The organism is Nocardioides sp. BE266 (assembly GCF_031457855.1).
Taxonomy (GTDB): domain Bacteria; phylum Actinomycetota; class Actinomycetes; order Propionibacteriales; family Nocardioidaceae; genus Nocardioides.
Genome location: NZ_JAURTI010000003.1, coordinates 281,010 through 393,549, shown reverse-complemented (window position 1 = coordinate 393,549; position 112,540 = coordinate 281,010). Strand labels below are relative to the sequence as shown.

At 71.6% G+C, this 112,540-nt stretch carries 114 protein-coding genes, 3 tRNA genes and 1 pseudogene (2 of these 118 only partly in view); 64 read left to right on the top strand and 54 right to left on the bottom strand.

Annotated elements, in window-relative coordinates:
- Nucleotides 1-703, top strand: the 3' portion of a protein-coding gene (locus tag J2X46_RS10520; RefSeq protein ID WP_310249903.1) for a prolyl oligopeptidase family serine peptidase. The gene continues 410 nt to the left of window position 1, outside the view; 703 of the gene's 1,113 nt are visible here — the last part of the coding sequence; its start codon lies beyond the left edge, outside the window; it ends in the stop codon at nucleotides 701-703.
- Nucleotides 704-729: 26 nt separating this feature from the next.
- Here the strand turns inward: J2X46_RS10520 and J2X46_RS10515 are convergent, their stop codons facing one another.
- On the bottom strand, nucleotides 730-1,704 hold the full coding sequence (locus J2X46_RS10515) for a homocysteine S-methyltransferase family protein (protein ID WP_310249901.1): 975 nt from the start codon (nucleotides 1,702-1,704) through the stop codon (nucleotides 730-732).
- A 72-nt stretch (nucleotides 1,705-1,776) separates the two neighbouring features.
- On the opposite strand from J2X46_RS10515, the gene J2X46_RS10510 reads away from it, so the two are divergent.
- Entirely contained in the window at nucleotides 1,777-2,370 is a 594-nt protein-coding gene (locus J2X46_RS10510; protein WP_310249898.1) for a TetR/AcrR family transcriptional regulator, read from the top strand.
- Here the strand turns inward: J2X46_RS10510 and J2X46_RS10505 are convergent.
- Complete coding sequence (locus J2X46_RS10505; protein ID WP_310249895.1) at nucleotides 2,367-2,954, bottom strand: DinB family protein; 588 nt, start codon at nucleotides 2,952-2,954, stop codon at nucleotides 2,367-2,369. The genes J2X46_RS10510 and J2X46_RS10505 overlap by 4 nt on opposite strands.
- 37 nt (nucleotides 2,955-2,991) lie before the next feature.
- Here J2X46_RS10505 and J2X46_RS10500 point away from each other — a divergent pair, with 37 nt between their 5' ends.
- On the top strand, nucleotides 2,992-3,441 hold the full coding sequence (locus J2X46_RS10500) for an MOSC domain-containing protein (RefSeq protein WP_310249892.1): 450 nt from the start codon (nucleotides 2,992-2,994) through the stop codon (nucleotides 3,439-3,441).
- Nucleotides 3,442-3,499: 58 nt separating this feature from the next.
- Entirely contained in the window at nucleotides 3,500-4,402 is a 903-nt protein-coding gene (locus J2X46_RS10495) for a helix-turn-helix domain-containing protein (RefSeq protein WP_310249888.1), read from the top strand.
- A 3-nt stretch (nucleotides 4,403-4,405) separates the two neighbouring features.
- Here the strand turns inward: J2X46_RS10495 and J2X46_RS10490 are convergent, their stop codons facing one another.
- From J2X46_RS10490 to J2X46_RS10415, 16 genes are all read right to left on the bottom strand, one after another.
- The gene (locus J2X46_RS10490) at nucleotides 4,406-4,768 is read right to left on the bottom strand and encodes a bleomycin resistance protein (protein WP_310249885.1); all 363 of its coding nucleotides are present in this window, start codon (nucleotides 4,766-4,768) and stop codon (nucleotides 4,406-4,408) included.
- Nucleotides 4,765-5,529, bottom strand: coding sequence for a glycoside hydrolase family 16 protein (locus tag J2X46_RS10485; RefSeq protein ID WP_310249883.1), 765 nt, complete (start codon nucleotides 5,527-5,529; stop codon nucleotides 4,765-4,767). Before J2X46_RS10485 ends, J2X46_RS10490 begins: the two co-directional genes overlap by 4 nt.
- 11 nt (nucleotides 5,530-5,540) lie before the next feature.
- On the bottom strand, nucleotides 5,541-7,781 hold the full coding sequence (gene katG, locus J2X46_RS10480) for a catalase/peroxidase HPI (RefSeq protein ID WP_397213825.1): 2,241 nt from the start codon (nucleotides 7,779-7,781) through the stop codon (nucleotides 5,541-5,543).
- Nucleotides 7,782-7,792: 11 nt separating this feature from the next.
- Complete coding sequence (locus J2X46_RS10475; protein ID WP_310249880.1) at nucleotides 7,793-8,248, bottom strand: Fur family transcriptional regulator; 456 nt, start codon at nucleotides 8,246-8,248, stop codon at nucleotides 7,793-7,795.
- 151 nt (nucleotides 8,249-8,399) lie between these two features.
- Nucleotides 8,400-8,945, bottom strand: a complete 546-nt coding sequence (locus J2X46_RS10470; RefSeq protein WP_310249879.1) for a GNAT family protein — start codon at nucleotides 8,943-8,945, stop codon at nucleotides 8,400-8,402.
- 107 nt (nucleotides 8,946-9,052) lie between these two features.
- Complete coding sequence (locus J2X46_RS10465; RefSeq protein ID WP_310249876.1) at nucleotides 9,053-9,991, bottom strand: SDR family NAD(P)-dependent oxidoreductase; 939 nt, start codon at nucleotides 9,989-9,991, stop codon at nucleotides 9,053-9,055.
- A gap of 58 nt (nucleotides 9,992-10,049) precedes the next feature.
- Nucleotides 10,050-10,919 (bottom strand): aldo/keto reductase, encoded by an 870-nt coding sequence (locus tag J2X46_RS10460; protein ID WP_310249873.1) that lies wholly within the window; start codon nucleotides 10,917-10,919, stop codon nucleotides 10,050-10,052.
- A 186-nt stretch (nucleotides 10,920-11,105) separates the two neighbouring features.
- Nucleotides 11,106-11,741 (bottom strand): response regulator transcription factor, encoded by a 636-nt coding sequence (locus tag J2X46_RS10455; protein WP_310249871.1) that lies wholly within the window; start codon nucleotides 11,739-11,741, stop codon nucleotides 11,106-11,108.
- Nucleotides 11,738-13,021: a histidine kinase gene (locus J2X46_RS10450; protein WP_310249869.1), complete on the bottom strand. Its 1,284-nt coding sequence runs from the start codon at nucleotides 13,019-13,021 to the stop codon at nucleotides 11,738-11,740. Before J2X46_RS10450 ends, J2X46_RS10455 begins: the two co-directional genes overlap by 4 nt.
- A 28-nt stretch (nucleotides 13,022-13,049) precedes the next feature.
- Entirely contained in the window at nucleotides 13,050-13,463 is a 414-nt protein-coding gene (locus J2X46_RS10445) for a hypothetical protein (protein ID WP_310249868.1), read from the bottom strand.
- Between the two features lie 65 nt (nucleotides 13,464-13,528).
- Nucleotides 13,529-14,104 carry a TMEM165/GDT1 family protein gene (locus J2X46_RS10440; protein WP_310249867.1) on the bottom strand — a complete coding sequence of 192 codons (576 nt, stop codon included), beginning with the start codon at nucleotides 14,102-14,104 and terminating at the stop codon, nucleotides 13,529-13,531.
- Between the two features lie 231 nt (nucleotides 14,105-14,335).
- A complete protein-coding gene (locus J2X46_RS10435) occupies nucleotides 14,336-15,790 on the bottom strand; it encodes an LLM class flavin-dependent oxidoreductase (RefSeq protein ID WP_310249863.1) in 1,455 nt (484 codons plus the stop codon).
- A gap of 17 nt (nucleotides 15,791-15,807) precedes the next feature.
- Nucleotides 15,808-16,254, bottom strand: a complete 447-nt coding sequence (locus tag J2X46_RS10430; protein ID WP_310249861.1) for a BLUF domain-containing protein — start codon at nucleotides 16,252-16,254, stop codon at nucleotides 15,808-15,810.
- Between the two features lie 53 nt (nucleotides 16,255-16,307).
- Nucleotides 16,308-18,443 (bottom strand): xanthine dehydrogenase family protein molybdopterin-binding subunit, encoded by a 2,136-nt coding sequence (locus J2X46_RS10425; protein WP_310249859.1) that lies wholly within the window; start codon nucleotides 18,441-18,443, stop codon nucleotides 16,308-16,310.
- Entirely contained in the window at nucleotides 18,440-19,426 is a 987-nt protein-coding gene (locus J2X46_RS10420; RefSeq protein ID WP_310249857.1) for a xanthine dehydrogenase family protein subunit M, read from the bottom strand. Before J2X46_RS10420 ends, J2X46_RS10425 begins: the two co-directional genes overlap by 4 nt.
- Entirely contained in the window at nucleotides 19,423-19,959 is a 537-nt protein-coding gene (locus J2X46_RS10415; RefSeq protein WP_310249855.1) for a 2Fe-2S iron-sulfur cluster-binding protein, read from the bottom strand. The genes J2X46_RS10420 and J2X46_RS10415 overlap by 4 nt, the downstream gene beginning before the upstream one ends.
- Nucleotides 19,960-20,105: 146 nt before the next feature.
- Here J2X46_RS10415 and J2X46_RS10410 point away from each other — a divergent pair, with 146 nt between their 5' ends.
- Nucleotides 20,106-20,489 carry an MmcQ/YjbR family DNA-binding protein gene (locus J2X46_RS10410; protein WP_310249854.1) on the top strand — a complete coding sequence of 128 codons (384 nt, stop codon included), beginning with the start codon at nucleotides 20,106-20,108 and terminating at the stop codon, nucleotides 20,487-20,489.
- Here J2X46_RS10410 and J2X46_RS10405 read toward each other — a convergent pair.
- On the bottom strand, nucleotides 20,474-21,088 hold the full coding sequence (locus J2X46_RS10405; RefSeq protein WP_310249852.1) for a dihydrofolate reductase family protein: 615 nt from the start codon (nucleotides 21,086-21,088) through the stop codon (nucleotides 20,474-20,476). The two genes, J2X46_RS10410 and J2X46_RS10405, sit on opposite strands and share 16 nt — an antisense overlap.
- A 134-nt stretch (nucleotides 21,089-21,222) precedes the next feature.
- Between J2X46_RS10405 and J2X46_RS10400 the strand changes: the two genes are divergently transcribed.
- Both J2X46_RS10400 and J2X46_RS10395 read left to right on the top strand, forming a co-directional pair.
- Entirely contained in the window at nucleotides 21,223-22,050 is an 828-nt protein-coding gene (locus J2X46_RS10400) for a hypothetical protein (protein ID WP_310249850.1), read from the top strand.
- On the top strand, nucleotides 22,047-22,946 hold the full coding sequence (locus J2X46_RS10395) for a HemK family protein methyltransferase (RefSeq protein WP_310249848.1): 900 nt from the start codon (nucleotides 22,047-22,049) through the stop codon (nucleotides 22,944-22,946). Before J2X46_RS10400 ends, J2X46_RS10395 begins: the two co-directional genes overlap by 4 nt.
- A 6-nt stretch (nucleotides 22,947-22,952) precedes the next feature.
- Here J2X46_RS10395 and J2X46_RS10390 read toward each other — a convergent pair whose 3' ends face one another.
- Both J2X46_RS10390 and J2X46_RS10385 read right to left on the bottom strand, forming a co-directional pair.
- Nucleotides 22,953-25,412 carry a 5'-nucleotidase C-terminal domain-containing protein gene (locus J2X46_RS10390; protein ID WP_310249846.1) on the bottom strand — a complete coding sequence of 820 codons (2,460 nt, stop codon included), beginning with the start codon at nucleotides 25,410-25,412 and terminating at the stop codon, nucleotides 22,953-22,955.
- Nucleotides 25,413-25,551: 139 nt separating this feature from the next.
- The gene (locus tag J2X46_RS10385; RefSeq protein ID WP_310249844.1) at nucleotides 25,552-26,802 is read right to left on the bottom strand and encodes an MFS transporter; all 1,251 of its coding nucleotides are present in this window, start codon (nucleotides 26,800-26,802) and stop codon (nucleotides 25,552-25,554) included.
- 71 nt (nucleotides 26,803-26,873) lie between these two features.
- Between J2X46_RS10385 and J2X46_RS10380 the strand changes: the two genes are divergently transcribed.
- The 7 genes from J2X46_RS10380 (at nucleotide 26,874) to J2X46_RS10350 (ending at nucleotide 33,746) form a co-directional block, all read left to right on the top strand.
- On the top strand, nucleotides 26,874-27,752 hold the full coding sequence (locus J2X46_RS10380; protein WP_310249842.1) for a LysR family transcriptional regulator: 879 nt from the start codon (nucleotides 26,874-26,876) through the stop codon (nucleotides 27,750-27,752).
- Nucleotides 27,753-28,011: 259 nt separating this feature from the next.
- Nucleotides 28,012-29,277, top strand: a complete 1,266-nt coding sequence (locus J2X46_RS10375; RefSeq protein ID WP_310249840.1) for a hypothetical protein — start codon at nucleotides 28,012-28,014, stop codon at nucleotides 29,275-29,277.
- Nucleotides 29,278-29,331: 54 nt separating this feature from the next.
- The gene (locus tag J2X46_RS10370; protein ID WP_310249838.1) at nucleotides 29,332-30,276 is read left to right on the top strand and encodes a peptidylprolyl isomerase; all 945 of its coding nucleotides are present in this window, start codon (nucleotides 29,332-29,334) and stop codon (nucleotides 30,274-30,276) included.
- 49 nt (nucleotides 30,277-30,325) lie between these two features.
- Nucleotides 30,326-30,706, top strand: coding sequence for a metalloregulator ArsR/SmtB family transcription factor (locus J2X46_RS10365; protein WP_310249836.1), 381 nt, complete (start codon nucleotides 30,326-30,328; stop codon nucleotides 30,704-30,706).
- Complete coding sequence (locus tag J2X46_RS10360; protein ID WP_310249833.1) at nucleotides 30,706-31,644, top strand: cation diffusion facilitator family transporter; 939 nt, start codon at nucleotides 30,706-30,708, stop codon at nucleotides 31,642-31,644. The genes J2X46_RS10365 and J2X46_RS10360 overlap by 1 nt, the downstream gene beginning before the upstream one ends.
- 159 nt (nucleotides 31,645-31,803) lie before the next feature.
- Entirely contained in the window at nucleotides 31,804-32,829 is a 1,026-nt protein-coding gene (locus J2X46_RS10355; protein ID WP_310249831.1) for a hypothetical protein, read from the top strand.
- A gap of 53 nt (nucleotides 32,830-32,882) precedes the next feature.
- Complete coding sequence (locus tag J2X46_RS10350; RefSeq protein ID WP_310250715.1) at nucleotides 32,883-33,746, top strand: HDOD domain-containing protein; 864 nt, start codon at nucleotides 32,883-32,885, stop codon at nucleotides 33,744-33,746.
- Between the two features lie 40 nt (nucleotides 33,747-33,786).
- Here J2X46_RS10350 and dnaB read toward each other — a convergent pair whose 3' ends face one another.
- Nucleotides 33,787-35,184, bottom strand: a complete 1,398-nt coding sequence (gene dnaB / locus J2X46_RS10345; RefSeq protein WP_374454899.1) for a replicative DNA helicase — start codon at nucleotides 35,182-35,184, stop codon at nucleotides 33,787-33,789.
- A 566-nt stretch (nucleotides 35,185-35,750) separates the two neighbouring features.
- Here dnaB and J2X46_RS10340 point away from each other — a divergent pair.
- Nucleotides 35,751-37,076, top strand: coding sequence for an MATE family efflux transporter (locus J2X46_RS10340; protein ID WP_310249827.1), 1,326 nt, complete (start codon nucleotides 35,751-35,753; stop codon nucleotides 37,074-37,076).
- A gap of 46 nt (nucleotides 37,077-37,122) precedes the next feature.
- Nucleotides 37,123-38,268: a hypothetical protein gene (locus tag J2X46_RS10335; RefSeq protein ID WP_310249825.1), complete on the top strand. Its 1,146-nt coding sequence runs from the start codon at nucleotides 37,123-37,125 to the stop codon at nucleotides 38,266-38,268.
- A gap of 64 nt (nucleotides 38,269-38,332) precedes the next feature.
- On the opposite strand, the gene rplI is transcribed toward J2X46_RS10335, so the two are convergent.
- The 5 genes from rplI to J2X46_RS10310 all read right to left on the bottom strand — a co-directional run bounded on the left by rplI (nucleotide 38,333) and on the right by J2X46_RS10310 (nucleotide 40,901).
- Nucleotides 38,333-38,779, bottom strand: coding sequence for a 50S ribosomal protein L9 (rplI, locus tag J2X46_RS10330; protein ID WP_310249823.1), 447 nt, complete (start codon nucleotides 38,777-38,779; stop codon nucleotides 38,333-38,335).
- Between the two features lie 14 nt (nucleotides 38,780-38,793).
- A complete protein-coding gene (gene rpsR, locus J2X46_RS10325; protein ID WP_056603689.1) occupies nucleotides 38,794-39,030 on the bottom strand; it encodes a 30S ribosomal protein S18 in 237 nt (78 codons plus the stop codon).
- Nucleotides 39,031-39,161: 131 nt separating this feature from the next.
- Entirely contained in the window at nucleotides 39,162-39,755 is a 594-nt protein-coding gene (locus J2X46_RS10320) for a single-stranded DNA-binding protein (RefSeq protein WP_310249816.1), read from the bottom strand.
- A 113-nt stretch (nucleotides 39,756-39,868) separates the two neighbouring features.
- Nucleotides 39,869-40,159 carry a 30S ribosomal protein S6 gene (gene rpsF, locus J2X46_RS10315; protein WP_310249814.1) on the bottom strand — a complete coding sequence of 97 codons (291 nt, stop codon included), beginning with the start codon at nucleotides 40,157-40,159 and terminating at the stop codon, nucleotides 39,869-39,871.
- A gap of 181 nt (nucleotides 40,160-40,340) precedes the next feature.
- On the bottom strand, nucleotides 40,341-40,901 hold the full coding sequence (locus J2X46_RS10310) for a hypothetical protein (RefSeq protein WP_310249813.1): 561 nt from the start codon (nucleotides 40,899-40,901) through the stop codon (nucleotides 40,341-40,343).
- Between the two features lie 165 nt (nucleotides 40,902-41,066).
- Between J2X46_RS10310 and J2X46_RS10305 the strand changes: the two genes are divergently transcribed.
- The 4 genes from J2X46_RS10305 (at nucleotide 41,067) to J2X46_RS10290 (ending at nucleotide 45,147) form a co-directional block, all read left to right on the top strand.
- Nucleotides 41,067-41,990 (top strand): serine/threonine-protein kinase, encoded by a 924-nt coding sequence (locus tag J2X46_RS10305; RefSeq protein WP_310249811.1) that lies wholly within the window; start codon nucleotides 41,067-41,069, stop codon nucleotides 41,988-41,990.
- The gene (locus J2X46_RS10300; protein ID WP_310249809.1) at nucleotides 41,987-42,781 is read left to right on the top strand and encodes a deoxyribonuclease IV; all 795 of its coding nucleotides are present in this window, start codon (nucleotides 41,987-41,989) and stop codon (nucleotides 42,779-42,781) included. The genes J2X46_RS10305 and J2X46_RS10300 overlap by 4 nt, the downstream gene beginning before the upstream one ends.
- Nucleotides 42,782-42,923: 142 nt before the next feature.
- Nucleotides 42,924-44,060: a peptidoglycan bridge formation glycyltransferase FemA/FemB family protein gene (locus J2X46_RS10295; protein WP_310249808.1), complete on the top strand. Its 1,137-nt coding sequence runs from the start codon at nucleotides 42,924-42,926 to the stop codon at nucleotides 44,058-44,060.
- Nucleotides 44,061-44,067: 7 nt separating this feature from the next.
- Nucleotides 44,068-45,147, top strand: coding sequence for an alanine racemase (locus J2X46_RS10290; protein WP_310249806.1), 1,080 nt, complete (start codon nucleotides 44,068-44,070; stop codon nucleotides 45,145-45,147).
- Here the strand turns inward: J2X46_RS10290 and J2X46_RS10285 are convergent.
- A complete protein-coding gene (locus J2X46_RS10285) occupies nucleotides 45,058-46,311 on the bottom strand; it encodes a hypothetical protein (protein WP_310249804.1) in 1,254 nt (417 codons plus the stop codon). The genes J2X46_RS10290 and J2X46_RS10285 overlap by 90 nt on opposite strands.
- An 8-nt stretch (nucleotides 46,312-46,319) precedes the next feature.
- Entirely contained in the window at nucleotides 46,320-48,602 is a 2,283-nt protein-coding gene (locus J2X46_RS10280; protein WP_310249802.1) for a transglycosylase domain-containing protein, read from the bottom strand.
- A gap of 72 nt (nucleotides 48,603-48,674) precedes the next feature.
- Between J2X46_RS10280 and J2X46_RS10275 the strand changes: the two genes are divergently transcribed.
- The 3 genes from J2X46_RS10275 to J2X46_RS10265 all read left to right on the top strand — a co-directional run bounded on the left by J2X46_RS10275 (nucleotide 48,675) and on the right by J2X46_RS10265 (nucleotide 51,180).
- Nucleotides 48,675-49,262, top strand: a complete 588-nt coding sequence (locus tag J2X46_RS10275) for a PadR family transcriptional regulator (RefSeq protein WP_310249800.1) — start codon at nucleotides 48,675-48,677, stop codon at nucleotides 49,260-49,262.
- Between the two features lie 56 nt (nucleotides 49,263-49,318).
- Nucleotides 49,319-50,401 (top strand): inositol-3-phosphate synthase, encoded by a 1,083-nt coding sequence (locus J2X46_RS10270; RefSeq protein ID WP_310249799.1) that lies wholly within the window; start codon nucleotides 49,319-49,321, stop codon nucleotides 50,399-50,401.
- A 101-nt stretch (nucleotides 50,402-50,502) separates the two neighbouring features.
- Entirely contained in the window at nucleotides 50,503-51,180 is a 678-nt protein-coding gene (locus J2X46_RS10265) for an NAD(P)-binding domain-containing protein (protein WP_310249797.1), read from the top strand.
- Here J2X46_RS10265 and J2X46_RS10260 read toward each other — a convergent pair.
- Together J2X46_RS10260 and J2X46_RS10255 are read right to left on the bottom strand one after the other, a co-directional pair.
- A complete protein-coding gene (locus tag J2X46_RS10260; RefSeq protein ID WP_310249796.1) occupies nucleotides 51,164-51,904 on the bottom strand; it encodes a sterol desaturase family protein in 741 nt (246 codons plus the stop codon). The two genes, J2X46_RS10265 and J2X46_RS10260, sit on opposite strands and share 17 nt — an antisense overlap.
- Complete coding sequence (locus tag J2X46_RS10255; RefSeq protein WP_310249794.1) at nucleotides 51,901-52,632, bottom strand: GntR family transcriptional regulator; 732 nt, start codon at nucleotides 52,630-52,632, stop codon at nucleotides 51,901-51,903. The genes J2X46_RS10260 and J2X46_RS10255 overlap by 4 nt, the downstream gene beginning before the upstream one ends.
- Before the next feature lie 205 nt (nucleotides 52,633-52,837).
- Here J2X46_RS10255 and J2X46_RS10250 point away from each other — a divergent pair, with 205 nt between their 5' ends.
- Complete coding sequence (locus J2X46_RS10250) at nucleotides 52,838-54,529, top strand: hypothetical protein (RefSeq protein ID WP_310249792.1); 1,692 nt, start codon at nucleotides 52,838-52,840, stop codon at nucleotides 54,527-54,529.
- The gene (locus J2X46_RS10245; RefSeq protein ID WP_310249790.1) at nucleotides 54,526-55,605 is read left to right on the top strand and encodes a hypothetical protein; all 1,080 of its coding nucleotides are present in this window, start codon (nucleotides 54,526-54,528) and stop codon (nucleotides 55,603-55,605) included. Before J2X46_RS10250 ends, J2X46_RS10245 begins: the two co-directional genes overlap by 4 nt.
- 6 nt (nucleotides 55,606-55,611) lie before the next feature.
- Here J2X46_RS10245 and J2X46_RS10240 read toward each other — a convergent pair whose 3' ends face one another.
- Nucleotides 55,612-57,030, bottom strand: coding sequence for a CCA tRNA nucleotidyltransferase (locus tag J2X46_RS10240; RefSeq protein WP_397214099.1), 1,419 nt, complete (start codon nucleotides 57,028-57,030; stop codon nucleotides 55,612-55,614).
- Between the two features lie 83 nt (nucleotides 57,031-57,113).
- Between J2X46_RS10240 and J2X46_RS10235 the strand changes: the two genes are divergently transcribed.
- The 6 genes from J2X46_RS10235 (at nucleotide 57,114) to trxB (ending at nucleotide 65,483) form a co-directional block, all read left to right on the top strand.
- Nucleotides 57,114-59,354 carry a DUF6049 family protein gene (locus J2X46_RS10235; protein ID WP_310249787.1) on the top strand — a complete coding sequence of 747 codons (2,241 nt, stop codon included), beginning with the start codon at nucleotides 57,114-57,116 and terminating at the stop codon, nucleotides 59,352-59,354.
- 9 nt (nucleotides 59,355-59,363) lie between these two features.
- Complete coding sequence (gene murJ / locus J2X46_RS10230; protein WP_310249784.1) at nucleotides 59,364-60,992, top strand: murein biosynthesis integral membrane protein MurJ; 1,629 nt, start codon at nucleotides 59,364-59,366, stop codon at nucleotides 60,990-60,992.
- Between the two features lie 49 nt (nucleotides 60,993-61,041).
- Nucleotides 61,042-62,964, top strand: coding sequence for a protein kinase family protein (locus J2X46_RS10225; RefSeq protein ID WP_310249783.1), 1,923 nt, complete (start codon nucleotides 61,042-61,044; stop codon nucleotides 62,962-62,964).
- Nucleotides 62,961-63,629, top strand: a complete 669-nt coding sequence (gene sigM / locus J2X46_RS10220; RefSeq protein WP_310249781.1) for an RNA polymerase sigma factor SigM — start codon at nucleotides 62,961-62,963, stop codon at nucleotides 63,627-63,629. Before J2X46_RS10225 ends, sigM begins: the two co-directional genes overlap by 4 nt.
- Before the next feature lie 41 nt (nucleotides 63,630-63,670).
- Nucleotides 63,671-64,378: a hypothetical protein gene (locus tag J2X46_RS10215; RefSeq protein WP_310249779.1), complete on the top strand. Its 708-nt coding sequence runs from the start codon at nucleotides 63,671-63,673 to the stop codon at nucleotides 64,376-64,378.
- A gap of 91 nt (nucleotides 64,379-64,469) precedes the next feature.
- Nucleotides 64,470-65,483 carry a thioredoxin-disulfide reductase gene (trxB, locus tag J2X46_RS10210; protein ID WP_310249778.1) on the top strand — a complete coding sequence of 338 codons (1,014 nt, stop codon included), beginning with the start codon at nucleotides 64,470-64,472 and terminating at the stop codon, nucleotides 65,481-65,483.
- Here the strand turns inward: trxB and J2X46_RS10205 are convergent.
- Both J2X46_RS10205 and J2X46_RS10200 read right to left on the bottom strand, forming a co-directional pair.
- Nucleotides 65,452-66,063 carry a hypothetical protein gene (locus tag J2X46_RS10205; protein ID WP_310249776.1) on the bottom strand — a complete coding sequence of 204 codons (612 nt, stop codon included), beginning with the start codon at nucleotides 66,061-66,063 and terminating at the stop codon, nucleotides 65,452-65,454. The genes trxB and J2X46_RS10205 overlap by 32 nt on opposite strands.
- Nucleotides 66,060-66,506: a MarR family transcriptional regulator gene (locus J2X46_RS10200; RefSeq protein ID WP_310249774.1), complete on the bottom strand. Its 447-nt coding sequence runs from the start codon at nucleotides 66,504-66,506 to the stop codon at nucleotides 66,060-66,062. The genes J2X46_RS10205 and J2X46_RS10200 overlap by 4 nt, the downstream gene beginning before the upstream one ends.
- 199 nt (nucleotides 66,507-66,705) lie before the next feature.
- Here J2X46_RS10200 and trxA point away from each other — a divergent pair, with 199 nt between their 5' ends.
- Nucleotides 66,706-67,029 carry a thioredoxin gene (gene trxA, locus J2X46_RS10195; RefSeq protein WP_310249772.1) on the top strand — a complete coding sequence of 108 codons (324 nt, stop codon included), beginning with the start codon at nucleotides 66,706-66,708 and terminating at the stop codon, nucleotides 67,027-67,029.
- A 1-nt stretch (nucleotide 67,030) separates the two neighbouring features.
- Here trxA and J2X46_RS10190 read toward each other — a convergent pair whose 3' ends face one another.
- Complete coding sequence (locus J2X46_RS10190; protein ID WP_310249770.1) at nucleotides 67,031-67,675, bottom strand: GNAT family N-acetyltransferase; 645 nt, start codon at nucleotides 67,673-67,675, stop codon at nucleotides 67,031-67,033.
- Between the two features lie 43 nt (nucleotides 67,676-67,718).
- Between J2X46_RS10190 and J2X46_RS10185 the strand changes: the two genes are divergently transcribed.
- Together J2X46_RS10185 and J2X46_RS10180 are read left to right on the top strand one after the other, a co-directional pair.
- Nucleotides 67,719-68,933: a pyridoxal phosphate-dependent aminotransferase gene (locus J2X46_RS10185; protein ID WP_310249768.1), complete on the top strand. Its 1,215-nt coding sequence runs from the start codon at nucleotides 67,719-67,721 to the stop codon at nucleotides 68,931-68,933.
- An 81-nt stretch (nucleotides 68,934-69,014) separates the two neighbouring features.
- Nucleotides 69,015-69,794 carry a lysophospholipid acyltransferase family protein gene (locus J2X46_RS10180; RefSeq protein WP_310249766.1) on the top strand — a complete coding sequence of 260 codons (780 nt, stop codon included), beginning with the start codon at nucleotides 69,015-69,017 and terminating at the stop codon, nucleotides 69,792-69,794.
- A 141-nt stretch (nucleotides 69,795-69,935) separates the two neighbouring features.
- On the opposite strand, the gene J2X46_RS10175 is transcribed toward J2X46_RS10180, so the two are convergent.
- The 8 genes from J2X46_RS10175 to rpmH form a co-directional block, all read right to left on the bottom strand.
- Entirely contained in the window at nucleotides 69,936-70,934 is a 999-nt protein-coding gene (locus J2X46_RS10175; protein ID WP_310249765.1) for a ParB/RepB/Spo0J family partition protein, read from the bottom strand.
- A complete protein-coding gene (locus J2X46_RS10170; RefSeq protein ID WP_310249763.1) occupies nucleotides 70,931-71,869 on the bottom strand; it encodes a ParA family protein in 939 nt (312 codons plus the stop codon). The genes J2X46_RS10175 and J2X46_RS10170 overlap by 4 nt, the downstream gene beginning before the upstream one ends.
- Before the next feature lie 213 nt (nucleotides 71,870-72,082).
- A complete protein-coding gene (gene rsmG / locus J2X46_RS10165; protein WP_310249761.1) occupies nucleotides 72,083-72,820 on the bottom strand; it encodes a 16S rRNA (guanine(527)-N(7))-methyltransferase RsmG in 738 nt (245 codons plus the stop codon).
- Complete coding sequence (locus J2X46_RS10160; protein ID WP_397214096.1) at nucleotides 72,817-73,392, bottom strand: protein jag; 576 nt, start codon at nucleotides 73,390-73,392, stop codon at nucleotides 72,817-72,819. The genes rsmG and J2X46_RS10160 overlap by 4 nt, the downstream gene beginning before the upstream one ends.
- A 62-nt stretch (nucleotides 73,393-73,454) precedes the next feature.
- Nucleotides 73,455-74,417 (bottom strand): membrane protein insertase YidC, encoded by a 963-nt coding sequence (yidC, locus tag J2X46_RS10155; protein WP_310249757.1) that lies wholly within the window; start codon nucleotides 74,415-74,417, stop codon nucleotides 73,455-73,457.
- Nucleotides 74,418-74,672, bottom strand: coding sequence for a membrane protein insertion efficiency factor YidD (yidD, locus tag J2X46_RS10150; RefSeq protein ID WP_310249755.1), 255 nt, complete (start codon nucleotides 74,670-74,672; stop codon nucleotides 74,418-74,420). It abuts the gene before it with no gap.
- Nucleotides 74,669-75,022: a ribonuclease P protein component gene (gene rnpA / locus J2X46_RS10145; protein ID WP_310249754.1), complete on the bottom strand. Its 354-nt coding sequence runs from the start codon at nucleotides 75,020-75,022 to the stop codon at nucleotides 74,669-74,671. Before rnpA ends, yidD begins: the two co-directional genes overlap by 4 nt.
- A 25-nt stretch (nucleotides 75,023-75,047) precedes the next feature.
- Complete coding sequence (gene rpmH, locus J2X46_RS10140; protein ID WP_011758123.1) at nucleotides 75,048-75,185, bottom strand: 50S ribosomal protein L34; 138 nt, start codon at nucleotides 75,183-75,185, stop codon at nucleotides 75,048-75,050.
- Between the two features lie 505 nt (nucleotides 75,186-75,690).
- Here rpmH and dnaA point away from each other — a divergent pair.
- The 19 genes from dnaA (at nucleotide 75,691) to J2X46_RS10045 (ending at nucleotide 93,679) form a co-directional block, all read left to right on the top strand.
- On the top strand, nucleotides 75,691-77,124 hold the full coding sequence (gene dnaA / locus J2X46_RS10135; protein WP_397213769.1) for a chromosomal replication initiator protein DnaA: 1,434 nt from the start codon (nucleotides 75,691-75,693) through the stop codon (nucleotides 77,122-77,124).
- A 407-nt stretch (nucleotides 77,125-77,531) separates the two neighbouring features.
- Entirely contained in the window at nucleotides 77,532-78,668 is a 1,137-nt protein-coding gene (gene dnaN / locus J2X46_RS10130) for a DNA polymerase III subunit beta (protein ID WP_310249747.1), read from the top strand.
- Nucleotides 78,669-78,727: 59 nt separating this feature from the next.
- Nucleotides 78,728-79,684 (top strand): phosphogluconate dehydrogenase (NAD(+)-dependent, decarboxylating), encoded by a 957-nt coding sequence (gene gnd / locus J2X46_RS10125; protein ID WP_310249746.1) that lies wholly within the window; start codon nucleotides 78,728-78,730, stop codon nucleotides 79,682-79,684.
- Nucleotides 79,685-79,692: 8 nt separating this feature from the next.
- The gene (recF, locus tag J2X46_RS10120; protein ID WP_310249744.1) at nucleotides 79,693-80,829 is read left to right on the top strand and encodes a DNA replication/repair protein RecF; all 1,137 of its coding nucleotides are present in this window, start codon (nucleotides 79,693-79,695) and stop codon (nucleotides 80,827-80,829) included.
- Nucleotides 80,819-81,364: a DciA family protein gene (locus J2X46_RS10115; protein WP_310249743.1), complete on the top strand. Its 546-nt coding sequence runs from the start codon at nucleotides 80,819-80,821 to the stop codon at nucleotides 81,362-81,364. Before recF ends, J2X46_RS10115 begins: the two co-directional genes overlap by 11 nt.
- A 379-nt stretch (nucleotides 81,365-81,743) precedes the next feature.
- Nucleotides 81,744-83,852 (top strand): DNA topoisomerase (ATP-hydrolyzing) subunit B, encoded by a 2,109-nt coding sequence (gyrB, locus tag J2X46_RS10110; protein WP_310250710.1) that lies wholly within the window; start codon nucleotides 81,744-81,746, stop codon nucleotides 83,850-83,852.
- A gap of 61 nt (nucleotides 83,853-83,913) precedes the next feature.
- Nucleotides 83,914-86,625: a DNA gyrase subunit A gene (gene gyrA, locus J2X46_RS10105; RefSeq protein WP_310249741.1), complete on the top strand. Its 2,712-nt coding sequence runs from the start codon at nucleotides 83,914-83,916 to the stop codon at nucleotides 86,623-86,625.
- 3 nt (nucleotides 86,626-86,628) lie between these two features.
- Nucleotides 86,629-87,189, top strand: coding sequence for a DUF3566 domain-containing protein (locus J2X46_RS10100; RefSeq protein WP_310249739.1), 561 nt, complete (start codon nucleotides 86,629-86,631; stop codon nucleotides 87,187-87,189).
- 83 nt (nucleotides 87,190-87,272) lie between these two features.
- Nucleotides 87,273-87,346, top strand: a tRNA-Ile gene (locus J2X46_RS10095).
- A 41-nt stretch (nucleotides 87,347-87,387) separates the two neighbouring features.
- Nucleotides 87,388-87,513, top strand: a complete 126-nt coding sequence (locus tag J2X46_RS10090) for a DLW-39 family protein (RefSeq protein ID WP_310249737.1) — start codon at nucleotides 87,388-87,390, stop codon at nucleotides 87,511-87,513.
- Between the two features lie 52 nt (nucleotides 87,514-87,565).
- Nucleotides 87,566-87,638 (top strand) — tRNA-Ala (locus J2X46_RS10085).
- A 4-nt stretch (nucleotides 87,639-87,642) separates the two neighbouring features.
- A complete protein-coding gene (locus tag J2X46_RS10080; protein WP_310249735.1) occupies nucleotides 87,643-88,182 on the top strand; it encodes a hypothetical protein in 540 nt (179 codons plus the stop codon).
- A gap of 61 nt (nucleotides 88,183-88,243) precedes the next feature.
- Nucleotides 88,244-88,915: a leucine efflux protein LeuE gene (gene leuE, locus J2X46_RS10075; protein WP_310249733.1), complete on the top strand. Its 672-nt coding sequence runs from the start codon at nucleotides 88,244-88,246 to the stop codon at nucleotides 88,913-88,915.
- A gap of 121 nt (nucleotides 88,916-89,036) precedes the next feature.
- Nucleotides 89,037-89,369, top strand: coding sequence for a YciI family protein (locus J2X46_RS10070; protein WP_310249731.1), 333 nt, complete (start codon nucleotides 89,037-89,039; stop codon nucleotides 89,367-89,369).
- A gap of 54 nt (nucleotides 89,370-89,423) precedes the next feature.
- Nucleotides 89,424-90,659 (top strand): RNA polymerase sigma factor, encoded by a 1,236-nt coding sequence (locus J2X46_RS10065; protein ID WP_310249730.1) that lies wholly within the window; start codon nucleotides 89,424-89,426, stop codon nucleotides 90,657-90,659.
- 38 nt (nucleotides 90,660-90,697) lie between these two features.
- Complete coding sequence (locus tag J2X46_RS10060) at nucleotides 90,698-91,444, top strand: SURF1 family protein (protein ID WP_310249728.1); 747 nt, start codon at nucleotides 90,698-90,700, stop codon at nucleotides 91,442-91,444.
- Nucleotides 91,445-91,469: 25 nt separating this feature from the next.
- The gene (locus J2X46_RS10055) at nucleotides 91,470-91,802 is read left to right on the top strand and encodes a DUF3817 domain-containing protein (protein WP_310249726.1); all 333 of its coding nucleotides are present in this window, start codon (nucleotides 91,470-91,472) and stop codon (nucleotides 91,800-91,802) included.
- A 9-nt stretch (nucleotides 91,803-91,811) separates the two neighbouring features.
- Entirely contained in the window at nucleotides 91,812-92,642 is an 831-nt protein-coding gene (locus J2X46_RS10050) for a patatin-like phospholipase family protein (RefSeq protein WP_310249723.1), read from the top strand.
- Nucleotides 92,643-92,644: 2 nt separating this feature from the next.
- The gene (locus tag J2X46_RS10045) at nucleotides 92,645-93,679 is read left to right on the top strand and encodes a lysophospholipid acyltransferase family protein (RefSeq protein ID WP_310249721.1); all 1,035 of its coding nucleotides are present in this window, start codon (nucleotides 92,645-92,647) and stop codon (nucleotides 93,677-93,679) included.
- A 46-nt stretch (nucleotides 93,680-93,725) separates the two neighbouring features.
- Here J2X46_RS10045 and J2X46_RS10040 read toward each other — a convergent pair whose 3' ends face one another.
- Nucleotides 93,726-94,502 (bottom strand): hypothetical protein, encoded by a 777-nt coding sequence (locus J2X46_RS10040; RefSeq protein ID WP_310249719.1) that lies wholly within the window; start codon nucleotides 94,500-94,502, stop codon nucleotides 93,726-93,728.
- Between the two features lie 155 nt (nucleotides 94,503-94,657).
- On the opposite strand from J2X46_RS10040, the gene J2X46_RS10035 reads away from it, so the two are divergent.
- Entirely contained in the window at nucleotides 94,658-95,170 is a 513-nt protein-coding gene (locus J2X46_RS10035) for a peptidylprolyl isomerase (protein ID WP_310249718.1), read from the top strand.
- Between the two features lie 32 nt (nucleotides 95,171-95,202).
- The gene (locus tag J2X46_RS10030; protein WP_310249717.1) at nucleotides 95,203-96,150 is read left to right on the top strand and encodes a rhomboid family intramembrane serine protease; all 948 of its coding nucleotides are present in this window, start codon (nucleotides 95,203-95,205) and stop codon (nucleotides 96,148-96,150) included.
- Between the two features lie 377 nt (nucleotides 96,151-96,527).
- On the opposite strand, the gene J2X46_RS10025 is transcribed toward J2X46_RS10030, so the two are convergent.
- Nucleotides 96,528-96,980: a cell division protein CrgA gene (locus J2X46_RS10025; protein WP_310249715.1), complete on the bottom strand. Its 453-nt coding sequence runs from the start codon at nucleotides 96,978-96,980 to the stop codon at nucleotides 96,528-96,530.
- Nucleotides 96,981-97,071: 91 nt separating this feature from the next.
- On the opposite strand from J2X46_RS10025, the gene J2X46_RS10020 reads away from it, so the two are divergent.
- A complete protein-coding gene (locus J2X46_RS10020) occupies nucleotides 97,072-97,824 on the top strand; it encodes a DUF881 domain-containing protein (protein WP_310249714.1) in 753 nt (250 codons plus the stop codon).
- 7 nt (nucleotides 97,825-97,831) lie between these two features.
- Here the strand turns inward: J2X46_RS10020 and pknB are convergent, their stop codons facing one another.
- Genes pknB through J2X46_RS09985 form a run of 7 tightly spaced genes read right to left on the bottom strand, consistent with a single transcriptional unit; the run spans nucleotide 97,832 to nucleotide 106,392 of the window.
- A complete protein-coding gene (gene pknB / locus J2X46_RS10015) occupies nucleotides 97,832-99,604 on the bottom strand; it encodes a Stk1 family PASTA domain-containing Ser/Thr kinase (RefSeq protein WP_310249712.1) in 1,773 nt (590 codons plus the stop codon).
- Nucleotides 99,601-101,079, bottom strand: coding sequence for a protein kinase domain-containing protein (locus J2X46_RS10010; RefSeq protein WP_310249711.1), 1,479 nt, complete (start codon nucleotides 101,077-101,079; stop codon nucleotides 99,601-99,603). The genes pknB and J2X46_RS10010 overlap by 4 nt, the downstream gene beginning before the upstream one ends.
- The gene (locus J2X46_RS10005; protein WP_310249709.1) at nucleotides 101,076-102,536 is read right to left on the bottom strand and encodes a penicillin-binding protein 2; all 1,461 of its coding nucleotides are present in this window, start codon (nucleotides 102,534-102,536) and stop codon (nucleotides 101,076-101,078) included. The genes J2X46_RS10010 and J2X46_RS10005 overlap by 4 nt, the downstream gene beginning before the upstream one ends.
- Complete coding sequence (locus J2X46_RS10000; RefSeq protein WP_310249708.1) at nucleotides 102,533-103,939, bottom strand: FtsW/RodA/SpoVE family cell cycle protein; 1,407 nt, start codon at nucleotides 103,937-103,939, stop codon at nucleotides 102,533-102,535. The genes J2X46_RS10005 and J2X46_RS10000 overlap by 4 nt, the downstream gene beginning before the upstream one ends.
- Before the next feature lie 14 nt (nucleotides 103,940-103,953).
- On the bottom strand, nucleotides 103,954-105,213 hold the full coding sequence (locus J2X46_RS09995) for a protein phosphatase 2C domain-containing protein (protein ID WP_310249707.1): 1,260 nt from the start codon (nucleotides 105,211-105,213) through the stop codon (nucleotides 103,954-103,956).
- Entirely contained in the window at nucleotides 105,210-105,683 is a 474-nt protein-coding gene (locus tag J2X46_RS09990; protein WP_310249706.1) for an FHA domain-containing protein, read from the bottom strand. The genes J2X46_RS09995 and J2X46_RS09990 overlap by 4 nt, the downstream gene beginning before the upstream one ends.
- A complete protein-coding gene (locus tag J2X46_RS09985) occupies nucleotides 105,676-106,392 on the bottom strand; it encodes a DUF3662 and FHA domain-containing protein (RefSeq protein WP_310249705.1) in 717 nt (238 codons plus the stop codon). Before J2X46_RS09985 ends, J2X46_RS09990 begins: the two co-directional genes overlap by 8 nt.
- 187 nt (nucleotides 106,393-106,579) lie before the next feature.
- Here J2X46_RS09985 and J2X46_RS09980 point away from each other — a divergent pair.
- A tRNA-Leu gene (locus tag J2X46_RS09980) sits at nucleotides 106,580-106,665 on the top strand.
- A 58-nt stretch (nucleotides 106,666-106,723) separates the two neighbouring features.
- Nucleotides 106,724-107,020 (top strand): hypothetical protein, encoded by a 297-nt coding sequence (locus J2X46_RS09975; RefSeq protein WP_310249704.1) that lies wholly within the window; start codon nucleotides 106,724-106,726, stop codon nucleotides 107,018-107,020.
- Here J2X46_RS09975 and J2X46_RS09970 read toward each other — a convergent pair.
- Nucleotides 107,017-107,379: a YciI family protein gene (locus J2X46_RS09970; protein WP_310249702.1), complete on the bottom strand. Its 363-nt coding sequence runs from the start codon at nucleotides 107,377-107,379 to the stop codon at nucleotides 107,017-107,019. The genes J2X46_RS09975 and J2X46_RS09970 overlap by 4 nt on opposite strands.
- A gap of 34 nt (nucleotides 107,380-107,413) precedes the next feature.
- A pseudogene (locus J2X46_RS09965) lies at nucleotides 107,414-108,991 on the bottom strand (MFS transporter).
- Between the two features lie 189 nt (nucleotides 108,992-109,180).
- On the opposite strand from J2X46_RS09965, the gene J2X46_RS09960 reads away from it, so the two are divergent.
- The 6 genes in view from J2X46_RS09960 to J2X46_RS09935 are tightly spaced (at most 58 nt apart) and all read left to right on the top strand, a layout consistent with a single transcriptional unit that may run on beyond the window.
- Nucleotides 109,181-109,873: a hypothetical protein gene (locus J2X46_RS09960; protein ID WP_310249700.1), complete on the top strand. Its 693-nt coding sequence runs from the start codon at nucleotides 109,181-109,183 to the stop codon at nucleotides 109,871-109,873.
- A 23-nt stretch (nucleotides 109,874-109,896) separates the two neighbouring features.
- Nucleotides 109,897-110,736: a hypothetical protein gene (locus tag J2X46_RS09955; RefSeq protein WP_310249699.1), complete on the top strand. Its 840-nt coding sequence runs from the start codon at nucleotides 109,897-109,899 to the stop codon at nucleotides 110,734-110,736.
- Complete coding sequence (locus J2X46_RS09950) at nucleotides 110,733-111,332, top strand: RNA polymerase sigma factor (protein WP_310249698.1); 600 nt, start codon at nucleotides 110,733-110,735, stop codon at nucleotides 111,330-111,332. The genes J2X46_RS09955 and J2X46_RS09950 overlap by 4 nt, the downstream gene beginning before the upstream one ends.
- A 58-nt stretch (nucleotides 111,333-111,390) precedes the next feature.
- On the top strand, nucleotides 111,391-112,026 hold the full coding sequence (locus J2X46_RS09945) for a nitroreductase family protein (protein WP_310249697.1): 636 nt from the start codon (nucleotides 111,391-111,393) through the stop codon (nucleotides 112,024-112,026).
- A complete protein-coding gene (locus J2X46_RS09940; protein WP_310249696.1) occupies nucleotides 112,023-112,499 on the top strand; it encodes a glutathione peroxidase in 477 nt (158 codons plus the stop codon). The genes J2X46_RS09945 and J2X46_RS09940 overlap by 4 nt, the downstream gene beginning before the upstream one ends.
- On the top strand, nucleotides 112,499-112,540 hold the beginning of the coding sequence (locus tag J2X46_RS09935) for a hypothetical protein (RefSeq protein ID WP_310249695.1). Its footprint extends 969 nt past the window's final position; 42 of the gene's 1,011 nt are visible here — the first part of the coding sequence; it begins with the start codon at nucleotides 112,499-112,501; its stop codon lies beyond the right edge, outside the window. The genes J2X46_RS09940 and J2X46_RS09935 overlap by 1 nt, the downstream gene beginning before the upstream one ends.

The following is a 112,540-nucleotide window of genomic DNA, read 5'->3' as shown; positions in this document are numbered from 1 at the left end:
GCCGGCGGTGGTGCTCGCGCACGGCTACATCGATCCGGCCTACTACGTGCGCGGGCAGGGCATGACCCGCGAGCGCGGCTTCCTCGCCGAGCGCGGCTACGTCGCCCTGCACGTCGACTACCGCAACCACGCCGAGTCGACCGACGACCCACGCGTCGAGACCGCCGTACGCCTCGGCTACAGCGCTGACGTGATCGCCGCCGTCCATGCGCTGACGGGGTCGCGCGACGTGCGCGTCGACCCGGACCGGATCGCCCTCTTCGGCCGGTCGATGGGCAGCGGCGTCGTCCTCAAGGCACTCGAGGCCGAGCCGGGGCTGGTGGCGGCCGGTGTCGCGTGGGCGTCGGTCTCGAGCCTGGAGGGGCAGAACTTCGACCACTTCCAGCGCCCCGACGCACCCGTCGCCCAGCTGCGTGCGGGCTTCCGCGGACGGCACGGGCTGCCCGACGACGACCCGGAGTTCTGGCGAGGCGTGTCGTCCCGCCCGGCCTTCGACGAGATCACCGAGCCGGTGCTGCTGGCCCACGGCCGCTTCGACGACACCTGCCCGCCGAGGTGGGCCCGCGCGACCCAACGCGCGCTGACCGACGCGGGCGTCGACTCCACCCTCGAGTGGTACGACGACACCCACGCGTTCGGCCCCGCCTTCATCGCCGCGATGGACCGCACCGTGCGCTTCCTCGACGCCCGCATGCCCGCCTGACGGACGCGAAGTGCCCGGTCACCCGGTCAGGCGGTGACGGGAGATCCGTCCGCCCACATCGCCGCGACGTGGCGCACGTCGGTGCCGCAGCAGCCGCCGACGATCCGGGCCGCCGGCAGCCGGGCGAGGAGACCCCGCGTCGTCGCGGTCAGGTCGGCGAGGTCGCCCTCGTCGAGCTCCTCGGCCTCGTCGAGCTCGGCGTGGCTGAGGCGGGAGGAGTTCACCCGCAGGCCGGCGATGCGCGCGGCCCAGGGCGCCGCCTCGTCGACGCCGGGCGCGACGTGGTCGGGGTGCGCGCAGTTGACGAGCAGGTGGGCGGCGCCGGAGCCGGTGGCCGCGTCGAGAGTGGTGATCGCCTCGCCGAGCGGGGTGCCGTCGGGCAGCCGGCCGTCGGTCTCGACCGTGAACGCGATGCCGACCGGCAGGCCGACGTCGCCGGCAGCGCGCACGATGCCGATCGCCTCGGCGACCGTCGTCAGGGTGTACGCCGTCGTGAGGTCGGCGCCCGCCTCGGCGAAGGCGGCGACCTGGGCGCGGTGGTAGTCGGCGGCCTGGTCGGCCTCCATCTCACCGGCGACGTAGCCGTCGCCACGCGGTCCGATCGAGCCCACCACCTGCACGGCGGCCACCCGCTCCCGCACCTCCTCGGCGAGCTCGCGCAGGCCCTCGACCGCGCGCACGTTGACGCGACGCAGGGCCTCGGCGTCGTACCCGAGACGGGCACCCCAGTCGGGGTTGGCCCGCCAGGTCGCGGTCTCGAGGAGCAGGCCCGCGCCCGCGCCGGCCGCCACGTCGACGAACCCCCGGTAGTAGGAGTCGAGCTCGCGCCGGCCCCGCTCGTCCTCCACGAGCGGGAAGGCGGCGAAGTCGGGCAGGTCGATGCCGCGGTGGAAGATCAGGTCGGTCTCCAGGCCGGCGTCGGTCACCCACCCCGCCGCCACCTCGGGCAGCCGCCACTGCGTCGTCGACTCGATCGGTTCTGCCTGCGGACCTGCGCTCATCGGACCCTCCCCGGACGTATCAGACTGATTGGTCTGTTTTAGCAGACCATCCAGTCTGGTACAAGTGGTGTCATGCCCCGCGACGGAACTGCCACCCGGATCCGGCTCCTCGACGCCGCCGAGCGCCTGGTCACCGACAACGGCTTCGCCGCGACCTCGGTCGACCAGGTGATCGCCGAGGCGGGGTCGTCGAAGGGCGCGTTCTTCCACCACTTCTCCTCCAAGACCGACCTCGGCGAGCAGCTCGTCGAGCGCTACGCCGCGCACGACGTGCAGACGTTGTACGACGGCCTCGCCGCGGTCGCCCACCTCGAGGACCCGAAGGTCCGGCTGGTCGAGTTCGTCCGCCACTTCGAGGGCCGCGGCGACGAGATCATGTCGGCGCAGTCCAACTGCCTCTACGTCTCGGTGCTCACCGAGCGGCAGCTCGCCGGCCCCGACGCGACTGGCGCGATCCTGGGCGCGGTGGTCACGTGGCGCGACGAGATCGTCACCCTCCTGCGCGACGCGCTGGGCGACACCGACCACGACCTCGACGCGCTGGCCGACCACGTGTTCGTCACCTTCGAGGGCGCCTTCATCCTGTGCCGGACGACCGGCGACCCCGACCACATGCGCCGCCAGCTCGCCGCGCTGCGGGTGCTGGTCGAGGCGCTGGTGCACTAGCCGGGGAACTGCTCCGCGACGTTCCGCAGCCGCTCGACGTACGCCGGCCAGTCCACGCCGTCGGGCAGGTTGGACACGCCGACCCGCAGACCGGCGGCGCCGTCGACCTCCTCGCGGAGGATGTCGGCGTGGCCGGCATGGCGGGCGATGTCGACGATGACGTGCGTGATGACCTGGTGCAGCGTGACGTCGCCGTCGGACCACCACGGCACCCGGCCGACGGCGTCGAGAGGCAGCTCGGCGATGGTCGCGTCGCCGAAGGCGATCACCTTCCGGTAGAACGCGACGACCTCGGCCGCCGAGATCTCGGCCGGCACCCACCAGTCGGCCTGCGGATCCGCGGCGTAGTCGGCGTCGTCGACCACGAGCGGGTGGTCGGGCTCGGGCCACGCGCGGTCGAAGGTCGGGCCGAAGTAGCCGATCTCCACGTTGGCCACGTGGCGCACGATGCCGAGCAGGTTGGTGCCGGTGGGCGTGCGTGGCAGCCGGAGGTCGCGCTCGCTGACGCCGTCGAGCTTCCACAGCAGCGCCTCGCGGACGTTGTCGAGGTAGTGCTTCAGGTCGGCCTTGGGCTCGGAGATCATGACGCGATCATGCCCGGCCGCGGCGTACGGTCGCACCGTGGATTCCCCGGACCTTCCTCGCGTCCACACCATCCACGTCGCGCCCGGTCGACGGCTGCCGACGAAGTCGGTGGTTTCCGTCGAGGCCGAGGCGGGCGCCGGCCTGGTCGGCGACCGCTACCACGGCAGCAAGCACCGGCACGTCACCGTGCAGGCGCTCGACGACCTCATGGCAGCGGCCGAGGCGCTCGGCCGGCCCGTCGACCCCGGCCTCACCCGACGCAACATCACCCTGACCGAGGGGCCGGTCCCGACCCGACCCGGCGAGCGCCTGACGATCGGCGACGTCGAGCTCGAGGTCGTCCGCATTGCCGCCCCCTGCCGCCTGCTCGACGACGACCTCGGCCCCGGCGCGATGCAGGCGCTGAAGTCCCCTCGCGGCGGCGCCGTCTTCCGGCTGCTCAGCTCGGGGACGATCACCGTCGGCGACGAGGCCGTCGCCGGCTGAGCCCGATCGTGGAGGGAACGGTCAAGCCGGATCCGCTCCGGTGCGTCACGCTGGGGGCATGACGCGCGATCCCTTGCGCGAGCTCCTCGACGCGGTGCTCGCCGACGACGACGGTGCGGCGGTCGGCGTCGAGGAGATGGCGGCCCGCGCGTTCACCTCGCCGACCCACTTCGCCCGCGTCGTACGACGTCGTACGGGCGAGCCACCCGCGACCCTGCGCCGGCGGGTGCTGCTCGAGCGCGCGGCGTGGCTGCTCCGTCAGGGACGGTCGGTCACGGACGTCGCGTGGGACAGCGGCTTCGACTCGCTCGAGGGCTTCTCGCGCTCCTTCTCCCGCAGCTTCGGCATCGCGCCCAGCCGCGCGGGCGAGCTCGCTGCGCACCGCCTGCCCGCCCCGAGCGGGATCCACTTCCACGCCCCGGCCGCCCTCTGGGTCGACGCCGAACCCACGGAGGCATCGATGGACCTGACCGCCGTGCTCGTCGAGCACGACCTCGCCGACACCACCGCCCTGCTCGACCTCGCCGCCGAGGCACCGGACGCGTCGCTGCGCACCGCGGCCGTCTCCGGACTGACGCCCGCCGCGTTCGACGATGCCGACCTGTCCCCCGCGGTCCTGCTGCGGACGCAGGTGCACACCAAGGAGGTCTGGCTCGCCGCCATCGACGGCACCGACTTCCCCGACCTGGGCACGGCCGAGGTCGCCGCGCTGCGACAGCGGCACGACGAGGTGGCACCGCGCTGGCGGTCCTTCGTCGCCGACACCGCACAGCGCGGCGGCTGGGGCGACACGGTGGTCGACGCGCTGTGCGAGCCGCCGCAGTCGTTCACCCTCGGCGGCATCGTCGCGCACGTGCTCACCCATGCCGCGCACCGCCGGGCCCTGGTCCGGCACTCGCTCGACCCGCGGCTCGAGCAGGGCAACGGCGACCCGATCACCTGGCTGGAGACGCGTCCCTGACGGTCAGGGGTTCTGCACGAGCCGCAGCAGGTTGCCGTCGCCGTCGATGAGCGCGCCGATCCGCATCCCCGAGTCCTCGACCCGCGGCGGGTGCAGGCGCGGCCAGCCGAGGTGGGTCACCGGCAGGCCGGCCGCGACGCAGGCGGCGTACAGCTCGTCGACGTCGTCGACCCGCAGGCAGCAGCTCGCTGCGGTCGAGGCGGGGTCCATCCCCGGGTCGGGGAAGAACTCGAGCTTGAGGGTCCCGCGCTCGAGGATCAGCCAGCCCGGGTCGTGGTAGGTCGCCGCGAAGCCGAGGTCGGCGTAGAAGCCGACCGTCGCGTCGAGGTCGCGGGACGGGAGGTTGGGGGTCGCGTGGTCGGTCATGACACCCCGTCCGATGTGTGCTCGATGGAGTCGACCTCGAAGGTCGGCGCGTGGTCGCCCAGCGTGCCGTCGTCGCGGTCGGGGAAGTCGAAGACGCCGACGAAGAGCTGGAGCGGGTACGTCGGCCACTGGTCGGAGGTGCGCAGCACCTCACCGTCGACCGTCCAGGTGCACCCGTCCGGGCCCATCGTGATGGCGTAGTCGTGCCACTCGCCGAGGTCGAGCTCGAGCGGTGTCACGGAGAAGTCCTCGCGCAGCGCCGGGTCACGGAACTCGTGCACGCCCGCGCCGACGCCGGCCGTGGCGTCGGTGACCGTGTCGCCGAAGACCTCGAAGACGCACACCTCGCCGCAGCGGTCGGGCTCGTCCTCGAAGCCGGTCAGCCAGACCGAGACCATCGACCGGCGCGAGAGGTCGGCCCGGGCCCGGACGGACAGACGGCCACCGGTGAGCAGCCACCCCCGGAAGGGGTCCTGCTCCTCGGTGACCGTCAGGCCGTCGGCGAAGGGTTGCTGCCCGACCGTCGACCCCAGCGGGCCGGCGTACAGCCCCGACGCGATGGTCGAGGTCCGCAGGGCGGGCGTGTGCCGGTCGGGGCACCAGAGGCCCTGCTCGGTCGGGATGCCCAGGCGGAGCACCGAGCCCGTGACGTCGTAGGACGCCCGGGTGCCCTCGCGGCTCGACCAGTGGGGCAGGTACCACGGCACCCACGTGTCGGCCGCGAGGGCAGAGCCCTCGAAGTGCTCCGTCCGCGCATCCACGCGGTCCAGCGTCAGACGTCGAACCGGTCGTTGTCCATGACCTTGGCCCACGCAGCGACGAAGTCGTGCACGAACTTCTCCTGCGAGCCGTCCTGGGCGTAGACCTCCGCGACCGCGCGCAGCTCGGAGTTCGACGCGAAGACCAGGTCGGCGCGCGTGCCCGTCCAGGCGCCGCTCTCGTAGCGGTCGTTGGAGCCCGCCGGGCTCCAGACCGTGCCGAGGTCGAGCAGGTTGACGAAGAAGTCGTTCGTCAGCTCGCCCGGGCGCTCGGTGAGCACGCCGTCGGTGGAGGCCGCCGTGTTGGCACCCAGCACCCGGAGGCCGCCGACGAGGACGGTCAGCTCGGGTGCGCTCAGGCCGAGCAGGTTGGCCTTGTCGACGAGGAGGTACTCCGCGGGCAGCTTGGCGTCGGACCGCAGGTAGTTGCGGAAGCCGTCGGCCTTCGGCTCGAGCCACGCGAACGACTCGACGTCGGTCTGCTCCTGGGTGGCGTCGCCGCGACCCGGGGTGAACGGCACCTCGACGGTGACGCCGGCTGCGGCCGCCGCCTGCTCGACACCGACGTTGCCCGCGAGGACCACGGTGTCGGCGAACGTGATGTCGTTGCCGGCCGCGATGCCCTCGAGCACCGTGATGACGCCGGCGAGCTGCTGCGGGTCGTTGGCCTCCCAGCTGCGCTGCGGCTCCAGGCGGATGCGGCCACCGTTGGCGCCACCGCGCTTGTCGCTGCTGCGGTACGACGATGCTGCCGCCCACGCGGTCGAGACCAGCTGGCTGACCGTGAGGCCGGCGTCGGCGATCTGCTGCTTGACCGCGGCGACCGTCTCGGCCGAGGCGGTGTGGGCGGGAGCCGGGATCGGGTCCTGCCAGAGCAGCTCCTCCGAGGGGACCTCGGGGCCGACGTAGCGGCTGACCGGGCCCATGTCGCGGTGGGTCAGCTTGAACCATGCGCGGGCGAAGGCGTCGGCGAACTCGTCGGGGTTCTCCAGGAAGCGGCGCGAGATCTGCTCGTAGGCCGGGTCCATGCGCAGGGACAGGTCGGTCGTGAGCATCGTCGGCCTGCGCTTCGCGCCGCCCTCGTCGGGCGCCGGGATGATCGCGTCGGAGTCCTTGGCGACCCACTGGCTGGCGCCGGCGGGGCTCGTCTCGAGCTCCCACTCGTGGCCGAAGAGGATCTCGAAGAAGCGGTTGCTCCACTGGGTGGGCTTGTCGGTCCAGGTGACCTCGAGGCCCGACGTGATGGCGTCCTTGCCGACACCGGAGCCGTACTTCGACAGCCACCCCAGGCCACCGGTCTCGATCGGCGCGGCCTCGGGCTCGGGGCCGACGTTGGCCTCGGGGTCGGCGGCACCGTGGGTCTTGCCGAAGGTGTGGCCACCGGCGATCAGCGCGACGGTCTCCTCGTCGTTCATCGCCATCCGGCTGAACGTGTCGCGGATGTCGTGCGCGGCGAGGATCGGGTCGGGGTTGCCCTCCGGGCCCTCGGGGTTGACGTAGATGAGGCCCATCTGGACTGCGGCGAGCGGGTTCTCCAGCTCGCGGTCACCGTGGTAGCGCTGCTCGCCGCCGCGGTCACCGCCGAGCCACTCGGTCTCCGGGCCCCAGTAGACGTCGTCGTCCGGCTCCCAGGCGTCGATGCGACCGCCGGCGAAGCCGAAGGTCTTGAAGCCCATCGATTCGAGCGCGACGTTGCCGGTGAGGATCATCAGGTCGGCCCACGAGAGGGCGTTGCCGTACTTCTTCTTGACCGGCCACAGCAGACGGCGGGCCTTGTCGAGGTTGCCGTTGTCGGGCCAGGAGTTGAGCGGGGCGAAGCGCTGCTGGCCGGTGCCACCCCCGCCGCGGCCGTCCTGGACGCGGTAGGTGCCGGCGCTGTGCCACGCCATGCGGATCATCAGCGGGCCGTAGTGGCCGAAGTCGGCGGGCCACCAGTCCTGGCTGTCGGTGAGGATCGCGGCGATGTCGGCCTTGACCGCGGGGAGGTCGAGCGCGCCGAACGCGGCGGCGTAGTCGAAGTCGGCGCCGAGCGGGTTCAGGACCGGCTGGTTCTTGGCGAGGATCTTGAGGTTGAGCCGCTCGGGCCACCAGGCGCTGTTCGCGTCGCCCTGGGTCGGGTGGGCGCCACCGTCGTGCAGCACGGGGCACTTGCCCGCGGGGGCGTCCTCGTTCATCTCCCCGACCTCGGCGTTGGCCTGGTTGCTGTCGGAGGTGTCGGTCGCGCGCTCGGACTCGTTGGGCAGGTCGTCGGACATGGGGTTCCCTTTCAGTTGCTGCTGTCGGTGGACGTCGTGGGACGGGAGGCGCAGGAGGGGCACAGGCCCCAGTAGGTGACCTCGGCCTCGTCGATGACGAAGCCGCCGGCGTCGGACGCGGTGAGGCACGGCGTGTGCCCGACAGCGCAGTCCACGTCGGCGACCGCTCCGCAGGAGCGGCACACGACGTGGTGGTGGTTGTCGCCGACGCGCAGCTCGTAGCGCGCCACGGAGCCCGCCGGCTGGATGCGCCGAACGAGGCCGGAGTCGGTGAGCGCGCCGAGGACGTCGTAGACCGCCTGGTGGGAGACGGTCGGCTCCTCGGCCCGGACGGCGGCGAGGACGCTGCCGGTGTCGGCGTGCGGATGACGTCGTACGGCACGGAGCACCGCGAGCCGCGGCCGGGTGACCCGCAGGTCTGCGCCCCGGAGCAGGTGCTCGAACGTGGCCTCGTCGATGTCGTCCATCGCCAGCCACCCTGCCCCCTTTTCTTGAACGAGTCAAGTTTTCTGGGTGACGTCTTCCGGGGTAGTCCAGTGACGAATGGTCGTCCAGCAGCCTGCACGACAGCCAGAACTCACTGGACTACCCCGGGGGGGACAGCCAGAACTCACTGGACTACGCCGGAAGGCCCTGCCACTCGCGGGAGAGGAGGGACCAGACCTCGAGGTCCTGGCGCACGTCGCGCACCGGGAAGGCCTCGCGGAGCGTGCCCTCGTGGGTGAAGCCGAGGCGCTGCGCCATCCGTCGGCTCGCCTCGTTGCCCGGGGCGCACTTCCACTCGACGCGGTGCACGCCGCGCTCGGTGAAGGCCCAGTCGAGCATGGCCGCGACGGCTCGCGTCACGATGCCGCGACCCCGCGCCGGGGCGGCGAGGAGTACGCCGACCTCGGCCGTCGCGGACCGGGCGTTGAAGGACGGGAACAAGGTGGCGCCGACCAGCTCGTCGCCGACCCAGATGCCGAAGATCCGGCGGCCGGTCTCGCCGCGGGACTTCGCGAAGCCGTCGAGGAAGCCGCGCGCGGCCTCGACCTGCTCGAAGCCCTCCCACGGCAGCCACTCGTAGAAGTCCGCTCCGTGGGCACGCATCAGCGCGGCGAGCTGGTCCGCGTGCCACGGCTCGAGGTCGGACAGGCGGGCGTCGTCGATCTGGAGGCTCAGCACCCGCGCCACCCTATGCGGGGCCCCTGAACCGGATGTCTGAGGACGTCATGGTCGTCCAGAGGGCCGGATCACGACCGTGGTGTCCTCAGATATCGGGAGTGGCGGGCTCAGGTGAGGTCGGCCGCCGCCCGCAGCCAGGCCCAGGCCCGGTCGCGGGTGGCCGCATCGGGGCGGGTCTTCGGGAGCAGGCTGGTGGGGCGCTCGACGCGGTCGTGCCAGAAGCGACCGGTCGGCGGGGCCGGCTCGACGGCCGCGAGCCAGACGCTGGTGTCGGCGCCCTGGGCATCGTCGCGCAGGACCGGGCGGGTGAGCTTGCGGAAGGTCGGCAGCGACTCCTGCACGCCGGGGGTGTCGGCCCAGCCGGGGTGCATCGTCGCGACGGTGATGTCGTCGGCGGCCCACCGCTCGGCGAGCAGGGGCGCCATCTCGACCTGCCAGCGCTTGGAGCGGGCATAGGACGTCGTGGGCGAGTAGTCGCCCTTCTCGTAGCCCGGGTCGTCGGCGCGCAGCGGCTGGCCGTACATCCCGCCGCTGCTCACCAGCACCACGCGCCCACCCGACAGCACGCCGCGCAGCGCCTCGGTCATCACGACCGGACCGAGCAGGTGGACGGCCATGCTGAGCTCGTGCCCCTGGGGCGACTCGGTGCGGGTGGGTGGCATGACGCCGGCGTTGTGGACGACGGCGTGCAGCTCCCCGACCTCGGCTGCGAACGCCTCCGCGAGACGTCGTACGTCGTCGAGGTCGGCCACGTCGCAGCGCCACAGCCGCAGCTCCGCACCGGGCTGCGACGCCCGGATCCGGTCGGCCACCCCGGCGCCCTTGGCCTCGTCGCGCACGAGCATGTGCACGACCGCGCCGAGGGCGGCAAGGCCCTCGACCGTGGCGGTGCCGAGCCCCGAGCTGGCGCCGGTGACCAGCACGTGCCGGCCGCGCAGCGCGTCGGCCGGCGGGTCAGCCGGCCAGCCCGGCAGCGCGCGCCGGACGGCCAGGCCGATCGTGGTGTAGCCGAGGACCAGCGAACGGTCCATCACGGTGTCGACCACGCGGGCCGGGAGGGGACGGGCTTTCGAGGCTCGCTGCGCTCGCACCTCAACCACCGACCTAGCTCGCGTCGAGCGCGGCGAGCTCGTCGGCGCCCAGCTCGATCTCCGCCGCGGCGGCGGAGTCGGTGATCGACGACGGCCTCTTGGCACCGGGGATCGGGATCACGACCGGCGACTGGGCGAGCTCCCACGCCAGCGCCACCTGCTGGGCACTCACGCCGCGGTCTGCGGCGATCTTCGCGAACGCGGGGTGCTTGTCAGCGAGCTCCTTGGCGTTGGACAGCCCTCCCAGCGGGCTCCACGGCAGAAAGGCCAGGCCGAGCTCCTCGCACACGTCGATCTCGGGGCGCGAGCTGCGGAAGGCCGGGGAGAACTGGTTCTGCACGCTGACCAGCCGGTCACCGAGGACGGCGTACGCGGCCCGGATCTGCTCGGGGTCAGCGTTGGAGAGGCCGACGTGGGCGACCTTGCCGCTGTCGGCGATCTCCTTCACCGTGCCGATGACCTCGTCGTAGGGGACCTTCGGGTCGGGGCGGTGGTGCTGCCACAGCGCGAGCTGCTCGACGCCGAGGCGCTGGAGGCTGTCGTCGACCGCCTGGCGCAGGTGGTCGGCCGAGCTGTCGGTCGCCCAGCCGCCGCCGTCCGTGCGGACGTGACCGCCCTTGGTGGCGAGGAAGACGCGGTCGCGGACGCCGAGCTCGTCGAGGATCGAGGCGATCAGCCGCTCGTTCTCGCCCTGGGCGCCGGCGCCCAACTCGTCACCGGGCCCGTAGGCGTCGGCGGTGTCGAAGAGGGTGACGCCCGCGTCGAGCGCCGCCCTGACGGTGTCGACGAGCTGCTGCCGCGGCTGCGTGCCGGACTGGTCGAAGGTCATCAGGCCGAGGCCGACCGCGCCGACCAGCTGGGTTCCGAGAGTGCGTGTCTGCATGCCCTCGACACTAGACAGGCCGACGAAGTCGGACACGTGCGGCGGTTGTGGCCCCGGCATCAACGCTCACCCCACACGTGTGGCGGTTGTCGCCCTCGATTCGGCCTTCCAGGGGCGACATGTCGGACACGTGTGGCGGTTGTGGCCCCCGGCATCGACGTCCGGCGAGCGTACCGGGACCCCGGTCTACGAGGGGTCCACCAACCCGTGACGTTGCGCCCAGAGGGCGGCCTGCGTGCGGTCGGCGACGCCGATGCGCTGGTAGGCAGAGGTGAGGTGGGCCTTGACGGTGCGCTCGGTGACGCCGAGCCGCTGGGCGATCTGCTTGTTGAGCAGGCCCTCCACGACCAGCCGCAGCACCTCGGTCTCGCGCGGCGACAGCTCGCCCACGGACTCGGCACCGTCGGGAGCCCGCGCCGCGAGCAGGTGCCGCGCGGCCCGCGGGTCGATCGGCGACTCACCGCGCGCGACCGCGCGGATCCCGTCGAGCAGCACCTCGGGCTCGGCGTCCTTGAGGAGGTAGCCGACCGCTCCGGCGTCGATGGCCGCGTGGATGCGGGCCTGGTCGGAGAACGACGTCAGCACCAGGACCTCGGCGCCCAGCGACTCGGTGACGATCGTGCGGGTGGCCTCGACGCCGTCGACGTCGGGCATCTGGAGGTCCATCAGCGCCACGTCGGGACGGTGTCGGCGTACCTGCTCGACGGCCTCGCGCCCGTTGGCCGCCACCCCGACGACCTCGAGGTCGTCGGTGCCCTCGATCAGCCCGGTCAGCCCGCTGCGCACCACGGCGTGGTCGTCGGCCACCACCACCCGGATCATCCGACCGGCACCTCCATCCGCAACGTGGTCCCCTCACCGGGAGCGGACTCGACCTCCAGTGCCCCGCCCGACTCGCGGACCAGTCCCTCGAGGGTGCGCAGCCCGAAGTGGTCCTCGGGAGGTACGACGGCGGTGTCGAAGCCTCGCCCGTCGTCGACGATCTCCAGCACCAGCAGGGCGTCCTCGCGGTGCACGGTCAGCGAGACCCGCGTCGCGGAGGCGTGGCGCGCCACGTTGCGCACGCCCTCCTGGGCGACCCGCCAGACCAGGGCGACCGCACCGTCGCCGGCCGTCTCCCCACCGCTGACGTCGACATCGACGACCACCCCGGCCGCGCTCAGCGGCGCCACGACGTCGTGCAGCGCGGCGGCGAGACCGCCGGTGTGCAGGTCGGGCGGGTAGATCTCGACGAGCAGCGAGCGCAGCGACCGCATGCTCGTGCGCAGCGACCGGCCGACCCCGTCGAGCTCGTCGCGGACACCTGCGTCCACCGCGGGGCGCGCAGCCACCGTCGAGAGGGCGTACGACGACCCGGCCAGGTCCTGCACCACCCCGTCGTGCAGGTCGCGGGCGATGCGCAGCCGCTCGGCGTCGGACGAGCGGACGGCCGCCTGCAGCAGGCCCTCCCGCTCACGCGCGGCGCGCGCGAGGCGCCGGGTGAGCAGCAGGACGAGCGGCGTCGTCAGCAGCATCAGCCCGATCAGCGAGCCCAGCGAGATCGGCAGGAAGCGGTCGAGCACCTCCTCGCGCTGCTGCTGGATCTGGTCGCTGGCGAAGTAGGCCTCGAAGAGCAGCGGCTCGCCCTCCGGCGAGGTGATCCGGGTGTAGACCTCGAGCAGGTCGCCGCCGAGCTCGCGCTCGAAGCGGTTCTCCGGCTTGGACAGGTCGGAGATCTCGGCGTCGGTGCCGCCGCTCCGGAGGGCGTCGAGCTCCTCCTCGTCGAGCGGGTAGACCGCACCGATCAGCTCGGTCTGGTCGCTGTAGAGCACGGTGCCGTCGGCGGCCCAGATCTTGATCCGACGCACGTCGCCGACCAGCAGCCGGTCGAGGACGTGCCAGTCCATCCGGTCGATGGCCGACGCCTTGCCGTCGATGAGTCCGCGCGGCACGGCGGGCTGCGCCACCGAGCGGCCGAGCACCTTGGTGAGCTCGCGGGCGTCGTGGATCGCCTCCTCGTCGGCGGCGTCGCGGCTCAGCGCGCTCGTCGCGAGCACCACGATCACGAGCGCGACGAATCCCGCGGCCAGGAACTGCACCACGGGATTCGTCAGCCAGCGCACGAGACCTCCTCCGAGGCCAGTAGTCGGGTCAGAAGTTGACCACACCCACGCACGTCTGACCGGCGTACGTCGCACGGAAGACGACGCGGTCGGTGCCGGCGAGGTTCACGATCTTGCGCTCGACCTCGAACGAGCCGCTGCGGGCGGTGGTCGTCGAGGTGCCACGCGCGCTGACGGAGCCGTTGTGGCGCAGCGTCCAGCCCCAGGCCTGGCCGGCCCGGTTGCTGTCGACCTCGCCCTCGACCTCGAGGCGGCCGTCGTCGGTCTTGACCTTGAGCTTCCAGCGGGCGCCGGACGAGCACGAGCCCGTGTTGATGACGCGGTCGTCGTCGCCGCCGGACGCGTGGGCGGGGGTGGCCGCGACGACGAGGGGCGCGAGGCCCAGGACGGAGGTGGCCGCGACGGCGGCGACGACTCGGGTGAGCGGGTGGGATGTCTTCATGGCGCAAGCCTCACCCGGGACCGAGCGGCCCCGCGACCTGTCCGATGGTGCTAGTACCCGCCGGCTCAGGCGGTCAGGCCCTGCACGACCAGCAGCACGCCGAAGAGCACGAACGCCGCGGTCGCGCCGTACCTGATCGCCTTCTCGGGCAGCCGGCGTCCGAGCAGCGCGCCGACGACGATGGCGAGCGCGTCGGCGGCGACCATGCCGACCGTGGAGCCGATCCAGGTGCCGAACCAGCCCTTGTGCGTGGCGAGGGTGATCGTGGCGAGCATCGTCTTGTCGCCGAGCTCGGCGAGGAAGAACGCGACGCTGACCGCGAAGATCGCGGCGCCCTGGCTGGTGCGGGCCTTGTCGGCCTCCTCCTCGGTGAGCTCGTCACCGCGCAGCGTCCACGCCGCGAAGCCGAGGAAGGCGATGCCGGCGACGACGTTGATCGCGGCCTGGTAGTCGCCGAAGGCCGAGCCGATCGCGGCGCCGATGGCGACCGACGCCAGGTGCACGATCGCGGTGGCGGCGGTGATGCCGATGAGCACGTCGCGCGCGCGGTAGCGGGCGGCGAAGGTCATCGCCATCAATTGGGACTTGTCGCCGAGCTCGGCGACGAAGATGACAGCGGTGCTGATGAGCAGCGCTTCCATGGGAGTGTTCCTCTCCGGCCCGGCCGGAGGTGACCCCGGGAGCCGGGACGCGCCTTCGACCAGGCACGTCCTTCAACAGGGGTCGTGTTGCTGGTCGAAAGTCTCGTCCGCCACCCGAAGGCGGCCCGGTGCACCGGACCGCGAGGGGTCAGTGTGTCGATGCACCTGTTGGGGACTACTCCCTTTCATCGCCCATTCTACGGGGGCTCACGGCCCGTCGACGATTCGGCGTCAGGCGGTGAGACCGGCCAGGTCCAGGACGTCCTCGGGGCGGTCGAGGTCGGGCGTCGCGAGGAAGACGGTGCGCACGCCCAGCCCCGCGAGGCGGGCCCAGCGGTCCCGGTGGCCGGCGACGGTCGCGGCGTGCGTGCGGGCGGCGTACGACGCTGCGGGGGTGCGGCCGCGGTGCCGCTCGACCCGCGCCCACACGTCGTCGCGGTCGCGGCCGACTACGGGCAGGTCGAGGACGGTCACCTCGACCTCGTCGCGGTCGCGGCCGACGTCGTCGCAGTGGGCGTGGAGCACCCCGACCAGGCGCCGCAGCTCGTCCTCGTCGGTGGTGCGGAGGTTGCAAGCGTCGCCGTGCTGCGCGGCGATCCGGAGCGTACGACGCTCGCCGGAGCCGCCGACGACGACCGGGATCCGGCCCGCCGGGCGGGGATAGCTGGTGGTCTCCGGCAGCACGACCCCGTGGGCGTCGTACGCCTTGGTGCCGGCCGCCCAGAGCGCCTTCATCGTCACGATCGCGTGCTCGAGGTGGTCGAGCCGGTCGCGCGCCGCGGGGAAGGGGATGCCGTAGGCGGCGTGCTCGCGCTCCCACCAGCCCGCGCCGATGCCGACGAAGGCCCGGCCGCCCGTGAGCGCCGACAGGGTGGCGGCGGCCTTCGCGGTCACGCCGGCGGGACGGAAGGTGACCGGCGTGCAGAGGGTCCCGAGCTCGAGGTCGGTGCCGAGCGCGGCGACCGCGCCGAGCGTCACCCATGGCTCGGGGATCGGCTCCCACGCGCGCCCGACCTGCGGCACCTGGATGAGGTGGTCCATCAGGGCGAGGCCCGCGAAGCCTGCCTCGTCGGCCGCCCGCGCGATGCCGGTCAGCCACGCCAGCGGGTCCTCGCCCCACGGGAAGCGCGAGACCTGGAGGACGGTGCGCAGGCCGAGGCTGGAGATGCGGTCGGGCGCCGGCTCGGTCGGGTGGTCCGTCGTCGGCTCGACGACCCCGCCCTCGGCGGCGACCGGTTCGACCAGGTCCCAGCCCTCGGCCTCGAGCAGAGGACGTACGTCGCGCACCGACCGCAGCTGACGGGCCAGGACCGGCGCCGGCACCGGGCGGTCGCGGGCCGCGTTGCGGCGGCGGCACTCCGCGTCGGGGGTGTCGAGCAGGACCACCACGGCCGGGAGCCCGGCGGCACGCGCAGCTGCGAGCCAGGCCTGGCGCTTCGCGGCATCCAGGCCGAGCGTGTCGACGACGGTCGTCAGCCCGCGCTTGAGCCGCGCCGCGACGACGGTCTCGAGCACCCCGAAGGCGTCGGCCGAGGCGTCGAGGTCGTGCGGCCCGCTGCCCACTACGCCGCGCAGCGCGTCGGAGGAGACCACCTCCTGGTCGCGGAAGTGCGCGGCAGCCCAGGTGGACTTGCCCGAGCCCGAGGCGCCGACGAGCACCACGAGTGCCGGGTCGGGGAGCCGCATCGCCCCAGTCTGGCCCATCAGACAGCGGTCGCGCGGAACCTCTCGAGCAGCTCGAAGGCCGACTCCGGGTGGGTGTCGAGGTCGCGGCCGACGGAGTGCCGGACGAAGTCGGTGTAGCCGACGGTGTCGGCGATCTCGCGCGACGTCAGGTGGCGGAAGCCCATCGACCAGCCGGCGAAGGCGCGGTCCTCGCGCGGGCGCCGCTCGAGCAGGCGCACCTCGGTGTGGCGGGGGTCGTCGGCGATGGTCCAGAAGAGCTCGTCGACCGCCTCGGGCGCGCCCTCGAGCGTCTGGATGACGTTGCCGCCGCTGTAGAGCAGCAGCCCGGAGACGCCGAGGCGGTGGTTCTTCGGGCGGATCTGCTCGACCAGGTCGACGAGCTGGTCGATGGTGAAGAGCTCGCGCGCCGAGCTGACGTAGGTCAACGTCAGCACGGACGAGGCGGGCGCGGTCTGGATGGTCATCGTCCTCGGACACTAGGTCACGGAGACGTGCGCTGCCTCACCCGTAGGTCTGCTCACCCCCACGCCGTCAGCAGCCTGTCTGGAGTGAACGGCAGGTCCCGGAGTCGTACGCCGGTCGCATTGAAGATCGCGTTGCCGATCGCCGCCGGCGCGCCGACGATGCCCAGCTCGCCGATGCCCTTGGCGCCGGTGCGGCCGAACCACGGGTCGTGCTCCTCCACGGTGATCGCCTCGAGGCCGACCACGTCGGCGTGCGCCGCGACGTGGTAGCCGGCGAGGTCGCCGTTGACGACGTGGCCGAAGCGCTCGTCGAGGTAGCCCTCCTCGTGCAGCGCCGCCGAAAGGCCCATCGTCATGCCGCCGATCAGCTGGCTGCGCGCGGTGCGCGGGTTGATGATCCGCCCCGCCGCGAAGACGCCGAGCATCCGGTCGACCCGCACCTCGCCGGTCACGGTGCTGACGCGCACCTGCGCGAAGTGGGCGCCGAAGGAGTGCCGCGAGTAGCCGCGCGCGCCGCGCGGGAGCCGCCCGGCGGCGGTCTCGAAGGCGCCCTCCTTCGGGGAGTCGCCGTGCTTGCGCCGGAACTTCGTGGCAGCCGCGATCACGGCGTCGCCCCAGTCGTAGGTGCCGACCGAGCCGCCAGCCATGATCGCCCACGGCAGCCCGGTGCGGCCGATCTCGGCGTCGACCCGGTCGACCGGCACGCCGAGGGTGTCGGCCGCGATCTGCGGGAGGATCGTCCACGCGCCGGTGCCGATGTCGCTGGCCTGGAGCTCGACCGACCACCGCCCCTCGGTGAAGCGGATGCCCGCCCGGTTGGGCACGAAGTGCTGGTTGGGGTACGTCGCACTCGCGACGCCGATGCCGACCTGCCACTCGCCGTCGCGCTGCTCGCCCGGCGGCGTCCGGTCGGCCCACCCGAAGCGCGCGGCGCCCTCCCGCAGACAGGCGAGCAGGTTGCGGGTGCTGAACGGCTTGCCGGTCTCGGGGTCCCACTCCGGCTCGTTGCGGACGCGCAGCTCGACCGGGTCGATGCCGGTCGCCACGGCCAGCTCGTCGAGCGCGGTCTCCAGCGCGAACATCCCGGTGAACTCGCCCGGGGCGCGCATGAACATCCCGGGCGCCGCGTCCTGGCTGACCGCGTGGTGGATCGTGCGCAGGTGCGGGACGTCGTACATCATCCGGGTGGCGCTGACGGTCTGCTCCACGAACACCTTGGTCCGCGCGGTCGGCGCCCAGCTCTGGTGGTCGAGCGCGATCAACCGGCCCTCGGCGTCGGCGGAGAGCCGGATCCGCTGCGCGCTCGGCGGGCGGTGGCCGGTGCTGCGGAACATCTGCTGGCGGGTCATCGCGTACTTCACCGCGCGCCCGGGCAGCAGCTTCGCGGCCATCGCGACGAGCACGAGGTGGGGCTGCGGCCAGCCCTTGGTGCCGAACGAGCCGCCGACGTAGGGCGAGATCACCTCGAGCTGACCGGGCAGCAGGCCGAGCACCGGTCCGAGCAGCGTGCCGAGCAGGCCGGGCCCTTGGTTGGCATCGAAGAGCGTGAGCCGGGTGGCGCGCGGGTTGAGCGCGGACACGTCGTGCCAGATCGCGGTGACCGCGTGCGGCTCGATCGGGGAGTGGAACTCCATCGGGGTCGTGTAGTCGGCCTCGACGCGGATCCCCTCGTCGAGCCCGGTGTCGACGTCGCCGCGCTCGTAGGACCCGTGCTTGAACGCGTTGACCCGGCGCGGCTCGAACGACCCCGGGTGCTCGATCCCGAAGCCCAGCTCGGCCGGCTCCTCGTCGTACTCGATGCGGACGAGACCGGCCGCCTCGCGGGCGACCTGCGGGGAGTCGGCGACGACGGCGCCGATGAACTCCCCGTGGTGGTGCACGTCGGGCGACTGCAGGATGGTGAGCGCTCCGTCGGTCTTCACCCGGATGCGCGGCGCGTTGGCGTGGGTGAGCACGAGGCGCACGCCGGGCAGCGCCGTGGCCGCGGAGTCGTCGATGGCCGTGATGCGACCGCGCGTGATCGTCGAGACGAGCGGGAAGAGGTACGTCGGCTCCTCGACCGGTTGCTCGTAGGCGTAGGGCGCCGTGCCGGTGACCTTGAGCGGGGCGTCGACCCGCATCCGGTCGCTGCCGATCGCAGGCTTCTCGGCAGCCTCGGTGGTGGCCTCGGGCTCGAGCGTGGTGGTCATGCCGCACCTCCCTCGGCCAGCCCGGACAGCACGTCGACGACGGTGTTGCGGACCAGTGGCACCTTGAACGCGTTGTGCGATCCGGGTCGCGCGGCCTCGAGCTCGGTCTCGATCGCGGTGCGGAACTCCGCCTCCGTGGCGGGCCTCCCGCGCAGCGCCTCCTCGGCGACCAGGGCGCGGTGCGGCTTGTGCGACACCCCGCCGAGCGCGAGGCGGACGTCCTGCACGACGCCGTCGGCGACGTCGAGCGCGGCGGCGACGGACACGAGCGCGAAGGCGTACGACGCCCGCTCGCGGACCTTGCGGTAGCGCGAGCGGACCGCCATGGCGAGCGGCGGCAGCTCCACCGCGAGCACCAGCTCGCCCGGCTCGAGCGTGGTGTCGAGGTCAGGCCGGTCGCCGGGGAGGCGGTGGAAGTCACCGAAGGGAATGCGTCGCTCGCCGGCCGGCCCGGTCACGACCACCTCGGCATCGAGGGCGGCCAGCGGCACGCAGAGGTCGGACGGGTGGACCGCGACGCAGTCGTCGGAGGTGCCGATGAGCGCGTTGTAGCGGCCGAAGCCCTCGGCGGCCGAGCAGCCGGTGCCGGGCTCGCGCTTGTTGCAGGGCGTGGTGAGGTCCTGGAAGTAGACGCACCGGGTGCGCTGGAGGAGGTTGCCGCCGGTGGTGGCCATGTTGCGCAGCTGGCCGGACGCGCCGGCGACCAGCGCCTGGGTGACGAAGGGGTAGCGGGTGCGGACCAGCGGGTGCGCGGCGAGGTCGCTGTTGCGCACGCCCGAGCCGATCACCAGGCCGCCGTCTGCACGCTCGGTCACCTCGGCCAGCGGGAGGCGGGTGATGTCGACGAGCCGGTCGGCCTCGCGGACGCCGAGCCGGAGGTGGTCGACGAGGTTGGTGCCGCCGGCGAGGAAGACCGCGCCGTCACCGGCGAGGGTCACTGCCTCCTCGACGGTCGTGGCCCGCTCGTAGGCGAAGGGCTTCATGCCGCTCCCCCTTCGGTCGCCCGCGCCACGTCCTGGATGGCGGCGACGATGTTGACGTAGGCGCCGCACCGGCAGAGGTTGCCGCTCATCCGCTCGCGCACCTCGGCGTCGGTGAGGTCGACGTCGGTGTCACGGACGTCGGGACTGACGTGGCTCGGCATCCCGGCCCGCGCCTCCTCGAGCATCGCGACCGCGGAGCAGACCTGGCCGGGCGTGCAGTAGCCGCACTGCAGGGCGTCGCGCTCGGCGAAGGCCTGCTGCATCGGGCCCAGCCGGTCGGCGGTGCCGAGTCCGGCGGCCGTCGTCACCACCGCGCCGTCGTACGACGCTGCGAGCGCGAGGCACGACACGATCCGCCTGCCGTCGGCGATCACCGTGCAGGCGCCGCACTGGCCGTGGTCGCAGCCCTTCTTGACCGACGTCACGCCGAGCTCGTCGCGCAGGGCGTCGAGCACGGTGACCCGTGGGTCCAGGTCGAGCTGTCGCTCGGTGCCGTCGACGGTGAGCCGGACGCCCACCTCGTGTCCTGTCATCGGCCGTTCCTCTCCGCGGATCCGTCGGTGGGACCACGGTAGAGGGCACGCTCGCGCTAATCAACTGTCTGGTTAGTTAGTTTCTCGCCCTCGCCAAAGCAAAGGGATCGGCGGATACTCGTGCACACGGGCGGAGGGAGATGGAGATGGCGGTCGTCGACGACGTCCTGCCTCTCGGAGAGGCACTGGACAGGTCCTACGTGGTGACCGTGCGGGGCCGGATGAAGTTCCGGGTCGGCTCGATCGTCTACGTCGCGTTCTCGCACGACGAGACCGTGATGGGCTTCGCCTTCCCGAATGAGGAGCGCCAGGCCCTCGTCGACAGCGACCCGCGGTTCCAGCTGCCCGGTGAGTCGGACATGCGGTTCAACTGGGTGCACGCCACGCTCGCCGAGCTCGACCCGGTCGAGGCGCGCGAGCTGGTCGTGGAGGCGTGGCGGATGGTCGTGCCGCAGAAGGTGTCGCTGTCCTACGACCTCGCCCACCCGGACGGTCCCGGGCCGCGGACCAGCCCTCAGCGCACGTCGTAGGTCAGATGGGTGGCGGTCGAGGTCGACACGACCTCGGCCTGCGTGAACCCGACCGGGACGCCCGCGACGAAGAGCGGCGTGCCACCGCCGAGCACGACCGGGGCGAGGTGGAGGCGGAGCACGTCCACCAGGCCGGCCTCGAGGGCGGTCCCGATCAACCTCCCGCCGCCCATCAGCACCACGTCGACGTACGCGTCGCGGCGGCGGGACTCGCGCTCGGCGAGCTCGCGTGCCGTCGCCACGGCGTCGCCGATGCCCGAGGTCACGAAGGTCCAGTCGAGGTCCGTGAGCCGGACGGCCTCCGGCGCGCTGCTCGTGACCACGACGAACGGCGGCCTGCCCACCTCGCCCGCGCCGTAGCCGACCTCGTCGTTCCACCCGCCCGGCCCGTCGACGATGTCGAAGAGCGTCCGGCCGAGGACGACCGCACCAGAGCGCCGGGTCGATTCCCGGACGATCCGCTGGTCGTCCGGGTCGTCGGAGAAGGCCCACGTGTGCAGCGCCTCGCCGCCGTCGCCGAGCCCGTTGTCCGGTCCTGCGTCCGGTCCGGTCACGTAGCCGTCGAGGGAGACGGAGATGTCGGCGACGACGTCGGTCATGTCCCGATCCTCCCTCCAGCTCGCGCGTCGGATCGGGCGCGCGGGCGCCCATCCCCAGAATGCGGCAGTTCCTCGCGCCCGGGCGCCGTCGGCGCGCCCCGCTCCTACCGTGGCGGGGTGAAGGGGGCAGGGGGATGAGGTCCGCCGTGGTCAGGCGCGTGCTGCTCGGCGCCGTCGTCGTGGCGGCCGTCGGCGCGGTCGTGCTCGTGCGCTTCTGGGGGCCGCGCGAGCCGGAGTCCTCGCCGGACAACGCCGCGGAGTCGGTCAGCCCGACCGAGCTCACCGCTGCCGCCGGAGAGCGCGTCTTCATCGGGCACATGTCCGTCGGCTGGAACCTGCTGGACGGCCTCCAGAGCCTGTACGACGAGGAGGGCGTGCCTGCGCCCGAGATCGTCCAGGTCGCGGTGAGCGACCCGCCCCCGCAGCTGCCCGACGGGCAGGGCGCGATCGTGCACGCGGAGATCGGCGTCAACGGCGACCCGCTCGGCAAGATCGCGAACTTCGACGCCACCATGCGCGACGGCATGGCCGACACCGTGGACGTGGCGATGGTGAAGCTCTGCTTCACCGACATCACGGCGAAGACCGACGTCGACGCGGTGTTCGCGGCCTACAGCGAGACGATGGACGCCCTCGAGCGCGACTTCCCCGACGTGCGGTTCCTCCACACCACGGTGCCGCTGACCGCGGCGCCGTCGGGCATCAAGCAGCACCTCAAGGTCGTCGTCCGCGGTGACGACAACGCGGCCCGTGAGCGCTACAACGCGCTGGTCCGCCAGGCCTACGGCGACGACGACCTCTTCGACATCGCGGCCGCCGAGGGCACCGCTGCCGACGGGGTCCGCACCGCCTCCCTCGCCACCGGCTGGGCCGACGGCGACCGGGAGCACCTCAACCAGGCCGGGTCCGCGATGCTCGCGGCCCGCTTCCTCGACGTCCTCACGCAGACGGAGTCCGGATGAACACCATCGAGCTGACCGAGCCGGCCCTCTTCCGGCACCACCTCGCCCGCCTCGAGGCCGAGGTGTCGATCCTTCCCGACCATCCCGAGGAGACGCCGGACTCGACGCTGCGCGCGCTCTGGGCGATGGCGGCCGGAACGCCGCTGTCGGTCGTCGCGGCCGCCGACCGGGAGCCCGAACCCCTCACGCCGGAGGGCGAGCGGCTCCTCGCCGCGCTGGTCGAGCGGCGGGTCACCGGGTCACCGCTCGCGCACCTCACCGGGCGGCAGAGCTTCATGGGCGTCGAGCTGCTGGCCGGCCCCGAGGCGCTGGTGCCACGGATCGAGACCGAGATCCTCGGCCGCACCGCGCTCGACCTCGTGCACGCCACCGACGCCTCGCTCGTCATCGACCTCTGCACCGGCGCCGGCAACCTCGCCGCCGGAGTCGCCGTGGCCGAGCCGCAGCTCACCATCCACGCGGCCGACCTGTCGGTGGCTGCGGTCGGGCTGGCCCGCGCCAACATGCTCTTCATCGACGCCGCCGACCGGGTGACGCTCTACGACGGCGACCTCTTCGACGCCCTCCCGGAGGAGCTGCACGGCCAGGCCGACGTCGTCATCTGCAACCCGCCCTACATCTCCTCGGCCAAGGTCGGCGAGATGGCGCCCGAGATCTCGGAGCACGAGCCCCGGCTGGCCTTCGACGGCGGCAGCCTCGGGCTCTCGATCGTCGGCCGGCTGGTCCAGGAGGCCCCGACCTGGCTGCGGCCCGGCGGTCGCCTCTGCTTCGAGATCGGCCTGGGCCAGGGCCCCTACTGGCACAAGCGCGTGCTCCGCTTCCCCGGCTGGGCCGAGGTCGGGTCGGTCGAGGACGACGAGGGCAACGTGCGGGTGATCACCGCCGTCCGGGAGTGACGGCCGTCAGGCCGCCACCGCCCGGATCTTCACGGTCTTCGCCGCACCGAGCGTCGACGCATCCCCGGCGTAGGAGACCTTCACCTTCGCCTTGCCCGGCTTCGCGAACACGGGCAGCTTGACGGTGACCTTGCCGCCGCGCAGCGTGCCGGTGAGCACCTTGCCGCCGACAGCGACCTTGACCTTGCCGGTCGGGGTGGCACCAGTCGACGTCAGCGTGACGACCAGCCGCGCACGGGTGCGCTTCGCCTCGACCGTGCCCGGCTTGACCTTCACCACCAGGGTCGGCTTCGCCTTCGTGGCCGGGGCCGGAGGGGGCGTCGGGGTGGGCGCGGGAGTCGGGGTGGGCGTCGGGGTCGGCGTCGGGGTGGGCGTCGGCGCGGGTGCCGCGGTCACCACGATCGGCAGCCGGACGGTCGTGCCCGTCGTCGCGCCGGTGATCGTCACCGTCTGCGCGCCCGCGGCCAGGTCGGCCGGCAGGGTGGCGCGGACGGCGACCTTGCCCCGGTCGTCGTACGCCGTTGCGTTGGCGGTGCCGTCCACGGCGAAGCTGCCGATCGAGCGGCCGGCGACGGACACCTGGACCGAGCTGTCGACCGGGTCGCCCGCGGCCGAGAACGACCAGGAGGAGAGGTCGACGGCGAACGTCGTGCCGGCGACGTACGACGCCGGCGCACCACCGGGGAACACGACGGCGACGGACCGCTGGGTCGGCTCGGGTGCGAGCGGACCGCCGGTCGACGCGTCGGAGAGGTAGCCCGCAAGGGCGGAGACCGAGGTCGCGCCGGGGTCGCGCTGGCCGATGCCGTTCGCGATCTCGTGGAAGTTGTCGCCGCCGGCGGCGAGGGCCTGGCTGACCGTCACGGAGTACGTGCCGCTCGGCGCGAGGGCGGCGCCGTTGAGCCAGATGCCGGTGATCCGTTCACCCTCGGCCCGCGTCGGGTCCTCGGTCCACGTGAAACCGGAGGAGGCGCCGAGGCGCAGGAACGAGCCGGCCGGGACCTGGTCGGCGGCGGTGCGCTGCCACTGCTGCTCGAGCACGGTCTTGAGCTGGGCGCCGGTGAGGCGCAGGTTGACCAGCGGCTCGGAGGCCACCGCCGCGGCGGCCTCGTCGTAGGTCGTCGTACCTGCGGCGAGGTCGGTGCCGAGGGAGGTCGGGCTGACGAGCGCGATCTTGGCGTTGCCGCCGGAGGGCCCGCGGGTCGCCCAGCGCTGCGCCTCGGCGACGAGGTTGCCGAGGGTCGACTCGGCGCCCGGGTCGGCGGTGGTGCCGTCGGCCTTCACGGCCTTGCCGACCGGGCCGGCGAGCTGGGCGAGGTCGACGCCCGGCTGGAGCTGGATGTCGCGGAAGCTGACCTCGTCGCTGCCGGCGCGGTTCTCCAGGCCGATGTAGCCGTTCATCGACGCGACGCGGTCGAGGCTGTTCACGGTGGTGCCGTTGAGCAGCACGCGGATGCGGCGCGGCGTGACCTGGATCGTGAACCTGTTCCACTGGCCGACCCCCTGGACTCCCGCCGCGGTCAACGCTGCGGCGTCGGCGGCCTGGGTGATGCTGCCGTCCGCGGTCCGGATCGTCGCGGTGTCCGTGGGGCCGATGCGCACCTGGTAGCCGCTGCTCGGCGCGGCGCCGTTGCCGGACGACGCGACGTAGACGCTCGAGGCGGCCGCGTCGTCGCCCCGCTTCCAGTCGACGCCGAGGGTGTAGGGGCCGTCGTGCTGGGCGGTCGTCCAGGTGGTGCCCTGGCCGCGGAAGCCCCGGATCGAGCAGTCGGTCTGGCGGCCGAAACCGCCCGCGCCCGCCTTGCGCCACTGGTCGAAGGTGTCGAAGGTGCCGTCGAACAGGCGTACGGCGTCCGCTGCGGCAGGGGTCGGCGCGCAGGTGTCGGGCGCGAGGCCGCCGACCTGGATGGCGTCGAAGTTGAGGCGGCAGATCTCCTGGGCACGGTCGCACTGCACCGCGAGCGTGTTGGCGCCTGCCGTCAGGGTGACGTCGGCCCGGGCCCACGCCCAGCTCTCCCAGCTGCCGGTGAGCGGGTAGCTGACGATCTGGCGCGACGTGCCGTTCGTGACCAGGCCCATGGCGCGGGTGAAGTTCTCCTCCGGCGTCAACGGACCTGCGGCGTACCGGATCCACACCGGGTAGGTGCCGGCCGCCGGCGCGGTGAAGGCGACCTCGGACTGCATGCCGGTCTCACGGAAGGTGTAGGACCCGGTGCCGGAGAAGTTGCCGTGGTCGCCGGAGTTCTGCGCCGGTCCGCCCGTGATCGTGCCCTGCTCGATCTCGCGCCAGGCGATGACCTCGTCACCGACCGCCGCCCGGACGGCGTCCGGCCCGGCCGCGGGTGCCGCGACGGCCGGCGCGCCGCCGAGCGCGGAGAGCGACACGGCGAGAGCCGTGGCGCCCAGGAGGAGTCCGCGGACGCGCGCACGCCCCGGGTTGGTGGAGGCGGAGACGGGCACGGGCACGACGGGCTCCTCGCTGGGCGACGCTGTGACGCACGCCACAGCCAAGGCCCGACGGTAGCCCTCGTGGTTCACACTGTCGAATTTGGTTCCACATTTCGGAATGTCGACCGTGGACACGGCCTCGATTCACGTACGTGACTTACGTCTGCAGGGCAGGCGTTCGGCGCAGGACGACGACCATGCCCGCGGCCGTGAGGAGGAGCGCCGTGGCCAGCGCGACCACGCCGCCCCACCCGGCGTGCGACCAGGCGGTGCTGCCGAGGTTGCCGAAGACCGACGAGCCGACGTAGTAGGCGAACAGGTAGAACGCCGCGGCCTGGCTCGTGCTCACGCCGGCGAGGTGGGCGCGCGCGGTGACCCAGCCGCTGGCCAGGCCGTGCACGCAGAAGAAGCCGGCGGTCAGCACGGCCATGCCCAGCACGATCACGGGCAGCGCATGGCTCGTGGTCAGCCACACCCCGCCCAGCGCGAGAGCGCACCCCGCCGGGATCGTCGCCCGTCGGCCGATCCGGTCCGCGATCCGCCCCGACGCCGCCGAGCTCACCGACCCGAGGGCGTAGACCAGGAAGACGAGGCTGATCGTGCCGACCGAGAGGTCGTACGGCGCCGAGCTGAGGCGGAAGCCGAGCGCGTTGAACACCGCGACCAGCGAGCCGACGGCGCAGGCCCCGAGCAGGTAGAGGGCGAGCAGCGCGCGGTCACCCAGCGCGCCGCGGGCCATCGCGAGCACGGCCGCGGGGTGTGCGGGTCGGGGGACGAAGTGGCGCGAGGCGGGGAGCATCCGGGCGACGACCGCGGCTGCGACGAAGGCGAAGACCGCCGCCGCAGCCAGTCCCCACCGCCATCCCGCGACGTCGGCGATGGGTGCGGTCACGAGCCGGCTGGCCATGCCGCCGAGGGCGGTGCCGCCGATGTAGAGCCCGAAGGCGCGACCGTGCGCGGCCGGGTGCACCTCCTCGCGCAGGTACGCCGTCGCCACCGCGGGCAGGCCCGCGACGGTCACGCCCTGCAGCATCCGCAGCCCGACGAGCACGTCCCAGCTCGGCGCGAGGGCACACCCGAGGGCGACCGCTGCGGACGACCACAACGACAGGTGGATCAGCCGCGTGCGACCGACGACCTCGGAGACCGGGCCGGCGACCAGCAGCGTGACGGCGAGGGCCGCCGTGGTCAGCGACAGCGCGAGGGTGCTGTGGCTCGGCGAGACGTGGAAGACGTGGACGAGGTCCGGCAGCAGCGCCTGGACGTCGTACAACAGCACGAAGGTGGCCATGCCGGCGGCGAACATCGCCGCCATCACCCGGCGGTAGCCCGCCGTCCCCGGGACGTACGTCGACTCCGCCCGGGCGGTCGTCACGTGCGTCGATCGGTGCGGGGCTGAGGTGCTCACCCGTCCGATGGTCCGCCGCTAGACGGCATACGTCCAATGTGTCGAACGGTCCCGATCCATACGTTCTACGTATGCTGGTGCTCGTGCTGATCCGCGACCTCGAGTGGCTGCTCGCACTGGCCGAGCACGGCCACGTCACCGACGCGGCCTCGGCGCTCGGCACCAGCCAGCCGACGCTGTCGCGGGCGCTGGCCAGGATCGAGGACGAGCTCGGCGTCCGGGTCTTCGAGCGGGTGCCCACCGGCATCGTGCTGACCGCCGACGGCGAGCTGGTGCTGGAGTCCGCGCAGGAGCTGGTCGCCGGGCACGACCGGCTGCGCGCCGCGCTGGCCAACCGGCTCGACCCCGACACCGGCGTCGTACGGCTCGCGTTCCTCGACTCGATGGCGACCACCCTGCTGCCGCGCCTGCTCCGCGGCTTCCACGAGCACGCGCCGGGAATCAAGGTGGTCCTCAGCCAGGAGCCGGCCCACGACATCCGGCGCGACCTCGACCGAGGTGCGGCCGAGCTCGGCCTGACGATGGCCGGTCCCGCCGAGGGGTACGCGCGGCTGCCCGTGCAGGAGGAGCGGCTGGTCGTCGTCGTGCCGGCCACCCACCGACTCGCGCGGCGCAAGCGCCTCGGCCTGGCCGAGCTGGCCGACGAGGAGATGGTCATGGTGCCGTCGGGCTTCGGCCACCGCGCCCTCGTCGACGAGCTGTTCGCCGACGCCGGGGTCACGCCGCAGGTGTCCTTCGAGAGCGCCGACCTCGCCACCATCGAGGGCCTGGTCGCCGCCGGCCTCGGCGTCGGCATCGTCCCGGAGGTCTTCGCCGGGGTGTCCGGCACCGTCGGGATCACGCTCACGACGCCCGGCGCGCGCCGCACCATCTCCCTCATCTGGCGTACGGACCGTCCGCTGGCCCCTCCGGCCCAGCGATTCCTGGACTTCGTGCGCAGCTGGGCCTGAGCCCCCAGTCACCCGTGGGCACATTGTGGGTAACTCGCTGACGGATCGCGGCCGACAGGTTCAACCGCGGCGAAACCGCCGGTACGGTCGCAAGACCCCGCCGTGAGGTGGATCGTGCCAATTGGCCGATGACGCGGACCACACCCCCACTCTCCGCGCCACCACCGCGACGACGGTGAGGCCTGTCCCGGCGCGCGCCCGCGTGGCGCCCGTCGGGTACTGGCGCACGCCCCCACACCCCACCGCAAGGAGCTCCCCCATGTCACCACTCAGGCGCTTCGGCCCTGCCGGCCTCGCGATCGGCATCACCGCCAGCCTCGTCGCCGCCGTCGGGTACGCCGCCGGTCCCGGGGCGGCGCCCGCCGCCGTCGCGGACTGCCCGGAGCCCACGGGGCGCGTCTCCGTGTCCGAGCTGTACGCCTACGACCGCTGCCGCTTCGATCGGATCGAGGCGCTCCTGGCCGCGAACGGCACGCCCGGCGGCACGCCGACTCCCACCCCCACGGAGACCCCGACCTCCACCGAGACGCCGACGCCCACCGAGACCCCGACCCCCACCGAGACGCCGACGCCCACCGAGACCCCGACCCCCACGGAAACGCCGACGCCCACCGAGACCCCCACCCCGACCGAGACCCCCACCCCCACTGAGACACCGACCCCCACGCCGACGCCCACGCCGACGCCGACCCCGACGCCGACGCCCACCCCGACCCCCAACCCCACGGGCTTCCCGGACTCGTCCAACACCGGCGTACCCGCCGGGGTCACCCTCGAGCCGTACACCGGGCCGTGCATCTTCCGTCAGTCCGACGGCTCGTCCGTGGTCATCGACGGCAAGGACGTCCGCGCGAAGTGCAGCGAGCTCGTCGCCTACCACCCGTTCTCGTTCACGATCCGCAACAGCCGGGTCCCCCGCGTCGAGGTGACCGACGCCGGCCAGAGCCTCGACATCCGCGACAGCGAGGTGTTCGCCGGTGCGTGGTCGGACGGCGCGCTCTGGGGCTCCAACATCACCGCCACCCGCGTCGACGTGACCGGTGGCCAGCACTCGGTGCACTGCGAGGACAACTGCACCATCGTCGACTCGTGGCTCCACGCCCAGTACAACCCCGACGGCGGCAGCTTCCACACGAACGCCTTCCTCACCAACGGCGGCCAGGGGATCGTGCTGCGGCACAACACGCTCTACTGCGACTCGGTCCTCAACCGCAACGACGGCGGGTGCACGGCCGATGTCTCCCTCTTCGGCGACTTCGGCCCCGTGCGTGACGTCCTCGTCGAGGACAACCTGCTGAAGGCGAACGCCTCGTCGATCTCCTACTGCGCCTACGGCGGCTACTCCCCGAGCAAGCCCTACCCGGTCGCGACGCAGATCCGCTTCATCGACAACGTCTTCGAGCGCGGTTCCAACCGCCGGTGCGGCGTCTACGGACCGGCGACGGGCTTCCAGGCCTCGGCCGCCGGCAACGAGTGGCGCGGCAACGTGTGGGACTCGGGGGAGCCGGTGGTCGCCGGCGGCTGACCACGAGCCGATCGCAACAGCACCCCGCGCAGGGGCGCCCGTACGCTCGCACCCGTGAGCAGCAACAAGCAGCGCAAGGCCCGCCAGAAGGCCGAGCGCGAGCAGTGGGAGCGTGAGCAGCAGCGGCTGGCCGCGGCGCGCCGTCGTCGTACGACACTCGTCGGCGTCGGCGCGGCTGTGGCCGTCGCGCTGGTCGTTGGTGGCGTGGTCGCCCTCGCCGGACGTGACGACCCCGGCGACACCGGGGAGCCGCAGGCCGAGGACACGGAGCTGATCGACGCGGAGGCGTCCGGCGAGGCACAGGCCTCCGCCGCCAACGAGTCGCGCGCCGCAGGAGAGGTGGTGGCCGAGGACTACACCGTCGAGCCGGGCACCCCCGTGGACAGCGGCGAGAAGCCTGCGCGCGACGACCGGCCCGTCGCTTGTGGCGCCGACGCGCCCGCCAACGCGCGGGCGAGCCGACCGCGCTTCCCGGGAGGTCCGGCGCAGGTGCTCGAGGACGGCGTGGACTACGTCGCCCGGATCCAGACGTCGTGCGGGCCGATCGTCATCGACCTGCTCGAGGACGACGCCCCGGTGGCGGTGAACTCCTTCGTCTTCCTCGCCGAGCAGGGCTTCTACGACGGCCTCGAGGTCTACCGCGACTACGGCGCGATCTCCGCCGTCCAGGCCGGCAGCGGCACCGACGCCGTCGGGTGGGACGTCGGCTACACGCTCCCCGACGAGCTCGACCTCGCCCAGCGCGAGGGCTACCCGATCGGGACCGTCACCACGGCCGGGCTCGGGCAACCCTGGACCGCCGGCAGCGAGTTCTGGATCGCCTACGGCAAGGAGTTCGACGCCGGCTTCGCCACCGACCCGGTGCACACCACCTTCGGCCGGGTGCTGAAGGGGATGGCCGTGGTCGACCGGATGACGGCCATGGAGCGCCTCGGTATGGGCGGCGAGGCCTTCGCGCAGCGGCTGTTCATGGAGACGGTCACCATCGAGGAACGCTGAGTGTCCGCATAGTTGCTTATCTGCGCGATCGTGCAGATATGCTGCGAGCATGAGCGAGCGTGACCGGCGCACCGAGCTGCCGACCGACGACCAGGTGGACCTCGCCGTCGAGGCCTTCCGGATGCTCGCCGACCGGCGGCGCATCAAGATCCTCTGGGCGCTGCTGCACGGCGAGTCCTCGGTCAACGAGCTCGCCGAGCGCGTGGGCGCGAGCTCGTCGGTGGTGAGCCAGCACCTGGCCAAGCTCCGGCTGGCGGGGCTGGTGCAGGTGCGCCGGGAGGGGACGTACGCCTACTACACCGCGGCCGACGAGCACGTGCACCGCCTGCTCGACGAGGCGCTGTTCCACGCCGACCACGCCAACCACCCCGACCAGGTCGCGGTGGTCCACCGACTCCACACCGACGAGGCGCACGGGCGGGACGCCTGATGGGCAGCGGACACTCCCACGGAGGAGGGCACGGAGGAGGGCACGGCGGCGGGCACGGTGCGCACGCCGGTGCGCGGCACCGCTGGCGGCTGGGCGTGGCCTTCGGCCTGGTCGGCGCGTTCTTCGCCGTCGAGCTCGTCGTCGGCCTGCTCTCCGGCTCGCTCGCGCTGATCTCCGACGCCGGCCACATGGCCGCCGACGTGGTGGCCCTCGGCGCAGCGCTGGCCGCGACCAAGATCGCCGCCCGTCCCGACCGGACCGGGCGCCGGAGCTACGGGTCCTACCGCGCCGAGATCTTCGCCTCCGGGCTGACCGTCCTCATCATGCTCGGCGTATCGGCGTACGTCGTCGTCGAGGCGCTCGGCCGGATGGGCGAGGACGTCGACGTGGCGGCCGGCCCGGTGCTCGCGGTCGGCGCCATCGGCCTGGTGATCAACCTCGTCTCGATCGTGCTGCTGCGCGGCGGCTCCGAGGAGTCGCTCAACGTCAAGGGCGCCTACTACGAGGTCGTCGCCGACGCCGCCGGCAGCGTCGGCGTGATCCTCGCCGGCGTGCTCGTGGCGACCACCGGGCAAGGCTGGTGGGACACCGTCGTCGCCCTGGCCATCGGGGTCTTCGTCGCCGTCCGGGCCGTCGTGCTCGGCCGCGAGGTGCTCGCCGTGCTCGGCCAGCACGTGCCCGAGGGGATGGAGCTCGAGGAGGTCGTCCGCGACCTCGAGGCGGTCACGGGCGTCGCCGATGTCCACGACCTCCACGTCTGGACCCTCACGTCCGGGATGTACGTCGCCACCGCACACCTCGTCGTCGAGGACTCGACCTCCGGCCAGCAGGTGCTCGACGACGCGCGCGCGGTGATGCGCGCGAAGCACCACATCGAGCACGCGACCCTCCAGGTCGAGTCCCGCGCCAGCCAGGACTGCCACGCCGCGACCTGGTGATGGCTGATTGGACGCGCGGTCTGGAGCACTTTGACTTGCGAGGTGCCCGGGAGCACGCTCGTCGGAGCGGTCAAGTCGGCGACCTCACGAGGACGGCGATAGCCACGCGGCGCATGGTCGGCGACCCGACTCCTCAGCCTCGAGCATCGGAGAAGGATCATGACGCGTTGGCGCACCACCCTGGTCACACTGGCCCTCGCAGTCGCCTGTGCACTGCCGATCACCGGCGCGCAGGCCCGGCCGCAGGCGCCCCCCGGTCCTGACGTCACGGTCCTCAGCTCGAAGGCGCTCGGCGGGCTCGGGTCGGGCAGCACCATCGGCCCTGACGGCGCCCTCTACGTCACCCACAGCCTCGGCGGGAAGCTGCTGCGCATCGACCCCGACACCGGTGCGGCCACAGTGGTCGGGCGAGGCCTTCCGACGCAGATCCCGGGGTTCGGGGTCGGCGGACCGATGGACGTCTCGTTCATCGGCGACGTGGCCTACGTGCTGGTCAGCGTCGCGGGTGCCGACGCAGGCGGGCCCGACGACCTGATGGGCATCTACCGGCTCCGGAAGAACGGCGCCTTCTCGGTGTTCGCCGACCTGGGCACGTGGTCGCGCAACCACCCGCCCTCCGACCCCGACTGGTTCGTCGGGCAGGGCGTCCAGTACTCCATGGACGTGTGGCGCGGCGGGTTCCTCGTCACCGATGCGCACCTCGGTCGGGTGATCCGGGTCAACCGGAACGGCCGGATCAGCGAGCTGGTCGGCTTCGGCAGCACCGACGCCGTACCCCTGGGCCTGGAGGTGGTGGGCGACCGGATCTTCCTGACCCTGGCGGGTCCGATCCCGCACCTGCCGATCACCGCCAAGATCCGTGAGGTGCGCCCCGACGGCACCTCGAAGGTCGTCGCGCGGTGGGGGGCGGGCTACCGCGGCAACCGCGGGCTCATCCTCGACGCGGAGCAGGACGGCGGACCGATGTACGGACTCCTGCAGGGCTACTGGAACCTCGAGCCGACCCCGGCCAACGAGGGCTTCCCGGCCAAGCACCGCACGGGCGAGATCGTCGTCGTACGCGCCGACGGAACCTTCCGGACCGTCGTGCGCAAGCTCGACCAGCCCACGTCGATGGAGCTCGTCGGCGACGTCGCCTACGTCGTCACCTACACCGGCACGATCCTGCGGATCGAAGGATTCTGAACCGTTTCCCTCAGGTCGCATCCCGGCGTGCCGATCAGGTCTTCGTGACCGCCATGCCGCTCGTCGACCATGCGGATCTGCTGGCAGCAGCCGAGTCCGTCGAACCCCTTCCCCACACCGTCGCCCGACTGGCAACCCTGGTCGCCGACCCGGACTCCGACATCCGCGAGATCACCGAGACCGTGTCCCTCGACGTCTCGCTCACTGCTGACCTGCTGCGCCGGGCCAACTCGGCCGCCCTCGGGCACCGGTCCACGATCACGTCCGTGCGCGACGCCGTGGTGCGCCTCGGCCCCAGCACGCTGCTGTCGCTGACCCTGGCCTCGCGCATCGGCGGCAGGATGCTGCAGGCGCTGCCGGCGTACGGTCTCCGGCCCGGCGCGCTCTGGGAGCGCGCGGTGGCTGCGTCGATCGCAGCCGAGGTGATCCGCTCCCGCGCCCGTGTCCAGGTCCCGGCCGAGGTGAGCACCGCCGCGCTGCTGCACGACTTCGGCAAGGTCGTGCTGGCCCAGCACTTCGGCAAGCAGATCCTGGACTCGCTGGCCCTGGCCGCGGAGACCGACGGCACCGACGTGACCGAGACCGAGCGGGTGGTCTTCGGCGTCACCCACGCGGACATCGGCGGCACGGTCGCCGAGGCGTGGGGTCTCCCGTTGACCATCGTCGACGGCATCCGCGACCACCACGAGGTGCACGAGGACCTGTCCGCCGTCAGCGCGGCCGTGGGGCTGGCGTGCGCGATGTCGTACGAGATCACGGCCCCCGAGGACGACCCGGAGGAGCCGGAGAGCCACGCGACGCGACGCAAGGTCGCGCCCCTGCTCCGGATCCTGCGGCTCGACCCCGACGAGTACCACCGCATCGTGGCGACCTCGCGCGAGCGGTACGACGAGCTGGCCGAGCGCTACGCCGGCTGAGGAGCCGGCATCCTCCGCCCGGGCGGAGTAGGTCGACTGCCTAGCCCTGGGCCATGTCGACGAAGCGGGAGTAGTGGCCCTGGAAGGCGACGGTGAGGTCGCGGGTGGGGCCGTTGCGGTGCTTGGCCACGATCAGGTCGGCCTCGCCGGGGCGGGTCGACTCCTTCTCGTAGACGTCGTCGCGGTGGAGCAGGATCACCATGTCGGCGTCCTGCTCGAGGGAGCCGGACTCACGCAGGTCGCTCATCATCGGGCGCTTGTCGCCGCGCTGCTCGGGACCACGGTTGAGCTGGGAGAGCGCGATGATCGGGCACTCGAGCTCCTTGGCGAGGAGCTTGATGTTGCGGGAGAACTCCGAGACCTCGAGCTGGCGGGACTCGACCTTCTTGCCCGAGCTCATCAGCTGCATGTAGTCGATGACGATGAGCTTGAGGTCGTGGCGCTGCTTGAGGCGTCGCGCCTTGGCCCGGATCTCCATCATCGTCATGTTGGGGCTGTCGTCGATGAACATCGGCGCACCCGAGACCTGGCCCATCTTGCGGGCCAGCTTCTCCCAGTCGTCGTCGCGCATCGTGCCGTTGCGGATGTGGTTGAGCGGCACCTTCGCCTCGGCCGAGAGCAGGCGCATCATGATCTCGGAGCGCGTCATCTCGAGGCTGAAGAAGACGCTGGTCAGGTTGTTGTGGATCGAGGCCGCACGACAGAAGTCGAGCGCCAGCGTCGACTTACCCATCGCGGGTCGGGCCGCGACGATGATCATCTGGCCGGAGTGGAGACCGTTGGTCAGGTCGTCGAGGTCGGCGAACCCCGTGGGCACGCCGTAGAGGCCGGCCTCGCGGTTGCCGATCGCCTCGATCTCGTCGAGGACGCCGCTCATGATGTCGCTCAGCGGCGCGTAGTCGACGCTCGCACGACGGTCGGTGACCTTGTAGACCTCGGCCTGGGCGTTGTCGACGACGTCGTCGATGTCGCCCTCACCGGCGTAGCCGAGGGACGCGATGCGGGTGCCGGCCTCGACCAGGCGGCGCAGGATCGCCTTGTCGCGCACGATCTCGGCGTAGTAGCCGGCGTTGGCCGCGATCGGCACGTTGGCCGACAGGGTGTGGAGGTAGGGAGCCCCACCGATGCGCTGGAGCTCGCCGCGCTTCTGCAGCTCGGCCGCCACCGTGATCGGGTCGGCCGGCTCGCCGCGACCGTAGAGGTCGATGATCGCGTCGTGGATGACCTCGTGGGCCGGGCGGTAGTAGTCGACGCCCTTGATCACGTCGACGACGTCGGCGATCGCGTCCTTGGAGAGCAGCATCGAGCCGAGCACGCTCTGCTCGGCGGCGTTGTCCTGCGGAGGGGTGCGGTCACCCGCCGAGCGCGGCGACTCGCCGGGCTCGTAGGCCGCGGGACCGTCGCCCCAGGCCTCGTCGGTGTCCCCCTCGAAGGCGATGCTCACCGAAGCTCCTCTCCACTGGTCACGTCCCGTGACCACTGCCCGCTCACCACTGTCCACGACGCTAGGGCCGACCACTGACATCCGGCCGACATCCGCCGCGCTGCGGCACGTCGACCCGTCGTCGCTGCGTCCTGCTGCTGACGTCCGCGCGAGACCGTACGTGCTCGGAAGGGTCCGTGGGAAGCCGACGAGGGCAAGTTATCCACAGGCTCTGTGGAGAAGGTGGGTACGCGCGTGGACGACACGCGACGGGCGGTGCACACACCGTGGACGTGGCTGTGGAGATCGACGTACCTCATCGGGGATAAGGCCCTCTGACCTGCGCAAACACGATCCACACACTGTGGATGGAAATTCCCACGGCCCTCGGGTCGTTCACCTGTCCGACATCTGGATGATGCCTGTTGCTTTGTCGACAACGGCACGAGATGACCGCCACGCCGCCATCATCCACACGGCTCTACACAGGTAGTCCCATCGGACTATGTACACCCGGGGTAACCGTCAGTATGTGGAACGCGAATCCACGCTCGCGACACCGACTCCCTAGGGTCTGACCCGTGAACGCCACCGACCGGGAGATCCTGCGCCTGGCCGTGCCGGCCTTCCTCGCCCTGGTCGCCGAGCCGCTCTTCCTGCTCTCCGACGCCGCCATCGTCGGCCACCTGGGCACCCCCGAGCTCGCGGGTCTCGGCGTCGCCGCCGTGATCCTCCAGACGGTCGTCGGGCTGTGCGTCTTCCTCGCGTACGGCACCACCGCGAGCGTCGCGCGACACCTCGGTGCCGGCGACCTGCGCGCCGCGCTGGCCCAGGGCGTCGACGGGGTCTGGCTCGCCATCATCATCGGCGCGCTCGCCACCGTCCTCGGCATCGTCCTCACGCCCACCCTCGTCGGCGCCTTCGGGACCGGCGCGGAGGTCGCCGACCACGCCGAGACCTACCTCGCGATCGCCTTCCTCGGCACCACGCCGCTGCTCGTCATGCTCGCCGCGACCGGGGTGCTGCGCGGCCTGCAGGACACCCGTACGCCGCTCCACGTCGCGGTCGTCGGCAACGGCCTCAACATCGTCCTCAACGTGGTCCTCGTCTACGGCCTCGACCTCGGCATCGCCGGCTCCGCGATCGGCTCGGTCCTCGCCCAGGTGCTGTCCGCGGCCTGGCTCGTCGCGGTCGTGGTGCGCGCCGCGCGCGAGCACGACGCCCCGCTGTCCCCCGACGTCGCCGGCATCAGGGCGGCGGCGCACGCCGCCGTCGCACTGGTGATCCGCACCCTGGCCCTGCGCGCCTGCCTCCTCGTCGGGACGTACGCCGTCACCCGGGTGGACAGCTTCGCCACCGACGTCAACGTCGCCACCCACCAGGTTGCCATCACGCTGTGGAGCTTCCTCGCCTTCGCGCTCGACGCGATCGCGATCGCGGCCCAGGCGCTCACCGGGCGCTCGCTCGGGCAGGGTGACGTCGACACCACCCGACAGCTCACGAGGCGGATGATCCGCTGGGGCTGGGGCAGCGGGATCGTGGCCGGCGCGGCGCTCGCGATCTCCTCCCCCTTCATCGGCGCGCTCTTCACCGCCGACCAGGAGGTCCGCGACCTCCTGGTCCCGGTGCTGCTCGTCGCCGCCGTCGGGCAGCCGCTCGCCGGCCTCGTGTTCGTGCTCGACGGCGTGCTCATCGGCGCCGGCGACGGCGCCTACCTCGCGTGGGCCGGCCTCGTGGTGCTGGCGGCGTACGCCCCCGCCGCGCTCGTGGCGGCCACGCTCCCGCACGGCCTGGTCTGGGTCTGGGTGGCGATGACCGTCGTCTTCATGGGTGCGCGAGGGGTGCTGCTGTCGTGGCGGGCTCGCGGCGACCGCTGGCTCGTAACCGGAGCCACCTCCAGCCGTTGAGCCTCTCGAGGGAGCGCCGCTCGGGTGCGGCGCGAGGGAGGACAGCATGACCACGACCTGGGTACGCCGCTCGGCGGCGGCTCTTGCGACGGCCCTGGCCACGGCGACGCTGGTCGCCACGGGCACGGCTCCGGCCGGGGCGACACCGGGCTGCACCGACGAGACCCCGCCCAACGTGCTGCTGGACGGGTGTGACGACAGCTCGCCGCCCGAGACCTCGGTGGCCGCGTCCGTCACCCCCAACGCGGCGGGCTACGTCAACGTCTCCACGGTCACGTTCACCCTCTCCTCGTCGGTCACCGACGCGGACACCGGGCCCTTCGGCTTCGAGTGCAGGCTCACCGGCACCCCGGACCCCTACGACTGGAAGCCGTGCACCAGCCCGGTGACGCTGACCGGGCTGCCCGACGTCGCGGCCGGTGGGTACGTCTTCTCGGCACGCGCGGTCGACCTCGGCGACGCCGCGCGCAACCCCGACCAGCTGCTCGGCCCGGGCGTCGTCGTCGACACCCCTGACGTCGACCAGACCGCGGTCTCGATCGCCTGGGGCCAGGACACCAAGGTCCCGTTCGTGTTCGTCACCCGCAGCGGGTACGACGCCGACACCCCGACGCAGCCGGTGATGACCTCGGCCACGGTGCCGCTGCGACTCAACAGCAGCGAGCCCGGCACCACCTACGAGTGCACCGACAACGGGCGGCCGACCACCTGCACCGGCCCGACGTGGGTGGTGAAGGACCCCAAGCCGGGTCGCCACGTCGTTACGGCGCGAGCCGTCGACCGCGCCGGCAACCCGAGCGCCTGGTCGAAGCCGGTGGAGTTCTTCGTCCCCCGCAACCTGACCCGGTCGAAGGGGTGGTCGAAGGTGCGCAACGAGGGCTACTTCCGCGGCGACGCGCTCCGCGCCGAGAAGCGCGGCGCCCGGCTGGTGCTCCCCCGGACCAAGGTGGGCGAGCTGCGGCTGCTCGCCCCGACGGGCCCCGCCTTCGGCAAGGTGCGCGTGCGCGTGGGGCGGCGCGACTGGCACGTGGTCGACCTGTCGGGTCGGCGTACCGCTCTCACCCAGCTCGTCGTCATCGACCGCTACTCCGGGATGCGCTCGGGACGGATCACCATCGAGTCGCTGAGCAGCAAGCCCGTGGTCGTCGACGCCGTCGTTGCGCGCCCGAACAGGTTCCCGCCGGCGGACTGACCCGCACATGCAGGACGGCCCGCCGCCTCCGAGGAGGCAGCGGGCCGTCGAGTGCGTCAGGTGATCAGGCGGGGACGACGTTGAGGGCCACCGTGGCGGACACCTCGTCGTGCAGCTTGACCGACACCGCGTGCGAGCCGAGCGTCTTGATCGGGTTCGCGACCACGATCGTGCGACGGTCGACCTTCTCGCCCGAGATCTCCGAGATCGCGTCGGCGATCTCGGCGGTGGTGACGGCGCCGAACAGGCGGCCACCCTCACCGGCACGGACCTTCACGTTGACCGCGTTGGCCTCGAGCTTGGTCTTGATCTCCTGGGCGTGGCCCTCGTCGCGAGCGGCGCGGGCGGTGCGGGCGGACTTGATCGACTCGATGGTCTTCTCGCCGCCGCGGGTCCACTTGATGCCGAGGCCACGGGGAACGAGGTAGTTGCGGCCGTAGCCGTCCTTGACCTCGACCACGTCGCCGGGGGCGCCGAGGCCGTCGACCTCCTGGGTCAGGATGAGCTTCATGTCTCGTGCTCCTCTCAGCGACCGGTGGACGTGTAGGGCAGCAGAGCCAGCTCGCGCGCGTTCTTGACGGCGATGGCCACGTCGCGCTGGTGCTGGACGCAGTTGCCGGTCACGCGACGGGCGCGGATCTTGCCACGGTCGGAGATGAACTTGCGGAGCAGCGTGGTGTCCTTGTAGTCGACACCGGTCGCCTTCTCCTTGCAGAACTGGCAAACCTTCTTCTTGGGCTTGCGCAGAATTGCCTTGGCCATTGTGGTGCTCCCTTTCAGTGAGCCCGGCCCTGAAGGCAATCAGGGACGGAATGGTGGTGTGTATTCAGGTGATCCGGATCAGAGGGTCTCGATACGTCCGGTCACGGCTTCGCAAGCTCAGCCGCAGGCCCTTAAAACGGGGGCTCGTCGTTGCCGCCGCTGACCCCGGGCGTGGCCCACGGGTCGTTGGCCGGCGCGGACTGGCCGCCACCCTGGGGCTGACCGCCCCAGTTGCCGCCACCCTGGCCACCCTGGGAGGGAGCGGGGCTGGCCCACGGGTCGTCGGCCGGCGCGGACTGACCGCCACCGCCGCCACCCGAGTAGCCGCCGCCACCGGAGTAGCCGCCACCGCCGCCCTGTCGCGTCGTCTTGGTGACCTTGGCCGATGCACTGCGCAGCGACGGGCCGACCTCCTCGACGTCGATCTCGAAGACGGTGCGCTTCTCACCCTCGCGGGTCTCGTACTGACGCGACTTCAGGCGACCCTGGACGATCACGCGCATGCCCCGCTGGAGGGACTCGGCAACGTTCTCCGCGGCCTGGCGCCACACAGCGCACGAGAGGAACAGCGTGTCGCCGTCCTTCCACTCGTTGCTCTGGCGGTCGAAGGTGCGCGGCGTCGACGCGATCCGGAAGTTGGCCACAGGTGCCCCCGAGGGGGTGAACCGCAGCTCCGGGTCGTCGACGAGGTTGCCGATGACGGTGATCGTGGTCTCGCCTGCCATGTCAGGTCTCCTCAGAATGTCCTGCTGATCCGGTGTGCTCTAGGTGTGCTGCCCATCAAACAGGCAGCCACCCACAGCGTGAAGGGTCTTTCCACAGATGCCCGTGCGGGCGATCAGTGGGCGTCGGGACGCAGGACCTTCGTGCGCAGGATCGACTCGTTCAGCGTGAGCTGGCGGTCGAACTCCTTGACCGTCGCGGGCTCGGCCGTCAGGTTGATGACGGCGTAGATGCCCTCGGCGTTCTTCTTGATCTCGTAGGCCATCCGGCGACGACCCCACACGTCGACGGACTCGACCGAGCCGCCGTCCTTGCGGATCACGTTGAGGTACTTGTCGAGCGACGGCTCGATGGTGCGCTCGTCGAGACTCGGGTCGAGGATGACCATCACTTCATAGGCACGCATAGCGGTCTCCACCTCCTCTGGGCTAGAGCGGCCACGGGCTTTCCGTGGCAGGAGGACTGTGCGTTCGCGGCGCGAGTACGACGTGGGTCGTGCGCCGCGGTCGCCCGAAGGCAACCGGGGAAGACTACCAGCGGCGTACGCGCCTTCCGGAATCGTCGTACGCCGCTGGGGAGAGGCTGCTTCAGTCGGCCGAGCGGCGCATCGCCGCCAGCGCCGTGCCGGCGATCGTCGAGAGCAGCGCGAGCCAGTACCCGAAGCCCCGGCCCTCGTCGAGGATGTCGCAGAACGACCCGAGGATGCCGTCGCAGTCCGGGCCCGGCGTCACGAACATCGCGAGCAGGGTGCAGACCGTCGCGAGAGCGAAGAGGCCGAGGACGGCGGTGCGGACCGGGACGGGCAGCTGGAGGCCGACCCCGATGAGCCTGGCGGCGAGCAGGGCCGCGCCCACGAGGGCGGCGAGCGCCCCGAACCAGCCGAGGAACCCGTGCCACCCCGACAGCGAGGAGGTGTCGGCGCCGGGCATGTCGACCGTCCACGTGTAGTAGGGCAGCAGCGAGCCGAGGAACACCAGGACGCCGGCGCCGATGATGCCGAGGTCGAGCCGGTCGGCGGACTTCAGCGTCGCGACGGCGTCGTTGGCCGAGGTCGAGCCGGTCGGCGACGACGGGAACGACGGCGAGGCGGGCGTCGGCTCGGGCGTGGGCTCGGGCGTGTGCTCGGCGCCGGGCGTGGAATCGGACATGGGTGTTCTCCCCCGTGAGGTGGCCCGGGTCCGGGCCGATCAGCGGCGAGGATCCCGTACCGGGGTGGCCACGGCAATACGGCTGGCACCACCGGTCCAGACCGGGCTCCGCACCCCCTGTGGAGGACGCCGGCACGAGGACGCGGACCCGGCTAGCGTCGAGAGGTGGCCGCGACCGCACCGTCCCGACCCGCCGTGGTGGCGGGGCGCTACGTCCTGCTCGACCAGGTCGGCACCGGCGGCATGGGCTCGGTTTGGCGGGCCTGGGACGAGCGCACCCGGCGCCACGTCGCGATCAAGGTGCTCGGCCGGCACAGCTCGGCGCTGCTGGCGCGCTTCGTGCGCGAGCAGGCGATCCGGGTGCGGCACCCCCACGTCGTGGCGCCCCACGGCTGGGCGGCCGAGGACGACCTCGTGGTGCTCGCGATGGAGCTGGTGCCGGGCGGGTCGGTGGCCGACCTGCTGCGCGAGCACGGCCCGCTCGACCCCGGCACGGCGTCGCTGCTGCTCGAGCAGCTCCTCCTCGGGCTGGCCGCGGTGCACGGTGCCGGGCTGGTGCACCGCGACGTCAAGCCGGCCAACCTCCTCCTCGAGGCGACGGGCGACGGGCCGCCCCACCTCCGCCTCGGCGACTTCGGCGTCGCGGCCCCGGTCGCCGACCGGCGGTTCACCACCGTCCCGGGAGCCATCGGCACCGACGGCTACATGGCGCCCGAACAGGCCCGCGGCGCGCTGCCGGAGCCCACGCAGGACCTGTACGCCGTCGGCCGGGTGGCGCTCGAGATGGTCACCGGGCTACCGCCGACCCACCAGGGCGAGATCCCGTCGCACCCGCTCCGGACGTTCGTCGAGCGTCTGCTCGTCACCGACCCCGCCCAGCGCGTGGCGTCGGCCGAGGCGGCGCTGCGCCTGCTCCGGCGGCTCCCCGTACCGCCGGCGGAGTGCCCTCCGGTGCCCGACCGGCTGGGCGCGGCCCCGCGTCGGCGTCGTACGGGCGCCGGGGTCGACTGGGCGGGTTGGGCGGCCGTCGTCGTCCTGACCAGCGTGGTCGTGGGCTGTCTGTGGGTCCTCCTAGGCTGGGCCGCATGACGACGAAGATCGGTGCCCACGTCGAGCAGACCGACCCGGTCGCGGAGGCGATCGCGCGCGAGACCACGCTGGTGCAGTTCTTCCTCGGCGACCCGCAGGGCTACAAGGGGCCGGAGATCCGGTTCGAGGGCGGCGCGGCGGCGCTGCGCGCAGCGGCCGAGGAGGCAGGCGTCGACCTCTACGTCCACGCCCCCTACATCGTCAACGTCGCCACGACCAACAACCGGATCCGGATCCCGAGCCGCAAGCTGCTCCAGCAGCACATGGACGCCGCCGCGGAGATCGGCGCCAAGGGACTGATCGTCCACGGCGGCCACGTCAACAAGGACGACGACCCCACGGTCGGCTTCGACAACTGGCGCAAGGCGATCGAGGCCACCGACCTCAAGATCCCGCTGCTCATCGAGAACACCGCCGGCGGCGACAACGCGATGGCCCGCCACCTCGACCGGATCGCCCGCGTCTGGGACGCCATCTCCTCGGCCGACGGTTCAGAGGACGTGGGCTTCTGCCTCGACACCTGCCACGCGTGGGCCGGCGGCATCGAGCTCGGCGACGCGGTGGAGAAGGTCCGCGCGATCACCGGCCGGATCGACCTCGTGCACGCCAACGACTCGCGCGACGACTTCGACTCCGGCGCCGACCGCCACGCCAACTTCGGCCAGGGCCACCTGCCGGCCGACGAGTTCGCGGGCGTCGTGCGTGAGGCAGGCGCGCCTGTCATCTGCGAGACGCCCGGCGGCGCAGCTGAGCACAGGGCCGACTTCGCGTGGCTGCGCGAGCACCTCTGAGAAAGGTTGAGTCGGAGGGCGACAAGAATTCGTCAAGAAAGTTTTGACACCGACGCAACCAAACCCGTGCGACCGACGTCTGTAGAGGCAAGGGACCAGACACGTACGGGGGTCGTGTCTGGTCCCTTGTAACGTCTCCCAGGTGACGACCCCCCTCTCGCTCCGCCCGATCACCGCGCAGGAGCACCGCGAGTTCATCGCCGGCCGGTCGTCCGCCAGCTTCCTCCAGACACCTGCGTGGGCGGCCGTGAAGTCCGAGTGGCGCAGCGAGTCCGTCGGCTGGCACCGCGGCGGCGACCTCGTCGGCGTCGGCCTCGTGCTCTACCGCCAGCTGCCGAAGGTCAAGCGCTACCTCGCCTACCTGCCCGAGGGACCGGTGATCGACTGGTCCGGCGACGACCTCGAGGCCTGGCTGGCACCGATGGTCGCCCACCTGAAGAAGCAGGGCGCCTTCGCCGTGCGGATGGGTCCGCCGGTGGTGACCCGCCGGTGGTCCGCCGAGCAGGTCAAGGCCGGGATCGCCGACGAGTCGGTGCGCTCGCTGGGCGACGTACCTCCTCTCGAGCGGTCACAGGACGGCGCGCGCGTCATCGCCCAGCTCCACGAGCTGGGCTGGCAGCACCAGGCTGCCGAGGGAGGCTTCTCGGCCGGCCAGCCGCAGTTCAACTTCCAGATCCCGCTGGTCGACGACTCCGGCGCACCGCGCTCGGAGGACGACGTCCTCAAGGGCATGAACCAGCTCTGGCGCCGCAACATCAAGAAGGCCGACAAGTCCGGCGTCGAGGTGGTCCGCGGTGACGCGACCGACCTCAAGGCCTTCCACGACCTCTACGCCCACACGGCCGAGCGCGACCACTTCACGCCGCGGCCGCTGACGTACTTCCAGACGATGGTCGAGGCCCTCGGCGCCGAGGACCCCGACCGGATCCAGCTCTGGCTGGCCCGCCACGAGGGCGACCTGGTCGCCGCGACGATCGCGATCCGCGTCGGCACCCACGCGTGGTACTCCTACGGCGCGTCCTCGACCGAGAAGCGCGACGTCCGCGGCTCCAACGGCGTGCAGTGGGCGATGATCCGCCACGCGATGGAGGCCGGCGCCCACGTCTACGACCTGCGCGGCATCACCGAGACCCTCGACGCCGACGACCCCCACGTCGGGCTGATCCAGTTCAAGGTCGGCACCGGCGGCCAGGCCGTGGAGTACGCCGGCGAGTGGGACCTGCCGATCAACCGCGCCATCTACAAGGCGTTCCAGCTCTACCTCGCACGGAGAGGATGAGCGTGGGATGAGCCTCACCTTGACGGTCGACGGCGACCGGTGGCGCGCCCACCTGCTCGCCACCGCCACCAGGTTCCCGGGCATCGTCCCGGTGGCCAAGGGCAACGGCTACGGCCTCACGCTCGGCCGGCTGGCCCGGCGCGCGCAGTGGCTCGCCGAGCACGCCGCGGAGACGGGTGCGCCGGTCGACACCCTCGCCGTCGGCACGTACGACGAGCTGGCCGAGGCGGCCTCTCGCTTCGACGGCGACCTGCTGGTGCTCACGCCCTGGCGGCCGTTCGGGGCGGCGCTCGAGCTCGATGAGCGGACCGCGCGACGCGTGGTCCACACGGTCAGCCGGGCTGAGGACCTCACCACGCTCCTCGCGCACGACCCGTCGGCCCACTTCGTGCTCGAGCAGCTCACCTCGATGCGCCGCCACGGGATGACCCGCCGCGACCTCGCCGCCGCGGCCGAGGCGCTCGGCCCGGGTCGCAGCGGCCTGCGGGGCGTCGCCGTCCACCTGCCGCTCAACACGACCTCGCACCTCGGCGAGGTCAGCCGGCTGGTCAACGACGTGGTCGCCTCCGGCTTGCCCACCCGCACGATCTTCGTCTCCCACCTCACCCACGCCGAGATCACCGGGCTCGCCGGCAGCTACCCCGACTTCACGGTCCGTCCGCGGATCGGCACCGACCTCTGGCTCGGCGACCGGGGCGCTCTCCGCGTGAGCGCGACCGTCCTCGACGTGCACGAGGTCGAGCGCGGCGACGTCTTCGGCTATCGCGGTCGCAGCGCCCCCAAGCACGGGCACGTCGTCGTGGTCAGCGGCGGCACCGCCCACGGCATCGGCCTCGAGGCGCCCACCGGCGACCAGTCGCTCAGGGCCCGTGCCGCGACCCTGGCCCGCGGCGGCATGGACGCGGTCGGCTTCGTGCGCTCGCCGTTCTCCATCGACGGCAAGCAGCGACTCTTCGCCGAGCCGCCGCACATGCAGGCGTCGATGCTGTTCGTGCCGTCAGGCGCGCGCGTGCCCCGGGTCGGCGAGGAGATCGAGGTCCGGGTCCGCTTCACCGCGACCGACTTCGACCGTGTCGTCATCGCCTGACGGGTCGCGCAGCACGGCCACGGCCAGCCACACCAGGCCGGCCACGCGGAGCATGATCGCCAGCCAGTAGGCGCGGTCGTCATCGGTGACGGTGGGCAGCAGCGCGTCGCCGATCCACCAGCCGGTGATCACCCAGCTGACCAGCTGGCAGCCCTGCCAGACGAGCAGGTCGCGCCAGCGTCGTACGGCGACCGCGGCGAGCGGCAGCGCCAGCAGGGCGAGCTCGGGCGGAGCGGTCGGCGAGACCAGCAGCGCCGCGACCGTCATCAGCAGCCCGACCCGCGCGCAGGTCTTCACGGTGGGCCCGGACCGGTGCGCCACCCACAGGGCGGCCGCCGCGGCGACGACGAGCACCACCAGCGACACCGTCATCCGGAAAATGCGCGAGCCCGGCGCACCGGACGCCTGGAGGAAGAGCCAAATCGACCCGACGTCGGGGTCCTCGACGTGGCCGCGCCCCGGCAGCGTGACCACGACGTAGGCCGCGGCAGCCGCGACGAGCGCGTCGACCCGGTCGCGCAGCCGGCCGCCCACGGCGACCACGCCCACGAAGGCCACGGCCACGGGCAGCGCGAACGCCGCACCGATGCCGGCTCCGACGCCGCCGACCCAGGCCCGGCCGGTGGTCCAGCCCCAGAGCAGCACGGCGACCCCGACCGCGGCGACGAGCTCCCAGGACAGCCAGTGCACCAGCAGGAGCGGGGACAGCGCCCACCCGGCGGCCGCCCACGGACGGCGCTCGTCGACCCGGGCGAGGAGGTAGGTGGCGAGCAGCGCGAGGGCGGCCAGCAGCACGGCGAGCCCTGCGGTGGTCGAGACGGTGCCCGCGCCCGGGAAGAGGCCGGCGAGCGTCTCGAGCCAGGTCGTGACGTGGGGCGGGGTGCCCGAGTCGGCGGGCCGGCCCGCCAGGCCGGTCCAGCACAGCTCGGCGTAGGGCTGCTTGTCCTCGGACCAGCCCGACGGCACGCAGGCGCCCTTGGCGAGCATGCCCCCGGCCAGCACCAGTCCGGTCGCCCCGAGCAGCACCCGCGACGCGCTCCACCAGCGGTGTCCCGCGGCGTGGTCACCCAGCGGCCCGCCCACCACCGCCGAGAACGCGGCGGCGACCGGGTCGGTGCGGGTGGGCGCCCGGTCCGGATCGAGGGCGGGTGCGGAGTCGTCCACGCGCGTGGTCAGGGACGGGCGTCGGGGACGCGCTGGCGCGGCTCGGAGCGGGGCACCGGCGTGGTCGGCGTCTCCGTGGGGAGCGGCGGCACCGGGGTGGTCGGCGTCTCCGTCGGCACCGGGGTGGTCGGCGTCTCGGTCGGCGTCGGGGTCTCGGTGGGAGTCTCCGTCGGCGTCTCGGTCGGCGTCTCGGTCGGGATGCCACCGGTGGCCGTCTTGGTCGGCTTGCTGGGCTTCGGCGGCGGGGGCGGCGGCGGGGTGTACTCGTGGCCGTCCTCGGGCGCGTCGCCGTCGACGTTGGCCGGCTCGGGGAACTCCTCGACCTCCATGCCGTCCATGACCTTCTGCATGATGCCGGTCCAGGTCTGGGCCGGGTAGACCGCACCGAAGTACGACGGCAGCCACCCGTCGATCTGGTCGTCGCCGTCGCCGCGGACGTACATCACGGCCGTCGCCATCTGCGGCGTGTAGCCGGCGAACCACGACGACGAGACGTGCTCGTCCTCGCCACCGGTCGCGGTGCCGGTCTTGCCGGCGGCCGGGCGACCGAGCGAGAGGGCGGCCTGGCCGGTGCCGTTCTGCACGATCTGCTGCATGACGTACGACGTGTCGGCGGCGATGTCCTCGTCGACGGCCCGGCGGGTGTCGGGCTTCCACTCGTAGATGGTGTCGCCCTTCTGGTTGACGACCTTCTCCACGACGTGGACGTCGGCGCGCAGGCCGCCGTTGGCGATGGTGGCGTAGGCGTTGGCCATGTTGATCGGGCTGACGCGACCCTTGCCGAGCGTGATCAAGGTGTCCGAGGGGCTGAAGTCGACGGACTTGTTCGGGATGCCGGGGTACTTCGTCGACGCGGTCTCGCCGGGGATGCCGAGCGCGCGGGCCATGTCGTAGATCGCGGCAGGGCCGTCCTCCATGGAGTCGGACATGTCGACGAAGGCGGTGTTGATCGACTCCTCGCCGGCGGTCACCAGGCTGACGGCCTCGCCGTAGTCGTTGCCGAGCCCGTCGCTGCCGGTGCCCTCGTTGCGGACCTCCGTGCCATCGGGGAACTCGAAGGGCGAGTTGCCCTGGAAGGTGTCGTCGATCGAGAAGCCCTGCTTGATCGCCGCGGCGACGGTCAGCGGCTTGATCGTCGAGCCGGCCATGCCGCCGGTGGCGGCCCAGTTGATCTGCGACTGGAGGTAGTCCTGGCCGCCGTAGAAGCCGCGCAGCGCTCCGGTGCCGACCTCGACGGTCGCGGCGCCGATGTGCAGCTGCTTGTCGCCGAAGCCCTCGGGCTTCTCCTCCAGCACACCGGCCTGGACGTCGGCCATCACCTCGGGGTCGAAGGTGGTGGTGATCCGAAGGCCGCCGCCGTCGATCTCCTCCTCCGACGCGATGCCCTTGGCGAGGAGCTCCTGCTTGACCAGCGCCAGCATGTGGCCCTTCTGGCCGCCGAACTGGCTCTGGGTGGCGATCTTGGGGAACTTCGGCAGCCGCTTGAGCGCCTGGTCGCGCTCGTCGGTGGTGATGGTCTCCATGTCGGCCATGCTGTTGAGGACGTAGGCGTAGCGGTCCTTGAGGTCGGCCCTGGCGTCCTTGCCGTTGCGCGGGTCGAACTTGGTCGGGTTGTTGAGCACCGTGGCCAGCACGGCGGACTCGCGGAGGCTGAGGTCCTTGGCGTCCTTGTCGAAGTAGGCCTTGGCTGCGGCCTGGATGCCGTAGGCGCCGCGGCCGAAGTAGATCGTGTTGAGGTAGCCCTCGAGCACCTCGTTCTTGCTGAACTGCTGCTGGATCTTGAGCGAGACGATCGCTTCCTTGATCTTGCGCTTGTAGCTCTGCTCGCTCGTGAGGTACAGGATCTTCACGTACTGCTGGGTGATGGTCGAGGCGCCCTGGCGCTCGTTGCCGCGTGCGTTGGAGAACAACGCCCGCAGGATGCCCTTGGGGTCGATTCCCTTGTCGGTCCAGAACGTCTGGTTCTCCGCCGCGACGACCGCGTCCTTCATGGTCTGCGGCATCTCCGAGAGCGGGATCGACTCGCGGTTCTGGTCCTCGTAGTAGGTGCCGAGCTGCTGCTCGCCGCCCTTGTAGTAGACGAAGGTGGTCTGCGCCTTGAAGGCCGAGTTCTCCTCCGGGATGTCGATGGCCTGGTAGAGCACCACGACGATGCCGGTCAGGACCAGCAGGCCGACCACGGCAGCGATCCCGAGGACCTTGGCGAGCTTCGCGGCACGCTGTCGCGGAGTACGCCGGGGCTTGGGTCGCCGGGTCTGGGGCTTGCCCGCCGCCCTCCTCTTCGCAGTCACCGGGCAAGAGTACGGGTGACCCCGCGGCATCCCTGATTCGTCACCAGCAGATATATCGGTACGATAGATCGCATGGCACGTCGTGGTGACACCATCGAGCTCGCGGTCCTCGGACTGCTGCACGAGGGACCCATGCACGGCTACGAGCTGCGCAAGCGGCTGAACCTGATGCTCGGGTGGGGCCGGGTGCTGTCCTACGGCTCCCTCTACCCGGCACTGAAGAAGATGCTGCGGGCCAACCTCATCACCGAGGTCGCCGCCACCTCCACGCCGGCCAACCGCCGCCCGCGCATCACCTACGAAGTCACGGCCGCCGGCAACGAGCACTTCCAGCGGCTGATGTCGGAGGTCGGTCCCACGGCGTGGGAGGACGACAACTTCGACATCCGCTTCGCGTTCTTCTCCTCCACCGACATGGAGATCCGGCTCCGGGTCCTCGAGGGCCGGCGCTCGCGTCTCCAGGAGCGCCTCGCACGGGTGCAGGGCGAGCTCGAGCGCACCCAGGCCGAGGTCAACCGCTATGCCGCCGAGCTCCAGCGCCACGGCGTGGAGTCGGTGGAGCGCGAGGTCCGGTGGCTGTCCGACCTGATCCGCGCCGAGCGCGGCGACGAGTCACCCGCCCCGACGCCGCCCCCCACGCCACGCGCCGCGGGCGACTGACCGCAGACCACACCGTCATCACAAGACAAGCCCCCAGTAGAGAGAAGGAGAGCCCCATGGGTTCGGTACGAGTAGGGATCGTGGGAGTGGGCAACTGCGCCACCTCCCTGGTCCAGGGCGTTGAGTACTACAAGGACGCGGACCCGGCCGGGACCGTCCCTGGGCTCATGCACGTCGTCTTCGGCGACTACCACGTCAAGGACGTCCAGTTCGTCGTCGCCTTCGACGTCGACGACAAGAAGGTCGGCAAGGACCTGTCCGAGGCGATCAACGCCTCGGAGAACAACACCATCAAGATCGCCGACGTCCCGACCCTGGGCGTCGAGGTCCAGCGTGGCCCGACCCTCGACGGCCTCGGCAAGTACTACCGCCAGACCATCGAGGAGTCCGCGGCCGAGCCGGTCGACGTCGTCCAGGCCCTCAAGGACGCCGAGGTCGACGTCCTCGTGTCATACCTCCCGGTGGGCTCCGAGGAGGCCGACAAGTTCTACGCCCAGTGCGCGATCGACGCGGGCGTCGGCTTCGTCAACGCCCTCCCCGTCTTCATCGCCTCCGACCCCGAGTGGGCCAAGAAGTTCGAGGACGCCGGCGTCCCGATCGTCGGTGACGACATCAAGTCGCAGGTCGGCGCGACCATCACGCACCGCGTGATGGCCAAGCTGTTCGAGGACCGCGGCGTGGCGCTGGACCGCACCTACCAGCTCAACGTCGGCGGCAACATGGACTTCAAGAACATGCTCGAGCGCGAGCGCCTGGAGTCCAAGAAGGTCTCCAAGACCCAGGCCGTGACGTCCAACCTCACCGGCGAGCTCGCCGACAAGGTCAGCGACCGCAACGTCCACATCGGCCCGTCCGACTACGTCGCATGGCTCGACGACCGCAAGTGGGCCTACGTCCGCCTCGAGGGTCGCGCCTTCGGTGACGTCCCGCTCAACCTCGAGTACAAGCTCGAGGTCTGGGACTCCCCGAACTCCGCCGGCATCATCATCGACGCCGTCCGCGCCGCGAAGATCGCCAAGGACCGCGGCATCGGCGGCCCGATCATCCCGGCCTCGACCTACCTGATGAAGTCCCCGCCGGTGCAGATGCCCGACGACATCGGTCGCGCCGAGCTCGAGAAGTTCATCAAGGGCGAGTGACCAGCTCACCCTGACCGAAGCGCCGAACGGCCTCCGAGACCTCCGGGTCCCGGGGGCCGTTCGCCATTCCCGAGCGACCCCGGCAGGAGTAGAACTGCTCCATGGACATCGCAGTGCTCGGCACCGGCATGGTCGGCCAGGCGCTCGCCGGCGGCCTCGCCCGCACCGGCCACGAGGTCGTCGTCGGCACCCGCGACCCGCAGGCCACGCTCGCCCGCACCGAGACCGACGGCATGGGCAACCCGCCGTTCGCGGCCTGGCTCGCCGAGCACGGCCACGTCACCTTGAAGACGTACGACGACGCTGCCGCAGGCGCCGAGCTCGTCGTGCTGGCCGGCAACGGGTCGGCGGCGATCGACATGCTCACCGCCGCGGGCGAGGACAACCTCGCCGGCAAGGTGGTGCTCGACGTGTCGAACCCGCTCGACTTCTCCGCTGGCTTCCCGCCGACCCTGTTCGTCAAGGACACCGACTCGCTCGGCGAGCAGGTGCAGCGGGCCTTCCCCGACGCGCGGGTGGTGAAGTCGCTCAACACGATGACCGCCCCGCTGATGGTCGACCCCGGGCAGCTCGGGCAGGCCACGACCGTCTTCGTGTCCGGCGACGACGCCGAGGCGAAGGCCGTGGTCACCGGGCTCCTGACCGGCCTCGGTCACGAGGACGTGGTCGACCTCGGCGGCATCGAGACGGCCCGCGGGGTGGAGATGTTCCTGCCGCTCTGGCTGCGCACGATGGGCGCGCTCGGCACCGGCATGTTCAACATCAAGGTCGTGCGCTGACCCCGTGAAGGTCCTTGGCCGTCGGGCTGGTCTCGACGTCGGCCGGGTCGGGGTAGGTGCCGAGCAGCCGGTCGCTGGTGCCGGAGGTGGTCACCGAGAACCAGTAGTGCTCGTTCTTGTAGTGGTGCAGCCGGTGGTTGCGCCAGATCGCCTTGTAGAGCCGGGTGCGCGGGGAGTAGTCGGAGTGGATGACATAGTGCGTCCACTCGTAGACGAAGAGCACCGTGGCGAGCGTGACCACGAACGACAGGCTGGCGGGCAGGCCGGCGCCGAGCAGGGCGCCGACGCCGAGCGGGAGCGCGATCCCCGGCAACGCGATCACCCAGACCAGTGCCCGCCACGGGATGAAGACGAGCGGCACGTCGCGGGGGTCGGCGTGGTGCCGGCGGTGGTCGCGCGCCAGGAGGCTGTCGACCTCGACGCCGCCGACCGTGCGCGGGCGCCAGTGCAGGATGAACACGTGGATCACCCACTCCACGAGCGGGAAGAGCGCGAGGAAGACCGCGGGTGCGAGCAGGTCGGTCCACGACCAGTCGCCGACCGCCAGGCGGGCCACGACGGCGGCCACGAGGAACCCGCCGATCATCCACGGCGAGGGGTAGCGCCAGAACGCGCGACCGGTCGCGGCGAGGGTGACCTTCGGCTTGCGGGAGAGCGCGCGCTCGGCGCGGGCGAGCCGCTGCTGGGCGAGCGCCTCGACGCCCGCGTCGGTCTTCTCGGTCATGAAGGCTCCTCGGTGGACTGCATCTGGTCGATGGCGTCGATCAGGCTCGTGGTGGCCGCGCCGAGCAGGTCGGCCGCGCAGTCCCGTGCCTCCTCGCCGTCGCCGGCGCCGACCGCCCGGGTGAGCGCGGCGTAGGCGTCGACGCGGTCGACCTCGGCCGCCATCAACGGGGCCAGCGCCTCGATGAGCGGGAGGTAGGCCACCCGCATGCTGTTGAACATCAGCCGGAAGGTGATCGAGTCAGCCGCGTCGACCAGGTGCTCCCAGAAGGCGAGGGCCACGTGCTGGCGTCGTACGGGATCGGCGTCGTCGCGCAGCGCCGCCACCGCCTGGTCGAGGAGCGGCACCACCTCCGGGCCGCCACGACGGGCGGCGAGCTCGGCGATCTTGGGGCCGACGTGGGCGCGGGCCTCGAGGATGCTGCGCGCGACGGCGAGGTCGAGGCCGCCCCTCGCGAGGAGCAGGCGCGGCAGCAGGTCCAGGCCGCCGAGGCGCCGGAAGTCGCGCACCGTCGTCGCGTCGCCCTGGCGTACGTCGACGTAGCCGGCGTGGGCCAGCCGCTGCATCGCCTCGCGGACCGCGGGACGGGAGACGCCCAGCACCTCGGCCAGCCGGCGCTCGCTGGGCAGCGCCTCCCCCGGCGCCAGGCCGCCGTCGAGCAGCTCACCGAGGAGCTGGTCGTAGACCTCGTCGGGGACGGAGCGGCGGGCGACGGGCGTGAGCGGCATGCCTGCGACCGTACGACGCGGGGGTCAGGTGGTCAAGTGGTCAGACCAATTGGCGAGGTAGTCCAGTGGCAGATGGTCGTCGTCCGGTGCCCACGGCAGCCATCTGTCACTGGACTACCCCGGATCGAGGTTTGGGGGACGCCGTTCTGTGGCACCTTTCGGGTGTCCGGGCCCCAGGAGGACCGGCGGGACGAGGGGGACTGGCGTGGGGGTGGGCATCGGCCCGGAGCCGTTGTACGCGGAGATGACGTCGGGGAGCTCGGGCACCATCCGCTCGGTGGCGGCGGACGTCTCCGACGCGATGGCGAAGGTGCGCGAGAGCATCGAGCTGATCCGCTACGCCCAGGACCGGCCCGACTGGGACAGCGACGCGGCGCGCCGCTCCTACAACATGCGCGCCTGGGCGACCCGCGCGTCGGCCGAGGTCTGCTTCAACCGGCTCAACCGCGCGAAGCTCGCGCTCGAGATCGCCGCTGACGCCTACGACGTGATGGAGCAGCGGGCCGACGAGGTCATCCACTGGTACCGCCGCGAGAAGCCGCACGTCGTCGACGCGCTCGGCATGTTCCTGCTCATGTTCGCGGCCGTGAACCACCTCGGCGTCGCCCGGACGCAGTACTCCGCCGAGCTGGAGAAGGCGCGCGACTTCCTCCAGACCGACCCGTTCACCACCGACGAGGCGGACTGGCTCGAGCTCGGCCTGGTGAAGTCGATGCTGCGCGACCTCGAGCACGGCACGATGCCCGGCCCGGTCATCCCCGACACCTTCGCCAACGGGCAGGACGACCGCGCCTGGACCCCGCAGGGACTGGGCTACGACCCCGAGACCGGCAACCTGCTGCAGACCGGCTACGAGGAGGTCGAGAACCCGGACGGCTCGACCTCCTACCTCGCCACGCTGAACATCATCGACCCCGACACCGGCGAGGTGCTCAACACCGTCGAGCTCGGCGGCGGCGACGGTCCGCCGCCCAACCACGCCGGCGGCGTGGTGGTGAAGGACGGCATCGTCTGGGTGGCCTCGAGCGACTCCGACGACCCGACGATGGTGCCGTACTCGCTCTCCGACCTCAGTGGCGCGTCGCCGACCTCGACCGTCCAGCCGAGCGGACCTCCGGCGCACGTCGCGGCCGGGGCGTCGGCGACGGTGTCGGGCGACACGATGTACGTCGGCACCTTCGAGAAGTCCGGGCCCGGGCAGATGTTCACCTACACCTGGGACCCGGCCACCCAGTCGTGGGGCGACAAGCAGGGACCCTTCGAGATCCCCGAGAAGACCCAGGGCATCGCGGTGCGCGGCAACGAGATCGTCTTCAGCACCAGCTACGGGCGCGACAAGGGCAGCCAGCTCCAGAGCTACAACCTCGGCGACGTCACCGGGGGCGGCAGCCTGCCCGACCCGATCCGCAGCGTCGACCTCCCGAACATGTCCGAGGGCGTGGTGATGCTCCCCGGCGGGATCATCACGACCCACGAGTCCGGCGCGTCGACGTACTCCACACCGGGCAGCAGCGATCCCGACGACCTCTGGGCCGGGACCTTCATGACCGTCACCCCCTTCGACGAGCTCGGCCTGTCGGGCCAGGTGCAGGTCGTGCCGGCCACGCTGCAGGCGGCCAGCGGCTGGTTCGCCGACGCGGAGAGCGGGCTCGACACCGCGGAGAAGCGGGTCGCCCGGCTCAACCTCCCGCCGTCGAGCCTCGGGTCGGTGCCCGGCGCCGCCGGTCTCGTCAGCACCGTCGACCAGCACCTCGACACCACCGCGACGTGGATCGGGGAGTCGCGGATCTCCTCCGACACCACGGCGACCGGGCTCATCGCGGCCGCCAACGACTACGAGGACGCCGACTCGCGCAGCGACGGCCTCTTCGGCTTCCTGCAACGATTCGTGTCGTGACCTCCTCCTCTCGGACCCGCTCCCTGCGTCGCGTCGGCGCGTGGATCCTCGCCGGGCTGCTCGTCGCGACGACCGCGGCGTGCAGCGACGACGACCCGGAAGCGACGGCCGACGGCGACTGGCCGAGCACCTCCTCGCCGGTGTCCGCCGACGGGCTGGTGTGGGCCAGCGGCAGCGAGGTCCACCTGCCCGACGGCTCCACCATCGACACCGAGCGGCAGGCCGGGTCGTACGTCGTCGCCGGGCCGGGAGTCTGGTTCGCCAGCGCCGACGGGGACGACCTCGGCCCGGGCGAGCTGCCGGTCCTGCGCGTGGCGACCGCCGACGGCGTCGAGGAGACCGACGCGCACCCCGCGGTCGGCACCCTCACCGCGACCAGCGACGGCCGGTGGGTCGCGTTCATCGACCGGCTCGACGACGGCGCCGGAGCCGCCGAGGCGGTCGTGGTCGACACGACCACCGGCGAGGAGGTCGTCCGCAGCCAGGAGGGGCTGGTCCCCGACGGCGGTGGCGACGAGGACTGGACCGACCTCTACGAGGACTCACCCGTCGGCATGCTGGGCGTCGTCGACGGCACGGCCTACGTGAAGGGCCTCAACCTGCTCGTCACCCACGACCTCGCCACCGGCGAGTCGACGACCACCGACCTCGACTGGGACGCCGTACGGCAGAGCGACTGGTTCCTCGCGCTCGATCGCCAGCCGCCGCTGTGGAACGACGACCGCTCGTGGCAGATCCCCGCGCAGGAGTACGGCGCCGACCCGGTGCTGGAGTCGGCGGACGGCGAGCGCGTGACCACCTCGACCGACGGCCCCCCGAAGCAGCTCGGGCTCCGCGACCTCGAGGCCCCCCAGCTCGAGAGCTGGGTGGTCGGTGGGTGGCTCGACGACGAGACGGTCGTCGGCCTGACCCCGACGCAGGACGGTGGCGAGGAGGACTGGACGGTGCCGGCCCTCCTGACGTGCACGGTGCCGTCGGGCGCGTGCGCGGTGATGGAGGGCACCGAGGAGGGCGTGAACCTCCCCGCGGACCGCCCCTACGGCCTCCCGCGCGAGCGGGCGCTCACCCCGGGCTGACCCGCGTCAGTCGCGCTGGGCCCACCACGCGCGCAGCGCGGCCTCGGCCTCCTCGGGCGTCTTCGGCCCCTCGTCCATGCGCAGGTCGAGGAGCCACGTGTAGGCCTGGCCGACCTCGCGCCCGGGGCCGATGCCGAGGATCTCCATGATCTGGTTGCCGTCGAGGTCCGGCCGGATCGCGGCCAGCTCCTCCTCCTCGGACAGCCGCGCGATCCGCTCCTCGAGCGAGTCGTAGGTGCGGCGGAGCCGGTCGGCCTTGCGCTGGTTGCGGGTCGTGCAGTCGGCACGGGTGAGGATGTGCAGCCGCTCGACCTGGTCGCCGGCGTCGCGGACGTAGCGTCGTACGGCACTGTCGGTCCACTCGCCGGAGCCGTAGCCGTGGAAGCGCAGGTGCAGCTCGACGAGCTTCGCGACCGCGTCGATGTCGTGGTTGGAGAAGCGCAGCGCCTGCATCCGCTTGCGGGTCAGCTTGGCGCCCACCACGTCGTGGTGGTGGAACGTCACCGTGCCGCCGCTCTCGAAGCGGCGCGTCTTCGGCTTGCCGACGTCGTGCATCAGCGCCGCGAAGCGGGAGACGAAGTCGGGGCCGCCGCCGAGGCGGCCCTCGAGGTCGATCGACTGCTCGAGCACGGTCAGGGTGTGCTCGTAGACGTCCTTGTGCCGGTGGTGCTCGTCGCGCTCGAGCGCCAGCGCCGGCAGCTCCGGCAGGACGTACGACGCCAGCCCGGTGTCGACGAGCAGCGTCAGGCCGAGGCGGGGGTGCGGCGCGCAGACCAGCTTGACCAGCTCGTCGCGCACCCGCTCGGCGGAGATGATCTCGATCCGCCCGGCCATCGCGGTCATCGCCTCGACGACCTCGGGCGCGACGCCGAAGCCGAGCTGGGCGGCGAACCGCGCGGCCCGCATCATCCGCAGCGGGTCGTCGGAGAAGGAGTCCTCGGGGGCGCCGGGCGTGCGCAGCACCCGCTCGGCCAGGTCGACGATGCCGCCGTAGGGGTCGACGAACTCGCGGCTCGGCACCCGCACGGCCATCGAGTTCACCGAGAAGTCGCGGCGGCCGAGGTCGCCCTCGAGGTTGTCGCCGAAGTCGACGTCGGGCTTGCGCGAGGACGGGTCGTAGGACTCGGAGCGGTAGGTCGTGATCTCGACCTGCCACGGACCCTTGCGGCAGCCGATGGTGCCGAAGTCGCGACCCATGTCCCACACGGCGTCGGCCCAGCCGGACACCAGCTTCTCGGTGGTCTCCGGCCGCGCGGAGGTGGTGAAGTCGAGGTCATTCTGGAGGCGGCCGATCATCGCGTCGCGCACCGGTCCACCCACCAGGGCGAGCTCCTCGCCGGCGTCGGCGAAGCGGACGCCGAGCTCGTCGATGACCGAGCCGATGCGGTCGAGCTCAGCACCGACGCGGCGCTGGATCTCGACGATCGTGAGCTGGGGCAGGGCGGCGTCGGACACGACAGGCCAGTCTACGTGCCAGTCTGCGACCGCTCCTCATCTAGCATCGGTGCGTGCCCCGCCCGTCGTCGTTCCGTGCTGCCCTGGCGGGGCTCCTGACCCTCGGCGCCGCGGGCGCCGGCGCGCTCGTCCCGGCCGCGGCCGCGCCCGCCGAGGACCCCGACCCGCTCGTCGTGCACATCGACTCGATCACCCCTGTGCTGCCGCGCAGCGGCGACGTGGAGATCACGGGCACGGTCACCAACGTGGGTGACGAGACCTTCACCCGCATCAACCTCCACGCCTTCTCCACCCAGTCCCCGATCCTGGACTCCGCCAACCTCGCGACGTCCGCGCTGCTCGAGCCGGACACCTACATCGGCGAGCAGCGCATCGTCGAGCCCGACACCTTCGACACCGTCGACGAGCTCGCACCGGGTGAGTCGGCGCCCTTCAGCGACTCGGTGCCGGTCGAGCTGCTCGGCATCCCCGACGAGCCCGGCGTCTACTGGATCGGCATCCAGGCCATCGGCGACACCCCCACGGTGCCGCGCGACGCGATCGCCGACGGCCGGGCCCGCACGTTCATCCCGGCCCGGCCCGACGGTGACGGCGTGCAGGAGACCTCGGTGATCCTGCCGGTCCGCGGGCGCGTCTGGTACGCCTCGGACGGCTCGATCGGCGGCACCGCCCGCTGGGCGCGCCGGCTCGCCGAGGGCGGCAGCCTCGACGCGATGCTCGACATGGCCGAGTCCGCCGGCTCCACGCCGTACTCCTGGCTGGTCGACCCGGCCGTCCTCCACGCGCTGATGCGCCTGTCCGGAGGCAACGCGGGTCGCAGCATCGGTCCGGACCCGAACCTGCCCGACCAGGAGCCATCCGCCACCGACACGCCCTCGGAGGGGACCGCGACGGCGACGCCCGAGACGCTGACCCCGATCCAGCCGTCGGAGACCGAGTCGCCCGACGCGATAGACCCCCAGCTGGTGAGCGACGCCAAGAACTGGCTGGACCGCTTCAGCAAGCTGGTGGGCAGCCAGCCGGTCCTGACGCTCCCCTACGGCGACCTCGACGTCTCCGCCGCGGTGCGCAACGCGCCCGAGCGCCTCGACCAGGCGCTGTCCCGGAGCAACGACGTCATGACCGTGCTCAAGCTCCCGTGGCAGAAGGCGATCTCGCCCGCGGACGGACACCTGAGCCCCGAGGCCCTCTCCCGAATCCCCACCGACACGCTGGTGCTGCTCGAGGACACCGCGTTCGCGATCCCGCCGACCAGCCCCGACTCCGTGGTCCGGCTGCTGGGCCACGAGGTGGTGGTCACCAGCAGCGGTGCCGAGGCCGGTGGTCCCGCGCCCACCGCGGCCAACGACCCGCTCGCGCTGCGCCAGCGGCTGCTCAGCGAGGCAGCCCTGAGGCTGGACAGCGGCGACACGGCGCCCCTGGTCGTCACGCTGCCGACGGTGTGGCGGGGCGAGGACGCCGACCAGTTCTTCGCCGAGCTCGACCAGCCCTGGGTGGACGTCGTCCCGTTCGGGGAGGTCGCGGGCCGCAGCGCCGTCGACATCCCCGACGAGAGCCTGGCCTACACCGAGTCCGACATCGAGGACGAGCTCTCCCCGAGCAGCTTCGCCGCAGCCACCCGGGCGACCGACGCCGCGACGATCCTGGAGGACGTCCTCACCCTGCAGACCACGATCGAGGCCCAGGTCCGCGACGAGGTGATGGTCACCTTGTCCGACCAGCCCCGCGGCCGACCAGGCGCTGCGATCGCCGCCGCCGGTCGCACCGAGGACGCCATCCGGGCCGACCTCGCCAAGATCCAGATCGAGGCACCGACCGCGGTGACCCTTTCCAGCGACAACGGACCCCTGGGCGCGACGCTGGTCAACGGGCTGGACCAGCCCGTCACGGTCCAGGTGGTCGCCACCACCGACGGCAAGCTCACGCTCACCGGCGACGGGGTGCGCGAGCTCGCGCCCAGCGCACGCAGCGTCGTGCGCTTCGAGGCCAGCACCAAGCAGGCCGGCATCCACCAGGTCCGCCTCGCGGTGACCACGGTGGACGGCGTCCCGCTCGGGTCTTTCGACGAGCTGCCGATCCGCGCGGCGCGGGTGAGCGCCCTCATCTGGATCGTGATGGCCGCCGGCGCGCTCGTGCTCTTCGGGATGATCGGCTACCGGCTGCCTCGCCAGATCCGTGCTCGCCGTGCCGAGCAGGCAGCTGCGGAGCGGGCCGCGGCGGAGGGGGCCGAGGCGGAGCGGGCCGGCGTGGCGGCGGCACCGAACCGCCACGACCTCGAGCCCGGGCACCCGTGAGCGGGCGCGATGACTGAGCAGCGCATCCTCGCCTCGTCGGCCGTGATGGCCGCGGGCACCGTGTTCTCCCGGGCCTCGGGCTTCATCCGCGCCGCACTGCTCGTCGCGGCGCTCGGTGCCTTCCTGCGTGCCGATCTCTTCACGATCGCGAACACGCTGCCCAACATGGTCTACATCCTGCTGGCGGGCGGCGTCTTCAACGCCGTCCTGGTGCCGCAGCTGGTCCGCCGGATCAAGGAGGACCCCGACGGCGGCGACGCCTACGCGAGCCGCGTGATCACGCTGTCCGCGCTGTTCCTCGGCGCCGTGACCGCCCTGCTCGTGGTGGCGGCACCGTGGCTGCTGCGTCTCTACCTGAGCCCCCGCTACCTCGAGCCGGGCCTGGCCGCGCAGCTCGAGACGATCGTCGACCTCACCCGGTGGTGCCTGCCGCAGGTGTTCTTCTACGGGATGTACGTGCTGGTCGGGCAGGTGCTCAACGCCCGCGGCAGCTTCGGCCCGATGATGTGGGCGCCGATCGCCAACAACCTCATCGCCGTGGCGATGCTCGTCACCTATCTCTTCATCTGGGGCAAGGCGACCGGAGCCGAGCAGTTCGGGGCGCTCGGCACCGGTCAGGAGGTGTTGCTGGGCCTCGGCTCCACGGTTGGCATCGCCGCCCAGTGCCTCGTCCTGCTGCCCTTCCTGCGCGCGTCGGGCTTCACCTACCGCCCGCGCTTCGACTTCCGCGACCCCGAGCTGAAGAAGACACTGTCCCTCGGCATCTGGACCGTCCTGTTCGTCATCGCGACGCAGGTGGCGTACTTCGTGGTGGTCAAGCTCGCCTCCGACGGCGGCGCGGACGGCGGCCCCGGCTACACCGTCTACAGCAGCAGCCTGCTGATCATGATGGTGCCGCACTCGATCATCACCGTGTCGCTCGCGACGGCGATCCTGCCGCGGCTCTCTGCCTACGCCCACGAGGACCGGCTCGCCGACATCGGCAGCACGGTCGGCTCCACCCTGCGGACCGCGTTGGCGCTCGTGCTGCCCTTCGCCGTCCTGCTGCCGATCCTCGCCGCCGATGTCGCTTCAGCGGCCTTCGCGTGGGGCGATCGGGACGCCGCGGCCGCCTTCGCCCCCACCCTCGCTCTCTTCGGACCCGCGCTCGTCTTCTTCACCGTCCACTACTTCATGCTGCGCGGCTTCTACGCGATGGAGATGACCAAGCTGGTGTTCTTCATCCAGCTCGCGGTCTCGTTGACCAACATCGCCGTCGCGACCGCGCTGGTGCCGTCCCGGCCGCCCGAGGAGGCCGCCCCCATGCTCGTCGTCGCCTACCTCGCGTCGTACGCCGTCGGAGCGGTGGTGAGCTTCGTGGTCCTGCGGCGCACCGTCGGCGGGCTGCAGACGCCTCAGCTGGTGCGCTTCCTGGTGCGGATGGCGGTCGTGCTGGTCGCCGCCGGCGCCGTCACGTGGGCGGTCGAGTGGTCACTTGCGGGTCTCGGCGAGCGTCCCGGTCCCCTGGTCGCACTCGTGCGGGGCGGTGCGAGCGCCCTCGCGGGTGGTGCGGTCCTGCTCGTCGGCGCCCGTCTGCTGCGGGTCCGCGAGGTGACGACCCTGGTCGACACCGTCGTGGGTCGGCTGCGACGGGGCTGAGACTCCCTAGAGTGGCCGGAGCGACATACAAGTGGGGAACGAGGTGAGCATGTCGACGTCGATGCAGGCCGGCGACGTGCTGGCCGAGCGCTACCGCCTCGACGACCTCCTGGCCGAGAACGGGTCCGGTCGCTTCTGGCGCGCGCACGACCTCGTGCTGCACCGGGCCGTTGCCGTGCACATCCTCGGCGCCGACGACGAGCGCGCCGAACCGCTGCTCGAGGCCGCCCGCCGGGCCGGGCCGGTCATCGATCGCCGCCTCCTCCGCGTGCTCGACGCCGAGGTGGCCGACGACCGGTGCTACGTCGTCAACGAGTGGGGCCAGGGCGACTCCCTCGACATCCTCCTCACCCGCGAGGGCCCGCTGGCGCCGCGGCGTGCGGCCTGGATCGTCGGCGAGGTCGCCGAGAGCATCGCCGAGGCCCACGCGGCCGGGCTCGCGCACGGCCGGCTCACGCCCGAGAACGTCCTCATCGACCAGCACGGACAGGTCCGGATCATCGGCTTCGGCGTCGAGGCGGCCCTCGCCGGGCTGGCGCCGGGGCGGATCAGCGTCGACGAGATCGACCTGGCCGGGCTGCTCTACTGCGCGCTGACCGGCAAGTGGGCCGGCGTCTCGCGCTCGGCCGTGCCCGCGGCGCCCGAGGTGCACGGGGCCGTGCTGCGCCCGCGGCGGGTCCGCGCCGGCATCCCCCGTCCGCTCGACAACCTCTGCGACCAGGTCCTCAACCCTCACGCGACGGCCGGCGCCGATCCGGTCCACCACAGCGCCCGCGCGATCTCCGACCTGCTCCTGGCCTACGTCGGCGACGTCACCAGCACCCAGATCCCGCTCCAGGGACCCCGCCCGCAGGCCGCCCCGCGCCCCGAACCAGCACCCGAGCCTGCACCCGTCGCGGTGACCGAGCCGGAGCCCTCGCCCGAGCCGACGCCTGAGCCCGTCGACGAGAGCACGGCGGAGAGCCCGGTCGAGGACGCCACCGAGGTCGCCGAGGCCGCTGCGGTCGTCGAGGAGCCGGCCCCCTCCTCCACCGACCTCCCCACCCAGGCCGGGATGCCCGTCTTCCACGACGATGACGAGGTCGACTGGCTGCGCGCCCGCTCGGAGAAGCCCGCCCCGCCACCGCCGCTCGTGGAGCCGCCCCCGCGGCCGCTCTTCGCGCCCGATCCGCCCGAGGGCGAGCCCGTACGCCGACCGCGTCCGGGCAGCAAAGCGGCCACGGCCGGCCAGCAGGCCGGCAAGGACTACTGGCCGTGGGACGCCTCGCAGGACGGCCGGCCGGTGTCCCGCGACACCGGCGGGTGGAGCTCGGGGTCGTGGACGGAGGACCGCTGGTCCACCGGCGAGGGCCTCGACGACACCGGCGACCAGGTGCCGGGCCGCAGCTGGATCCGGCTGGCGATGATCGTCGCGGTCTGCCTGCTCGTGATGGTGGCTGTGGTCGCGGCCTACCAGCTCGGCCTCAAGCCGTCGGTGCCCGGCTCGGACGACGAGCCGAGCACCACGCCGAGCCCGACCGCTGCGGCCCCGACGCCGTTCACCGGCCTGAGCGCCGACGACTTCGACCCGCAGGGCTCCGAGCCGCGCGAGGAGAACCCCGACCAGGTCCCCAACGTGCTCGACGGCGACCCGGCGACCACCTGGACCACGTCGTCGTACCTCCAGAACTTCGGTCCCGGCGGGCTCAAGACCGGAGTCGGTCTGGTCATCGACCTCGGCGCCACCAAGGGGGTGCGCCAGGTCGTGGTGACCACCGAGGGCCAGACCTCGCTGGCGGCCTACGTCACCTCGACCGCGCCGACCGGCATCGCCGGCCTCAGCCCGGTCGGCACCGCCTCGGGCGACGGCGAGCTGAGCATCGACCTCGACGAGGCCGTGTCGGGGCGCTACGTCACCGTCTGGCTCACGCTGCTGCCCCGCGTCGGCGACGACTTCCGCGGCACCATCGCCGAGGTGCAGGTGCTCGGGTGACGACTCCCGCGAGCGACGAGCGCTCCGACCAGGCGCTGCTGCGCGCGCACGTCGACGGCGACGCCGAGGCCTTCGGCGTGCTCTTCAGCCGGCACCGCGACCGGCTGTGGGCGGTCGCACTGCGCACCATGGGCAATCCCGAGGACGCCGCCGACGGGCTCCAGGACGGCATGATCGCCGCCTTCCGCCGCGCCGGCTCCTTCCGCGGCGAGGCCGCCGTCACCACCTGGCTGCACCGCGTCGTGGTCAACGCGTGCCTCGACCGGTTGCGGGCCGCCAAGATCCGCCGCCTCGAGGCGCTGCCCGACGACGTCGAGGACCGCGGCACCCTCGTGGCCACGGCCGAGCACGACGACCAGCCCGACGCCGCCGCCGAGGACGCCGAGCGGCGCCGCCGCGTGCTGGCCGCGCTCGCCACCCTGCCGCCCGACCAGCGCGCCGCCCTCGTGCTGGTCGACATGGAGGGCTACCCCGTCGCCGAGGTCGCTGAGATGCTGGGCTGCGCCGAGGGCACGGTGAAGTCGCGCTGCTCGCGCGGGCGCGCCAAGCTGGCCGACCTCCTGCTCGACCTCCACCAGCCGCCGGGTGACCCGCCTCACGGGAACCCGCCCCCGGACGGTCCCGTCCAACCCATGCTCCGGGAGCGAGGGCCACCCGCGCCCTGACCCCCGACCACCCGTTCCCGCACGCTCGAGGAGGTGACCCGATGACCGACTCCCCCGACCTGACGCCCGAGCAGGACGCCGTACGACGCTTGCTCGCCGATGCGCGTCACGACGGCCCCACCCCTCCCGAGGTCGTCGCGCGCCTCGACGAGACCCTCGCCGCCCTGGTCGCCGACCGTTCGACTCCTGCCCCCCAGGCGCCCGTCGTCGACCTGGCCTCCCGCCGGCGCCGCCGGATCGGCACGGGCGTGCTCGCCGCTGCCGCCGTCGTGGTGGCCGGCGTCGCGCTCGGCCAGGTGCTCCCGATCGGGCAGGGCTCCGACGACTCCGGCTTCAGCGCCGACAGCAGTGCCGGGGGCAGCGCCGACCGCGACTTCGCGGCCGAGGACGACGCGGGCGGCGACAGCTCCGCCGGAGCCGAGATGGCACCGCAGAACAAGTCCGCGTCGCCGTCGCCGCTGGCCTCGCAGCCCACCCTGTCCAGCAGCGACGCGCAGCTCGACGAGGAGGTCGAGGCGCTGCGCTCCACGACGGCGTCGTCCTCCGCCCTCTCCGACCGGCGTCAGATGCTCGACATGATGCGCACCTGCGCGCTGCCTGAGGTGCGTGGGCGCCGCGTGGCCGTGGAGGTCGACGGCCAGCAGGGCCTGGTGGTGTTCGAGCGCCCCGACGGCGCCGCCCAGGACGTCGCGATCTACGTGTGCGGCACGCCGGAGCCGGTGCGTACGCTGACGCTGCCCGCCCCCTGAGCCGGTCCGGGCCCGGCAGGAACAACGCTGGCCTACGATCGGTTGAGCACGTCGTACGACGCAATCGATCCAGCAGGAGTGACTGACCCCCATGAGCGACACCCACGAGACCCGCAACGTCATCATCATCGGCTCGGGACCCTCGGGATACACCGCGGCCGTCTACGCGGCCCGGGCCTCGCTCAACCCGCTGGTCTTCGAGGGCTCCGTCACGGCCGGTGGCGCGCTGATGAACACCACCGAGGTGGAGAACTTCCCCGGCTTCCGCGACGGCATCATGGGTCCGGCCCTGATGGACGAGATGCGCGCGCAGGCCGAGCGCTTCGGCGCCGAGCTGGTCGCCGACGACGTGGTCGAGGTTGACCTCACCGGTGACATCAAGGTCGTGAAGACGGCCACCGACACCTACACCGCGCGCTCGGTGATCCTCTCCACGGGCTCGAGCTACCGCAAGCTCGGCCTCCCGCGCGAGGAGGAGCTCTCCGGCCGCGGCGTCTCGTGGTGTGCCACCTGTGACGGTTTCTTCTTCCGCGAGCAGGCGATCGCCGTCATCGGTGGTGGCGACTCCGCGATCGAGGAGGCCACCTTCCTCACCCGCTTCGGCTCGAAGGTCTACCTGATCCACCGCCGCGACGAGCTGCGCGCCTCGAAGATCATGCAGGAGCGCGCCTTCGCCGACCCCAAGCTCGAGATGGTGTGGAACTCCGAGGTCGCCTCCATCAACGGCGCCGACAAGCTCGAGTCGATCACCCTGCGCGACACCGTCACCGGCGAGGAGCGCCAGCTCGACGTCACCGGCATGTTCATCGCGATCGGCCACGACCCGCGCTCCGAGCTGCTGACCGGGCAGGTCGACCTCAACGACGACGGCTACGTCCTCGTGGACCACCCCTCGACCCACACCAACCTGAAGGGCGTGTTCGCGGCCGGCGACCTCGTCGACCACCACTACCGCCAGGCCATCACGGCCGCCGGCACCGGTTGCGCCGCCGCCCTCGACGCCGAGCGCTACATCGCCGCCCTCGACCACGCGGCGTCGACCGCGGGTGACGCGGCGGCCACGGCCGAGGTGCTCACCGAGACCGTGCAGACTGCCGGCGCCTGAGCAGCTCGGCCACCTCGCGCGGCTCGTCGACCCACAGGCCGACGGCCGCCGGCGTGATGTCGCCGTGCGGGGACGCGATCGTCGTACCCTCCGCGAGGGAGAGCTGGAGGTTGGTGCGCCCCGACACCAGCACCAGCAGCCGGTCGTCGACCACCCGCACCGCGCGGATGCCTGACTCGTCGACGTCGGCGACGCGCACCTGCGTGATCGCGTCGAGGGGTACGACGACGTCCGTGCGCGCCGCGTTGCGCACGTGCAGCACCTCGTCGGTGACCAGGTGGGGGCGCATCCGGTAGGACGCCATCAGGCCGAGCATCCAGACAAGGCCCCAGATCCCGAGCACCAGGAACGGGATCCGGAGGAAGGTCAGCCACCGGCTGAGGATCAGGTCGAAGGCGACCACCTCGACGGTCGAGCCGAAGATGAAGAGCCAGACGACCGGCGTCACCAGCCGCGCGTACGGCACCGGGGTGGCGCCGGCAGGCACGGCGGGTCGGCGGGCGATCCAGCGCAGCAGCTGGCCGTAGAGCGCGAGCTCGGTGGCGAGGGCCTCCCGGCCGAGGGTGAGGGCGCGCCTCATCGGGCGGCCTCCGCTGCCATCAGCCCCGCGAACCGCTCCACCGTCGCGCCGAGCACCTCGTCGAAGGTCGTGAGCCGCTCGGGTGCGACGTCGCCGAAGAGGCGCCGGGCGAGGTCGTCGTGGGACTCGACCAGCTCCCGGATGGTGCGGGCGCCCTGGGTCGTCGGTGTGACGAGGGTGGCGCGGCGGTCGGTCGGGTGCGGCTCACGCGTGACGTGGCCGCTGGCAACGAGCCCGTCCACCAGGCCGGTGACGTTGCGCGGCGTGACGGCCAGTGCGCGAGCCAGGGCCTGCTGGGTGCTCGGCCCCGCCTCACCCAGCACCCACAGCAGGTGCACGCGCGGGGTGGTCAGCCCCGCCTCCCGCTCGAAGCGGGCCAGGTCGGACTGCACCAGCGTGGCCAGGTGCAGCACCCGGTCAAGGACCTCCGTCGCCTGTGTCATGTAGTGAAGGTACTTCACAATGTGGTGGCTTCTGCACTTCGCTCGGTAGTCCAGTGGCGAATGGTCGTCCAGAAGCCCGTCCGACGACCGTTCGTCACTGGACTACCCCGGCACCGGCGAGGTCGGGAACAACTGTCCGTGGGGTGGTGTTCACTGATCACAACCCCATGACACCGACTTCCTGAAAGGGGCAACCGCAGTGGCCGACATCGCCGCCGTGACCGACGCCGAGTTCGAGGCGCAGGTCCTCAAGTCCGACAAGCCCGTCCTGGTGGACTTCTGGGCGGAGTGGTGCGGCCCGTGCCGCCAGGTCGCCCCGATCCTCGACGAGCTCAACAAGGAGCACGGTGAGAAGCTCACCTTCCTGAAGATGAACGTCGACGAGAACCCCGTCACTCCCTCGTCCTACCGCGTGACCGGCATCCCGACCATCAACGTCTACCAGGGCGGCGAGGTCGTGAAGTCCATCGTGGGCGCCAAGCCCAAGGCCGCGCTCCTCAAGGAGCTCGAGGGTCTGATCTGACCTAGTCGCCCGAGGCGGCCCGCACCGATCCGATCGGGCGGGTCGCCTTGTGCGTGGGGCGCACCGCCCCCCACATCCGCTCCAGCGCCAGCTCGACCTCGTCCTTCCAGCTCAGCGCGGTCCGCAGCTCCATCCGCATCCGCGGCGTCGTCGGGTGTGCCCGCTGGGTCTTGAAGCCCACGCTGCCGAGGAAGTCCGCCGGCAGCACGCAGTGGTCCGCGTGGCCGCGGGTGTCGCCGTACGCCTCGATGGCGGTGTGGCCGCGCTCGACCAGGTCGGCGGCCATCGCCTGCACGAGCAGGCGTCCCAGTCCCCCGCCCCGCATCGACGGCTCGACCCACGCGGTTGCCGCGAGGATCGCGTCGGGCGAGGTCGGCGCGGTGGGCAGCGCAGCCGCTCCCGGCAGCCGGGCTGCGGGGGCGTACAGGATGTACGCCGCCGTCCGCCCCTCGAGGCGTACGACGCGTCCGCACGAGCCCCAGTCGCGCAGGACCCCGGAGACCCAGGCCTCCTTCTGCGCGATGCGCTCGGCCTCGTCGAGGCGCGCCCGGTCGACGGGCGCGAGCTCCCAGAAGACGCACGCGCGCACGGGGTCGGCCAGCTCCGCGAGGTGGTCGACCGTCAGGCGCGCGGTCTTGCGGGACACGCCATCGATGCTAGCGCCGAACGGGGCCTGCGAAGATGAGGTCGTGCGCCAGATCCGACAGAGCAAGAAGCTGCAGGGAGTCCGCTACGACGTGCGCGGGCCGATCCTCGTCGAGGCACAGCGGCTCGAGGCCGAGGGCCACCGGATCCTCAAGCTCAACATCGGCAACACGGCACCCTTCGGCTTCGAGGCGCCCGAGCAGATCCTGGCCGACATGATCCACCACCTGCCGCAGGCGCAGGGGTACGCCGACTCGCAGGGCATCTGGTCCGCGCGGACCGCGGTCATGCACTACTACCAGTCCCGCGGGCTGCGCGACGTCGGCGTCGAGGACATCTACATCGGCAACGGCGTCTCCGAGCTGATCTCGATGGTGCTGCAGGCCTTCGTCGACGACGGCAACGAGATCCTGGTGCCGGCGCCGGACTACCCGCTCTGGACCGGTGCCGTGACCCTGGCCGGCGGCATCCCGGTGCACTACCGGTGCGACGAGGAGGACGACTGGAACCCCGACCTCGCCGACATCGAGTCGAAGATCACCGAGAACACCCACGCGCTCGTGATCATCAACCCCAACAACCCCACGGGTGCGGTCTACAGCGAGGAGACCGTCAAGGGGCTCGTCGACATCGCCCGGCGCCACCAGCTCGTGGTGATGGCCGACGAGATCTACGAGAAGATCCTCTTCGAGGACGCCGAGCACCACCACGTGGCGGCCTACGGCGGCAACGACGTGCTGTGCCTGACGTTCTCCGGCCTCTCGAAGGCCTACCGGGTCTGCGGCTACCGCGCCGGCTGGGTGATGATCTCAGGCCCCAAGGAGCTCGCCACCGACTTCCTCGAGGGCCTCACCCTCATCGCCAACATGCGCATGTGCGCCAACGTGCCCGCGCAGCACGCGATCCAGACCGCGCTGGGCGGCTACCAGTCGATCGAGGAGCTCATCGGCCCCGGCGGCCGCTTCTACGAGCAGTCGATGCTCGCGCACCGGCTCCTCAACGAGATCCCGGGTGTCTCCAACGTCAAGCCGCGCGGCGCGCTCTACTGCTTCCCGCGCCTGGACCCCGAGGTCTACCCGATCGACGACGACCAGGAGTTCGTCATCGAGCTGCTCCGCGCCAAGAAGATCCTCGTCACCCACGGCACCGGCTTCAACTGGCCCGCGCCCGACCACTTCCGCCTCGTCACGCTGCCCGAGGCGAGCGTGCTCGAGGAGGCCATCGGTCGGATCGCGGACTTCCTGGCGACTCGCCGCTGACGTCGTGCTCCCTCGCGGGTGCGCGGAGTCACGCCCGTGACGTCTGGTGGGGCGTACGTCGTCCTCTCTAGGCTCGCTCCCATGCGCGACGTCACCTACCCGCCGATCATCTGGACGGCCCTCACCGGCTTCAAGGCCCTGGGCCAGACCTTCCAGATGACGGGCACCGAGAACATCCCCCGCAGCGGTGGCGTGCTGCTGGCCTACAACCACATCAGCTACGTCGACTTCATCTACGGCGGCTTCGCGGCCCGTCCGTCGCGCCGGCTGGTGCGCTTCATGGCCAAGCGCGAGCTCTTCGACCACAAGGCCTCCGGCCCGCTGATGCGCTCGCTCCACCACATCGAGGTCGACCGCGGCGAGGGCGTCGCCAGCTTCCACACCGCCGTCGACTACCTCCGGCAGGGCGAGGCCGTCGGGATCTTCCCCGAGGCCACGATCTCGCGGGCGATGGAGCTCAAGGACTTCAAGACCGGTGCCGTACGCATCGCGGCGGAGGCCGGCGTACCCCTCGTGCCGGTGATCCTCTGGGGCACCCAGCGGATGCTGACCAAGGACCACCCGCGCGACTTCTCCCGCGGCAAGACCATCGCGATCACCGTGGGCGAGGCGATGCACCCCACCGGCGACGACCCGGTCGGTGACACGGCCGAGCTGCGCCGCCGGATGACCTCGATGCTGGCCGACACTGTGGCTGCCTACCCGGCCGCCGAGCAGCCCCCCGGCTCGTGGTGGGTGCCGACGTCGATGGGCGGCACCGCGCCGACCCTCGAGGAGGCCACCGCCCTCGACGCCGCGGAGAAGCGCGAGCGCGCCCGCAAGCGTGCCGAGAAGCGGAAGAAGCGACAGGGCGACAAGTAGACCCGTCGATAGGTCGATCTATCGCTTTGTCGACATTTAGGTCGCTGTCTGAGCGTACGCCCTCGTTCCTCGGTCGTGTCGCTTGCTCAACCTGGCCCAGCCCACGCCGACCGCTCGTCCCTCGCGGCCGGGCTGCTCGTCTCAGATCGGTCGGTCGTTGCGGTTGCGCGGGTCCATGATGTCGACGATGCGGCGCAGGTCGTCGAGGCTGGCGAACTCGACCGTGATCTTGCCCTTGGCCTTGCCGAGGTCGACCTTCACCCGGGTCTCGAGCCGGTCGGAGAGCCGGTCGGCCAGCTCGGCCAGGCCGGGGGCGACGGGCTTCTTGCGGAGCACGCGGGGGGAGTCGTCCTCCTCCACGCCCATCGAGACGATCTCTTCGAGGCCCCGCACCGAGATGCCCTCGGCGGTCACCCGAGCGGCGAGCTTGTCCTGCAGGCCGGCGTCGTCGACCGTGAGCAGCGCACGGGCGTGGCCCGCGGACAACACGCCCGCCGCCACCCGGCGCTGGACGGCCGGGGAGAGCTTCAGCAGCCGGAGCGTGTTGGAGATCTGCGGACGCGAGCGGCCGATGCGCTGGGCGAGCTCCTCGTGGGTGCAGCCGAAGTCCTCGAGCAGCTGGCCGTAGGCGGCCGCCTCCTCGAGCGGGTTGAGCTGCGAGCGGTGGAGGTTCTCCAGCAGCGCGTCGCGGAGCATGTCGTTGTCGTCGGTCTCGCGCACGATGGCGGGGATCGTGTCGCGGCCGGCCTCCTGGGACGCGCGCCAGCGGCGCTCGCCCATGATCAGCTCGTACGAGTCCTCCCCCGACTTCCGTACGACGACCGGCTGGAGGAGGCCGACCTCGCGGATCGAGTGGACCAGCTCGGCGAGCGCCTCCTCCTCGAAGACCTGGCGCGGCTGGCGCGCGTTGGGCCGCACCTGGGCGATCGGCAGCTCGGCGAAGTAGGCGCCGGCGACCGTGCCTCCCGCCACCTCACCAGCGACCGTGGTCTCGACCGAACGCTGGGTGCCGTTCGACGTGGCACCCTGGGACGACGCGGGCGCCTGCGCAGTCTCGGCCGTCGGCGGCTGCGACGGTGCCGTCGGGATCAGCGAGCCCAGGCCTCGTCCGAGTCCACGACGGGGCGGGTTGGCGTTCATGCTGGAGCTCCCTTGCTGGCGATCTCGCGGGCGGCCTCCAGGTAGGAGAGTGCACCTGCCGACGCCGGATCGTAGGTCATGACCGTCTGGCCGTAGGACGGCGCCTCCGACACGCGGACCGAGCGTGGCACCGCGGTCTTGAGGACCTGGTCACCGAAGTGGCCCCGCACCTCGTCGGCCACACCGGCAGCCAGGCGGGTGCGGGCGTCGTACATGGTGAGCAGGATGGTCGACACGATGAGCTGCGGGTTCAGGTGCTGGCGCACCATCTCCACCGTCTCGAGCAGCTGTCCCAGTCCCTCGAGGGCGTAGTACTCCGCCTGGATGGGGATGAACATCTCGCGCCCGGCGACCAGGGCGTTGAGGGTGAGCAGACCCAGGGACGGCGGGCAGTCCACGAAGACGTAGTCGAACCGGTCGTCACCGACCTCGTCGGCGGACCCGACCAGCGGGTGGGCAGCGATCGCCTTGGCCAGACGCTGCTCACGGGCGACGACGCTGACGAGCTCGATCTCGGCACCCGCGAGGTCGATGGTCGCGGGAACCACCCACAGGCCGGGGAGGTCGTCACACTCGGTCATCACGTCGGCGAGGGGCTGGCCGTCGACGAGCATGTCGTAGGTGGACGGAACGCCACGATGGTGGTCGACACTCAGCGCGGTGGACGCGTTGCCCTGGGGGTCGAGGTCGATGACGAGCACCTTCTGTCCCAGCTGGGCCAGCCCGGCGGCCACGTTGACCGTGGACGTCGTCTTGCCCACGCCGCCCTTCTGGTTGGCCACCACGAAGACGCGGGTGGCATCGGGCCGCGGGACTCCCTGCCGGCGCAGCCCGCCCGTCCGAGCGAGCACCGAGTGCTGCGCAGCCTGGGCGAGCGGGGTGGCGTGATCGTGGAAGTCCGGGCCCTGGTCAGCGATGTCGGCGGCCGTCCGCACCTGCCACGCCGGCCTGGTTTCACGTGAAACGTCGCCGAACGGCGTTTCACGTGAAACACCCGCCCCAGCAGTCTCCTGTGGAGAACCTGGTCCCTCCTGTGGAGAAACGCGCTCAGCAGGCGTAGACGAGTCGGTGGAAAACTCCGTGGGGGAGTCGGCGGCGGGACGCCAACCCACGCCCTCGTTCGGACCCTCGGTCACCTCAGACACCTCTCACTTGGCTGCACGCCGGTCGCGCTTGTTCTGGCGACGCTTGGCATCACGGGCGGAATCACGGGCAAGGGGCCAACCTATCCGGGCTGGATCGGCCCATGGCACCCGCACCACCGTGGTGGGTGGGTCCACCACTCCGGTACCCACTTCGAACACGTCTGGAACCCCACACCGCCAGGTGTGGAGGAACGCAGCGGCCTCCGCGATCTCTTCCCGGACGGACTGGCCCTTCATCGCCACCAGCGCGCCGGTGGGGGCGACCAGGGGCATCGACCACCCGACCAACCGTTCCAACGGGGCAACCGCTCGCGAGGTCACGACGTCGAAGGTCTTCGCTCCGTGGAGATCCTCCGCCCGACCCCGGACCACCGTGACGTGCGACAGGTCGAGCTCTGAGACGACCTCCTCCAGGAAGGTCGTACGGCGCAGCAGTGGTTCGACGAGAGTCACCCGCAGATCAGGGCGCGCGATGGCGAGGACCAGTCCGGGAAGACCGGCACCCGTGCCGATGTCACAGACCGTGGCGTCGTCCGGGATCGCCTCGGACAGCACCGCAGAGTTCAGCACATGGCGCTCCCACAACCGGGGTGCCTCACGCGGGCCGATCAGCCCGCGGAGCACTCCTTCGGTCGCCAGGAGCTCGGTGTAGCGGACCGCCAGTGCCAAGCGGTCGGACGCGAACACCCTCCGCGCCACCTCGGGCACGGAGGGTGTTTCACGTGAAACGTCGTCGCTCACGCCGGGAGGATCACCACGTGGCGCTTCGGCTCGGCGCCTTCGGACTCAGAGGTCAGGCCGGCCGCGGCGACAGCGTCGTGGACCACCTTGCGCTCGAACGCGCTCATCGGGTCCAGGGAGAGGGACTCGCCCGACTCCTTCACCTCGGCGATCGACTTCTCCGCGAGCGCGACGAGGCGGGTGCGCTGCTCGGCCCGGTGGCCGCCGACGTCGAGCATCAGGCGCGAGCGCTCGCCGGTCTCGCGGTAGACCGCGAGGCGGGTGAGTTCCTGGAGTGCCTCCAGCACCTCTCCGTTGCGCCCGACGAGCTGGCTCAGGTCGGCGCCACCGATCTGCACGCTCGCGCGATCGCCCTCGACGTCCATGTCCAGGTCGCCGTCGAGGTCCGCGATGTCGAGGAGCTCCTCGAGGTAGTCCGCGGCGATGTCGCCCTCGCGCTCGAGGCGCTGCACCTTCGACGGGCGCGCGCCCTTGTCGTCGGTGGTCTCGGCCGCGCCGGCCTCGTCGGCCTCCACGGCGTCGGTGTTCTCGGTGTCGACACCCTCGGCGTCGGTCAGCTGGTCACTCACGATGTGTCTCCTGCTCTCGTTCTGCGTCGACGGCACCGCACGCGGCCCGCCGTGAAAGGTCTGGGTCAGCGCTTCTTCTTCTTGTTGCTGCTGCCGCCGCTGCGCTGCGCCTTCGTCTGGCGCTGCGGCTGCTGGCGCTGCGGCTTCGGCTGCTCCTCGACGACGACCGGCTCGGCAGCGGGCTGGCCCGCGGGGACCTTTCCCTTGGCGCGGTCGCGCTCTTCCTTCGCCTTGGCGGCGGGAGTGCCGGGAGCGGGGTTGTTGCGGATCACGTAGAACTGCTGGCACATGGTCCACAGGTTGGAGATCGTCCAGTAGACGAGGACGCCGATCGGGAACGCGATGCCACCCACGGCGAAGACGACGGGGAGGACGTAGAGCAGCATCTTCTGCTGCTGGGCGTACGGCCCGGAGAGCGCGTCGGCCGGCATGTTCTTGCTCATCAGCTGGCGCTGGGTCATGAACGTCGTGGCGGTCATCGCGATCACCAGGATCGCCGCGACGATCACCACGCCGCCCTCGCCGCCGGTCAGCGTGCCGGAGACCTTGATGTTGCCGAGGAACGTGGCGTCGCGGAACTGGCCGGCGAGCTCGCTGTCCATGAAGCCGTGCGCCTTGCCCTTGCGGGCGGCCTGGTCGAGCATCCGGAACAGGGCGAGGAAGATCGGCATCTGCAGCAGGATCGGCAGGCACGAGGAGAACGGGTTGGTGCCCGAGTCCTTGTAGAGCTTCATCGTCTCCTGGGCGAGACGCTCCCGGTCGTGGCCGTACTTCTTCTGCAGCTCACGCACCTTGGGCTGGATCAGCTGCATGTTGCGGCTGGACTTGATCTGCTTCACGAAGAGCGGGATCAGCGCGGTGCGCACGACGAGGGTCAGCCCGACGATCGAGAGGATCCACGTCCAGCCACCCGCCGCGTCGAGCCCGAGCGCGGTGAGGCCTCGGTGGAATCCGACCAGGATGAAGGACACCGCGTAGTACAGCGGCGTCATGATGGCGCCGCCGATGGTGCCGAAGAAGTCGAGCACTCATGCTCCTCGAGTTGCGGGTGACTCCGCGGCCGACGTGGCGCGGGAGGGAACGGGGTCGTAGCCGCCGGCGGCCCACGGGTGGCACCGGCCGAGACGTCGTACGGACAACCAGGTGCCGCGCACCGCTCCGTGCACGGTGACCGCCTCGAGGGCGTACGCCGAGCAGCTGGGGTGGTAGCGGCACACCTGGCCGTAGAGCGGGCTGATCGCGAAACGCCACGCGCGGATGAAGCCGATCAGGACGTGCTTCATGAGACGCTCACCCGGTCGAGCGTACGACCCAGGTCGGCGCCGAGGGTCGCGTAGGACGCCTCGGCGGCGGCGGGCAGCGCCCGCACCACGAGAGCAGCACGACCCGGAAGCTCCTCCAGTGCTGGAAGGTGCTCCCGGGTCAGGTGGCGGAGTCGTCTCTTCACGCGATTGCGTGTGGCGGCGTTGCCCACGGCCTTGCTGACCGTGAACCCCACCTGGGGTGGGGCCGGTTCGGCGTCAGCGTCCACCCAGAGGTGGACGACCAACGTGGCCGAGCCGGCCCGTCGTCCGCTGCGGACAGCGCGGCGAAAGCCGTCGCTGTCGGTCAGGCGGTTGACGGTGGAGAGCACGGCGGGCTGCCGTGAGCCCGGGCCGTCAGACGGCCAGGCTCTTGCGGCCCTTGCGGCGACGGCTCGACAGGATGGCGCGACCGGCGCGGGTCCGCATGCGCAGGCGGAAGCCGTGCACCTTGTGACGGCGACGGTTGTTCGGCTGGTACGTACGCTTGCTCACGGCTATTTCTCCGAAGGTTTCGAGGGGTGTCCACTCCACTGCGAGGTCAGTGCTGGCCCACGTTCTGGTGGTTCGGCCGGCACCGCCCACCCACGCGGCCGCCATGTGGCGGATCGTGGACATGCGGCACCCGTCGACACGGAGCGACCGGCCAACGGTACGCGGTGGGGAAACGGGGGGTCAAACCCACGAGCGCCCCCCACGGGACGCCCTGTGGATGACGTCTTGCCCGAGGCGTCGCCCGGTTGTTACGTTCCACCTCTCCGCGGTCTGTGAAAACCACGGTTCGTCCAGGGTTCGCAGCGCGCTGTGACCCGGGTCACACGGTTCTGAATTCCGCCTCTGACCTGCACAAACGCTGGAAGGATCGCCGGCTGGAGCAGGGTGGGGAGCTCGATCAGGACGATCGGGCGGAGCAGTTCACAGCTTGTGGACAACTCTGTGGACTCGGGTGCGGCCCAGCACCCGGTGTGACCTCAGACATGGAACAGCGAAGGCGGTCCGGGTGGACGACCAGCAGGTAGATCTCGGGACAGCGTGGCAGCAGATCGTCGAGGACCTCCAGCCCAACCAGCGCGCCTGGTTGCGCCCGAGCGTGCCGATGACGCTGCACGAGAACACCGCGATCATCGCCGTGCCCAACGACTTCACCCGCAACCAGCTCGAGGGCCGGCTGCGCAACCACATCGAGGACGCGTTGTCCGAGGGCTTCGGTCGCGAGATCCGGATGCTGGTGACGGTCAACCCCGCCCTCGAGTCCGAGGCACAGCCACAGATCGATGAATCGACAGATCGATCTGTTGACATGTCGACAAATGTGGGGGACGCCTTCGAGCCGACCCCAGCGGTCATGGCCGAGCCCGAGCCGCCGCTCAGCAGCGAACGCCGTCCCTCCGCGCTCGAGACCCGGCTCAACCCGAAGTACACCTTCGAGACCTTCGTCATCGGTTCGTCCAACCGGTTCCCCCACGCCGCCGCCGTCGCGGTCGCCGAGGCGCCGGGCAAGGCGTACAACCCCTTGCTCGTCTACGGCGAGTCCGGCCTGGGCAAGACCCACTTGCTCCACGCGATCGGCCACTACGTCCGCAGCCTCTACTCCAACGCGAAGGTGCGCTACGTCTCCAGCGAGGAGTTCACCAACGAGTTCATCAACGCGATCCGCGACGACCGGCAGGACCGGTTCAAGCGGCGCTACCGCGACGTCGACGTGCTCCTGATCGACGACATCCAATTCCTGGAGGGCAAGACCCAGACGCAGGAAGAGTTCTTCCACACGTTCAACACCCTCCACAACGCCAACAAGCAGATCGTGCTCACCTCCGACCGTGCGCCCAAGCGGCTCGAGGCGCTGGAGGACCGGCTGCGCAACCGGTTCGAGTGGGGCCTCATCACCGACGTCCAGCCGCCGGACCTCGAGACCCGCATCGCGATCCTGCGCAAGAAGGCCGCGATGGACCGCCTCACCGCGCCGCCGGACGTGCTCGAGTTCATCGCCTCGAAGATCCAGACCAACATCCGCGAGCTCGAGGGTGCGCTGATCCGCGTCACGGCGTTCGCCAACCTCAACCGCCAGGAGGTCGACATGACCCTGGCCGAGATCGTCCTCAAGGACCTGATCCCCGAGGGCGGCGAGCCGGAGATCACCCACGCGCTGATCATTGCCCAGACCGCGGCCTACTTCGGGGTCTCCCTCGAGGACCTCACCGGCCCCTCGCGTGGCCGGCACCTGGTGATGGCCCGTCAGATCGGCATGTACCTGTGCCGCGAGCTCACCAGCATGTCGCTGCCACAGATCGGTCGCGAGTTCGGCGGCCGCGACCACACCACGGTGATGTACGCCGACCGCAAGATCCGCCAGCTCCTCGCCGAGCGTCGCGCGGTCTTCAACCAGGTCAGCGAGCTCACCAACCGGATCAAGATGCAGGCCCGCCAGGCCTGACCTGTCGTACGACACGAACCACACGTCGCGTGTGGAGAAGTTGTGATTCGAGTCGGCGCTTCGTCCCCAGCCCCTGTGCACTCGCGGGGACGAACGACACGAATCGCCGCGACGTCCACACCCGGGCTCGGCTCGCCCCCACCGCGTCCACACCCGGTGTGCACATGGTTTCGGGCCTCTGACCTGCACGAACACGAGTTGTCCACAGTTTCCACGGACCCTATGACCACTACGAACCTCAAGACTGGTCCGATCTCCCACCAACACTGAACAGACCACCCTCTGGGGAGAACCCTCCCGTCCTGTCGGGACCGCGTGGCAGGATGCTCTTCCCACGCGCCTGCGCGTGTCGTCTTGTGCGCCTCCTGACCTGACCCCTGCACCAACCTCTCCCTGAGGAGACCCTTGTGAAGTTCCGCGTCGAACGCGACGTCTTCGCCGATGCCGTCGCCTGGGCTGCGCGCAGCCTGCCGATCCGTCCGAGCTCGCCGGTGCTGGCGGGCCTGCTGATCGAGGCGAGCGATGCGGGCCTGGTGCTCTCCACCTTCGACTACGAGACCTCGGCGCGCGCCACGCTCACCGCGGAGGTCAACGACGAGGGCAAGGCGCTCGTCAGCGGCCGCCTCCTCGCCGACATCTGCCGCAGCCTGCCGGCCAAGCCCGTCGAGCTGACGCTCGACGGCCCGCGCGTCTCGCTCACCTGCGGCTCGGCGCGCTTCAGCCTCCAGACGATGCCGGTCGCCGACTACCCGACGCTCCCGGAGATGCCGTCCGCCACCGGCACCGTCTCCAGCGCCGACTTCGCCCACGCCGTCTCCCAGGCGGTGACGGCCGCCGGTCGCGACGACATGCTGCCCGTCCTCACCGGCGTCCGGATCGAGATCGACGGCTCCACCATGGCGCTGCTCGCCACCGACCGTTTCCGGCTCTCGCACCGCGAGCTCACCTGGAACCCGCAGTCGCCCGACGAGTCGGTCGCCGCGCTGGTCCCGGCCAAGGTGCTCGGTGACACCGCGAAGTCGCTGACCTCCGGTGCCGAGGTGACCATCGCCCTCAGCGCGAGCGGGGCCGGCGAGGGGCTGATCGGCTTCGAGGGCACCGGCCTCGGCGGCGTGCGTCGTACGACGACGCGGCTGCTCGACGGCGAGTTCCCCAAGGTCCGCTCGCTCTTCCCCGCCGAGCACCTCACCGTCGCGAAGGTCAACAAGGCCGAGCTCATCGAGACCGTCAAGCGCGTCGCGCTCGTGGCCGAGCGCAACACCGCCGTGCAGATGAAGTTCGGCGAGAACCAGATCGTGCTCGATGCCGGCTCCGGCGACGAGGCGATGGCGACCGAGGCCGTCGACGCCGACATCAACGGCGACGACCTGACCACGGGCTTCAACCCGCAGTTCCTCCTCGACGGCCTGACCGCGATCGACGGCGAGTTCGTCGACCTGGCGTTCACCCAGGCGACCAAGCCGGTCGTCATCTCCGGCACCGACGCGGACGACGACACGAACTCCTTCCGCTACCTGCTGATGCCGCGCCGCCTCCTCTCGTAGGTGGTCGAGTAGCCGCGAGGACGAGCGGCGTATCGAGACCCCTGAGGAGATCGGTCTCGATGCACCCGCTCGCTGGCGCTCGCGGGCTGCTCGACCACCGACTGGAGAGGGCTAGGCTCACGCGTATGGACATCGGACTCATCGGCCTCGGCAAGATGGGCGGCAACATGCGCGAGCGCATGCGCCGTGCCGGACTCACGGTGGTCGGCTACGACCGCAACCCCGACGTCAGCGACGTCGACTCGCTCGCGGCGATGGTCGAGGCGCTGCCGAGCCCGAAGGTCGTGTGGGTCATGGTCCCGGCCGGCGACCCGACGCGCGCCACGGTCAAGGAGCTCGGCGGACTCCTCGGCGAGGGCGACGTGGTGGTCGACGGCGGCAACTCCCGCTGGACCGACGACATCGCCAACGCCGAGCTGCTCGCCGAGAGGGGCATCGGCTACGTCGACTGCGGTGTCTCCGGCGGCGTGTGGGGCCTGGAGAACGGCTACGCGCTGATGTACGGCGGCGACGCCGACGACATCGCGAAGGTCCAGCCGGCCTTCGACGCGCTCAAGCCAGAGGGCGACTTCGGCTCCGTCCATGCAGGCAAGGTCGGCGCCGGGCACTTCTCCAAGATGGTCCACAACGGCATCGAGTACGCCATCATGCAGGCGTACGCCGAGGGCTGGGAGCTCCTGGAGAAGGCCGAGCTCACCGACAACGTCACGGAGGTCTTCCGCTCCTGGCGCGAGGGCACCGTCATCCGCTCCTGGCTGCTCGACCTCATGGTCAACGCGCTCGACGAGGACCCGGGCCTCAGCAAGATCGCCGGCTACGCCGCCGACTCCGGCGAGGGCCGGTGGACCGTCGAGGCCGGGATCGAGCACGGTGTCGCGACCCCGGCGATCACGGCGGCGCTCTACGCCCGCTTCGTCTCCCAGCAGGACGACTCCCCGACGATGAAGGCCGTCGCGGCGATGCGCAACCAGTTCGGCGGGCACGCGGTGAAGTCCTCCGGGGAAAGCCCTAGCTAGGTGGGTCCGTGCACGTCGCGCACCTGACCCTGCACAACTTCCGCTCCTACGCCGACATCGACGTCGCGCTGGAGCCGGGTGCCACGGCCTTCATCGGCCGCAACGGCCAGGGCAAGACCAACCTCGTCGAGGCGATCGACTACCTCTCCCGGCTCTCCTCGCACCGGGTCGCCACCGACGCCCCGCTCGTGCGAGCGGGCGCCGACCAGGCGATCGTCCGCGCCTCGGTCGTGAAGGAGGGACGTACGGCACTGCTCGAGGTCGAGCTCAATCCCGGTCGCGCCAACAGGGCGCGGATCAACCGGTCGCCGCTCCCCCGCCCGCGCGAGATCATCGGCCTGGTCCGCACCGTGGTCTTCGCACCCGACGACCTGACCCTGGTCAAGGGAGACCCGTCCGACCGTCGCAAGCTCCTCGACGACCTGCTCGTCCTGCGCACGCCGCGGATGGCAGGCGTCCGGTCCGACTACGACCGGATCCTCAAGCAGCGCAACAGCCTGCTCAAGACCGCCGGCGTCGCGCGCGGTGGCTCACGCGACGCGGCCATGTCGACACTGGAGATCTGGGACGACAACCTCGCGCGCGTCGGCGCCGAGATCCTCGGCGCGCGGCTCCAGCTGGTCGAGGACCTGCGCCCCTACCTCGGCAAGGCCTACGAAGCGGTGGCTCGTGGCGCGAGCCGCGACGACGCCGACCTCGAGTACAAGGCGAGCATCGAGGTCGACTCCTCCACCACCGATCTCCAGCAAGCGCTGCTCGACGCGATCGCGGCGAGACGCAAGGACGAGCTCGACCGTGGCATCTCCCTGGTCGGCCCGCACCGCGACGAGCTGCTGCTCACCCTCGGCAACGCAGACCTGCGGCTGCCGGTCAAGGGCTACGCCAGCCACGGCGAGTCGTGGTCGTTCGCACTCGCGCTCCGCCTGGCGTCGTACGACCTGCTGCGCGCCGACGGCGACGACCCGATCCTCGTGCTCGACGACGTGTTCGCCGAGCTCGACGTCGAGCGGCGCGCCCAGCTCGCCCAGCTGGTCGCCGGCGCCGAGCAGGTGCTGGTCACCGCGGCCGTCGCGGCCGACGTGCCGGAGTCGCTGCGCGGCTCGCGCTTCGTGGTGGCCGACGGGCAGGTCACCCGTGACGAGTGATGAGCAGCCGGAGGTGCCCGGCGACGAGCCGGTCGAGCACCAGCCCGACGGCCTCGACCTCGCCCGCTCCGCCGCGCGCGCCGCGGCCGCGAGCCCGGGCACCCCGGCGAAGCGCCGGCCCTCCTCCTCGCCCCGGCGGCGTACGACGGCGAAGGCATCGGGCGCGCGCCCCGACGACCGCGACCCGCAGCTGCTCGAGAACGCGATGGGGCGCCTGATCGCCCAGCACGGCTGGGAGCTCGACCTCAAGGTGCAGGGCGTCTTCGGCCGCTGGGCCGAGCTGGTCGGCGACGAGGTCGCCGCCCACTGCACGCCCGAGTCGTTCGCCGACGGCCGCCTCGTGGTGCGCACCGACTCCACGGCCTGGGCCACGCAGCTCAAGCTCCTCGCCCCGACCGTCGTACGACGCCTCAACGAGGAGCTCGGCCACGGCACCGTCACCCTGATCGAGGTGCTTGGACCGCACCTGCCGACCTGGACCAAGGGCCGGCTCTCCAGCCGCGACGGCCGCGGACCGCGCGACACCTACGGCTGATCGCCAGACGCGCGATCTGCCGATCTGGGAGCCTCCCGGACGTATGGGGCCCCATCGGACCCCCTGTTCGGCCCTGTGAACGGGCCTCATGAGGCCCCTGACGGCACATTTTCGCGCCGAACCATCCCCAGGCCGGGGTGTGTCCTTCGGTTCAGGGCCGCTCACGGGTAGTATGAGGAGACGAGTCGCACGTCGTGTTGCCACTGCAACCGCAGCGACTCGACTCATGTCGAGCGCGCCCGGTGAGAGATCCGGGGCGATGAGAGAAGGCCGTGCCTTGAGCGAAGAGAATCCCGAGTTCACCGCAGCTCCGACCCCCGATTCCGCTCCCCCCTCAGCACAGCCCGACTCCCCCACCGAGGCCGACCGAGCCGCGGCGCTGGCCGACGCCGTCGAGGCGGCCGAGGACGCCGTCGAGAAGCGGTCCAGCACCGCCGTCGACGAGGGGACGGAGTACGACGCCTCCGCGATCCAGGTCCTCGAGGGCCTCGAGGCCGTGCGCAAGCGCCCCGGCATGTACATCGGCTCGACAGGCGAGCGCGGCCTGCACCACCTGATCTGGGAGATCGTGGACAACGGCGTCGACGAGGCGCTGGCCGGCTTCGCGACCAAGATCTCGCTGACCCTGCAGGCCGACGGCGGCGTGCGGGTCGAGGACAACGGTCGTGGCATCCCCACCGACACCGCGCCCGGCCAGGAGATGCCGGCGCTCACGATGGCGCTGACCATGCTCCACGCCGGCGGCAAGTTCGGCGGTGGCGGCTACAAGGTCTCCGGCGGCCTGCACGGCGTGGGCGTCTCGGTCGTCAACGCCCTCTCCACCCGCCTCGTCGCCGAGGTCCGCAACCGCGGCCACCTCTGGCGCCAGTCCTTCCAGCTCGGCGTCCCCGACGCCGACCTCGAGCAGGTCCGCCCGATGGAGGACGGTGAGGGCACCGGCACCACGGTCACCTGGTACGCCTCCGACGAGATCTTCGAGCACACCAACTACAGCCTCGAGACCATCACCTCGCGCATCCGCGAGATGGCCTTCCTCAACAAGGGCGTCGAGTTCGTCGTACGTGACGAGCGGGCCGACGCCGAGTCGCGCGTCGACGCCGTCGAGGACGACACCATCGACAACGACATCGACAACGCCGGCCACGACGCGATCAAGCGCGCGGAGGGCGGCGGCCTGGAGCAGGTCTTCAAGTACGACCGGGGCCTCGTCGACTACGTCGCGCACCTCAACCGCCGCAAGACCGTCGCCAACGCGACCGTCATCTCCTTCGAGGCCGAGACCGCCGAGGGCGCGACCGGGCAGCACATGAGCCTCGAGGTCGCGATGCAGTGGAACACCTCCTACACCGAGTCGGTCCACACCTTCGCCAACAACATCAACACCCACGAGGGCGGCACCCACGAGGAGGGCTTCCGCGCCTCCCTCACCTCCCTGGTCAACAACTGGGGCGAGGAGTGGGGCCTGATCAAGAAGAAGGAGGACCGGGTCTCCGGGGACGACATCCGCGAGGGCCTGACCGCCATCATCTCGATCAAGCTCGGCGAGCCGCAGTTCGAGGGGCAGACCAAGACCAAGCTCGGCAACACCGAGGCCAAGGGCTTCACCCAGCGCATCATGAACGACCAGCTCGGCGCCTGGTTCGAGGAGAACCCGGCCGAGGGCAAGGAGATCGTGCGCAAGTCGCAGGCCGCGGCCAACGCACGCATCGCGGCCCGCAAGGCCCGCGAGCTCGCCCGCAACCGCAAGGGCCTCCTCGGCGGCGGCGGCCTCCCCGGCAAGCTCAGCGACTGCCAGTCGACCAACCCGGAGGAGTGCGAGGTCTTCATCGTCGAGGGCGACTCGGCCGGCGGCTCCGCGCGCCAGGGCCGCGACCCCCGCATCCAGGCGATCCTCCCGATCCGCGGCAAGATCCTCAACGTCGAGAAGGCCCGCATCGACAAGGTGCTCGCCAACACCGAGGTCCAGGCGATCATCTCCGCGCTCGGCACCGGCATCCACGAGGAGTTCAACCTCGAGAAGCTGCGCTACCACAAGGTCGTGATGATGGCCGACGCCGACGTCGACGGCCACCACATCAACACCCTGCTGCTCACGCTGCTGTTCCGCTTCATGAAGCCGCTGATCGAGCACGGCTACGTCTACATGGCGCAGCCCCCGCTCTACCGCCTGCGCTGGAACAAGCCGGCCGATCACGAGTTCGTCTACTCCGACGCCGAGCGCGACGCGCTGCTCACCGACGGCCAGGCGCAGGGCAAGAAGCTCCCCAAGGAGAACCCGGTCCAGCGCTACAAGGGTCTCGGCGAGATGAACGCCGACGAGCTGTGGGAGACCACGATGGACCCCGACGCCCGCCTGATGAAGCAGGTGACCCTCGAGGACGCCGCCCAGGCCGACGAGATCTTCTCGGTCCTCATGGGCGAGGACGTCGAGCAGCGCCGCTCCTTCATCCAGCGCAACGCAAAAGACGTTCGATTCCTGGACATCTAGGCATCTACCCAGATCTACGAGCTGCCCTAGACACCCCTAGAACGCCAGAGAGAAGCGAAGAATGACTGAGATCCCCACCGACACCACCGGCGGACCGGGCGACGGCGGCAGCGACGACCGCGTGCAGCCCATCGAGCTGCAGACCCTGATGCAGCAGTCCTACATCGACTACGCGATGACCGTCATCGTCGGGCGCGCGCTGCCCGACGTACGTGACGGGCTCAAGCCGGTGCACCGCCGCATCCTCTACGCGATGTACGACGGCGGCTACCGCCCCGACCGCGGCTTCTCCAAGTGCTCGCGCGTCGTCGGTGACGTGATGGGTCAGTACCACCCCCACGGCGACACCGCGATCTACGACACCATGGTCCGCCTCGCGCAGCCGTGGGTGCTGCGCGCGCCGCTGATCAACGGCCAGGGCAACTTCGGCTCGCCGGGCAACGACTCCGCCGCCGCCATGCGGTACACCGAGTGCCGGATGGCGCCGCTGGCCATGGAGATGGTGCGCGACATCGACGAGGACACCGTCGACTTCCGCCCCAACTACGACGGTCGCTCGCAGGAGCCGACCATCCTGCCCTCGCGCTTCCCCAACCTCCTGGTCAACGGCTCGGCCGGCATCGCGGTCGGCATGGCGACCAACATCCCGCCGCACAACCTGCGCGAGGTCGCCGAGGGTGCGGTGTGGGCGCTCGAGCACCCCGACGCCACCAAGGAGGAGCTCCAGGACGCGCTCGTCGAGCGGATCAAGGGCCCCGACTTCCCCAACGGCGCGCTCATCGTCGGCCGCCAGGGCATCGAGCAGGCCTACCGCACCGGTCGCGGCTCGATCACCCAGCGCGCGGTCGTCGACATCGACGAGGACGCCCGCGGCCGCGTGATGCTGGTCATCAGCGAGCTCCCCTACATGGTCAACCCCGACAACCTCGCGCTGAAGATCGCCGAGCTCGCCGACTCGGGCCGGATCCAGGGCATCTCCGACGTCCGCGACGACACCAGCTCGCGCACCGGCCAGCGCCTGGTCATCATCCTCAAGCGTGACGCCGTGGCGCGGGTCGTGCTGAACAACCTGTTCAAGCACACCGAGCTCCAGTCGAACTTCTCGGCCAACATGCTGGCGCTGGTCGACGGCGTGCCGCGCACGCTGCCGATCGACCAGTTCATCTCCAACTGGGTCACCCACCAGATCGAGGTCATCCAGCGCCGGACGCGCTTCCGCCTCGCCGAGGCCGAGCGCCAGGCGCACATCTACCGCGGCCTGGCCAAGGCGCTCGACGCCCTCGACGAGGTCATCGCCCTCATCCGGCGCAGCCCCGACGTCGACGAGGCCCGCGGCGGCCTGATGAGCCTGCTCGAGATCGACGAGATCCAGGCCAACGCCATCCTCGAGATGCAGCTGCGCCGCCTGGCCGCCCTCGAGCGCCAGAAGATCATGGACCGCCTCGCCGAGCTCGAGCGCGTGATCGCCGACCTCGAGGACATCCTCGCCAGCGAGTCCCGCCAGCGGCAGATCGTCTCCGACGAGCTGACCGAGATCGTCGACAAGTACGGCAACGACCGCCGCACCCAGATCATCGCGGCCGACGGCGACCTCTCGATGGAGGACCTGATCCCCGACGAGGAGCTCGTCGTCTCCATCACCCGCGGTGGCTACGCCAAGCGCACCCGCGCCGACCAGTACCGCCTGCAGAAGCGCGGCGGCAAGGGCGTGCGCGGCGCGACGCTGCGCGGCGACGACGTCGTACAGCACTTCATCTCGACCACCAACCACCACTGGCTGCTGTTCTTCACGACCGCCGGCCGCGTCTACCGGACCAAGGCCTACAACCTGCCCGAGGCGGCGCGCGACGCGAAGGGCGGCCACGTCGCCGGCCTGCTGAGCTTCCAGCCCGACGAGGACATCGCCCAGGTGCTCGCGATCCGCGACTACGAGCAGGCCCCGTACCTCGTGCTCGCGACCCGCACCGGCCTGGTCAAGAAGACCAAGCTGGGCGACTACAACAGTCCGCGCCAGGCCGGCGTGATCGCGATCAACTTCCGTGAGGACGACGACGAGCTGATCGGCGCCGAGCTGGTCAACGGCGACGACGACATCCTGCTCGTGTCCCGCAAGGGCCAGTCGATCCGCTTCAAGGCCGACGACGAGCAGCTGCGCCCGATGGGTCGCGCCACCGGCGGTGTGCGCGGCATGAAGTTCCGCGACGGCGACTCCCTGCTGTCGATGTCGGTCATCCGCGCCGCCCAGGTCGCGGCCGAGGAGGCCGTCGAGGGCGACGCCTCGGAGTCCGACGAGGTCAAGGAGCAGTACGTCTTCACCATCACCGACGGCGGCTTCGCCAAGCGCAGCCGGATCACCGACTACCGCCTGCAGTCCCGCGGCGGCATCGGCATCAAGGCGATGTCGCTGTCCAACGAGGACCGCGGCGGCCTGGTCGGTGCGTTCATCGTCGAGGAGGGTGACGAGGTCCTGTCGATCACCAGCAGCGGACAGGTCGTCCGCAGCCCGATCGACGAGAACTTCCGCCCGACCGGACGCTCCACGATGGGCGTGAAGTTCGTGACGCCCAAGAAGGGCGACACGGTCGCCGTCGTGGCCCGGTCGGTCGAGGCCAAGGTCGCCGAGGAGGACGGCAACGGCGACGCCGACGCGCCCGAGGACGGGGCGGCTAGCCCGATCGAGGAATCGCCGGTTGTGGGCGACGGTGCAACAATCGAGGGTCAGGAGGCAGTGAATGCCTCCACCGATACCCCCGACGAGACCACCGAGGAGTGATCCATGTCGGACCGCACCGCGCCCGCCTCTCGTGACGCCGCCCGTCGTCCGTCGGCACCGGAGCCTGCCCGCAAGTCCTTCACCGACCGCGTCCAGGACACGCTCTCCAACGCCGCCCAGGAGCACCGCGCCAACGCGGAGCCCGGGGGCGGCTCGAAGGGGCGCCGCTCGCGGACGCCCGGTCGCCAGCCGCGGCGTGCCCGTCTGCGCCTGACCCGGGTCGACCCGTGGTCGGTGATGAAGACGTCGTTCCTGCTCTCCGTCGCCTTCGGCGTCGTCACCTTCGTCGCCATCTTCATGGTGTGGTCGGTGCTCGGCGCGGCCGGCGTGTGGGACTCGATCAACTCGGCGGTCGCCAGCATCGTCGAGGGTGACAGCGGCAACTCGACCTTCGACGTGACCGACTACGTCGGCATGTCGCGGGTGCTCGGCTTCACCCTGCTCGTCTCGGTCGTCGACGTGGTCCTGCTGACCGCGATCGCCACCCTCACGGCGTTCCTCTACAACCTCGCCGCCGCTCTCCTGGGTGGCATCGAGGTCACCCTCGCCGAGGACGAGAAGTGATCTGATCCCCTCGATCAGCCCTCGATTGGCAACGGTCGAGGCGGGTCAGGTAATCTTCGGCGTCGCCGCTCGTGCGGCAGTGCGGGCCTATAGCTCAGACGGTTAGAGCGCTTCCCTGATAAGGAAGAGGTCACAGGTTCAAGTCCTGTTAGGCCCACTCCATCCCATCTCGACACGTGATCTCGAGGAGAGCTCGGTATGAAGAAGCTCCTGCTGGTCCTGCTGGCCGCCGCCGGCGCCGCGTTCGCGAAGAAGAAGATGGACGAGGGCAAGAACGAGCAGGCCCTCTGGGCCGAGGCCACCGACACCGTCGACAAGGCCTGACGTCCGACCACCCGCTGGTTGAGGGGGTCGCGCAGCGACCGTCTCGAAACCCGGGGCCTTGGCGCAATTGGTAGCGCACCTGCTTTGCAAGCAGGGGGTTAGGGGTTCGAGTCCCCTAGGCTCCACAAGATGAATCCGTGCCGCCTCCTCGTCGTGGGAGCCAGCGGCTCCGGCACCACCACGCTCGGTCGGGCGCTCGCCACGAGGTGGGCGGTGCCCCACGCGGACGCCGACGACTACTTCTGGCAGCCGACCGCGCCGGCGTACGTCGAGCAGCGTCCCGTGCCGGACCGGCTGCGGCTGATGGCGGAGCTGTTCCTGCCGCGCGATGCGTGGGTGCTGTCCGGGTCGGTGATGGGCTGGGATGGGTCGCTGCTCGAGCACCTGGACGCCGTGGTCTTCTGCTCGCTCGACCAGGACGTCCGGCTCGAGCGGCTGCGGGCGCGCGAGGTCGTCCGGTACGGCAGTCGCATCGAGGCCGGCGGTGACCGTGCCGAGGCGTTCGAGGAGTTCCTCACCTGGGCGACCGGCTACGAGGACCCGGCCTTCGACGGCCGCAACCGGGCCGGCCACGAGGAGTGGCTCGCCACGCTCGACGTCCCGGTGCTCCGGGCCGACACCACGCGTCCGGTCGACGAGCTCGTCACCGAGCTCGTGGCGCCGGTGTGACCTCGCGCCCATCCCTCGAAATCGGTCGGCCCGGCCGAGGCGGTGGTCCCACACTGGAACTGTGCTGGGCATCACCGACCTCCCGACCTACCTCGTCGGCCTCATCCTGATCATCCTGCTCCCGGGTCCGAACTCGCTCTACGTCCTCTCCGTCGCCGCGCGGCGCGGGGTGCGCACCGGGTACGCCGCCGCAGCCGGCGTGTGGACGGGCGACGCCGTGCTGATGACGCTGTCCGCCGCCGGCGTGGCCTCGCTGCTCCAGGCCAACGAGGCGGCGTTCAGCGTGGTGAAGTGGGCGGGAGCGTCGTACCTGCTGTGGCTCGCGGTCGGCATGCTCCGCTCGGCCTGGGGCATGTGGCGCTCGCGCCGCACGGTCGCCGAGCAGCTCGCCGACGCGACGGCCGAGGCCGGCGTCGAGCCGAAGGCGAGGGGCGAGCGGCCCTACCGCCGCGCGCTGGTGATCAGCCTGCTCAACCCCAAGGCGATCCTGTTCTTCGTCGCCTTCTTCGTGCAGTTCGTCGACCCGGCCTACGCCCACCCGGCGGTCTCGTTCCTCGCACTGGGCACGTTGGCGACGCTCGCCAGCGCGGCGTACCTCAGCGTCCTCATCGTCAGCGGCACCCACCTGGCCGAGGCCTTCCGGCGTCGCAAGGCGCTCTCCGCGGGAGCGACCTCGGCCGTGGGCGCGGTCTTCGTCGGCTTCGCCGTGAAGCTCGCCCTCGCCTCCGCCTGATGGACTTCCACTCGTGTGAGTGGAAGTCCATCGGTGCTGCTGTCGTATCGGCCCACCCGTCTTCGTGGTACTGGTGAGAGGCCGTCCGGCAGGGGTGGCCGCAACCGATGGGATGATCGACATGCACTACCTCCTCACCGTCATCGGCGACAGCACCAACGAGGTCGACGACTCCGAGCCCGGCGCCGTCGGCGCCTTCAACGACCAGCTCAAGGCCGACGGGCACTGGGTCTTCGGCGGCGGCCTGACCGCACCCGAGCACGCGACGGTCACCGACAACCGCGGCACCGCGCCTGTCTTCACCGACGGACCGTTCGTGGAGTCGAAGGAGTACCTCGCCGGCTTCTGGGTCGTCGAGGCCGACGACCTCGACGTCGCGCTTGCGCTCTCGACCGGCGCCTCGCGCGCGTGCAACCGCAAGATCGAGGTCCGGCCGTTCGACGGGCTCGCCTGACGTGATCGCAGGTTTCGAGGCTCGCTCCGCTCGCACCTCAACCAGCGAGCGACCGTGAACGACGCCGGCGAGGCCGTCGCGCGGGTCCACCACGAGGAGTGGGCCCGCATCGTGGCCACCCTCGCCCGCCGCTTCGGCGACCTCGACATCGCGGAGGAGGCGGCCGCCGAGGCGTTCGCCGTCGCCGTCGAGCGGTGGCCCGTCGACGGCGTGCCGCCCATCCCCGGCGCCTGGCTGACCACGACGGCCGGCAACAAGGCGCTCGACCGGGTACGTCGCGAGGGCAAGCGCGACGACAAGCAGAAGCAGGCGCACATGCTCACCGACCAGCTCTCCGGACCACCCGAACCCACCGGCGCGATCGAGGACGAACGGCTCCGCCTGGTCTTCACCTGCGCCCACCCGGCGCTCGCGCCCGAGGCGCGGGTCGCCCTCACCCTTCGCATGGTCGGCGGCCTCACCGTCGCCGAGATCGCCCGCGCCTTCCTCGTCCAGGAGACGACGATGGCGCAGCGGATCACCCGGGCGAAGGCCAAGATCAAGGCCGCCGGCATCCCTTACCGCGTGCCCGAGGCGGCCGACCTGCCGACGCGGGTCGACGGCGTGCTCACCGTGCTCTACCTCGTCTTCAACGAGGGCTACCTCGCCAGCAGCGCAGACGCCGACCCGGTGCGCGCCGACCTCACCGGCGAGGCGATCCGGCTGACCCGGCTGGTCGCCGAGCTGCTGCCCGACGAGGGCGAGGTCGCCGGCCTGCTCGCGCTGATGCTGCTCATCGAGGCCCGCCGCCCGGCGCGGGTCTCGGCCGGCGGCGAGCTGGTCACCCTCGACCAGCAGGACCGCGGCGCCTGGGACCGCGCGCTGATCGCCGAGGGCCACGCGCTGGTACGACGACGGCTCGCGTCGGGCCAGGCACCGGGTCGCTACCAGGTGCTCGCTGCCATCAACGCCGTCCACACCGACGCCCCCGACGCCCGGGACACCGACTGGTCGCAGGTGGTCGCGCTCTACGACCAGCTGACCCGGCTCGACCCCTCACCCGTCGTCGCGCTCAACCGCGCGATCGCGGTCGCCGAGCTCGACGGCCCGCAGGTGGGGCTCGCCCAGGTCGACGCGCTCGCCGGCGACCTCGACGGCTACCACGCCTTCCACGCCACCCGGGCCGACCTGCTCCGTCGCCTGGGCCGCGGGCCGGAGGCGCGGGAGGCCTACGACCGGGCGATCGGGCTGGCCGGCAACACCGCCGAGGCGTCGTACCTCACCCGGCGGCGCGACGAGCTCGCGACCTGAGGCCGGGCGGTCACCGGGCGGCTGGGACAATCGAGCCCGTGACCGCGCCCCGCCGACCCGGCCTGCTGACCGACCTCGGCGCAGCGGTCCTCGCGCTGGTGCTGGTCGGCATCGCGGGCTGGCTCGGGAAGTGGCAGTACGACGCCTGGCAGGCCCACCGCGACGCCGAGTCGCGCGACCTCTCCGGGGTCGCGGCCGTGCCGCTCGACGACGTGATGGGCAGCGACGACCCGTTCCCCGCGCCCGACCTGGGCCGGCCGGTCGAGGTCTCGGGCGAGTGGCTCGACGGCGGCTTCTGGGTGCAGAACCGCACCTACGACGGCACCGACGGCTACTGGGCCGTCGCCCCGCTCCATGTCGGCGACGCCGCCGTGCTCGTCGTACGCGGCTGGGCGCCCGAGCCGGACGACGCGCTGCTCGCGGCCACGGGAGATGCCGATGTGGTGGGCTGGATCCAGGCGCCCGAGGGGAGCCTGGTCACCGACGACGACCCGGACGACGACGTCTTCCCCGAGATCCGCGTCGCCGACGCCGTGCAGCGCGTCGACGTCGACCTCTACTCCGCCTACCTCATCAGCCAGGACCCTGCACCCGGGCTCGAGCCGGCCGAGCTCGCGGCGCTGCCGGAGCCGGGTCGCTTCACGGGCGTGCGCAACCTGCTCTACGCCTTCGAGTGGTGGGTCTTCGGCGCCTTCGCGGCCTTCATCTGGTGGCGCTGGCGCCGCGACGTGGTGACCGGGGTCACCAGCCCGCTCAACGCGCGGGGGGACGCTCCGCGGACGTGACCACCCGCTCGATAAGTTGAGCGTCGTGCGTCCCCTCTTCACCACCTACCGCGTGCTCGCGCTCGTCGTCGGCGTCGCGCTCGCGTTCTGCGCGCTGGTCGCGGCCCCGATGAAGTACCTCTTCCCCGAGGGCAGCAGCATCCAGGAGCTCGGGGAGTCCCTCGGCATCCTGTGGGCACTGCACGGGACGCTCTACATGGTCTACTTCCTCGTCGCGCTGATCCTGGCCTACCGCGCGCGCTGGACCCCGAAGTTCACCGCGCTCATGCTCATCGCCGGCCTGGTTCCGCTGCTGATGTTCTTCGTCGAGCACCGGGTGGTGCAGCGGGTGCGCACGGAGTACCCCGAACTGGCCTAAGGTCGGGCCGTGACCACCACCGCGTTCGTGCTCGGCGGGGGCGGGGTCCTCGGCGCCGTCGAGGTCGGCATGTTGCGGGCCCTGCTCGAGCGCGGCATCGTCCCCGACCTCGTGCTCGGCACCAGCGTCGGCGCGCTGAACGGCGCGATGGTCGCGCGCCGTCCGGACGTCTCCGTCGTGGACCGGCTCACCGAGCTGTGGGCGGCGACCGCGGAGGGCAAGGACGTGTACGGCGACCGGCCGCTGCGCACGGTCCGCCGGGCCGTCTCGACCGGCACCCACATCTACTCCTCCGCGCCGCTGCGGCTCCGGCTCGAGGAGGAGTTCGGCGAGACCCGGTTCGAGGACCTGCCGGTCAGCTTCGGCGTGTGCGCCGCGAGCATCGAGCGGGCCGCCGAGCACTGGTTCACCTCGGGCCCGATCGTGCCGGCGATCCTGGCCAGTGCCGCCGTGCCCGGGCTGCTGCCGCCGGCGGAGATCGACGGCGAGCACTTCCTCGACGGCGGCCTGGTGAACTCCATCCCGGTGGGCCGCGCGGTCGAGCTGGGGGCGACGCGGATCTTCGTGCTCCAGGTCGGCCGCATCGACCGGCCGCTCAAGGCACCGAGCCGTCCGTGGGAGGTGGCCCGGGTGAGCTTCGAGGTCGCCCGCCGTCACCGCTTCATGCGCGACATGGCGACGATCCCCGAGGGTGTCGAGGCCCACGTGCTGCCGGCCGCCGGCACCTCGGCGCGCGACGACTCCCTGCGCGCCTACCGCGACTTCGCCCGCGTGCAGGCCCGCATCGACGCGACGTACGACGCCTCGCGCGCCTACCTCGACGAAGCCCTGGGCGCGTAGCCGTGTCGAGCGCGCTGGTCTGGGTCCTGCGGCGCTTGGTCGTCGCACCCGCCGTCGTCGGGCTCACCGTGCTGGTCTGGGTGACCCTGCCGGCGTGGCTGCTGGTCGCCGCCGCGCTGGCGCCGGTCCTCCCGGGTCGGTGGCGCGCGCTGCGCCTGCTCTGGGTGGTGCTGGTCTACCTGACCTTCGAGACGCTCCTGCTCGCGGTGATGCTCGGGCTGTGGCTGGCCAGTGGCTTCGGCTGGAGGATCCGCTCGCCCTACTTCGCCGGGATCCACTACGACCTCGTGCAGGGCACCCTGATCGTCTTCTTCCGCGAGGCCCGCCGGGTGCTCGCGCTGCGGATCCGCAGCGACGGGCCGCACCCGCCGCGCGTGCCCGACGGACCCGTGCTGGTGATGTGCCGGCACGCCGGGCCGGGCGACTCCTTCATCCTGATGTACGCCCTGCTGCACTGGTACCACCGCGAGCCGCGCGTGGTGCTGAAGAACACCCTCGCCTGGGACCCGGCGATCGGCGTGGTGCTCCGACGCATCCCCGCTCGGTTCATCTCGCCCAACCCCGACGTCGGCGAGGACCTCGAGTCGCAGATCGCCGCCCTCGCGACCGGCCTGGACCACAACGACGCCTTCGTGATCTTCCCCGAGGGCGGCAACTTCACCCCGGGTCGTCGCGACCGCGCCATCGCGCGGCTCCGCAAGCTCGGCCTGGAGCGGATGGCGCGGCGGGCCGAGCAGATGACCCACGTCCTGGCGCCTCGCCCGGGCGGCGTACTGGCGGCGCTCGAGGCGGCACCTGACGCCGACGTGCTGCTGGTGGGTCACACCGGGCTGGACCACCTGGTCACCGTCAGCGACGTGTGGCGCGAGCTGCCGATGGACAAGCAGATCATCATGCGGTGGTGGCAGGTTCCGCGCTCGGAGATCCCCGAGGGCCGCGAGGCGCGCATCGAGTGGCTCTACGGCTGGTGGGAGCACATCGACGCCTGGGTCGAGGAGAACCGGGTCGTGGTCGATACGCCGACGGGCGGTGCGTGAGGAGGAATCCCCCTCACGCACCGCCCGTGGCGATGTCGGCGTGTGGCTACTTCTTCTGCGGCACGTCGTCGATGTCGATGATCTCCGCGGGGTCCTCGGGCGTGGTCGCCTCCTGCGGCTCCTCGGCGGCGTCGCTGATCGCCTCGCCCGGAGCACCGCCGCCGACGTCCTCGCTGCTCGGGGGCTCCTCGGTCACCACGTCGTCAGCCGTGGCGGCCTCGGGGAGCGGGTCGACGGCCGCCTCGTCGGGCACCGGCGTCACCGGGGGTGCGGGCGCCGGCGGGGCGGGCGGAGTGTAGGTCGACTGCCAGTGGGCGCTGTCGTCCTGCTTCTGGCGCAGCTTGGAGAACACCACGCCACCGATCGCGAGCAGCCCGCTGATCAGCAGGAGCTTCTTGAGCTTGCCGCCCTTGGGCTCGGGCTCGACGCCGCGCAGCTCGTTGACCTTGGCGGTCGCGAGGTCGCGGCCCTCGGCCGCCCGCTCGGCCGCGATCGCTGCGGCGACGGAGGCCTTGTCGGCGGCGGCGGCGCGGGCCTCGGCCAGGAGGGGCGCGGCCTTCTCTCGGGCCTCGGCACCCTTCTCGGCCGCGATGGCGGCACCGGCCGACGCCTTCTCGGCGGCGAGCGCGCGGCCCTCGGCGATCAGGGGCGTCGCCTTGTCACGTGCGTCGGCGAGGGCGGGCCCGGCCTTGTCGCCGGCCTTCTCCACCGCCTCGACGGCCTGCTCCCACGCCGATTCCAACTGGGGTCGAACGGTGTCCGAGAGCTGCTCGACATAGTCGTGGGCCCGGTCCATGAGGGACTTCTTGCGGCCGAAAGGCATGCGTGACCTCCTCAGTCAGTGATGTCTCCATCTCACCACGCCCACCCACACGCGGCCAGCCCCGTCCGGGTGAGGGGCTCCACCGTGGGCCCGCATGGCAGGATCGACTCGCACCCGCGACACCCGTGAGTCACACATCCGAGAGGCACAATCCCATGGCCGACCCCAAGGCGACCTTCAAGACCAACCGGGGCGACATCGTCGTCAACCTGTTCCCCCACCACGCCCCCGAGACCGTCGAGAACTTCGTCGGCCTGGCAGAGGGCACCAAGGACTACCGCGACGACGCGGGCCGCAGCGGGGAGAAGTACTACGACGGCCTCGGCTTCCACCGCGTCATCGACGGCTTCATGATCCAGGGCGGCTGCCCGCTCGGCACCGGCACCGGCGGCCCGGGCTACACGTTCAAGGACGAGATCCACCCCGAGCTCGTCTTCGACAAGCCCTACCTGCTCGCGATGGCGAACGCCGGCCCGGGCACCAACGGCTCGCAGTTCTTCATCACCGTGGGCGCGACCCCGTGGCTCAACCGCAAGCACACCATCTTCGGTGAGGTGGCCGACCAGGCCAGCCGCGACGTCGTCGACGCCATCGCCACCACCGCCACCGGCGCGATGGACCGTCCGGTCGACGCGGTGGTCATCGAGTCGCTCACCATCGAGCACTGACCGGTCCGACCGCGCCCCAACCGAAGGCCTCGATGACCCAGCCCTCCGACGACCCGGCCGCGACCGGGGTGCCCACCTGCTACCGGCACCCCGGTCGCGAGACCTGGATCCGCTGCCAGCGCTGCAACCGGCCGATCTGCCCGGACTGCATGCGTGACGCGGCCGTGGGCTTCCAGTGCCCGCACTGCGTGCACAAGGCCAACCAGGGCTCGCGCCAGAACCGGGCGATGTACGGCGGCGAGCGCAGCGCCGACCCGCGGCTGACGTCGTACGTCCTGATCGGCATCAACGCCGTCATCTGGCTCGTCATCACCGCCACCGGTGGGGCTCGCTCCCGGCTGGCCGACGTCTTCGCGCTCGCGCCGACCGGCCTGTGCGCCCTCGACGACGGATCGGGTCGCTACTACCCCTCCGTCAACGACCAGGCGACCTGTGCGATGCTCCCGACGACGACCTGGCACGCCGGTGTCGCAGACGGCGCGTGGTGGCAGCTGATCACCAGCGTCTTCACCCACGTGGAGATCTGGCACATCGCGATGAACATGTTCGCGCTGTTCCTCTTCGGCCCGGCCCTCGAGGGCATCATCGGCAGGACCCGCTTCCTCGCGGTCTACCTCCTTGCCGGGCTCGGCGGGTCGGTGATGGTGCTCTACCTGAGCAACGAGAACGGCTCGACCGTCGGCGCCTCCGGTGCCCTCTTCGGGCTCCTCGGCGCCCTGCTGGTCACCGCCAACAAGGCGCGGCTCAACTCGCAGTGGCTGGTGCAGAACCTGATGCTCGGCGTCATCGTCACCGTCGTCGGCTGGCAGGCCATCTCCTGGCAGGGGCACCTCGGCGGGTTCCTCGGCGGCGCCGCGGCCGCCGGGATCATCGCCTACGCCCCCAAGGGCAACCGCAGCCTCATCCAGTGGGGAGGCCTCGCCGCCCTCACCATCGGCCTGGTCTGGCTCGCGCTCGTGCGCATCGTCCAGCTCGGCTGAGCAGCCCCGTCCACAGCCCCCGCACCGTCGTCGTACCCCGCGTACGCCGGTCGCGGGGGCTGCTGCATTTCCCACAGGTGTGCACACGGTTGTGGATAACTACACGCGTGTAATTCTCCACAGGAGTTCTCCACAGTGTGGAAATCCGAACGCGTGGTCGAGCGGCCTGGCCAGTGATCCCCGGTCAGCCGGGGATCACTGAACATGTCGGCCCATGCACGGCCTGACAAGTTGAGGGAGAGCCCGACAACCCAGCCAAAGAGCACTCGAAATCGACTCGAGCGGTGAGAGAGACGCCTCCCCTTCCCCAGGAAGGCGCCTCACTCACCGCTCGAGGCGACGAATGACTGCGGCTGCTCAGCAGCCGCGGGAGAAACCTACTCCCACTTGGTCGCGAAGCTGAACCCGACCGCCATGAACGCGATGCCGACGACGAGGTTCCACTGGCCGAGGTCGTTGAAGATCCACAGCTTGGAGAGGTCGTCGGAGAAGACGTAGAAGGTGCAGATCCACAGCAGGCCGATCAGGAAGCAGGCCAGCATGGCGACCACCACGCCGCGGCCACGTCCGAGCGGGGTGGAGGGGTGCGCGGAGACCATCAGGCCGATCATGAACACGCCGAAGCCGATGGCGTAGTTCCACCTCCCGAGGTCGGCGATCGCCTTGGGCGACCCCTCGACGGGCGGGAAGGCGAGCGGGTTGCCGCGCGGGCCGACGTAGTAGTAGGCCAGCCAGGCGATGCCGGCGACGATGAGGAGCAGGGCGATCAGGAACCTGAGGGAGAAGAGGCCTTCCTTCTCCGAGGTGGTGACCGTCGTGGACTTCGACACTGCTGCTCCTGTGGCTCGGCTGGGTTCGTCGGCGTTCGCGCGACGCCCGTCGCGGACGCTCGGCGCCCGCCGGGGGGTTAGCGTAGTCGCCATGCCCTCGCCGCCCCACTCTTCCCCCGGACGCCGTCGCGTCTGGCGGGTGGCGACGCCGCTCGTCGTGCTCCTCAGCGGGACGCTGTTCGCGGTGAGCGCGGAGCAGAGCGACGGCCTCGACCTGCGCGCCGGGCGGCTCACCGACCTCGCGTCGGTGGTGCGCGCCGAGCGCGACGAGGCCGGCGACCTGACCGCCCAGGCCGCCGAGCTGAACGGCGAGGTCGAGGCCCTCAGTGCCGAGCTGGGAGACCGGTCGGTGGCGCGCGCACAGGACGAGATCGCGACCCTCGTCGACCCGGCCGGCCTCACCGAGAAGAGCGGCGCGGCCGTGCAGGTCACCCTCGACGACGCCACCGAGGAGGCCCGGCTCAACTATGACGGCAACCCGAACGACCTCGTCGTGCACCAGCAGGACATCCAGGCGGTCGCCAACGCGATGTGGAACGCCGGCGCGGTCGCGGTCACGATCCAGGGCCAGCGGCTGATCTCGACCACCGGCATCAAGTGCGAGGGCAACCAGGTCACCCTGCACGGCCTGCCCTACTCGCCGCCCTACGTCATCGTCGGCATCGGCGACCCCGCGGCGCTGGAGTCCGAGCTGATCGTCGACCCGATCCTGGCGACCTACCGCGACTACACCGTCATCCCCGGCGGTGGGGTGTCGTGGGACATGACCGCGCTCGCGTCGGCCACGGCCCCGGCCTACTCCGGCCTGCTGGACCTGACGTACGCCACCCCGATGGCGGGCTAGCCGCGCCTCAGGGGGTCGGAGGAGGAGTCGAGGGGCTCTCGGTCGGCACGGTCGGGGTCTCCGTGGGCGTCTCGGTCGGCAGCGTCGGGGTCTCGGTCGGCTCCTCGTAGGCGGAGACGAAGATCGTCACGGTGCTGTTCTGGTCGGCCGTGCCGCCCACCGGGATCTGGTCGACGACGGTGCCCTTGGGCTCGGTCGAGGTCGCGTCGACGCGGACGTCGGGGGTGAACCCGGCCTCGCGGATCGTGCGCTCGGCCTCGCCCTGCTTCATGCCGCGGACGTCCGGGATCTTCTCCGGGCCGTCGGAGTAGTAGACGGTGACGGTCGTGCCGTCGGCCACGGACTCGCCGGCGGCGGGCTCGGTGCGGAGGACCTGGAACTTGTCCTCGTCGGAGTCCTCCTCCTCGAACTTCACCTTCAACCCGGCGGCGACCAGGGTCTGGCGGGCCTCCTTGCGCAGGTTGCCGACGACGTAGGGCACCTCGACCTCGGGCTTGCCGACGGAGAGCACGAAGTCGATCGACGCGCCGGGGTCCTCGTAGGTGTCGCGGGCCGGGTCCTGGCTGATCACCAGGTCGGCGGCGACCGTGTCGGAGGGCTGCCGGTCCACCTGGCCGACGGTGAAGCCGGCGTCGACGATCGCGAGCCGCGCCTCGTCCTCGGTCATGCCGACCACGTTGGGCACGGCGTCGCGCACGGGCGCGTCGTCGAAGAGCACGTTGTTGAGCAGGTACGCGCCGCCCGCGAGCAGGGCAACGACGAGGATCGCGATGAGGACCCACCACGCGCCGCGCCCGCGCGACGGCTCGTCGCCGCGCGGCGGCGGCTGGCTCGCGGCCATGGTGCTCGTCGACTCGGCCGGCGGCACCGGCGGGACGTACTGCGTCTCCGCCGGGGGAGGTACGACGGCGGGCGCCTGGATCGGGTGGCCGGCGAGGTAGCGCTCGATGTCGGCCTTCATGGCCGCGGCGCTCTGGTAGCGGTCCTCGACCCGCTTGGCGAGCGACTTCATCACGATCGCGTCGATCTCGGGGTCGAGCTGGTCGTCGTGGTCGGACGGGGGCGAGGCCTGCTCGCGGACGTGCTGGTAGGCCACGGCCACGGGGCTGTCGCCGATGAACGGCGGCCGGCCGGTGAGGAGCTCGTAGAGCAGGCAGCCGGTGGAGTAGACGTCGGAGCGCGAGTCCACGGTCTCGCCGCGCGCCTGCTCGGGGGAGAGGTACTGCGCGGTGCCGACCACGGCCGCGGTCTGGGTCATCGTCGACGACGCGTCGGAGATCGCGCGCGCGATGCCGAAGTCCATCACCTTCACGTCGCCCGACGGCGTGAGCATCACGTTGCCGGGCTTGATGTCGCGGTGGATGATCCCCGCGCGGTGGCTGTAGTCGAGCGCCGACAGGACGCCGGCGGTGATCTCGAGGGCCCGCTCGGGCAGGATCTTGCGACCCTCGCGCAGGATGTCGCGCAGCGTGCGCCCCTCGACGCACTCCATGACGATGTAGGGCTGGGCGACGCCTGAGCCGTCGGTGGCCATCTCCTCGCCGGTGTCGTACGTCGACACGATGGCGGGGTGGTTGAGCGACGCCGAGGACTGCGCCTCGCGCCGGAAGCGGGCCTGGAACGTCGCGTCGCTGGCCAGGTCGGTGCGCAGGCGCTTCACCGCGACGGTGCGGCCCAGCCGCAGGTCGCGCCCCTTGCGGACCTCGGCCATGCCGCCGCGTCCGAGGAGCTCTCCGAGCTCGTAGCGGCCGCCGATCAGTGTCGGCTCCGACTGCGTCATCCCTGCTGGTCCTCTCCGTTGCGCGCGCCCGGTGGGGGCTTGCCGTAGTAGCTGATGGTCACGGTGTCGCCCTCCTCGAGGGTGCCACTCGGTGACACATCGACCACGACGTCCTTCTCCTGGTCCCCCGGGTTGTCGAGCTCGACCAGCTCCGGCACCAGGCCGAGCCGGGACAGCTCCTTCTCCGCGTCCTTGGCCGTGCCGCCGATGTAGTCGGCCGGGTCGACCTCGACCGTCGTCGGCGTCTCGCTCGGCGTCTCGCTCGGCGTCTCGCTGGGAGTCTCGCTCGGTGTCTCGCTGGGCGTCTCCGACGGCGTCTGGCTCGGCGTCTCGGAGGTCTGGCTCGGGGTCTGCTTCGGCGAGCGCGTCGCGGTGTCGTCGGCGTTGCCCGAAGTCGCGTCGTTCCCACGTGAGCCGAGCCAGAAGGCCAGCAGCACCGCGACCACGACCGCGAGGAGGCCGATGACGAGCGGCCACGGCGTCGTACGACGTTCGCGTGCGGCGCGCGGGGTCGGGGCAGGCGTCGGGTCAGGTGTCGGTGCCGGAGCTGCGGCCGGCATCGCCTGCGTGTGCGGCTCGGGAGCCACGGCGGGGCTCACGACGGTCGCCGCGCCCGCTCCGGCTCCCGCGACGGAGGCGGGGTCGCGCAGGGCCCGGGCGAAGGCCGCGCCGTCGACGAAGCGGTCCTCGGGCGCCTTGGCCAGCGCCCGTCGTACGACGTGGGCGAGGTCGGCGGGCACGGACGTCGGCAGCTCGGGCACGGGGTTGCGCAGGTGGGCGATGGCCGTCGCGACGGGGGTGTCGGCGAGGTAGGGCTTCTCGCCGGCGAGGCACTCGAAGGCGACCACGCCGAGCGAGTACACGTCGGAGGCGGCGGTCGCAGTGCCGCCCTCGGCCTGCTCCGGGGAGATGTAGGCCGGGGTGCCGAGCACCTGCCCGGTCTCGGTGAGGGCCATGCCCTTGGCGGCCCGGGCGATGCCGAAGTCGGTGACCTTGACCCGGCGGTCGGGGGTGACGATGAGGTTGGCCGGCTTCACGTCGCGGTGCACGATGCCCGCCGCGTGGGCGACGCCGAGGGCGTCGGCGGCCTGGGCGAGGAGGTCCTGGGCGACGGCCGGGTCGAGCGGGGCACTCGGGCGCAGCAGCGCGGACAGCGGCTGGCCCTCGACGAGCTCCATCACGAGGTAGGGGCGCGGGGTGCCGGAGCCGTCGTCGGGCGTGCTCTCGCCGAAGTCGAAGACCGCTGCGACGCCGGGGTGGTGCAGGGCGGCGGCGTGGCGGGCCTCGGTCTCGAAGCGGGTGCGGAAGAGGGGGTCGTCGGCGTACTCGGTCTTCAGCACCTTCACCGCGACCGGTCGGTCGAGCGTGGTGTCGCGGGCGGCCCAGACCTCGCCCATGCCACCGGTGGCGATGCGCGACTCGAGGACGTAGCGCCCGGCCGCGTCGACGTGTCCTCCCGGGCCGAGCGCCGTCACGGGTTGATCACCGCCTCCATGATCGCCTTCGCGATCGGGCCGCCGAGCAGGCCGCCGGCGATCTCCTCGCGGGCGGTGTCGCTCGACTGCACGAGCACGGCCACGGCGACCTTGGGGTCGTTGGCCGGGGCGAAGGAGACGAACCAGGCGTAGGGCGGACGGTCGGCGGTCGACTGCGCGGTGCCGGTCTTGCCGGCGACCTCGATGCCCGGGATCTGCGCCGGCGTCGCGGTGCCGGAGTCGACGGTGGCCACGAGCATCTTCGTGAGCTCGTCGGCCGTCGTGCTCGACATCGCCTTGCTGATGCTCTGCGGGTCGGTGCGGTCGAGCACCGACAGGTTCGGCGCGCGCACCTCGTCGACGACGTACGGGCGCATCACGTCGCCGTCGTTGGCGATCGCGGCGGCGACCATGGCCATCTGCAGCGGGGTGGCGGTGACGCTGGACTGGCCGATGCCCGACATCGCGGTCTGCGGGGCGTCCATGTCGCGCGGGTAGAGCGACTTGGCCTGGCCGCCGAGGTCCTCCAGCGAGGTGTCGTTGAAGCCGAACTTCTCGGCCTGCTCTGCCATCGCGTCGTTGCCGAGCTCGTTGGCCAGGCTGAGGAACGTCACGTTGCAGGAGACCTGCATGGCCTGGGTCATGGTGATCCGCCGACCGCCGCAGTTGCCGCCGTCGTGGTTGCGGATCGTGGTCGAGGACTGCGGCAGCTTGAAGCCGTACCCGCCCGGCACCATCGAGTCGGCGTCGTAGTTGCCGGACTCGATCGCCGCCGTCGCGGTGACCAGCTTGAACGTCGACCCGGGCGGCAGGGTCGTGCCGATCGTGCGGTTGATCAGCGGCTCGCGCTCGTCGGCGTTGAGCCGGTCGCTCGTCTCCTTCACGGCCGCGAAGTCGTGGGACGCCAGGTTGTTGGGGTCGAAGGTCGGCGTCGACGCCATGGCCAGGACCCGGCCGGTCGACGGCTCGAGCGCGACGACCGCACCCTGGGCGTCGCCGGGGAGGTTCTCCAGGCCGTCCCACGCAGCGTCCTGCGCGGCCGCGTTGACGGTGAGCTGGACGTTGCCGCCCTTGGGGTCGGAGTTGCTCAGCAGGTCGACCAGCCGCGTCACGAAGAGCCGGGAGTCGTCGCCGGCCAGCACGCTGTTCTGCGAGCGCTCCACGCCGGTCTGGCTGAAGAACGCGAAGTAGCCGGTGATCGGGGCGTACTTGAAGGGCTCGGAGTAGGTGCGCTGGAACTTGTACTTGTCGTCCGACGGCACGCTGCGCGCGATCGCCTCCTTGCCGACCAGGATCGCGCCGCGCTCGCGGGAGTACGCCGCGGTGATCACGCGGCGGTTGCGCGGGTCCTGGGAGAGGTCGTCGGAGCGGACGTACATCAGGTACGTCGCGTTGACCAGCAGCGCGAGGAAGAGCAGCAGGCAGAAGACCGAGACGACGCGGATGGGCTTGTTCACCGCAGCTTCACCACCTGCGTGTGCTCGCTGTCGGCGGCCGAGTCGTCGACGGGGTCGAGCCGGGGCGCGGGCCGCCGGGCCTGGTCGGAGATGCGCAGCAGCAGCGCGACCACCACCCAGTTGGCGACCAGCGACGAGCCGCCATAGGACAGGAAGGGCGTGGTGAGGCCGGTCAGCGGGATCAGGCCGGTGACTCCGCCGATGACGACGAAGACCTGGAGCGCGAAGATCGCGCCGAGGCCCACGGCCATCAGCTTGCCGAAGCCGTCGCGCGAGATCAGCGCGATGCGCAGCGCGCGCTCCACGATCAGGCCGTAGCAGAGCACGATCGCCATGACCGCGGTCAGGCCGAGCTCCTCGCCGATGGTGGACAGGATGAAGTCGGAGTAGGCGAACGGCACCCGCTCGGGGAAGCCGTTGCCGAAGCCGCGGCCGATCAGGCCGCCCCAGCCCATCCCGAAGAGTGCCTCGACGAGCTGGCCGCTGCCGGGGTTCTGGTCGTAGTAGTCCATCGGGTGCAGCCAGAAGTTGAAGCGGTTCTGCACGTTGCCCACGAAGGAGTACGCCGCCAGCGCACCCGCCGCGAACAGCAGGCCGCCGACCACGAGCCAGCCCGGTCGCTCGGTGGCGACGTAGAGCATGACCAGGAAGAGTCCGAAGAAGAGGAGCGAGGAGCCGAGGTCGTTCTGCAGCACCAGGATCATCATCGAGACGCCGAACATCGCCAGGATCGGGCCGAGGTCGCGGCCGCGCGGCAGGTCGACGAACACGACGCGGCGGCCGGCGAGCGCGAGGGCGTCGCGGTGCAGCACGAGGTAGCCGGAGAACGCGATCACCAGCAGCACCTTGGCGACCTCGCCGGGCTGGAAGCTGAAGCCGGCGACGTAGATCCAGATCTTGGCGCCGTTCTTGGCGCTGCCGATGACCGGGAGGAACGGCAGGATCAGCAGCACGATGCCGGCCAGGCCCGAGGTGTAGGTGAGCCGCTGCAGGGAGCGGTGGTCGCGCAGCAGGAACAGCGTCGCGACGAAGAGCACCACCCCGAGCGTCATCCACGTGAGCTGCTGGCGGGCGAAGGTGTGCTGGGACAGGCCGTTGGCCTCGTAGGTGAGGTCGAGCCGGCGGAGCACCGCGAGCCCGAGCCCGTTGAGGGCGGCGACGAGCGGCAGCAGCACCGGGTCGGCGTACGGCGCGACGAGGCGGACCGTGACGTGCGCGGCGACGATCAGCGCGGTGAGCCAGCCGCCGTAGCCGACGAGGTCGGCCGGCACGACACCCTCGACGCCCAGGCCGACGGCGGCGTAGGCCCCGATGCCGACCGCGAGCGCGAGGACGAGCAGGAACAGCTCCGCGCCCCGGCGACGCCGGTGCACGAAGCCCATGAGGGTTCCGGTCTGACTCATCGCAGGCCGCCCTGTCAGTTGACTTCCTGGCGCGCGGCGTAGTTGTCCACGGTCGAGTGCGCGTCGTCGAGGCTGTCGGCCTCGATCCCCTCGCGGACCTGTTCGGCGTCGATGTCGCTGAGCCGGTCGAGGTCGACGTCGGTGACCTCGTAGGCGTGCGAGAGCGAGATGCCGGGGAGGTCGGCGTTGAGGCCGCGGAAGATCGCGACCTTGCCGTCCTGCTCGGCGACGTAGAACTGCTGCTGGCTCCACGACCAGCCGGCGGCGAGCACGATCCACGCCAGCCCGGCGAGGACCGCGGTCACCATCAGCCGGCGCAGCCAGCGGTGGCGGCCCGGGTCGCGCGGTGCGTAGCGGGCGGCCTCGGGGTCGATCGGGTCGGCAGCGAAGGCGCCCGCGGGTACGTCGCCCGGCACGGGCGGGATCTCGCCGGTGTCGCCGGAGCGGTGGCCGCGGAACAGACCGCCGACGGCGCCGGCCACGCCGCCACCGATCGGCATCCGGCGGGGCAGGTCTGCAGCCGCGCCGACGAGCAGGGGCGTCAGCTCCTCCGGCGGCGGCTCCTCGGAGACGTCGGCCACGATGCAGGTGACGTTGTCGCTGCTGCCGGCCTCGAGGCTGGCGCGCACCATCTCGACCGCGGCGAAGTCGGGCGTGCCGGTGGAGAGGATGTCGGTGATCCGCTCGGGGCTCAGCGTGCCGCACGCGCCGTCGCTGCACACGAAGATCCGGTCACCCGGCTCGGCGGGGAACTCGAAGAGGTCGGGCTCCTCGTGGCGGATGCCGTCGAGCGCCTTGAGGATGAGGTTGCGGTGCGGGTGGGAGCGTGACTGCTCCTCGGTGATGCGGCCCTCGTCGATCAGCGACTGCACGAACGTGTGGTCGTGGGTCAGCTGACGCATCTCACCGCGGCGGTAGAGGTAGGCGCGGCTGTCGCCGATGTGGCCGAGACCGAAGCGGGTGCCGTCGAAGAGCGCGACGGTCGCGGTGGTCGAGGTGCCGTTGAGCCCGGGGTCCTCCTCGACGAGCTCGGCGATCCGGTCGTCGGCGCGGTGGATGGCGCCGGCCACCTGGCCGAGGATGTCCTCGTCGGGCTGCTGGTCCAGCTTGCGCAGCGCCTGCACGGCCGTGCTGGACGCCAGGTCACCTCGTACGGCACCGCCCACGCCGTCGCAGACGGTGAGCAGCCAGGGGCCGGCGTAGCCGCTGTCCTGGTTCTCGCGGCGCACCCGCCCCACGTCGGAGATCGCGGAGTAGTGGAGGTAGAGGGTCACTTCCGCAGCTCCAGGATGGTCTTGCCGACCCGCACCTGCACCCCGAGGCCGATGGTGGTGGGCTGGGTGATCCGGACCGGGCCGACGTAGGTGCCGTTGGTGGAGCCGAGGTCCTCGACGAACCACTCGTCGCCGCTCGCCGCGACGCGCGCGTGGCGGGTGGAGACGTAGTCGTCGTCGAGCTTGATCGCGGCATCGCTGCCGCGGCCGATGAGCAGCGGTGCGTCGGCGAGCTCGGCGCGGACGCCGGGGTTCTCGCCCTCGACCACGAGCAGGTGGGTCGGCGAGCCGCGCCGCGGCTTGCGGGTCTTGCCGCCACGACGCTCGGGCGCGGGGGCCGATCCGCGGGCGGTCTCCGGCACGCGCGCGCCGAACATGTCGGAGCGGATGACCGAGATGGCGGAGAGCACGAAGATCCAGAGGATGGCGAGGAACGCCACGCGGATCAGGAAGAGGGTCAGCTCAGACATTCCAGCCCCCGGCCTCGTCGCGCCCGCCGTCGATGCGGACGGTCATCTCGGTGTGACCGATCTTGATCAGCGAGCCGTCGCGCAGCAGCGCGCGGGACACCTTCGAGCCGTCGACCATGATGCCGTTGGTCGAGCCGAGGTCGACCGCCTCGACGCCGTCGACCGAGACCTCGAGCTCGAGGTGGCGGCGGCTGACGCCGGGGTCGTTGATGCGCAGGTCTGCCTCGGTGCCGCGGCCGATGACCAGGCCCGGCGGGCGCAGCGGGTGGCGGGTGCCGTTGACCTCGAGCGTGGCGTGCGAGGACCGGGTGCGCGTGCGCTGGTCGTTGTCGGTGACGCTGGCCTGCGCCTTGCTGCGGATCCGGAACCGGCCGGTGGTCAGGTCGTCGGCGGACTCGAAGGCCACCGAGATCGGGCCGGTGAAGACGTAGCCCTGCGCGTCGGCATGGTCCTGGAGCTGGTCGACGAGGTCCTGCTCGAGCGCGCGGCCCAGGCCGACGATGCGGTCGAGGTCGGTGACGGACAGCTCGACGTGGAAGTCGTTGGGCACCAGGCGACGCTGGCGGCTGAGCACCTGCGCGTTGTTGTCGCACTCGCGCTGGAGGGCTGCGGCGATCTCGACGGGCTGCACCGCGCTGCGGAAGGCCCGCGCGAAGACACCGGAGATCAGCTGCTCGAGCCGCTGCTCGAAGCGCTGCAGGGCGTTCACACAGGCCTCCTCTCCTCGCGTTGGTGGACGCATCGTTGTGGTGGGCGTTGTGGTGGGCAGGCATCAACGACCGCCCGGCCGGTGCCAGCGAGCGTACCGGCCGGTCGCTGCTCCGCCACGCTGCCGCCCCGCTGTCCGGCCGATTGGGAGCGCGCGCGAGCCGTGGGGTAGCCTGAGCCCGCTTCAAGCGCGAGTGGCGGAACGGCAGACGCGCTGCGTTCAGGTCGCAGTGTCCGAAAGGGCGTGGGGGTTCAAATCCCCCCTCGCGCACCACCCCACGAAGGCCCCGGACATCGTCCGGGGCCTTCGTCGTTGCTGAGATGCTCGGTCCGTGGCCGAGCCGACCGAGGACGAGAAGTGGCTCGTCGTCGACGGACGGCGCTGGCGTCGTACGGACCCGGCGATCCCCGACGACGTCCTCGCCCGGCTGAAGTCGCACCTCGGTCGTGGCCGGTCCGGCGTACGCACGGCGGAGTCCGACGCCGAGCTGGCGGCCACCCGGCACCGGACCCAGGTGGCGAAGGTCGGGCTGGGCGAGCGGGGTACGCCGTGGTGGGAGCAGACCGACTCCCAGCGGCGGGACCGCTGGGAGTCGGCGCTGGTGGAGCTGGACGGGCTGGACGACTAGCCGAGCCCGTCGAAGGCGCGGACCTCGACCTTGCCGCGGCAGGCCTTCGATCCCTCGCCCGCGAGGCGGAGCGCGGTGGCCTCGTCGGGGACGTCGATGACCCAGAAGCCGCCGATGAGCTCCTTGGACTCCAGGTAGGGGCCGTCGGTGACGACCGGTGACCCGGCCGTCCCGTCCACGACCTTGGCGGTGGTGGCGGACCGGAGGCCGCCGGCGAAGACCCAGTGGCCGTCGGCCTTGAGCTGCTCGTTGAAGGCGCCGGTGTCGGCGAAGGCCTGCTCCATCTCCTCCTTCGAGCCGTAGCTGCCGTACTCCCCGATCTCGGCGGGGCCGTGCACGGTCATCAGGTACTGCGTCATCGTTCGTCTCCTCGGTGTGGGTGTTCGGATCAGATCAGGCTGCGGTGCTGCAGAGGAAGGGCTCGTCGTCGGCCACCTCGGGCGCGGCCGGTGCGGCGAGCACGCGGCGGGCGACGACGGCGGTGACCAGGAGGGCGATCCCGCCCAGCACGCCGACCACGTTGTAGGCGTCGGTGAAGGCACCCTGGGCCGCCGCCAGGACCTGGTCGGCCAGGCCGGGCGACTGGGCTGCAGCCGCCGGGGCGGCGCTGACGCCCTCGTTCACGGTCGCTGCGGTCCCGTCCGTGATGCCGTACGGCAGCAGGCCGGGGAGGTTGAAGCGGTAGAGCGCGGCGACCAGCGAGCCCAGCGTGGCCACGCCGAGCGCGATGCCCAGCTCGCCGCACATCTCCATCAGCGAGCCCGCGGAGCCGGCGCGCTCGGGCGGGGTGGCGCCCATGATCAGGTTGATCACCAGCGACATCGGGACGCTGACGCCACCAGCGGCCAGGACCATCGCGGCCAGGTGCAGGCCGAGCGCGTCGCGGTCGAGCAGGCCGAGCAGCAGGAGGCCGAAGCCGGAGATCGCCAGCCCGCCGGTCACCAGGGCGACGGTGTCGAAGCGGCGGTCCAGCCGGGGCGCCATCAGCGTGCCGACCAGCATCACCAGGCTCTGCGGGACCATCCACGCGCCGACCGCGGTCGGGGAGAGCCCGAGCACGCCCTGGAGGTAGAGCGCGGCGGCGAAGGAGACGCCGGCCATCACCACGCCGGTGACCAGGAAGGTGGCCAGGCCGACGGTGAAGCGGCGGTCGGCGAACAGCTTGAGGTCCACCAGCGGGTCGGCCAGGCGGCGCTGGCGGCGTACGAACACGGTGCCGGCGACCAGCGCGACCACGATGCCCACCGCGGCCGCCGCGAAGTGCTCGCCGCGGGCGACCTCCTTGAGGCCGTAGACGCCGGGGATCAGGGTGACCAGCGAGAGCACGACGGAGGCGGCGTCGGGGAGGGAGTGGCTGCCGGCGGCGGGCTTGATGTCGGGCAGCAGGCGCGGGGCGAGGGCGACCATCAGCACCATCACGGGCACGCCCATGAGGAAGGCCGCGCCTCACCAGAAGCGCTCGAGGAGCGCACCGCCGAGGACGGGTCCGACGGTCATCCCGCCCATGAAGCAGGCCATCCAGACGCTGATCGCCTGACCCATCTGCTCGGGCCGGGGGAACATGTGGCGGATCATCGCCATCGTCGAGGGCATGATCGTCGCTCCCGCGACGCCGAGCAGGGCCCGCGACAGGATCAGCATCTCCGCGCTCTGGGAGAAGGCGGCGAGCACGGACACCAGCCCGAACGCGGTGCCGCCGGTGACCAGCAGCTTGCGGGTGCCGATCCGGTCGGCCAGGCCGCCCATCGTGACGAGGAGGCCGGCCAGCAGGAACGAGTAGATGTCGAGGATCCACAGCTGCTGGGTCGCGCTGGCGTGCAGGTCGCGGCTCAGGGACGGCAGGGCGACGTACAGCACGCTCATGTCGATCGAGATCAGGAGCGTCGGGAGGGCGAGGACGCCCAGGCCCACCCACTCGCGCCGGGTGGCGGCGGGTGCGGCGGTGTCGGACGGGTCGAGCGTGGCGGTCATCTCGGATCCTTCGGTCGTGGACGGTCTTCACCCACTCCACGAACGGCCGCGGCGCGATTCGACACCGGTCGCCGAAGAAATCCCGGAAATTCCTTCCTCCGCGTAACGCACCCCGGGCGCCGGGACAGGTACGTAGCGAGGGGCCGCGTCTCGGCGCGCGCCCACCCCAACCCTCACGAAGGAGACCTCGTGAAGCATCTTCGACTCCTGACCACCGCGGCGTTCGTGTCCGCCGTGGCCCTCACCACGGCCGGCGCACCTGCACAGGCGCACGGCGACGGCGGCCGAGGCGACCACACGAGCAGCCACGGCCACGGCGGCCACGGCTCCTCGCACGTGCGTGCCGGCTGGGTGACCGTCACCGAGGAGGCGACCGCGATCCTCGACACCGCCGCCGTCACCATCGAGGGCAGCGACGGCGCCCGCGTCGGCCGCAACCGCGACGACCTGATCGTCATCTCGCTCGGCGGCGGACGCCACCACGACGACTCCGACGACGACTCCGACGACCGCACCAGCCTGCGCGGCAAGGGCGGCTGGGACCGCTCCAGCGACGCCACGATCACGCTGACCTCGGCCGCTGGTACGACGGAGTGGTCGGGCTTCGCCCTCGACAAGTCCGAGGGCGTCATCACCGCCGACGTCGACGGCGTGGAGGACGTGCCGGTGCTGACGCTGGTGAAGACCGACGACGATGACGACGACGATGACGACGCTGGACAGTGGGGCCACCATCGTGGAGGCTCGCGTGGATGGGGCTCGAGCGAGCTCCAGCTGACCCAGGCGTCCTCGGACTCCCTGGACAAGGTCGTGGGCTCCGACGCCTTCGCGGCCGGTGACGCCTTCGCCACCATCGGTGGTGGCGGCGGCTGCCGTCGCTGACCGGAACTGACAGGAACTTCCGCATGAGCCACCCGGAGCACGAGGAGTCGAGGCTGCGCCTCGACCCCCCGGTGCTGGTCCCCGACCGGGCCTTCGTCATGCGGTTGTGCGAGGAGTCGGCCCAGACGCGCCCCCATGGCTGGGCCGACTCCTCCTTTGCCTCCGGACCGGCCGCGGGCGTGGTCGCGTGGCTCGGACCCTGGCGCCCGGCGCTCGCGGCGGCCGCAGCGGCCCTGGTCGTGGCCGGGAGCGCGGTGGTCGCGACCTCGATGACCCGCAGCGCACCCGACCCGGTGCACCCGGGCCCCGCGACACCCGCCACCCCGCTGCCGTCGACTCCCGACGACGACAAGCAGGACCGCTCGACGCCCGAGCGCTCCGAGCAGCCGCGGCACGAGACGCATGGGCCCGACGAGACCGAGGACCCGACGTCCGATGCGACCTCGGCCGAGGACCACACCGCCGACCCGGGCACCGACGACCCCGACTCCGACGTCGGCCAGGCCTGGGGCGGCGACGACCCCGCCGACGACCCGTCCGCCGACGACCCGGACGCGGAGTGGGGCCACGACGGGTGGGACCCCGACCAGGACGGCTGGAACGGTGGCCGGGGCGGCGGGCGTGACGGCACCGGCGAGGGCGGTCGGAACGGCAGCCGTGACGGCGGGCGCCACCACGGCGGTCGCGACAACGGCGACGCGGACCGTGGCGGCTCGGGCGAGCGCGACGCCGACACCCACGACGGCACGCACGACGGGTCCGGCGGGTCCGGCGGGTCCGGCGGGTCCGGCGGGTCGTACGACGACAGCGGCTCCGGCTCGTCCGGGTCCGACGGGGAGAGGGACGGGCCCAGTCCTCCGTGACCGACGACCAGACCGTCTCGGCCGCCAAGGCGGGCGACGCCGACGCCTGGCATGCGCTCTACGTCGCGCATGCCGGCCGTCTGCTGCTCTGGCTCCGGGCCAGGCAGCCGGTCGACTGCGCCGTGTCGGCCGACGACGTGGCCTCCGAGACGTGGCTGGTCGCCGCTCGCCGGGTGCACCACTTCCACGGCACCAGCGACCAGTTCGCGGGCTGGCTCTTCGGCATCGGGCGCAAGGTCTCGGCCAACCAGTCGCGTCGTGGTGCGTTGCGCACGACCGCGACGCTGGACGACGGTGACGTCGAGCCCTCGGGCCTCGGTCCCGCCGACCCGCAGGAGACCGTGACGGGTCTGGCCTGGGTCCGCGCCGAGCTCGGTCGGCTGCCGCGCCGCGAGCGCGACGTCCTGGCGTGCATGGAGGTCATCGGCCTCGACGTCACCGCGACCGCGCAGGCCCTCGGGATGACCAGCGTCGCCGTACGGGTCAGCCGGCACCGTGCGCTCAAGCGGCTCCGCGCGCAGCTGGTCGAGGCGCCGGAGACGGAGCCCCACCGGCCACCCGCACCCACCCCGCGTTACAGCCCCGAGCTCTCCTGACGCCTGTCCGGCGTGGACCAGGCGGTCTGCGTGCCCGCGCCCTCGGCATACTCGCCGGGTGAGTGAGCAAGCCCCCCAGCCCAGCGCCGAAGGCCTCGCCGAGCCGATGCGCTCGCGCTGGAGCGCCAGCGTGTACGACGCCTCGCACCGGCTGAGCGACCAGGAGCTCGAGACGCTCCTGCGGGCCGCGCAGTGGGCGCCGAGCGCCGGCAACAGCCAGCCGTGGGTCCTCTTCGTCTGCGTGCCGGGCACGGTCAACCACGAGCGCCTCGTCGCCCACCTGAGCCGCGGCAACTCCGGCTGGGTGCCGCGCGCCTCGGTCGTCTTCCTCACCGCCGCGCACGTGCGCAGCGGTGAGGAGCCGGACGCGCCGGCCTACAGCGACTACGCGCTCCACGACGTCGGCCAGGCCGCGGCCCACCTCACGCTGCAGGCACGGTCGATGGGCCTGCACGCCCACCAGTTCGCCGGCTTCGACCACGACGCCCTCGCCGACGCGCTCGGCGTACCTGCCACGCACCAGCTGCTCACCGGCATCGCGGTCGGCCTTCCCGGTGACCCGGCGGAGGTCGATGAGCGGACCGCGGCGCGCGACCACCGCGACCGGGTCCGCAAGCCCCTGTCGGCGTGGGCGTTCCGCGGACGGTTCGGGGAGGACCCGGTTCCCGACGGGCTGGCAGACTCGGGCGCATGACCTCTCTCTCCGACTTCTCGGCGGCCGCGATCGACGGCTCGGACACCGACCTCTCCCAGTACGACGGCAAGGTCGTCCTCGTCGTGAACACGGCGTCGCAGTGCGGCTTCACCGGCCAGTACAAGGGCCTCCAGCAGCTCCAGGACACCTACGAGGACCAGGGGCTCGTCGTGCTCGGCTTCCCGTGCGACCAGTTCGGCGGGCAGGAGCCCGGCAACGAGGACGAGATCGCGGAGTTCTGCGAGCGCAACTTCGGCGTGACGTTCCCGCTGTTCTCCAAGGTCGACGTCAACGGCGACGACGCGCACCCGCTCTTCGACTGGCTCAAGGACTCCAAGGGCGGCCTGCTGGGCAGCAAGATCAAGTGGAACTTCACCAAGTTCCTCGTCGGTCGCGACGGGCAGGTCATCGACCGCTACGCGCCGACCACCGAGCCGGAGAAGCTGACCGGCGACATCGAGAAGGCGCTGTGATGCGGGCCGGCGTCCTCGTCGCGACGGCTCTCGTCGCGGCG

Bases quoted from the DNA above. Each gene is read 5' to 3' on its own strand.
- J2X46_RS10410 (WP_310249854.1), top strand. From the start codon at position 20,106: ATGGCGGTCGTCGACGACGTCCTGCCTCTCGGAGAGGCACTGGACAGG.
- J2X46_RS10380 (WP_310249842.1), top strand. From the start codon at position 26,874: ATGCTGGTGCTCGTGCTGATCCGCGACCTCGAGTGGCTGCTCGCACTG.
- J2X46_RS10460 (WP_310249873.1), bottom strand. From the start codon at position 10,919: ATGCAGACACGCACTCTCGGAACCCAGCTGGTCGGCGCGGTCGGCCTC.
- murJ (WP_310249784.1), top strand. From the start codon at position 59,364: ATGACTGAGCAGCGCATCCTCGCCTCGTCGGCCGTGATGGCCGCGGGC.
- J2X46_RS10445 (WP_310249868.1), bottom strand. From the start codon at position 13,463: ATGAAGACATCCCACCCGCTCACCCGAGTCGTCGCCGCCGTCGCGGCC.
- gnd (WP_310249746.1), top strand. From the start codon at position 78,728: ATGCACCCGCTCGCTGGCGCTCGCGGGCTGCTCGACCACCGACTGGAG.
- katG (WP_397213825.1), bottom strand. From the start codon at position 7,781: ATGTCCGACGACCTGCCCAACGAGTCCGAGCGCGCGACCGACACCTCC.
- J2X46_RS09970 (WP_310249702.1), bottom strand. From the start codon at position 107,379: ATGACGCAGTACCTGATGACCGTGCACGGCCCCGCCGAGATCGGGGAG.
- J2X46_RS10255 (WP_310249794.1), bottom strand. From the start codon at position 52,632: ATGCCGCTCACGCCCGTCGCCCGCCGCTCCGTCCCCGACGAGGTCTAC.
- J2X46_RS10030 (WP_310249717.1), top strand. From the start codon at position 95,203: ATGACCCAGCCCTCCGACGACCCGGCCGCGACCGGGGTGCCCACCTGC.
- J2X46_RS10510 (WP_310249898.1), top strand. From the start codon at position 1,777: ATGCCCCGCGACGGAACTGCCACCCGGATCCGGCTCCTCGACGCCGCC.
- J2X46_RS10505 (WP_310249895.1), bottom strand. From the start codon at position 2,954: ATGATCTCCGAGCCCAAGGCCGACCTGAAGCACTACCTCGACAACGTC.
- J2X46_RS10440 (WP_310249867.1), bottom strand. From the start codon at position 14,104: ATGGAAGCGCTGCTCATCAGCACCGCTGTCATCTTCGTCGCCGAGCTC.
- J2X46_RS10100 (WP_310249739.1), top strand. From the start codon at position 86,629: ATGTCGGACCGCACCGCGCCCGCCTCTCGTGACGCCGCCCGTCGTCCG.
- rpsR (WP_056603689.1), bottom strand. From the start codon at position 39,030: ATGGCCAAGGCAATTCTGCGCAAGCCCAAGAAGAAGGTTTGCCAGTTC.
- J2X46_RS10290 (WP_310249806.1), top strand. From the start codon at position 44,068: ATGAGCCTCACCTTGACGGTCGACGGCGACCGGTGGCGCGCCCACCTG.
- J2X46_RS10205 (WP_310249776.1), bottom strand. From the start codon at position 66,063: ATGAGGCGCGCCCTCACCCTCGGCCGGGAGGCCCTCGCCACCGAGCTC.
- rplI (WP_310249823.1), bottom strand. From the start codon at position 38,779: ATGAAGCTCATCCTGACCCAGGAGGTCGACGGCCTCGGCGCCCCCGGC.
- J2X46_RS10310 (WP_310249813.1), bottom strand. From the start codon at position 40,901: ATGTCCGATTCCACGCCCGGCGCCGAGCACACGCCCGAGCCCACGCCC.
- J2X46_RS10090 (WP_310249737.1), top strand. From the start codon at position 87,388: ATGAAGAAGCTCCTGCTGGTCCTGCTGGCCGCCGCCGGCGCCGCGTTC.
- J2X46_RS10300 (WP_310249809.1), top strand. From the start codon at position 41,987: ATGACGACGAAGATCGGTGCCCACGTCGAGCAGACCGACCCGGTCGCG.
- J2X46_RS10430 (WP_310249861.1), bottom strand. From the start codon at position 16,254: ATGACCATCCAGACCGCGCCCGCCTCGTCCGTGCTGACGTTGACCTAC.
- J2X46_RS09955 (WP_310249699.1), top strand. From the start codon at position 109,897: ATGAGCCACCCGGAGCACGAGGAGTCGAGGCTGCGCCTCGACCCCCCG.
- J2X46_RS10020 (WP_310249714.1), top strand. From the start codon at position 97,072: ATGCCCTCGCCGCCCCACTCTTCCCCCGGACGCCGTCGCGTCTGGCGG.
- J2X46_RS10270 (WP_310249799.1), top strand. From the start codon at position 49,319: ATGGGTTCGGTACGAGTAGGGATCGTGGGAGTGGGCAACTGCGCCACC.
- J2X46_RS10360 (WP_310249833.1), top strand. From the start codon at position 30,706: ATGGGCAGCGGACACTCCCACGGAGGAGGGCACGGAGGAGGGCACGGC.
- J2X46_RS10365 (WP_310249836.1), top strand. From the start codon at position 30,326: ATGAGCGAGCGTGACCGGCGCACCGAGCTGCCGACCGACGACCAGGTG.
- J2X46_RS10040 (WP_310249719.1), bottom strand. From the start codon at position 94,502: ATGCCTTTCGGCCGCAAGAAGTCCCTCATGGACCGGGCCCACGACTAT.
- gyrA (WP_310249741.1), top strand. From the start codon at position 83,914: ATGACTGAGATCCCCACCGACACCACCGGCGGACCGGGCGACGGCGGC.
- J2X46_RS10355 (WP_310249831.1), top strand. From the start codon at position 31,804: ATGACGCGTTGGCGCACCACCCTGGTCACACTGGCCCTCGCAGTCGCC.
- J2X46_RS10405 (WP_310249852.1), bottom strand. From the start codon at position 21,088: ATGACCGACGTCGTCGCCGACATCTCCGTCTCCCTCGACGGCTACGTG.
- J2X46_RS10275 (WP_310249800.1), top strand. From the start codon at position 48,675: ATGGCACGTCGTGGTGACACCATCGAGCTCGCGGTCCTCGGACTGCTG.
- J2X46_RS10415 (WP_310249855.1), bottom strand. From the start codon at position 19,959: ATGACAGGACACGAGGTGGGCGTCCGGCTCACCGTCGACGGCACCGAG.
- J2X46_RS09940 (WP_310249696.1), top strand. From the start codon at position 112,023: ATGACCTCTCTCTCCGACTTCTCGGCGGCCGCGATCGACGGCTCGGAC.
- J2X46_RS10400 (WP_310249850.1), top strand. From the start codon at position 21,223: ATGAGGTCCGCCGTGGTCAGGCGCGTGCTGCTCGGCGCCGTCGTCGTG.
- J2X46_RS10475 (WP_310249880.1), bottom strand. From the start codon at position 8,248: ATGGACGACATCGACGAGGCCACGTTCGAGCACCTGCTCCGGGGCGCA.
- J2X46_RS10265 (WP_310249797.1), top strand. From the start codon at position 50,503: ATGGACATCGCAGTGCTCGGCACCGGCATGGTCGGCCAGGCGCTCGCC.
- J2X46_RS10320 (WP_310249816.1), bottom strand. From the start codon at position 39,755: ATGGCAGGCGAGACCACGATCACCGTCATCGGCAACCTCGTCGACGAC.
- J2X46_RS10425 (WP_310249859.1), bottom strand. From the start codon at position 18,443: ATGACCACCACGCTCGAGCCCGAGGCCACCACCGAGGCTGCCGAGAAG.
- rpsF (WP_310249814.1), bottom strand. From the start codon at position 40,159: ATGCGTGCCTATGAAGTGATGGTCATCCTCGACCCGAGTCTCGACGAG.
- J2X46_RS10420 (WP_310249857.1), bottom strand. From the start codon at position 19,426: ATGAAGCCCTTCGCCTACGAGCGGGCCACGACCGTCGAGGAGGCAGTG.
- J2X46_RS10200 (WP_310249774.1), bottom strand. From the start codon at position 66,506: ATGACACAGGCGACGGAGGTCCTTGACCGGGTGCTGCACCTGGCCACG.
- J2X46_RS09990 (WP_310249706.1), bottom strand. From the start codon at position 105,683: ATGTCTGAGCTGACCCTCTTCCTGATCCGCGTGGCGTTCCTCGCCATC.
- J2X46_RS10375 (WP_310249840.1), top strand. From the start codon at position 28,012: ATGTCACCACTCAGGCGCTTCGGCCCTGCCGGCCTCGCGATCGGCATC.
- J2X46_RS10335 (WP_310249825.1), top strand. From the start codon at position 37,123: ATGACCACGACCTGGGTACGCCGCTCGGCGGCGGCTCTTGCGACGGCC.
- J2X46_RS10070 (WP_310249731.1), top strand. From the start codon at position 89,037: ATGCACTACCTCCTCACCGTCATCGGCGACAGCACCAACGAGGTCGAC.
- J2X46_RS10395 (WP_310249848.1), top strand. From the start codon at position 22,047: ATGAACACCATCGAGCTGACCGAGCCGGCCCTCTTCCGGCACCACCTC.
- J2X46_RS10490 (WP_310249885.1), bottom strand. From the start codon at position 4,768: ATGACCGACCACGCGACCCCCAACCTCCCGTCCCGCGACCTCGACGCG.
- J2X46_RS10175 (WP_310249765.1), bottom strand. From the start codon at position 70,934: ATGAACGCCAACCCGCCCCGTCGTGGACTCGGACGAGGCCTGGGCTCG.
- J2X46_RS10000 (WP_310249708.1), bottom strand. From the start codon at position 103,939: ATGAGTCAGACCGGAACCCTCATGGGCTTCGTGCACCGGCGTCGCCGG.
- J2X46_RS10080 (WP_310249735.1), top strand. From the start codon at position 87,643: ATGAATCCGTGCCGCCTCCTCGTCGTGGGAGCCAGCGGCTCCGGCACC.
- J2X46_RS10215 (WP_310249779.1), top strand. From the start codon at position 63,671: ATGACCGACTCCCCCGACCTGACGCCCGAGCAGGACGCCGTACGACGC.
- J2X46_RS10350 (WP_310250715.1), top strand. From the start codon at position 32,883: ATGCCGCTCGTCGACCATGCGGATCTGCTGGCAGCAGCCGAGTCCGTC.
- J2X46_RS10035 (WP_310249718.1), top strand. From the start codon at position 94,658: ATGGCCGACCCCAAGGCGACCTTCAAGACCAACCGGGGCGACATCGTC.
- J2X46_RS10435 (WP_310249863.1), bottom strand. From the start codon at position 15,790: ATGCGGCTCCCCGACCCGGCACTCGTGGTGCTCGTCGGCGCCTCGGGC.
- J2X46_RS10495 (WP_310249888.1), top strand. From the start codon at position 3,500: ATGACGCGCGATCCCTTGCGCGAGCTCCTCGACGCGGTGCTCGCCGAC.
- yidD (WP_310249755.1), bottom strand. From the start codon at position 74,672: ATGAAGCACGTCCTGATCGGCTTCATCCGCGCGTGGCGTTTCGCGATC.
- J2X46_RS10515 (WP_310249901.1), bottom strand. From the start codon at position 1,704: ATGAGCGCAGGTCCGCAGGCAGAACCGATCGAGTCGACGACGCAGTGG.
- J2X46_RS10225 (WP_310249783.1), top strand. From the start codon at position 61,042: ATGTCGACGTCGATGCAGGCCGGCGACGTGCTGGCCGAGCGCTACCGC.
- J2X46_RS10455 (WP_310249871.1), bottom strand. From the start codon at position 11,741: ATGATCCGGGTGGTGGTGGCCGACGACCACGCCGTGGTGCGCAGCGGG.
- J2X46_RS10180 (WP_310249766.1), top strand. From the start codon at position 69,015: ATGCGCGACGTCACCTACCCGCCGATCATCTGGACGGCCCTCACCGGC.
- pknB (WP_310249712.1), bottom strand. From the start codon at position 99,604: ATGACGCAGTCGGAGCCGACACTGATCGGCGGCCGCTACGAGCTCGGA.
- trxB (WP_310249778.1), top strand. From the start codon at position 64,470: ATGAGCGACACCCACGAGACCCGCAACGTCATCATCATCGGCTCGGGA.
- J2X46_RS10260 (WP_310249796.1), bottom strand. From the start codon at position 51,904: ATGACCGAGAAGACCGACGCGGGCGTCGAGGCGCTCGCCCAGCAGCGG.